We start from the raw sequence: 115343 nt of genomic DNA, 5'->3' as shown, positions 1-115343 counted from the left end.
GGGCGTGGGCTTCGTGCCGGTGCGCAAGCCGGGCAAGCTGCCGGGCAAGGTGCTGCGCCAGGATTACACCCTGGAATACCGCACCGACAGCATCGAAGTGCACGCCGATGCCTTGCCGGCCGGCGCACGCGTGCTGGTGATCGATGATGTGCTCGCCACGGGCGGTACCCTGCTGGCGGCGTTGTCGCTGGCCCGCCAGCTGCAGGTCGAGGTGGTCGGTGCGGCCGTGCTGGTGGAACTGGCCGGCCTCGGTGGCCGCGACCGCTGGACGAGTGACGTCCCGCTGCTGGCCAACCTGGTCTATTGATCCGGGAAGCCGCGCGGGCGTGACGGCACCGGTAGTGCCGGCCGCTGGCCGGCACCTCGAACGCCTCGAGGAACGTGCAGCCGACCAACGGTCGGCTCTACCGCTCAGACATCCATCTTGCGGACGCGGAACCGGCGGCCCTTGATCTTGCCGGCCTCCAGCTGGCCGATCGCCCGGCCGGCATGTTCGCGCGCAATGGCCACGTACGAGCGCGTGGCGTAGATGTCGATCTTGCCGATGTACTTGGCCGCCAGCCCGGCATCGCCGGTCAGTGCGCCGAGGATGTCGCCCGGGCGCAGCTTGTCGGTCTTGCCGCCATCGATGCGCAGCGTGGTCATCGCGGCCTGCGGCAGCACCGGCGGGCGTGCGGTGGCCAGCGGCGTCTTCTGCCAGTCCAGCGGCTTGCCCTGTGCCATTTCCAGCGCATCGGCGCGGTTGCGCTCGCGGTGCGTCACCAGGCTGATGGCCAGGCCCGTTGCACCGGCGCGGCCGGTGCGGCCAACGCGATGCTCATAGGTTTCGATATCGGTCGGCAGCTCGTAATTGATCACCGCGGCCAGATCCTGCACATCCAAGCCACGCGCGGCGACGTCGCTGGCAACCAGCACGTTGCAGCTGCGGTTGGCGAAGCGCACCAGCACTTCGTCGCGGTCGCGCTGTTCCATCTCGCCGTGCAGCGGCAGCGCAGAGAACCCGAACTGCTGCAGCGAAATGGCGACATCGTCGACATCGCGGCGGGTGTTGCAGAACACCACGGCCGATTCCGGCGTGTACTTGAGCAGCAGGCCGGCCAGCGCCTTCTGCTTCAGTGCCAGCTCGGTCTCGCAGAACAGGTGGCGGATCGCGGGCGCGTGATCGGCGCCTTCCACGGTCACTTCCACCGGGTCGCGCAGCAGCACGCGGGCGATCTCGCGGATCTCATCCGGGAAGGTCGCCGAGAACAGCAGCGTCTGGCGGTCCTTGCTGGTGCGTCCGGCGATCTCGCGGATCGGCTCTTCAAAGCCCATGTCGAGCATGCGGTCGGCTTCATCCAGCACCAGCGTGGTCACGCCGCCCAGATGCAGCACGCGCTTGCGGCCCAGTTCCTGGATGCGCCCGGGGGTGCCGACCACGACCTGCGGATCGTGCGCTTCCAGCGAGGCCAGCTGCGGGCCCAGCGGCATGCCGCCGGTCAGCACCAGCAGTTTCAGGTTCGGAATGCCGGTGGCCAGCTTGCGGATCTGCTTGCCGACCTGGTCGGCCAGCTCACGGGTCGGGCACAGCACCAGCGCCTGGGCGCGGGTCACCGATGGGTCCAGCGCCTGCAGCAGGCCCAGGCCGAAGGCGGCGGTCTTGCCGCTGCCGGTCGGGGCCTGTGCGATGACATCGCGGCGCTCAAGGATGGCCGGCAGACTCTGGGCCTGCACGGGGGTGAGCGAGGTATAGCCCATGGCATCGATGCCGGGCAGCAGCGCTGGTTTCAGCGGCAGGGAGGAGAATTCAGACATGCGGTAGTGTCGCAGAAGTCCGCCCGGCGTGCCTCAGCCCAGCAGCGCGTGGATGCCCAGGTTGATCCCCAGCCCGCCCGCCAGCAGCCAGCCGAACAACACCAGCGCCAGCAGCAGCGGCTTCATCCCGGCCCTGCGCAGCGCCGAGGCATGCGTGGTCAGACCGAGCGCGGCCATCGCCATCGCCAGCAGCACGGTGTCCAGTTCGATCGCCGCGCTGACGATGGACGCCGGCAGCACCTGCAGCGAGTTGAGCCCGGCCACCGCGACGAAGCCGAACGCGAACCAGGGCACCACGATCCTGGCGCGCTGGCCGGGCGCCCCCGGCGTACCACGGCGTGCCAGCAGCATCGACAGCCCGATCAGGAACGGTGCCAGCATCATCACCCGCACCATCTTGGCGATCACGGCGGTGTCGGCCGCAGCTGTGCTCACGGCGCGGCCGGCGGCGACCACCTGGGCGACTTCGTGCACGGTCGAGCCGGTGAACACGCCGTAGCCCTGCGCGGTCATCGGGATCCACCCGTGCGCGAGGTTGAGCTGGTACAGCAGCGGGTACAGGAACATCGCGAGCGTGCCGAACACCACCACGGTGGACACGGCCACGGTCACCTGTTCGGCGCGCCCGCGCACCACCGGCTCGGCCGCCATCACCGCCGCCGCCCCGCAGATCGAGCTGCCCGCGCCGATCAGCAGGGCACTTTCCTTCTCGAGCCCGAACCAGCGCGTGCCGGCCCACCAGGCCAGCGCGAACGTGCTGGTCAGCACCAGCGCATCGATCAGCACCCCGCTGATACCGACCTGGCCGATATCCTGGAAGGTCAGGCGCAGGCCGTACAGCACGATGCCTGCCCGCAGCAGCCAATGCTTGGAAAAGCCGACCCCGGCGCCGGCATGGGCCGCCAGCCGCGGGTAGGCAGTGTTGCCCACGGCGATGCCGAGCACGATGGCTAGGGTCAGCGCGCTGATGCCGTGCGCCTGCAGCCACGGCAGCGGCGCCAGGCCCATGGCCGTAGCCGCAACGGCGCCGGTCAGCAGCAGCCCGGGCAGGCGGCTGCGCCAGCGCTGCGCGGTGGTGGGTGAAGGCAGGGCGTCGGCAGAGGTGTTCACAAGGGTCTCCAGTCAAAGCACCGGCATAGCCTGCGCGTTGCTGATGAACCTGTAAAACGCATTGTTCCTGTAATTTCGACCTGTTTAGTGCGTTAATTGGCGTCATGCACCTCACCCTCCGTCAATGGCAGGTTTTCGTCTCCATTGCCGACGCCGGCACCACGGCTGCGGCGGGCGCGCAGCTGGCGTTATCGCAGTCGGCCACCAGCGCCGCGCTCAATGAACTGGAGAGCCAGCTGGCCAGCCCACTGTTCGACCGGATCGGGCGCCGGCTGGTGCTCAACCCGCAGGGACGGGCGCTGCTGGATCCGGCCCGCGCGCTGCTGGTCACCGCCGCCGATCTGGAGCGGCTGGCCGGCGCAGGGCAGTCCAATGCCGGCGTCTTGCCTCTGCTGCTGCGGCTCGGGGCCAGCACCACGATCGGCAACTACCTGCTGCCATCCCGCGTCGCCGCGCTGCTGGCCGATAACCCGCAGGCGCAGGTGGACCTGCGGATCGGCAACAGCGCAGATGTGGTCGCGGCCGTACAGCGCCTGGAGGTCGATCTGGGCCTGATTGAAGGCCCGTGCCATGAAAGCGGCCTGCAGGTGCTGCCGTGGCAGCGCGATGATCTGGTCATCGTGGCCGCGCCGGGCACGACGCCCACCTGCATGGATGTCGCGGCGCTGGCGCAGGCCCGCTGGCTGCTGCGCGAGCCGGGTTCGGGCACCCGCGAGGCGGTTGAGCAGGCGCTGCTGCCGCACCTGCACCACTTTGCCCGCGCCATGCAGCTGGGCAGCACCGAGGCGATCAAGCAGGCCGCTGCGGCCGGGCTTGGCCTGGCGTGCCTGTCGCGGCATGCGGTGGCCGATCTGCTCGCGCTGGGCAGCTTGAGCGTCGTGGAAACGCCGGTGCCGCCGAAGTCGCGCCAGCTGTGGGTGGTACGTCATCCGGGCAAGCGGGTGCCCGCGGCGCTGCGGGCGCTGCTGGCGCTGCCCGCGGACGCGTTCGGTCAGGAGTAAGCGACGCGGTTGCCGCCAGACCGTACAATGGTCGGATGCCTCTGATTACTCTGCAAAACGTCGACTTCAGCGTCGGCGGCCCCCTGTTGCTGGAAAAAGCCGAATTGTCGATCGAGCCGGGCGAGCGTATCGCCCTGATCGGGCGCAACGGCGCCGGCAAATCGACCCTGCTCAAACTGCTGTCCGGCGATCACAAGCCCGATGACGGCGAAGTCCGCGTGCAGCAGGGGGTGCGCATCACCCGCCTGGAACAGGAGGTTCCGCACGGTGCCGCCGGCAGCGTGTTCGACGTGGTCGCCGATGGTCTGGGCGAACTGGGCCAGTGGCTGGCCGAGTTCCACCACCTGAGCATGGCCGAGGATTTCGACGGCGATGCGCTCTCGGCCGTGCAGGCCAAGATCGATGCCGCCAACGGCTGGGGCCTGGATCAGCGCGTCAGCGAGACCCTGACCAAGCTCGACCTGGACGGCGATGCCGAATTCGCGCGCCTGTCCGGCGGCATGAAGCGCCGTGTGCTGCTCGGCCGCGCGCTGGTGTCCTCGCCGGATCTGCTGCTGCTCGACGAACCGACCAACCACCTGGACATCGAAGCCATCGACTGGCTCGAAATGTTCCTCAAGAACTGGAACGGCAGCGTGGTGTTCGTCACCCATGACCGTCGCTTCCTGCGTGCACTGGCCACCCGCATCGTCGAGATCGACCGCGGCCAGGTCACCAGCTGGCCGGGCGACTGGGCCAACTACGAACGCCGCCGCGAAGAGCGCATGAACGCGCAGGCGCAGGAAAACGCGCGCTTCGACAAACTGCTCGCGCAGGAAGAAATCTGGATCCGCCAGGGCATCAAGGCCCGCCGCACCCGCGACGAAGGCCGTGTGCGCCGCCTCAAGGCGATGCGCAACGATCGCTCGCAGCGCCGCGAACTCGGCGGCAACGTGCGCATGGAAGCGGCGCAGGCGGAGAACTCCGGCAAGAAGGTCATCGACGTCAAGGACATCTCGTTCGCCTTCGGCGAGCGCGTGATGGTCAAGGATTTCAGTACCGTCATCCTTCGCGGCGACCGCATCGGCCTGATCGGGCCGAACGGCAGCGGCAAGACCACGCTGCTCAAGCTGCTGCTGGGCGACCTGCAGCCGCAGAGCGGCGAAGTGCGCGCCGGTACCAACCTGCAGATCGCGTATTTCGACCAGTACCGTGCGGTCCTGCGCGAAGACTGGACCGCGATCGAGAACGTGGCCGAGGGCCGCGACTTCATCGAGTTCAACGGCAAGCGCAAGCACGTGCATGCCTACCTGCAGGACTTCCTGTTCTCGCCCGAGCGTGCCCGCGCGCCGATCACCCGTTTGTCCGGTGGTGAGCGCAACCGCCTGCTGCTGGCCAAGCTGTTCGCGCAGCCGTCCAACCTGCTGGTGATGGATGAACCGACCAACGATCTGGACGTGGAAACCCTCGAGCTGCTCGAAGAGCTGCTGAGCGACTACACCGGCACGTTGCTGCTGGTTAGCCATGACCGTGACTTCCTGGACAACGTGGTGACCTCCACGATGGTGATGGAGGGCGACGGCGTGGTCGGCGAGTACGTTGGCGGCTATACCGATTGGCAGCGCCACGCCGCACGCGTGGCCGCCGCGGCTGCGTCCGCACCGGTGGTGGCGGCCAAGCCGGTTGCTGCGGCTGCTGCCGCTGCCGCGCCGGCCGAGCCCAAGCGCAAGCTGAGCTACAAGGACGCGCGCGAGCTGGAACAGCTGCCGCTGAAGATCGAAACGCTGGAGAAGGACGTCGAAGGCCTCACCGCCGCGATGAACGACCCGGCGTTCTATCAGCGCAGCGCGCCCGACATGGCCGCGCACAATGCGAAGCTCGCCAAGGTGCAGGCCGAGCTGGATGCCGCGTACGCGCGCTGGGAAGAGCTGGACGCCTGATCCAGCGATCAATGTAGAGCCGACCGTTGGTCGGCTCCACCGTCGTCACTTCAAGCCGTGCAGATCCCGCAGCTGGGTCGGTCGTGAGCCGAAATATGCAGCCAGATCGGCGATGTCCTGATCACTCAGGTCGGTCGCCTGCGGGGTCATCAGCGCGTGCTGGCGATCCCCCGCGCGGTAGGCCTGCAGGCTGTGCGCCAGGTAATCCCCGTACTGCCCACCCAGTTTCGGGTAGGTCGGGTCGATCGGCTTGTTGCCGTCCGCCCCGTGGCAGTCGATGCAGCTCTGGCCGGTGGCTTTGCCCTTGACCTGGGCACGCGCCTCACCGGCGGCGATGCGGCCGGCCGGCAGGCCGGCGGAGGAGCCGGACCCGTGTTCACCACTGGCGTGGCCCGGATCGGCGGCGGAATCTGCGCTGTTCTCCACCTGTGACTGCGAACACGCAGTCATCAGCAGGGCAACGGACAGGGCGATGGCATAACGCTGGAGTGGCGTGGCTTTCGACATGAGCGCGCTTATTTGACGGTGGACAGGTAAACAGCGAGATCGGCGATCTCCTGTTCGCTGAAACTCATCGACTGCGCCTGCATCGTGGGATGCTTGCGCTTGCCGTGGCGGTACTCGGTCAGCGCCTGGCTGAGGTACTCACGGGTCTGCCCGCCGATCTTGGGCACTTTGTAGCTGGGGTAGGCGTTCTTGTACCCGGTGATGCCGTGGCACCCCTGGCACGTGTAGGCCAGGACCCGGCCATTGTCGAACCGGCCGGTGACGGCGGCAGGCGCCGGCGCGGTGGCGGCCGGAGCGGGGGTGGAAGGTACAGCAGGAGCGGGTGTTGCGGCCTGTGCGGCGGCCCCGAGGGGCAGGAGGACGGCCAGAACGAGACAAGCGGCGAGCGGCTGCGGGCGCATGATGTCCTTTTCCGATAAACGGGTCTGGTCGTTCCGGCGTGGGGTACGGAACTGGGCCGAGTATAGCCTGCCATTTCATCTAGCTGAAACCGGGCCCGGGAAGCCATCGCCGCAGGTCACCATGACCTTTGGGATATGGTGTGGTCGTGACGTGGTGCATTACTTTGCTACCACACCTGCCCACGCATCCTTAGGGACACGACGATGTCGCGACACACTTTCCTGCTCGGCCGCACCGGACGCTGTGCCGCTGCACTGCTGATCACCTCCACCCTGCTGCTCAGCGGCTGCGGTGGCGCCGGCCCCGCCGAAGCCAACGCTGCTGAAAAGGACGGCAAGGCCGAAAAGAAGGTCGATGCGGTACCGGTCGAAGCGGTCGCCGCCAGCCGCCGCGCCGTCGCCGCCAGTTACACCGGCACGGCCGCACTGGAGCCGCGGGGCGAGTCGCAGGTGGTCGCCAAGACCTCCGGCGTCGCGCTGGTCGTTCTGGTCGAAGAAGGGCAGCAGGTACGTGCCGGGCAGCCGCTGGTGCGGCTGGATCCGGACCGTGCGCGCCTGGCCGTTGCCCAGAGCGAAGCGCAGATGCGCAAGCTGGAGAACAATTACCAGCGGGCCCACAAGCTGGTCGGCCAGCAGATGGTCAGCGCCGCCGATGTCGATCAGATCAAGTACGACCTCGACAACGCCCGCGCGCAGTACCGGCTGGCCACGCTGGAACTGTCCTACACCACGGTGATCGCGCCGATCTCGGGCGTGATCGCCTCGCGCTCGATCAAGACCGGCAACTTCGTGCAGATCAACACGCCGATCTTCCGCATCGTCGACACCTCGCGCCTGGAAGCCACGCTCAATGTGCCCGAGCGCGAGCTGGCCACGCTGCGCCCGGGCCAGCCGGTCACGCTGATCGCCGACGCGCTGCCGGGCAAGACCTTCCCGGGCACGGTGGACCGCATCTCGCCGGTGGTCGATGCAGGCAGTGGTACGTTCCGCGTGGTCAGCGGCTTCGGCGAAGATGCTGAAGGCCTGCAGCCGGGCATGTTCGGCCGCATCCGGATCGACTACGACCAGCGCGCCGACGCGTTGGTGGTGCCGCGCCTGGCGCTGCTGGACGACGGTGAACCGGCGGTGTTCCGCGTGCGCGAGGGCAAGGCGGCGCGTGTGCCGGTCAAGCTCGGCTACGCCGAAGGCCCGTGGGTGGAAATCCGCGAAGGCCTGGCCGCCGGTGATCAGGTGGTCACCGCCGGCAAGGTGGCGCTGCGTGACGGCACCGCGGTGCAGGTGATCGGCGCCAAGCCGGCCGCCACCGCCGCTGCCAAGCCGGCACCGGCCAAGGCGGAGAGCCGTCAATGACAGCGGCCGGCAACGACCACGGCAACGATCCGCACCAGGGCGATCGCCCCGGTGCCCACGGCGGCGGCCTGGTGGAGTTTGCCACCCGCCGCCGCGTCACCATCGCGATGTTCACCGTCACGCTGATGCTGTTCGGCTTCATCGCGCTGGGCAACCTCAAGGTAAACCTGCTGCCCGACCTGAGCTACCCGACCCTGACTGTGCGCACCGAATACACCGGTGCAGCGCCGGCGGAAATCGAAACGCTGATCACCGAGCCGGTCGAAGAGGCCGTCGGCGTGGTCAAGAACCTGCGCAAACTCAAATCGATCTCGCGTACCGGGCAGAGCGATGTGGTGCTCGAGTTCGCCTGGGGCACCAACATGGACCAGGCCAGCCTGGAGGTGCGCGACAAGATGGAAGCGCTGAACCTGCCGCTGGAGGCGAAGTCCCCGGTGCTGCTGCGCTTCAATCCGTCCACCGAGCCGATCATGCGCCTGGTGATCTCGGCGAAGACCGATCCATCCAGCGATGCCGAGGCCGTGCGCCAGCTCACCGAGCTGCGCCGCTACGCCGATGAAGACCTGAAGAAGAAGCTGGAGCCGGTTACCGGCGTGGCGGCGGTGAAGGTCGGCGGCGGTCTGGAGGATGAGATCCAGGTCGACATCGACCAGCAGAAGCTGGCCCAGCTCAACCTGCCGATCGACACCGTCATCAAGCGGCTCAAGGAAGAGAACATCAACATCTCCGGCGGTCGCCTGGAGGAAGGCTCGCAGCGTTACCTGGTGCGTACCGTCAACCAGTTCGCCGATCTGGAGGATATCCGCAACCTGCTGGTGACCACCCAGAGCAGCAACGGCAGCGCGGCCGATGCAGCGATGCAGCAGATGTTCGCCATCGCCGCCTCGACCGGCTCGGATGCCGCCGTGGCCGCCGCCTCGGCCGCGCAGAGCGCATCCAGCAGCAGCTCCACCAACATCGCCAACGGCGTGCCGGTGCGGCTGAAGGATGTCGCCACCGTGCGCCAGGGCTACAAGGAACGCGAAGCGATCATCCGTCTGGGCGGCAAGGAAGCGGTCGAGCTGGCGATCTACAAGGAGGGCGATGCCAACACGGTCTCGACCGCCGAGGCGCTGCGTGCGCGTCTGGAGCAGATCAAGGGCCAGGTACCCGGCGATGCCGAGCTGACCACGATCGAAGACCAGTCGCGCTTCATCGAACACGCCATCAGCGACGTCAAGAAAGACGCCGTGATCGGCGGCATCCTCGCCATCCTGATCATCTTCCTGTTCCTGCGCGATGGCTGGAGCACGTTCGTGATCAGCCTGTCCCTGCCGGTCTCGATCATCACCACGTTCTTCTTCATGGGCCAGCTCGGCCTGAGCTTGAACGTGATGTCGCTGGGCGGTCTGGCGCTGGCCACCGGCCTGGTGGTGGATGACTCGATCGTGGTGCTGGAGAGCATCGCCAAGGCGCGCGAGCGTGGCCTGAGCATCCTGCAGGCCGCCATCGTCGGCACCCGCGAAGTGAGCATGGCCGTGGTCGCCTCGACCCTGACGACCATTGCGGTGTTCCTGCCGCTGGTGTTCGTGGACGGTATCGCCGGCCAGCTGTTCCGCGACCAGGCGCTGACCGTGGCGATCGCGATCGCGATCTCGCTGCTGGTCTCGATGACCCTGATCCCGATGCTGAGCTCGCTCAAGGGCCGCCCGCCGCTGGCCTTCCCGGAAGAACCCACGCATCAACCGTGGCAGCCGGACAGCCGCTGGCTGAAGCCGGTCGCCGGCAGCCGTCGTGGCGTGGGCACGCTGGTGCGCTGGATCTGCTTCGGGATGGCCTGGTCGGTGATCCGCGTCTGGCGCGGCCTGGTGGCCGTGGTCGGCCCGGTGATGCGCAAGGCCAGCGATGTGGCGATGAAGCCGTACGCCGGTGCCGAGCGCGGTTACTTGAAGCTGCTGCCGGGCGCGCTGCATCACCCGGGCAAGGTGCTCGGTCTGGCCGCGCTGGCCTTCGTCGGCACGATGGCGCTGGTGCCGATGCTGGGTGCGGATCTGATCCCGCAGCTGGCCCAGGACCGCTTCGAAATGACCGCCAAGCTGCCGGCCGGTACACCGCTGAAGCAGACCGATGCGCTGGTCCGCGAGATGCAGTTGGCCCATGCCAAGGATGACAGCATCGCCTCGCTGTATGGGGTCAGTGGCAGCGGCACCCGCCTGGATGCCAGCCCGACCGAGAGTGGCGAGAACATCGGCAAGCTGACCGTGGTCATGGCCGGCGGCGGCAACGCGCGCACCGAAGCGGCGATCACCGAGCGTCTGCGTGAATCGATGCAGCAGCACCCTGGCGTGCAGGTCGATTTCGCCCGCCCGGCGCTCTTCAGCTTCTCCACCCCGCTGGAAGTGGAACTGCGTGGCCAGGACATGGCCACGCTGGAAACGGCCGGCAAGGCGCTGGCCGCGATGCTGCGCAACAACCCGCACTATGCTGACGTCAAATCCACGGTGGAAGAGGGCTTCCCGGAGATCCAGATCCGCTTCGACCAGGAGCGCGCCGGTGCCTTGGGCCTGACCACGCGGCAGATTGCCGATGTGGTGGTCAAGAAGGTGCGCGGTGACGTGGCCACGCGCTACAGCTTCCGCGACCGCAAGATCGACGTGCTGGTGCGTGCCCAGGAGGGTGACCGGGCCAGCGTGGACAGCATCCGCCGGCTGATCGTCAATCCGGGCAGCAACCGGCCGGTGACGCTGGATTCGGTGGCCGAGGTGGTCGCCACCAACGGCCCCAGCGAGATCCATCGCGCCGACCAGACCCGCGTGGCGGTGGTCTCTGCCAACCTGCGCGACATCGACCTGGGCGGCGCCGTGCGCGAAGTGCAGGACATGGTCGCCAAGCAGCCGCTGGGTGCGGGTGTGGGCATGCACATCGGCGGCCAGGGTGAGGAGCTGGCCGACTCGGCACGCTCGCTGATCTTCGCCTTCGGCCTGGCGATCTTCCTGGTGTATCTGGTGATGGCCTCGCAGTTCGAGTCGCTGCTGCACCCGTTCGTCATCCTGTTCACCATCCCGCTGGCGCTGGTCGGCGCGATCCTGGCGCTGATGCTGACCGGCAAGCCGATCTCGGTGGTGGTGTTCATCGGCTTGATCCTGCTGGTAGGCCTGGTAACCAAGAACGCGATCATCCTGATCGACAAGGTCAACCAGCTGCGCGAGGCCGGTGTGCCCAAGCGCGAGGCACTGGTGGAAGGCGCGCGTTCCCGCCTGCGGCCGATCATCATGACCACGTTGTGCACGCTGTTCGGCTTCCTGCCGCTGGCGGTGGCGATGGGCGAGGGCGCGGAAGTGCGTGCGCCGATGGCGATCACCGTGATCGGTGGCCTGCTGGTCTCCACCCTGCTGACCCTGGTGGTGATCCCGGTGGTGTACGACCTGCTGGATCGTCGTGGCGACGCCTACTACCGCGAGCGTGGCCGCCACCTCAAGACGCCGCTGGCCGATGCCGGCCATGACACCGCACAGGAGCCGGCATGAGCATTGCCGAGTTCTCCATCCGCCGGCCCATCACCACGATCATGTGTTTTGTGTCGTTGGCGGTGGTGGGCCTGATCGCCTCGTTCCGGCTGCCGCTGGAAGCGCTGCCGGACATCTCCGCGCCGTTCCTGTTCGTGCAGGTGCCGTATACCGGTTCCACCCCGGAGGAGGTCGAGCGCAACATCATCCGGCCGACCGAAGAAGCGCTGGCAACGATGACCGGGATCAAGCGCATGCGCTCCTCGGCCACCTCCGAAGGCGCCAGCATCTTCATCGAGTTCACCGACTGGGACCGCGACATCGCCATCGCGGCTTCGGACGCCCGCGAGCGCATCGATGCGATCCGCAGCGATCTGCCCGACGACCTGCAGCGCTACAACGTGTTCAAGTGGTCCAGCAGCGACGACCCGGTGCTGAAGGTGCGCCTGGCCAGTGCCACCGACCTGACCGGCGCCTACGACATGCTCGACCGCGAGTTCAAGCGGCGGATCGAGCGCATCCCGGGCGTGGCGCGGGTCAACATCTCCGGTGCCCCGCCGAACGAGGTCGAGATCGCGATCAGCCCGGACCGGTTGACCGCGCACAACCTGAGCATCAACGAGCTCAGCGACCGACTGCGCACCCTGAACTTCTCGATCTCGGCCGGGCAGATCGACGACAACGGCCAGCGCGTACGCATCCAGCCGGTAGGCGAGATCACCGACCTGCAGGAACTGCGCGATCTGGTGATCGACAACAAGGGCCTGCGCCTGGGCGACATCGCCGAGATCCGGCTCAAGCCCACCCGCATGAACTACGGGCGGCGCCTGGACGGCAACCCGGCCGTCGGCCTGGATATCTACAAGGAGCGCAGCGCCAACCTGGTGGAGGTGTCGCGTGCCGCGCTGGCCGAAGTGGAGGCGATCCGCACGCAGCCCTCGATGCGCGATGTGCAGATCAAGGTGATCGACAACCAGGGCAAGATGGTGACGTCTTCGCTGCTGGAGCTGGCCGAGGCGGGTGCGGTCGGCCTGCTGCTGTCGATCACGGTGCTGTTCTTCTTCCTGCGCCATTGGCCGTCCACGCTGATGGTGACCCTGGCGATCCCGATTTGTTTCGTGATCACGCTGGGCTTCATGTATTTCGCCGGCGTCACCCTCAACATCCTGACCATGATGGGCCTGCTGCTGGCGGTCGGCATGCTGGTGGACAACGCCGTGGTGGTGGTGGAGAGCATCTACCAGGAACGCGAGCGCATGCCTGACCAGCCACGGCTGGCCTCGATCATCGGCACCCGCAACGTGGCCATCGCGCTGAGCGCCGGCACGCTCTGCCACTGCATCGTGTTCGTGCCGAACCTGTTCGGCGAGACCAACAACATCAGCATCTTCATGTCGCAGATCGCCATCACGATCTCGGTCTCGCTGCTGGCCTCCTGGCTGGTCGCGGTGAGTCTGATCCCGATGCTGTCCGCGCGCATGCAGACGCCCAAACTGGTGCATTCGGACAGCGGCGTGATCGCACGCCTGCAGCGCCGCTACGCCACACTGCTGCAGTGGACCCTGGAGCACCGCGGTTGGAGCGTGTTCGGCATCGCGATGGTGATCCTGATCAGTCTGGTGCCGATGAAGCTGACCAAGATCGACATGTTCGGTGGCGAGGGGGGCCATGAGGTGTTCATCGGGTACAACTGGAAGGGCGCCTATACCTTCGGGCAGATGTCCGAGGAAGTGGCGCGCGTCGAACGCTACCTGGACGACAACCGGCAGGCGCTGCACATCACCCAGGTGTATTCCTGGTACAGCGAGCAGGAAGGCAGCAGCACGATCGTGACGTTCGACACCGCGCACGCCAAGAACATGCCGGCCGTGCAGGAAGCACTGCGAAAGGGGCTGCCTCGCTCGGCGCGTGCCGATTACGTGGTCGGTAATTCGGGCGAGGGCAATGGCGGAAGCGGCAACAACCAGGTGCAGGTGCAGCTGGTCGGCGACTCGACCAAGATGCTGCAGGAGATCGGCGAGGAAGTGGTGCCGCTGCTGGCCCAGCGCAAGGAGCTGCGCGACGTGCGCATCGACAACGGCGAAAAGGGCAGCGAGTTGTCCATCCATGTGGACCGCGAGCGCGCGGCAGCCTTCGGCTTCAACGCCGAGCAGGTCGCCAGTTTCGTCGGCCTGGCCCTGCGTGGCGCGCCGCTGCGCGAGTTCCGCCGCGGTGACAGCGAAGTGCCGGTATGGGTGCGCTTCGCCGGTGCCGAGCAGAGCAGCCCGGAGGACCTGGCCAGCTACACGGTGCGCACTGGCGACGGCCGCTCGGTGCCCTTGCTGAGCCTGGTCGATGTGGCAATCAAGCCATCGGCCACCCAGATCGGCCGCACCAACCGTCAGACCACGCTGACCATCAAGGCCAACCTGGCCGAGAAGGTGACGGTGCCGGACGGCCGCAAGGCGATGGAAGAAACGCTCAAGCCGATGAGCTTCCCGGCCGGCTACACCTTCAGCTTCGACGGGGGGGATTACGGCGACGACGACCAGGCGATGTCGCAGATGATGTTCAATCTGGTGATCGCGCTGGTGATGATCTACGTGGTGATGGCCGCCGTGTTCGAGTCGCTGCTGTTCCCGGCGGCGATCATGAGCGGCGTGCTGTTCTCGATCTTCGGCGTGTTCTGGCTGTTCTGGATCACCGGCACCTCCTTCGGGATCATGTCCTTCATCGGCATCCTGGTGTTGATGGGGGTGGTGGTGAACAACGGCATCGTGATGATCGAGCACATCAACAACCTGCGCCGCCGTGGCATGGGCCGGACCCAGGCGCTGGTGGAAGGCTCACGCGAGCGCCTGCGCCCGATCATGATGACGATGGGCACCGCGATCCTGGCGATGATCCCGATCTCCATGACCGACACCCAGCTGCTCGGCAATGGCCCGCCGTACTACCCGATGGCCCGCGCCATCGCCGGCGGCCTGGCGTTCTCCACGGTGGTGAGCCTGCTGTTCCTGCCGACCATCTACGCGATGCTCGATGACATGAGCACCGCGGTGTCGCGGATCATCCGGCGCGCGCGTGGCCGCGGCGTGGATGCTCCGGTGGTCGAACCGGGCGCAGAATCGGTTTGAGGGTGCATGGAGGCCCGTTGGGCGGGCCTCCTTTTTTTCGCAGACCGCATCCACGCATGCACTACCCGCGACTCCCACATTCGCGCACAAAAAAGGCCACGCATTGCGTGGCCTTTCGATTCACAGCGGGCGCGGGAATCACCCCGCGACCTTGCCCCACACCTGGAACCCGGTCAGCCACAACCCGAGCATGCTGCCCAGGTTGGTCAGCATGAAGGTCAGCACCACGCGGGTCACCCGGTTGCGGTACCAGCCCTTGACGCTCTGCGCATCGTCGCGCAGCTTCAGGAAATCCTCGTAGGCCGGCTTGCGCAGGCGCGCTTCCACCAGGGCCGAGAACGCTCCGGTCGGGATGCTCAGCCGGAACGGCTTGAACGGGGCCACCACGATCGCGGTCAGGATGCTCAGCGGGTGGCTGCCGGCCAACAGGCAGCCCAGGCCGGCCAGGCCGCCGGTGTACATCGCCCAGACCGCCAGCAGTTCGCTGCCGACACCCAGGCCACCGCGATAGAAGCCCACGCCGATACCGGTCAGCACGATGGCCAGGATCGCCAGCGTGATCCACGGAATGTTGCGCTTCTTCGGCACGTCTTCCAACGACTCGCGCAGCGGGCCCGGCGCGTCGGTGTCGGTTTCCAGGTACTTGGCCAGGCCGGCCAGATGACCGGCACCGACCACGGCCAGCACTTCGCGCTGGGCCGGATCATGCACTTCGCGCAGGCGCGTGGCCATGTAGCGGTCGCGCTCGCCGATGATGGTTTCGTACAGGGCAGGGCTCTCGCTGGCGAACTCGCCGAAGCTGGCTTCGAGCATGTCGCCCTGCTTGAGCTTCTCGATCTCGTCTTCGCCGACTTCCTCGGACGCGAACAGGCCAGCGCCCAGGCCCATCACCAGCTTGATCTTGCCGAAGAAGCCCAGGCGCTGCGAGGCACGCCGGAAGGTCAGCCCGACCTCGCGGTCGATCAGATGCACGGGCAGGTTGCGCTCGTTGGCCAGGGTGACCGCGCGCTTGAGCTCGGCACCCGGCTCGATCTCGAGCTGTTCGGCCAGGCGGCGCTGGTAGGCGGCCAAGGCCAGGTTGGCCGCGAACAGGGCGACGCGGCCCTTGCGGATCACCTCGACCAGGTCGAGCTTGGCCAGCGCATCAGGGTCGGTCAGTGCCTGCAGGCGCTGCGCGTCCAGTTCGACCGCGACCGCATCGAAGCGGCCACTTTCGATCGCACGTTCCACCGCTTCCACGCTGGCCTGCGAGACGTGCGCGGTGCCCAGCAGGGTGTAGCGCACGCCATCGCGTTCGACGATGCGGACGGGCTGGCCGGCGAACAACGTGTCGCCGGCGTCAATCAGGGTATCGGTCATTGCATCATTCATTCGAAGGGGCACTGTCGGCACCATCGCCGAGCGCGCGCTGCATCTGGACGGTATCCAGCCAGCGGCCATGCTTGCGGCCGAGGCCGCGGAAAACGCCGACGGTATGGAAACCGAAACGCTCGTGCAGTTTGATGGAGGCGGTGTTGGTGGGCTCGCCGATCACGGCCACCATCTGCCGGTAACCGCGCGCGACGCAGGCATCGATCAGCCCCTGCATCAGTGCGGTGCCGACACCACGGCCCTGGAACGCCGCATCCACATAGACCGAGTTCTCCACGGTCCACTGATAGGCGATCCGGCCGCGGTAGGTATTGGCGTAGGCATAGCCGGCCACCTGGCCATCGACCTCGGCCACGATGTATGGAAAGCCGCGGCCGACGATGTCCTGCATGCGGCGGCGCATTTCCGCCGCCTCCGGGATCTCGTACTCGTAGGTGTTGACGAAGTCGGTCACTTCCACCGCATAGATCGCGGTGATGGCCGCGATATCGGCATCGGTGGCGTCGCGCAGGTGCACGGTCACGGTGGGGTGTCCTGGTCGGTCAGTCGATGTAGCGCTTGAGCAGATCGCCGTACGCATCGATGCGGCGGTCACGCAGGAACGGCCAGATCCGGCGGACGTGTTCGCTGCGCTGCAGGTCCACATCGCAGACCAGCACGGTCGGCTCGCCACCGGCTTCGGCGATGAACTCGCCCTGCGGGCCCAGCACGTGGCTGTTGCCCCAGAACTGGATGCCCGAGGCACCCATCGGCGAGGCTTCATGGCCGACGCGGTTGCAGCTCAACACCGGCACGCCGTTGGCCACGGCATGGCCGCGGTGACTGAGCACCCACGCATCGCGCTGGCGGCCCTGTTCGTCGCGCTGGTCGTCCGGGTCCCAGCCGATCGCGGTGGGGTAGAGCAGCAGCTCCGCGCCGGCCAGCGCCATCAGGCGCGCCGCTTCCGGATACCACTGGTCCCAGCACACGAGCACGCCGAGGCGACCCACCGAGGTGTCGATCGGGGTGAAGCCCAGATCGCCCGGGGTGAAGTAGAACTTCTCATAGAAGCCCGGATCATCCGGGATGTGCATCTTGCGGTACTTGCCGAGCAGGGTGCCGTCTTTCTCGAAGACGACCGCGGTGTTGTGGTACAGCCCGGCAGCGCGACGCTCGAACAGCGAGCCGACGATCACCACGCCGTGCTTCCTGGCCAGCGCGCCCAGGCGCTCCGTGCTCGGGCCCGGAATCGGCTCGGCCAGATCGAATTCATCCACCGACTCGTGCTGGCAGAAGTACGCACCGTTGTGCAGTTCCTGCAGCAGGATCAGCTTGGCACCCTGCGCGGCCGCTTCAGCCACGCGCGCTTCGATGACGGCCAGATTGGCCTCGGCATCGCCGTGGTTGCGCTCCTGGATCAGGGCGACGGAAAGGGTGTGGCGTGAGCTCATCCGGAGACGGTCCTGCAAGGGGAAAAACGCAGTTTATCGCGGATGGGTGCACGCAGCGTGCTGGCTGCTAAATGGGCAACACCCGCGCGTCGGTAGTGCCGGCCGCTGGCCGGCTCCGCAGAATGTTCCGGGCAACAGTTCACTGGCCAGGCGCATCGGCGTGACCTGTCGCTCTTCCGTTGGCCGCCCGTGCACTGTCGAAGGGATGGCGGGGGCGGAGGTGCGGGACCGTCAGGGCGCCATGGATGGCGCCCACGAGCCCCCAGGGATGGGTTTACGGCGCGTCCCGCCCCTCCGCACCCGCCAGCCCAGCCGCCGCAGCCTTCAGGCCGCGTGCTTTGCTGTCAGGCCAGCAACCCCGCCGGCAGCTGCATCGTGATGCAGTGCAGGCTGCCGTTCTGCCAGATCAGCGAACGGCACGGCACCGGCACGATCTCGCGGTCCGGATAAGCCTGGACCAACACCGCACGCGCCGCTTCGTCGGCCGCATCGCCGTAGGCCGGCATCAGCACCGCGCCGTTGAGGATCAGGTAATTCGCGTAGGAAGCCGCCAGGCGGCGGCCTTCGTCGATCACCGGCTGCGCCCACGGCAGCGGGAACAGCCGGTACGGCTGGCCGTCAGTGGTACGCAGCGCCGCCAGCTCGGCACCCATCGCCTGCAGTTCGGCGTAGTGCGAATCGCCGGCGTCATCGCAGGCCTGGTAGACGATGCTGTCGGTCGAGGCGAAGCGGGCCAGGGTATCGATGTGGGCGTCGGTGTCGTCGCCTTCCAGATAGCCATGGTCCAGCCACAGCACACGGTCCTGGGCCAGCCAGGTGGCCAGGTCGGCGCTGAGCGATTCGCGGCTGCGGTCCGGATGACGCTCGTGCAGGCACTGCCAGGTGGTCAGCAGGGTGCCGGCGCCGTCGGTCTCGATGCCGCCGCCTTCCAGCGCGAACGGAATGCTCTGCAGTTCGGCGTTTGCGAAGGTGCCGGCCGCGTGCAGCACACCCACCAGCTGGTCATCCAGGCTGGCGTCGAACTTGCCGCCCCAGCCGGTGAAGCGGAAGTCCAGCAGGCGGAAGCCGCCATCGGCACGCTTGAGCGTGATCGGGCCGGAGTCGCGCAGCCAGGTGTCGTCGTACTGAGCGGTCACGAACCGCACGCGGTCCGTGTCGATCCGGTTCGAACGCAGGCGCGCATCGGCGTACGCCTCCAGGTCGTCGTCGGCGACGATGATCACCACCGGCTGGAAGCGGGTGATGGCCGCGACGAGCGCGATGTAGGTGTCCTCGACGTCACCCAGGCGGTCGGCCCAGTCGGTGTCGGCGTGGGGCCAGGCGATCAGGATGGCGGACTGGGATTCCCATTCGGCCGGAAAGCGGAGCGTGTCGTTCATGATCTCAGTGCGATGGCCCGCCGGCTGGCGGGCAAAGGGAAAGGGGTCAGCGGATCGGCGGTTTCGGCCCGATCTCGTTGGCGTCGGCGCGGTTGGCGACCACGTCGATCACCTTCTGCTTTTCGAAGTACACGGTGAACTGCGGGTAGACCCAGCGGTTGATCGTGGGCCACTGGCGCTTCTGCCCGCCGCGCGGATCCAGGCGCTCGCCCGGCTCGCCGAACTGGGACTGGACCTGCTGCATGCTCTGGCCGCGGACGGGCAGGGCGACGGCGGGCTTTTCACGGCTGCGGTCGATCAGCAGGGTGTCGGCGTGGGCATTGGAAACGGCCAGCACGGCCAGCAACGGCAAAGTGGTCAGGTAACGCTTCATCTCGATCTACTCCCCAGTGGTCAAGAATGCGGAAGGTCCCACGGCCAACGGTCGTGAGCTACCCGGCGATTACACCAAAAATGGCAGCAAAAAGCCGCCCGGAGGCGGCTTTTTTGTTCATCACCCGGTCCGGCGAGGGACCGATGGCGGCCGTGAGGCCGGCCGGCTCAGCGCTGGCGAGCCTTGAAGCGCGGGTTCGACTTGCAGATCACGAAGATCTTGCCGCGGCGACGGACGACCTTGCAGTCGCGGTGACGGGTCTTGGCCGACTTCAGGGAAGACAGGACTTTCATTGCATACCTCGGCGTAAACGTTGGATTCGGTTGGAGCGCGGCCGCGATATGCAGATGACAATCGGCAGGTGACGCCCGTTCAAGCCCGCCATTCTACCGGGCTTTTCCCCATCCTTTCAAGTGGTTGGGCCAAAAAAGTCTCAAGCCGCCCCGGGCAGGGGCTAGAATGGGCGGTCACATCTACCGGGAAACCCATGAATCAGCTTCCATCCGTGCTCACCATCGACGGTCCTTCCGGGGCCGGCAAAGGCACTGTCAGCCGCATTGTCGCACGCCGCCTGGGCTGGCATTACCTGGATTCGGGCGCCCTGTACCGGGCGGTGGGCGTGGCCGCCAGTTGGGCTGATATCGATACCTCCGACGCCTCGGCGCTGGTGCGCTGCACCTTCGACACCCACGTGCGCTTCGTGGAATCGGCCGATGGCGGGCTGCGGGTGCTGGTCAACGAGACCGATGCCACCGACGAGCTGCGCCTGGAGACCACCGGGGCGCTGGCCTCGGCCATTGCCGCCATCCCGGAGGTCCGGGCGGCGCTGAAAGAGCGCCAACGCGCATTCAGGATGGAGCCGGGCCTGGTCGCCGACGGACGGGACATGGGCACGGTCATCTTCCCGGACGCCCCATTCAAGGTGTTTTTGACCGCCAGCGCCGAGGAACGGGCCGAGCGGCGGCATAAGCAGTTGAAAGACAAGGGTGTTTCGGTTAACTTTGACGACCTCCTGCGCGAGATCATGGCCCGCGACGCCCGTGATGCACAGCGCACAGTGGCGCCCCTGAAGCCGGCAGACGATGCCGTCGTCATCGACACCAGTGGTATTGGCATCGACGCTGTCGTTGCCAAGGTATTGGATCTGCTTCCGGTTTCGGGTGCCTGATCCGTTGTAAAGGAGGGCCGTCAATCCATCGACGGTGTCGCACCATCGCAAGGCAACAAAAGCTCCGTCCCGCAATGATGCGTGGCGGTTTTCCTACTTAACACACGACCTGCGTTACCGGGGTCGACCAACAGGCGGGCAGTAAGCGGTTCCCTTCGGGGGCCAATGCCCATGTGTCCAACAGAGTAAATCTAATGACCGAATCATTTGCAGAGCTGTTCGAAGCCAGTCAGGCCAATCTGGCCAAGCTGAAGCCGGGCTCGATCGTCAGCGGTGTCGTTGTTGAAGTCCGCGGCGATGTCGTGGTGATCAACGCCGGCCTGAAGTCCGAAGGCATCGTGCCGATCGAACAGTTCCGTAACGACGCTGGCGAGATCGATGTCGCTGAAGGCGACGTCGTCAAGGTTGCCCTCGATTCCATCGAGAACGGCTTCGGTGAAACCGTTCTGTCGCGTGAGAAAGCCAAGCGCGCGATGGTGTGGGACGAGCTGGAAGAAGCGTTGGAAAAGAACGAAACCATCACCGGCCGCATCAGCGGCAAGGTCAAGGGTGGTTTCACCGTGGACATCAAGGATGTCCGCGCGTTCCTGCCCGGTTCGCTGGTGGATGTGCGCCCCGTGCGCGACCCGGCCTACCTGGAAGGCAAGGAGCTGGAATTCAAGCTCATCAAGCTGGACCGCAAGCGTAACAACGTCGTTGTGTCCCGTCGTGCAGTCGTCGAAAGCGAGCATTCGGAAGAGCGCGAGCAGCTGATGGACAAGCTGCAGGAAGGCGCGATCCTGAAGGGTGTCGTCAAGAACCTGACCGATTACGGCGCATTCGTGGACCTGGGCGGTATCGACGGCCTGCTGCACATCACCGACATGGCCTGGAAGCGCGTGCGCCATCCGTCCGAAGTCGTGAACGTCGGCGACGAGCTGGACGTGCGCGTGCTGAAGTTCGACCGCGAGCGCAACCGCGTTTCGCTGGGTCTGAAGCAGCTGGGCGAGGATCCGTGGGACAACATCGCCCGTCGTTACCCGGCCAACAGCCGCGTCTTCGGCAAGGTCTCCAACGTCACCGATTACGGCGCATTCGTCGAGATCGAGCCGGGCGTCGAAGGTCTGGTGCACGTGTCGGAAATGGATTGGACCAACAAGAACGTCAACCCGTCCAAGGTTGTGCAGGTCGGTGACGAAGTTGAAGTCATGGTCCTGGACGTCGACGAGGAGCGTCGCCGCATCTCGCTGGGCATGAAGCAGGTTGCCGCCAATCCGTGGGAAACCTTCGCTGCCATCCACAAGAAGGGCGACAAGGTGTCGGGCCAGATCAAGTCGATCACCGACTTCGGCATCTTCATCGGCCTGGACGGCGGTATCGATGGCCTGGTGCACCTGTCCGACATCAGCTGGAACACCACCGGCGAAGACGTGGTCCGCAACTACAAGAAGGGCGACAACCTGGACGCAGTCGTCCTGGCCGTCGATCCGGAGCGCGAGCGCATCAGCCTGGGCGTCAAGCAGCTGGAGCAGGATCCGTTCGGTCAGTACATGGCGGCCAACCCGAAGGGTTCCAAGGTCGAAGGCGTGGTCAAGGAAGTGGACGCCAAGGGCGCTACCATCGAACTGGCTGACGGCATCGAAGGCTACGTGGCCGCTCGCGACGTTGCGAACGAGCGCGTGGACGACGCGACCCAGTTCCTGAAGGTCGGCGACAAGGTGGAAGCCAAGTTCGTGGGCATGGATCGCAAGGGTCGTACCCTGCAGCTGTCGATCAAGGCCAAGGACGACGCGGAAATGCGCGAAGTGCTGGAGGAATACCAGTCCTCTTCGGCCTCGAGCGGCACCACCCAGCTCGGCGCGCTGCTGCGTGCACAGCTGAACGGCAACAAGTCCGAGTAATCGGTCTGTCGCTGTCGTAGTTTCCTGGGCGGCCCGGACATCAGTCCGGGCCGTTTCAGGGTCTGAGTTCCTCCCCAAGAGCCCGTAATGACCAAATCCGAGCTGATCGAAATCCTGGCGCGCCGACAGGCGCATTTGAAGTCGGACGATGTCGATCTGGCCGTGAAGTCGTTGCTGGAAATGATGGGTGGGGCGCTGGCCGGCGGGGATCGCATCGAGATCCGCGGGTTCGGCAGTTTTTCGTTGCACTACCGGCCGGCACGGCTGGGGCGCAATCCCAAGACCGGGGAATCGGTCGCGTTGCCGGGCAAGCATGTCCCGCACTTCAAGCCGGGCAAGGAACTGCGCGAGCGCGTCAGCGCCGTGGTACCGCTGGAAAGCGATCCTGCCTGAGTGTCATCCGCCAAGGGGCGGATGCGTGATTTCCACGGAGTCGGCTGGTAGAGCGGAGTGTTAGTCCGCTACTCTTGAGCCCTACGGAACTGGAGCTGCTGCATGAACATCGTACGTCTGCTGATCCTGCTGGCGGTTCTGGTCGTGGGTCTCATCATCGGCGCCCTCAACTCGCAGCCGATCATCATCAGCCTGGGCTTTACCCAGATCAATTCCACCACCGGCGTGGCGATCATCATCGCCTTGTTGTCCGGTGCGCTCATCGGCGGCGGCCTGGTGCTCGCCAGCGTGGTGATCCCGTTGTACGCCAAACTGCGCCGCGCGCAGAAAGCCGCGCCTGCCGTGGTCGTGGCACCCCCTTCTTCTTCTACATTCGACGGACGCTGAGCGCCGATGGAATTTGTCTCCGAGTGGTTCTGGTTCTTCCTGTTCCTGCCCCTGGCCGCGTTGTCGGGCTGGGTGATCGGGCGTCGCGGCGGTCAACGCCATGGCGACAACCAGGTCAGCCATCTGTCCAGCACGTACTTCCGCGGCCTGAACTATCTGCTCAACGAGCAGCCGGACAAGGCGATCGAGCTGTTCCTGCACATCGCCGAGCTGGACAAGGAAACCTTCGAGACCCAGGTCGCGCTGGGCCATCTGTTCCGCCGCCGCGGTGAGGTTGATCGTGCGATCCGCCTGCACCAGGGCCTGGTCAACCGCGCGGACCTGAGCGATCAGCAGCGTGTCCAGGCGCTGCTGGCGCTGGGCGAGGACTACATGAAGTCCGGCCTGCTTGATCGCGCCGAAACCGTGTTCACCGAGCTCGCCCAGATCGACCAGCGCGCACCGCAGGCGCTCAAGCACCTGATCGGCATCTACCAGGCCGAGCGCGACTGGGAAAAGGCGATCGACAACGCCAGCCGCTTCGAAGAGGTCACCGGCGAGCCGATGGGCAAGCTGATCGGGCAGTTCGAATGCGAGCTGGCCGAGCGTTACCGTGGCGCCGGGAAGATCGAAGAGGCCCGCGCGGCCATCGCGCGCGCCTACCAGGCCGATGCGATGTCGGTGCGTGCCGGCATCATTGAAGGGCGCCTGGAGAACGACGCCGGCAATGCCGAAGCCGCCGTGCGTGCCTTCGAACGTGCCGCCCGCAATGATCCGGAGTACCTGCCGGAAGTGCTGCAGGCGCTGATGCAGAACTACCGCAAGGTCGGCGACCTCGGTGGCGCGCGCGCGTTTCTCTCTGAGATGACCGAACATTACCGCGGCATCGCCCCGGTGCTGGCGCTGACCCAGCTGATGGAGGAGCAGGAGGGTGTGGCTCCGGCGCGCGCCTACCTCGGCCGCCAGCTCAAGGATCGTCCTTCCGTGCGTGGCGAGTCGGCCCTGATCGACCTGACCCTGGCCGAGGGCGCCGATTCCACCGCGACGCTGCACGACCTCAAGCACATCACCGACCAGTTGCTGGTGCGCAATCCGGCGTACCGCTGCACCCGCTGTGGCTTCGGCGCGCGCACGCATCACTGGCAGTGCCCGAGCTGCAAGGAATGGGGCACCGTCAAGCCGCTGCTCAACTACGCGGTGCTCTGAACCATGATGGTCGCCTGGATGGCGGGGCTGCTGGCGGTGCTGGCGGTATCGGCGGGCCTGACCTGGGGCGCACGCGCCTATGCGCTGCGCCGCAATCTATTGGATGAGCCCGGCGAGCGCCGCAGCCACGGGGTGGCGACGCCACGCGGCGGCGGCATCGCGATCGTGCTGACCCTGCTGCTGGCCTGCGCGGTCGCTGTGGTGATCTGGCCCAAGGCCGGCCTCACCCTGGCAGTATTCGCACTGGGGCTGGTGCTGGTCGCGGGGATTGGTTGGTGGGACGACCACGGGCCCCTGCCGGCGGTTCGTCGCCTGTTGGTCCATGCCATCGCCGCCGCGCTTCTGGCGGGGTTGGTCTGGCATGCCAGTGGCAACCCTTGGCAGGCGCTGCTGGCGCTGTTGTTTGCCACCTCATTGATCAACATCTGGAACTTCATGGATGGGATCAACGGCATCGCGACCACGCAGGCCATCCTGGCCGGTCTCGCCTTCGCCCTGGTCCTGCCGCCGCCTTACGGGCTGGCCGGCGTGGTGTTGGGGCTGGCCTGTCTGGGCTTCCTGCCGTTCAACTACCCGAAGGCGCGCATCTTCATGGGGGACGTCGGCAGCGGGGCGCTGGGCTATGCGATCGCGGCCCTGGTCTGCCTGGTCAGCGTGCGTACCGATATCCACTGGTTGCTGTTGCTGGTGCCGCTTTCGGCCTTTCTTGTGGACGCAGGCTTCACATTGCTTTCGCGCATCCTGTCCGGACAGCGCTGGATGGAACCCCACACGCAGCATCTCTATCAGCGCGCGGTGAAAAGTGGTGCAAGCCACACTTTCGTCACCGGGATGTATCTTGTTTTTGGAATATTCAGTGCGGCAGTGTTTAATGCATGCACGAATCTGCAGCCGAGGTGGGAGGCTGCCGTGGCCATCGCGTGGTTGATCCTCGCGACCGGCCTTTGGCTGCTCCTGCGCAAGGGAATGCGCAACTAGAAGGACTACGTTGTTTATGACGCCTTGGCAGGACCGATTTACCGGCTTGGTGCCCCGTGCCGCCATCGTCGCCCACGATCTCTTCATGGTCTGGGCGTGCTGGCAGCTGCTGCATGCGGGACGCTACTCGATGCTGGCCGATGCGCCGGCGTTGCCGCTCTGGAACATCGATACCTCGCTGGTGCTGGTCATCCAGGCCGTGGTGTTCTGGCGGGTCGGCCTGTATCGCGGCCTCTGGCGCTTTGCCAGCGTCGCCGATCTGCTCAACATCTTCAAAGCCAGCTTCATCGGCCTGCTCGCCATCGTGGTGGCCTTGGCGTACAAGCGCTTCGAAGGCGTGCCGATGTCGGTGCTGGTCATCTATCCCTTCGCACTGTCGGCGCTGCTGGGCGCCCCGCGTCTGCTGTATCGCGCGTGGAAGGACTACCAGGCGCTGCAGTCGGACGTCACCGCCCGCCGTGTGCTGATCCTCGGTGCCGGCCAGGCAGCGGAAGCCCTGGTGCGTGACCTGCGCCGCTCCGGCGATTTCGAGCCGGTCGGCCTGCTTGACGATGCCCCGCATCTGCAGGGCGCCAAGCTGCAGGGCCTGCCGATCCTCGGCACGCTGGAAGACGCGCCCGCCGTGGTCCGCGAGACCGCCGCCAAGCTGCTGGTGATCGCCATCCCGTCGCTGGATGCCGTCGGCATGCAGCGGGTGGTGGCCATCTGCGAGAGCACCGGCATTCCGTTCCGCATGGTGCCCAAGCTCAACGACATTCTGTTGGGTCACTCGTTGCCGGGTGAGCTCAAGGAAGTGGCGATCGAGGATCTGCTCGGCCGCAAGCCCATCCTGCCGGATTGGGCGCTGATCCGCGGCTGGCTGGGTGGCCGCACCGTGCTGGTCACGGGCGCAGGTGGTTCGATCGGCTCTGAACTGTGCCGCCAGTGTGCCCGCCATGGGGCAGGGCGGATTGTCCTGGTCGAAATGAGCGAGCTGCTGCTGCTGACCATCGAGGCCGAGCTGCAGCGCAGCTTCCCGGATCTGGTCGTGGAGGCGGTGCTGGGTGACTGCGGGGACCCCGCAGTGATCCGCCATGCGCTGTCGCTGTCGCGGGTGGACTCGGTGTTCCACGCCGCCGCCTACAAGCAGGTGCCGGTACTGGAGCGCCAGCTGCGCGAAGCGGTGCGCAACAACATTCTGTCCACCGAAACGGTGGCCCGCGCCTGCGTCGAAGCGCGGATCGAGCATTTCGTTTTCATCTCCACCGACAAGGCGGTCGATCCGGTCAACGCGCTGGGCGCCAGCAAGCGCTACGCGGAGATGATCTGCCAGAGCCTGGACCAGAAGACCAGCCACACCCGTTTCGTGACCGTGCGCTTCGGCAACGTGCTGGCCTCGGCTGGCAGCGTGGTGCCGGTGTTCCGCGAGCAGATCCTCAAAGGCGGCCCGGTCACCGTGACCGACCCGGAAGTCACCCGCTACTTCATGACGATTCCCGAGGCCTGCCAGCTGATCCTGCAGGCGGCCGCGTCGGCCTCGCATGGGGCGATCTACACGCTGGACATGGGCGAGCCGGTGCCGATCCGGGTGCTTGCCGAGCAGATGATCCGCCTGGCCGGCAAACAGCCGTACAAGGACATCGCCATCGTCTATACGGGCCTGCGCCCGGGCGAGAAACTGCACGAGACGCTCTTCTATTCGGACGAAGATTATCGTCCTACCGCACACCCGAAGATTCTCGAAGCCGGCGTACGCACGTTCGCGCGCAAACAAGTATTGGCCAACGTGCCGAAACTGCGCGAGGCGATCGCCACCTACGACACTGATGCGATCAACAGCATTCTGTTCTCGACCATGCCGGAGTTCTCGCCGCTGCAACAGGATGATCACGTCAGCTCTGCTAAAGTTCTGGCCTTTCCCGCGCGTGAGGCCAACAGGTTCTGATGAGCAAGCGTATTCGCAAGGCGGTATTTCCTGTCGCAGGGTTGGGAACGCGATTCCTTCCGGCCACCAAGACCGTTCCGAAGGAAATGCTGCCGATCATTGATCGGCCGTTGATCCAGTACGCCGTTGATGAGGCGATCGAGGCCGGCTGTGACACCTTGATCTTCATCACCAACCGCTACAAGCATGCGGTCGCGGATTACTTCGACAAAGCCTACGAGCTGGAGCAGAAGCTCGAGCGCGCCGGCAAGAAGGAACAGCTCGAACTGGTCCGTCACGTGCTGCCCAACGGCGTTCGCGCGGTGTTCGTGACGCAGGCGGAAGCGCTGGGCCTGGGCCATGCGGTGCTGTGCGCCAAGGCGATTGTCGGTGACGAGCCGTTCGCCGTGCTGCTGCCGGACGATCTGATCTGGAACCGCGGCAACGGTGCCCTCAAGCAGATGGCCGATGCCAATGAAGCCACCGGCGCCAGCATCATCGCGGTTGAAGACGTGCCGCATGACAAGACCGGCAGCTACGGCATCGTGGCCACCGAGGCCTTCGATGGCCGCCAGGGCAAGATCAACGCGATCGTCGAAAAGCCCAAGCCCGAAGACGCCCCCAGCGACCTGGCCGTGGTCGGCCGTTACGTGCTCAGCCCGAAGATCTTCGAGCTGCTTGAAGCGACCGGGACCGGTGCAGGCGGCGAGATCCAGCTGACCGATGCGATCGCCGAGCTGCTCAAGAGTGAGCGTGTCGACGCGTTCCGCTTTGAGGGCCGCCGTTTCGACTGCGGCACCCATCTGGGCCTGGTCGAAGCCACGATCCGCTTCGCGCTCGACAACGAGAAGCTGGCCGGCCCGGCGCGCGAAGTGCTGCAGAAGATGCTGGCCGAAGGCTGAGGACGAGCGGCCGCCGCGCGATGCAGCGGTGGTAGTGCCGGCCGCTGGCCGGCTCCTCAAGCAGCGAGGGTAGTGCCGGCCGCTGGCCGGCTCATCAAGCAGCGAGGGTAGTGCCGGCCGCTGGCCGGCTCCCGACAGAACAGAAAAGGGCAGCCGCGAGGCTGCCCTTTTCGTTTCCGACTGCGCACCGACCAACGGTCGGTGTCTACCCCTCGCATTTGAGCCACCGGATGCGCCAGTGACACCCACTGCACCGGTGCCGACCCGTCGGCCGGCACCGATCAATGCCTTACAGCGATTCGAAGATGCCCGCCGCGCCCATGCCGGTGCCGATGCACATGGTCACCATGCCGTACTTCTGCTGACGACGGCGCAGGCCGTGCAGCAGGGTGGCGGTGCGGATCGCGCCGGTCGCACCCAGCGGGTGGCCCAGGGCGATCGCGCCGCCCAGCGGATTGACCTTGGACGGGTCCAGGCCGCAGTCACGGATGACCGCGAGCGACTGCGCCGCAAAGGCTTCGTTGAGCTCGATCCAGTCCAGCTGGTCCTGGGTCAGGCCAGCCTGCTTGAGCGCCTTCGGGATCGCAGCGATCGGGCCGATGCCCATCACTTCCGGGCGCACACCGGCGACGGAGAAGCTGACGAAGCGGGCCAGCGGGGTCAGGCCGTAATCCTTGATCGCCTGCTCGGAGGCCAGCAGCACCGCACCGGCGCCATCGCTCATCTGCGAGGAGTTGCCCGCGGTGACCGTGCCCCCGAACTGGCCGTTGCGGAACACCGGGCGCAGCTTGGCCAGGCCTTCAGCGGACGAATCCAGGCGCGGGCCCTCGTCGGTATCCACGATCTTGTCGCGGGTGATGATGCGGCGGCCGTCGGCCAGGTCCGGCTGGCGGGTGCGCACGTCGTACGGGCTGATCTCGTCCTTGAACTCGCCGTTCTGGATCGCGGCGATGGCCTTCTGGTGCGAGGCGAGGGCGAAGGCGTCCTGCTCCTCACGCGAGACCTTCCATTCCTCGGCGACCTTCTCGGCGGTGATGCCCATGCCGTAGGCGATGGCGACGTGGTCGTTGTCGAACACGCTCGGGGCCATCGCGATCTTGTTGCCCATCATCGGCACCATCGACATCGACTCGGTACCACCGGCCAGCATCAGGTCCGAATTGCCCAGGCGGATCTGGTCGGCGGCCATGGCCACGGCCTGCAGGCCGGAGGAGCAGAAACGGTTGACGGTCTGCGCGGCAATGGTGTCCGGCAGGCCGGCCAGCAGCACGCCGATGCGCGCCACGTTCATGCCCTGCTCGGCTTCCGGCATCGCGCAGCCGATGATTGCGTCATCGATGCGGTTGAGGTCGATGCCCGGCGCCTGTGCGACCACGGAGCGGAGCACATGGGCCAGCATGTCGTCGGGACGGGTATTGCGGAACACGCCCTTGGGCGCCTTGCCCACCGGGGTGCGGGTGGCGGCGACGATGTAGGCGTCCTGGATTTGCTTGGTCATTGCAGTGATCTCTTGAATGGGGTCTGGAAGAAGTTGCCGGCCAGCGGCCGGCACTACCGTTCTCTTCCGTCAGTTACGCAGCGGCTTGCCGGTCTTGAGCATGTGCGCGATGCGGGCCTGGGTCTTTTCCTGCTGGGCCAGTTCGACGAAGTGCTTGCGCTCCAGCGTCAGCAGCCACTCTTCGTCCACCAGCGTGCCGCGATCCACTTCGCCACCGCACAGCACGGTGGCGATGCGCACGGCGATCTCGTAGTCGTACGGGCTGATGAAGCGGCCTTCCAGCATGTTGACCAGCATCATCTTGAACGTGGCGATGCCGACGTCACCGGCGACCTGGATGCGGCGGGCCGGCATCGGCGGACGGTAGCCACCTTCGGCCAGCGCCAGCACTTCGGCCTTGGCGATGTGCAGCGTCTCGAAGCTGTTGAACACCACCTTGTCGGTCGCGCGCATCAGGCCCAGTTCCTTGGCGTTGACCGCCGAGTTGGAGACCTTGGCCATCGCGACGGTTTCGAAGGTCTTCTTCAGCTCGGCGAACACATCGCCGCCGGGACCTGCGGCCTGCGAGGCGCGCACGGCCAGTTCCTTCAGGCCACCGCCGGCCGGCAGCAGGCCTACGCCTGCTTCAACCAGGCCGATGTAGCTTTCCAGCGCGGCCACGCTCTTGGCGCTGTGCATCTGGAACTCACAGCCGCCCCCCAGGGCCAGGCCGCGCACGGCGGTCACCACCGGCACCAGCGAATACTTGATCGCCTGGCTGGTGCGCTGGAAGTTGTGCACCATCTCTTCGAACTGGTCCACCTTGCCGGCCTGCAGCAGGCCGAGCGCACCGGACAGATCCGCACCGGCGGAGAAGGGTTCCTTCTGCTGCCAGATCACCAGGCCCTTGTAATCCTTCTCGGCGCGCTTGATCGCTTCCTGCAGGCCGTTGAGCACGTGGTCGGACACGGTGTTCATCTTGGTCTTGAAGCTGACCACCGCGATGCCGTCGCCGTCGTGCCACATGCGCACGCCGTCGTTCTCGAACACGGTTTCGCCCGGGCTGAAGGTCTCGCCCAGCAGCGGATCCGGGAAGCGCTGGCGCTGGTACACCGGCAGGGCCGAACGCGGCAGCTTGGCATTGCGCGACGGGCTGTAGCTGCCTTCGGCGGCGTGCACACCGTCGCGGCCATCAAACACCCAGTCCGGCAGCGGGGCGTTGCTCATGCTCTTGCCGGCGACGATGTCATCGGCGATCCACTGGGCAACCTGCTTCCAGCCGGCAGCCTGCCAGGTTTCGAACGGGCCCAGCGACCAGCCGTACCCCCAGCGGATGGCCAGGTCCACGTCGCGCGCGGTCTCGGCGATATCGGCCAGGTGGTAGGCGCTGTAATGGAACAGATCGCGGAAGGTCGCCCACAGGAACTGCGCCTGCGGGTGCTGGCTCTCGCGCAGCTTGGCGAACTTCTCGGCCGGGTTCTTGATCTTGAGGATCTCGACCACTTCCGGTGCGGCGGCGCGGTCGGCGGGGCGGTAGTCCTGCTTGTCCAGGTCCAGCACCATGATGTCCTTGCCGACCTTGCGGAAGATGCCGGCACCGGTCTTCTGGCCCAGCGCGCCCTTGGAAATGAGCGCGTCCAGCCACGTCGGCGAGGTGAAGAATTCATGCCACGGATCGTTGGGCAGGGTGTCGCCCATGGTCTTGATCACGTGCGCCATGGTGTCCAGGCCGACCACGTCGGAGGTGCGGTAGGTCGCCGACTTCGGGCGGCCGACCAGCGGGCCGGTCAGGCCGTCCACTTCATCGAAGCCCAGCCCGAAGGCCTGCGTGTGGTGGATGGTGGACAGGATCGAGAACACGCCGATGCGGTTGCCGATGAAGTTCGGGGTGTCCTTGGCATACACCACGCCCTTGCCCAGGGTGGTGACCAGGAACGCTTCCAGGCCTTCCAGCACGGCGGCATCGGTGGTGGTCGCCGGGATCAGCTCGGCCAGGTGCATGTAGCGCGGCGGATTGAAGAAGTGCACGCCGCAGAAGCGGTGGCGCAGCTGCTCGGGCAGCACGTCGGCGAGCTTGTTGATGCCCAGGCCGGAGGTGTTGGAGGCCAGCACGGCGTGATCGGCCACGAACGGGGCGATCTTCTTGTACAGGTCCTGCTTCCAGTCCATCCGTTCGGCGATGGCTTCGATGATCAGGTCGCAGTCGCGCAACTGCTCCAGGCCCGTTTCATAGTTGGCCGGCGTGATCGCCTCGGCGTAGGACTTGCTGGCGAGCGGGGCAGGGCTGAGCTTGCCCAGGTTGGCGATGGCCTTGAGCACGATGCCATCGGCCGGACCTTCCTTGGCGGGCAGGTCGAACAGCACCGTGTCGACGCCGGCGTTGGTCAGGTGGGCGGCGATCTGGGCACCCATGACGCCGGCACCCAGCACGGCGGCACGGCGGACTAGCAGGGAATTGGACATGTCGATAAGCCTTTGTTGTCTGGAAGCCGGTCAGCGCCCGGCTCTACGGGGTGGAAAGGGAGGTCGTCGAAGCGCTCGAGGCCGCGCTGGCGCGGAATCCGGCTTCGGCGAAATGAATCAGTTCCTGGGCGGCATGGGCACGATGCGCCGCTTCGGTGACACCGGCGGGTCGCTTGATCAGGCCGAAGTCGGCCATCGCGTAGGTCAGCGAGCCGGCGAGGAAATCCAGGCGCCAGTACAGCTCTTCCTTGCTCAGCCCCGGCACGCAGGCGGAGATCGCCTTGCCGAAGTCGCGCAGGACGTGGCCGTAATGGTCGGAAAGGAACTTGCGCAGGTTGTCGTTCTTTTCGGCGTAGGCGCGGGCGATGACCCGCACGAACGCGCCGCCGGTCTGGCGGTCCTGGGCCATCGCCAGGGCCGGCTCGACGAAGGCGGCCAGCACCGGGCGCAGCTCACCGGGGTGCTCACGGCGTGCAGCCTCCAGCTGGCCCAGGCGGGCCGAGGTCATTTCATCCATGCGGCGGCGGAAGACCTCGTTGACCAGGTTCTCCTTGGAGCCGAAGTGATAATTGACCGCGGCGATGTTCACATCGGCCTGGCTGGTGACCTGGCGCAGCGAGGTGCCCGCGAACCCGTGCAGGGCGAACAGTTCCTCGGCAGCGCCGAGGATGCGGTCCTTGGTGGAGAAGTGGGCAGGTTTGGCCATGGGGCAGGGCAGTTCAATCAAACGATTGTTTGATACTAGACCTGCGGTTGCGTCACCGCATTGTGCGGCGCAGCAGAAACGGGGGTTCGTTCATCCGCGCTCCCGACAGTGCCGGCCGCTGGCCGGCAACCACGCCATTGCCTGAACAGGCCGATCACCCGAGGCGCACAGGGCGTTGCCGGCCAGCGGCCGGCACTACCGTACGGCGGGGTTACACGTTAGAATTGGCGCACGTATATCAGGCTAAGCCCGCGTTTTGACGCGGGTTTTTTTCATGCTAACCTCGGGCCGATCAAGTGGCCCGCCCAACGGAGTATTCCCATGGCGCTGGAGCGCACCCTTTCCATCATCAAGCCGGACGCCGTCGCCAAGAACGTCATCGGCGAAATCTACGCCCGCTTTGAAAAGGCCGGCCTGAAGGTCGTCGCCGCCAAGTACAAGCAGCTGTCGCGCCGTGAAGCCGAAGGCTTCTACGCCGTGCACCGCGAGCGTCCGTTCTTCAACGCGCTGGTCGAGTTCATGATCTCCGGCCCGGTGATGATCCAGGCGCTGGAAGGCGAGAACGCCGTGCTGGCCCACCGCGACCTGCTGGGCGCCACCAACCCGAAGGAAGCCGCCGCAGGCACCATCCGCGCCGACTTCGCTGAATCCATCGATGCCAATGCCGCCCACGGCTCGGACTCGGTTGAGAATGCCGCGATCGAAATCGCCTACTTCTTCGCCGCGACTGAAGTCGTCTCGCGCTGAGAGTGATGCCGTGAACGAGGTCGTACAGCCAACCGCCATCCCATCCGTGCTCGTCTCGAGCCCGGCTGTGGCCAAGCAGAACCTGCTCGACCTCGATCGCGAGGGTCTGGAGCGCTTCTTCGCCGAGACACTCGGCGAAGCGCGCTACCGTGCCCACCAGGTGATGAAGTGGATCCACCATCACTACGTCACCGATTTCGATGACATGACCGACCTCGGCAAGGCGTTGCGCGCCAAGCTCAAGCAGCATGCCGAGGTGCTGGTCCCGAACATCGTGTTCGACAAGCCCTCCGCCGATGGCACCCACAAGTGGCTGCTGGCCATGGGCACCGACGGCAAGAATGCGATCGAAGCGGTCTACATCCCGGACAAGAACCGCGGCACGCTGTGCGTGTCCTCGCAGGTCGGCTGCGCGCTGAACTGCACCTTCTGTTCGACCGCCACCCAGGGCTTCAACCGCAACCTGTCCACCGCCGAGATCATCGGCCAGGTGTGGGTCGCGGCGCGCCATCTGGGCAACATCCCGCACAAGCAGCGTCGTCTCACCAACGTGGTGATGATGGGCATGGGCGAGCCGTTGATGAATTTCGACAACGTCGTGCGCGCCATGAGCGTGATGCGCGACGATCTGGGCTACGGCCTGGCCAACAAGCGCGTGACGTTGTCCACCTCCGGCCTGGTGCCGCAGATCGACCGCCTCTCCACCGAGAGCGACGTGTCGCTGGCGGTGTCGCTGCATGCGCCCAACGATGCACTGCGCGAGACCCTGGTCCCGCTCAACAAGAAGTACCCGATCGTCGAGCTGATGGCCTCGTGCGCACGCTACCTGCGCGCCAACAAGCGCCGCGAATCGGTCACCTTCGAATACACCCTGATGAAGGGCATCAATGACCAGCCCGAGCACGCCCGCCAGCTGGCGCGGCTGATGCGCCAGTTCGACAACGCCGTCCAGGCCTCGAACGCGGGCAAGGTCAACCTGATTCCGTTCAATCCATTCCCGGGCACGCGCTATGAGCGCTCCGGCGAAACCGACATCCGCGCCTTCCAGAAGATCCTGCTCGATGCGAAGGTGCTGACGATGGTGCGACGCACCCGTGGCGACGACATCGACGCCGCCTGTGGCCAGCTCAAGGGCCAGGTCATGGATCGCACGCGCCGCCAGGCCGAGTTCAATAAAACGCTGCAGGACGGGAAAGGCCGGGATGCCGCTGCCTGATTGCCGATTGCCAGCCGTTGTTTTCCTCGCGCTGGCAGTGGTCGGCTGTGGCAAGCAAGGCATCAAACCGCCGTCCGGTCCCCTCGAGGTCGCGCCGACCTATGAGGCCCGGGACAACCCCGAGATCCGCAAACGCGTGAACTACCAGGACCAGATGGTCTTGGCCGGCGAGTCGCTGCGCGCGGGTGCCCCGGATGCCGCCGAGAAGCGGGTGCGGGCGGCCATGAAGATCGATGCGCGGCGTCCCGAGGCCTACATGCTGCTGGCAGCCATCGCCGCCCAGCGCGGCAACCAGGCCGAAGCGGGTCAGCTGTACGCCAAGGCCGCCGAGCTGGGCCCGGAGCGCGGCGACGTCCTCAACAATTATGGCGCGTGGCTATGTGCTCATGGCCGGCCGGCCGAGTCGCTGGTCTGGTTCGACCGGGCGCTGCAGGCGCCGGGCTACACCACCCCGGCGTCCGCCCTGGCCAATGCCGGTGGCTGTGCACTGGACGCCGGCCAGCCCGAACGGGCCGTGCCGGACCTGCGACGGGCACTTGAGATAGATCCCGTCAATGCCTATGCGCTCGAGTCGATGGCCCGCAACGAGTACGCCCAAGGGCGCTATTTCGAGGCCCGGGCCTTTTCGCAACGGCGTTTGACGGCTGCACCGGCCACACGTTCCGTGTTACAACTTGCCTCTCAAATCGAGGCGCGGCTTGGCGACAGCGTGGCATCCGGTCGCTATCTGCAGCGAATTCATGAGGAATTTCCGCAGGATGCGGCACCTAATCCCCGGGGTTGAAGCATTGTGATTGATGACCAGACTGTGAACGCTTTTGATACTGCGGCCGGTTGCGGAGCTCGTCTTCGCCAGGCCCGGGAAGCGGCCGGACTGACCCTGGAGGCGGTGGGGCAGCAGCTGCACATGCCCGTTCAGGTACTCAAGTCCCTTGAAGAAGAACAGTGGCAGCGCCTCGGCGCGCCGGTCTTCGTGCGCGGCCAGCTGCGCAGTTATGCCCGTCTGCTGAAGGTGGACATCGGCGAGATCCTCGAGCAGGCGCATATCGGGCCGATCGTGCCACCGCAGCTGGTCAGCCACACCCATACCCCGCGGGCCCGGCGCATTGCCGAGAGCCTGGGGCGTCGTGTCCTGTATGTCGGTATCACCGCGGTTCTGGCCGTCCCGGTGTGGTTCGCCACCCGTGGCCATTTCGATGGCACGGCGACCACCCCGAACACCGCCTCGCTGGATGTGATCCCGGCGGCGGTACCGGTGGCCGGTGGGGACACCCCGGACCCGGCCGCACCGGCGGCGGTCGAAGCGGCCAAGCCCTCGGCACCGGCGGCGCCGTATCTGGCATCGCTGACCCCGGTTCCGCGTCCGGCCGCTGCGCCGGCACCGCAGGCCGGCGCGCTGAGCCTGCAGTTCAAAGGCGACAGCTGGGTGGATATTTCCGGGCCCGACGGCACCACCGTCGAAAAGGCCCTGATCAAGTCGGGCGAGACCCGCAGCTTCGCGCCAGGCCAGGTGGCCCGCATGGTGCTGGGCAATGCATCGGCGGTCGAGGTTCAGCAGGCCGGCACTATCGTCGACCTTTCGCCGTACCAGCGAGCCAACGTGGCACGCTTTACGGTATCCTCTGACGGCTCCGTGGTCCCAGTTTCGCACTGAACCGCGTTTCCCCAATCCAATTCAAATAGCTCCTCCTCATGGGCGGGGCGAGAGTACGCATGGCGATCGACGACCTGCTCGACGAGCACGAACAAAGTGAACGCGTCCGCGGCTGGCTGCGGAAGAATGGTGTCAGCATCCTTGCTGGCGTAGCCATCGCGATCGGTGGCATCTGGGGCTGGAAAGAATGGCAGACCCGGCACAGCAACAGCCTGGCCGGCGCCAACGTCCAATACCAGATCGTCCTCAAGAGCCTGGAAGAAAAGGATCTGGAGCAGGCCGCCAAGGGTGTGAAGGACCTGGAAAGCGGCAAGGCCAACATCTATGCCGATCTGGCCGCATTGCAGCTGGCCAAGGCCCAGGTCGATGCCGGCAAGAACGAAGATGCGCTGGCGACCCTGCGCGCGATCAAGGCCGACCCCGAATTCAAGCCGGTGATCGAGCAGCGCGTTGCGCGCCTGCTGGTGGCCACCGGCAAGACCGAGGATGCGATCAAGCAGCTCGGCACCGCAACCGACAGCGCCAGCCTGGAAATCCATGGCGACGCACTGATGGCGCAGGGCAAGCGTGATGCCGCCCGCGAGCAGTATGAGAAGGCGCTCAAGACGCTGGACGTGGCAGCGCCCCAGCGGCGCCTGCTGGAAACCAAGTTGACGGATGCCGGTGGCACCGTCACCGATCCTGCGGAGTCGGTGTAATGAATCAGATGGTCATGATCAAGCGCGTTGCCACGGTTGCCCTGTTGGGCATGGCCCTGACCGGCTGCAGCACGATGAAGGGCTGGTTCGCCGGCAAAGATGCCGCGGCCAAGAAGGCACTGGAACCGGCCGAGCTGGTCAAGTTCGATGCCACCGCCAAGGTCGACAAGATCTGGACGGCCAACGTCGGCAAGGGTGAAAAGCGCATCGGTGTCCGTCAGGGCCCGGTGGTCGCCGATGGTCGCGTGTACGCGGCCGCCATCTACGGTGGCGTGCATGCCATCGACCTGCAGACCGGCAAGAAGATCTGGACCTACGAACCTGCCAAGGTGAAGAAGCAGCCCAAGCTGCGTCTGTCCGGTGGCCCGGGCGTGGGTGACGGCCTGGTCGTCATCGGCACGCTGGATGGCGAAGTCATCGCGTTGAACGCGGCCGACGGCACTGAGAAGTGGCGTGCCAAGGTGCCGGGTGAAGTGATCTCCGCGCCGGCCGTGGGCCAGGGCATGGTGTTCGTGCGCAGCAACGACGGTCGCGTGACCGGTCTGGATGCCGAGAATGGCACCCAGCGCTGGTTCAACCCGCGCGAGCTGCCGGCACTGACCGTGCGTGGCAACGCGCCGGTCGTCACCGGCCCGGGCGTGCTGTTCATCGGCAACGACGACGGCTCCATCGCCGCGCTGGCCATGCAGGACGGCCGCACGCTGTGGGACCAGATGGTCGGCAACGGCGAAGGCCGTACCGAGCTGGACCGCATGGCCGATATCGACGGCGCCCCGGTGCTGGAAGGCAATACGCTGTTCGTCAGCAGTTTCAAGAACCAGACCATGGCGATCGAAGGCCCGACCGGCCGTCCGCTGTGGGCACGTGATCATGGCGGCGCCGGTGGCGTGGCCCTGACCTCGAGCAATGTGTTCGTCACCGACAACAAGGGCGGCGTGTTCGGCCTGGACAAGGCCAGCGGTTCGGCCATGTGGTCGCAGACGGGCCTGGCCCGTCGTTCGCTGACCGGTCCGGTCATCCACGGCGATTACGTTGTGGTCGGTGATTACAAGGGGTATCTGCACTGGTTGCGGACCGATAACGGTGAGTTCGCGGCGCGCGCCAAGAGTGGCGGCGACGCCCTCCTGGCACAGCCGGTAGCTGCCGATGGGATTCTGCTGGTGCAGAACGTTGATGGAAAGCTGACCGCGTTCCGGTTGGCACAATAAGGAGTTACCGCGATGCTGCCCTTGGTCGCCCTGGTTGGACGGCCGAATGTCGGCAAGTCCACGCTGTTCAATGCGTTTACCCGTACGCGCGACGCGCTGGTCCATGACCAGCCCGGCGTGACCCGGGACCGTAATTACGGTGTTTGTCGTCTTGATGAAGACCACCCGTTCCTGGTGGTCGATACCGGCGGTATCGCCGGTGAAGAAGAAGGTCTGGCCGGTGCTACCGCCCGCCAGGCCCGCGCTGCCGCCGCCGAGGCGGACCTGATCCTGTTCGTGGTCGATGCCCGTGAGGGCCCGATGGACGACGAGATCCTGTCCTGGCTGCGCAGACTGGCTCGTCCGACGCTGCTGTTGATCAACAAGATCGATGGCATGAACGAAGACACCGTGCGTTCGGAATTTGCCCGTTACGGCTTCAGCGAAATGCTGACCGTCTCGGCCGCGCACCGCCAGGGCCTGGATGATCTGCTGGACGAGGTCGTGGAACGGTTGCCGGAAGAGGGCACCACCGAGACCCTGGACACCGATCCGAACCGCATTCGCATCGCCTTCGTCGGCCGCCCCAACGTGGGCAAGTCGACGCTGGTCAATCGTCTGCTCGGCGAAGAGCGCATGATCGCCTCTGAAGTGCCCGGTACCACCCGTGACTCGATCGCGGTGGACATGGAGCGCGACGGCCGCGAATACCGCCTGATCGATACCGCTGGCCTGCGTCGCAAGGCGCGTGTCGAGGAAGTGGTCGAGAAGTTCAGCGTCATCAAGACCCTGCAGGCCATCGAGCAGTGCCAGGTTGCGGTGCTGATGCTCGATGCCTCCGAAGGCGTGACCGATCAGGACGCCAGCGTGCTCGGTGCGGTGCTCGATGCCGGCCGTGCATTGGTGGTGGCGATCAACAAGTGGGATGGCCTGACCGATTACCAGCGTGAGCAGGCCGAAGCGCTGGTGTCGCGCAAGCTCGGCTTCGTGCCGTGGGCGGAAGTGGTGCGCATCTCGGCCAAGCACGGCTCGGGCCTGCGTGAGCTGTTCCGCTGCATCCACGCCGCGCATGCCTCGGCAACGCATGAGTTCAGCACCAGCGAAGTCAACAAGGCGCTGGAAACGGCCTACGAGACCAACCCGCCGCCGGCGATCCGTGGTCACGTGTCCAAGCTGCGTTACGTGCATCCGGGCGGTTCCAATCCGCCGACCTTCATCGTCCACGGCACCCGTCTGAAAGACCTGCCGGAGTCGTACAAGCGCTACCTGGAGAACTTCTTCCGCAAGCGCTTCAAGCTGGTCGGCACGCCCGTGCAGTTCATCTTCCGCGAGGGTGTGAACCCGTACGAAGGCAAGAAGAACGTGCTCACCGAACGTCAGCTCAAGCGCAAGCGGCGCTTGATCAAGCACGTCAAGGGCAAGTGATGCAAAGAAGAGCCGGCGCAAGCCGGCTCTTTTCATTGGCGCGGCCGCCACGCCCGTGCGCGATAATCCCCGCATGAGCACGATCCCCGAACTCACCCCGGCGCAGTCCCGCGAGCGGCTCGCCCACGGCGCGCTGCTGATCGACATTCGTGAGGCACACGAACGTGCCACCGGCATGGCCGAAGGTGCGCTCGGCATCGCCAAGGGCGATCTCCAGGCCGAAGCCAGCACGCACCTGCCGGCGATCGACCGCCAGGTCGTCCTGATCTGTCAGAGCGGCAAGCGCTCGATGCAGGCCGCAGCCTTCCTGGCCGGCCTCGGCTACACCCGCATCGCCTCCGTGCACGGTGGCACCACCGCGTGGCGCGCCGACGGCTTGCCGCTGGTGCAGCCGATGCAGAGTGATGCCGAGCGTGACTTCAACGAGCGGTACTCGCGTCATCTGCTGCTGCCGCAGGTGGGTGTCCAGGGCCAGAAGACGCTGCTCGCCTCACGCGTGCTGGTACTCGGCGCCGGCGGCCTCGGTGCACCGGCCAGCTTCTACCTGGCTGCGGCCGGGGTAGGGCACCTGCGCATCGCTGACGACGATGTGGTCGACCGCAGCAACCTGCACCGGCAGATCATCCATACCGATGCCAGCGTCGGCGAGCCCAAGGTGCTCTCCGCCCGCGCGCGCCTGCTCGCCCTCAATCCCTCGCTGGATGTGGAGGCCGTGCAGGCACGGGTCACCTCGGACAATATCGATGCGCTGCTCGAGGGCGTCGATGTGGTCCTGGATGGCTCGGACAATTTCCCGCTGCGTTATCTGCTCAACGATGCCTGCCTCCAGCACGGCATCCCGATGGTGTATGGCGCGGTGGAGCGCTTTACCGGCCAGGTCAGTGTGTTCGATGCCGGTCGCCAGCGCGGCACCGCGCCCTGCTACCGCTGCCTGTTCCCCGAGCCGCCGCCGCCCGAGTTCGCGCCCAACTGCTCGGAGGCCGGTGTGCTCGGCGTGCTGCCGGGCATGGTCGGCCTGCTGCAGGCCACCGAAGTGCTCAAGCTGCTGCTCGGCATCGGCGAGCCACTGATCGGCCGCCTGCTGACCTTCGATGCGCTGGCCATGCGCTTCCGCGAGACGCGGCTCAGGCCGGACCCGGCCTGTCCGCTCTGCGCGCCCGGGCGCGCATTTCCGGGCTACATCGATTACGCGGCGTTCTGCAGCGCCTGAGGGGCCGGGTTCCGGTGTCGTTATGGCGGCGATTTCGGGACGATGTGGCGTCCAGATTCAACATCGTTCTGAATTCAGCACGATAAAACGCAGCATCCGCGCTATTGCCCTTCACCGCTTTGCCCTATCGTTGACCCATCTTGTGCAGTCCGGGGAAACAACCGCATGGCGGTGGAAGCAGGTGCCAGTGAACTGGTGAAAGTGGTCGCCCTGCTGGGTGCGGCAGTGGTCATGGTGCCGCTGTTCCGCCGGCTCGGGCTGGGCTCGGTGCTGGGCTATTTCGCCGCGGGCCTGGCCATCGGCCCGTTCGGGTTCGGCTGGTTCTCCGATCCGCAGGCCATCCTGCATACCGCCGAGCTGGGCGTGGTGATGTTCCTGTTCGTGATCGGCCTGGAGATGCGGCCCTCGCACCTGTGGAGTCTGCGCAACGAGATCTTCGGCCTGGGCACGCTGCAGATCGTGGTCTGCGGCGCGGTGCTGACCGGCGTGTGCATGCTGCTCGGCTTCCCGTTGCCGGTGGCCTTCATCGGCGCCGCCGGGTTCGTGTTGACCTCCACCGCAGTGGTGATGCAACTGCTCGCCGAACGTGGCGACATCGCGCTGCCGACCGGCCAGAAGATCGTCTCGATCCTGCTGTTCGAAGATCTGCTGATCGTGCCGCTGTTGGCTGTGGTCGCGTTCATGGCGCCGGTGCACAGCGACGCGGGCGAGAGCTCGCGCTGGGTCACCGTGGGCATCGCCGCCGGTGCGATCGTCGGCCTGGTGCTGGTCGGCCGCTTCCTGCTCAATCCGCTGTTCCGCATCCTTGCCGCCGCCAAAGCGCGCGAGGTGATGACGGCCGCTGCCCTGCTGGTCGTGCTCGGCGCCGCGCTGCTGATGCAGCTGGGCGGGCTGTCGATGGCGATGGGTGCGTTCCTCGCGGGCGTGCTGCTCAGCGAATCCACCTTCCGCCACCAGATTGAAGCGGACATCGAGCCGTTCCGCGGCATCCTGCTCGGCCTGTTCTTCCTCAGCGTCGGTATGGCGCTGGACCTCACCGTGGTCGCCAACAACTGGCCGCTGATCGTCTCCGGCGTATTCGCGCTGATGTTTGCCAAGGCAATCTGCATCTACGTGGTCGCGCGCATCCTCGGCAGTGATCATCGCCAGGCGCTGGACCGTGGCGTGGTAATGGCGCAGGGCGGCGAGTTCGCCTTCGTGCTGTTCTCCGCCGCGGCGGTGGCGGGTGTGATCGACGTGCAGGTCAACGCCAACCTCACCGCGATCGTGGTGCTTTCGATGGCACTGACACCGCTGTTCGTGCTGCTGCACGACAAGCTGATGCCGGACCGTGAAGTCTCGCTGGATGGCGTGGAGGAAGCGGATGGTCTTTCTGGAAGCGTGCTGCTGATCGGCTTCGGCCGCTTCGGCCAGGTCGCCAGTCAGTCGCTGCTGGCGCGCGATGTGGATGTGACCATCATCGACAACGACATCGAGATGATCCAGAGCGCCGAGAAGTTCGGCTTCAAGATCTACTACGGCGATGGCACGCGTCTGGATGTGCTGCATGCTTCCGGCGCGGGTGTCGCGCGGGCGATCGCGGTGTGCGTCAACGACAGTGCGCAGGCCGATCGCATCGTCGAACTGGTCGCGCACGAATTCCCGCAGGCCAAGCTGCTGGTGCGCTCGTTCGATCGCGAACACTCACTGCGCCTGATACACGCCGGTGTCGATTTCCAGATCCGCGAAACCTTTGAATCCGCGGTGGCCTTCGGTGAGGCTGCGCTGATCGAGCTCGGCCTGGACGAAGAAGATGCCGCGACCATCGCGCGCGAAATCCGCCGCCGCGATGCCGAGCGTTTCGAGCTGGAAATGGCCGGTGGTGGGCTGATCGCCGGGGCGCATATGGTCTACGGCAGTTCCCTGCCGGGCGTGCCGACGCCCACGCCGTTCACCGCGCCCAAGCGCAAGGCGCGCACGCTCAACGCGGATGAGTTGCCCGAAGAGGAATGAGGATCCGGTCGTGCCGGCCGCTCGCCGGCAACCCGGTGGCGCTGCCCGGGCGATCGTGGCTGCCGGCCAGCGGCCGGCACTACTGGTGGGCGGGGCGGGCCGAATCGGGGACAATAGACGACCGTCGCCCCCACGCCTGCCGCCCTCGATGAGCTCACCGACTTCCGACACCGCTTCTTCCGCCCGCATTCTCGACGGCCGCCGCATCGCCGAAGACCTGCTGGACAGCCTCAAGGTCCGGGTCGATGCCCGCCTGGCTGCCGGTGGCAGCCGTCCGGGCCTGGCCGTGGTGCTGGTGGGGGGCGACCCGGCCTCGACCGTGTACGTGCGCAACAAGCGCCGCGCGGCGGAGAAAGTGGGTATCGAAGCCTTCGATTACGATCTGCCGGCCGGGACCACCGAGGCCGAGCTGCTGACGTTGATCGACCAGCTCAACGCCGATCCGAAGATCCACGGCATCCTGGTCCAGCTGCCGCTGCCGGGCATCCCGGACGCCAACCGCCTGATCCACCGCATCGACCCGCGCAAGGACGTGGACGGCTTCCACCCGGAAAACGTCGGCCACCTGGCCCTGCGCGAGTTCGGCCTGCGCCCGTGCACCCCACGCGGCATCGTGACACTGCTGGGCCACACCGACCAGCCGGTGCGTGGGCGCAACGCCACCATCGTCGGCGTCAGCAACCACGTCGGCCGCCCGATGGGCCTGGAGCTGCTGATCGCCGGCTGCACCGTGACCAGCTGCCACAAGTTCACCCCCAAGGACGTGCTGGAGCAGTCGGTGCGCAATGCCGACATCCTGGTGGTCGCGGTAGGCCGCCCGGGCATCGTCCCGGGTGAATGGGTCAAGCCGGGCGCGGTGGTGATCGACGTGGGCATCAACCGCCTGGACGATGGCCGCCTGGTCGGCGATGTCGGCTTCGAGGCCGCCGCCCAGCGCGCCAGCTGGATCACCCCGGTCCCGGGCGGGGTAGGGCCGATGACCGTGGCCACGCTGATGCAGAACACCATCGAGGCGGCCGAAGCCTTCTGAACCGGGTAGTGCCGACCGCTGGTCGGCAGCCCGTAAAGCTGCCCTGTAGTGCCGGCCGCTGGCCGGCAACCTCATGGGGTACGGCGGGGCTACATGGGAGCCGGCCAGCGGCCGGCACTACCGCGGGTTGGCTTTGGCGGCATTCTCGGCTGCCTTCCACCGTCCTGAACCGACGTTTGCCGGCGCGACACAGCGTCGCACCTGCCCCCTGCCAATGACGCCCGAATCAGGGTAAAATGTCGCGCTTCCCCACATCTCGGGTATGCCGATGCTGCGCATCCAGGCTGAAGCTCTCACCTACGACGACGTCTCCCTCGTCCCCGCTCATTCCATCATCCTGCCCAAGGATGTCAGTCTGGAAACGCGCCTGACGCGCGACCTGCGGCTGAAGCTTCCGATCCTCTCGGCTGCCATGGATACCGTCACCGAAGCCCGCCTGGCCATCGCCATGGCCCAGCTCGGCGGCATGGGCATCATCCACAAGAATCTGAGCGTCGAGCAGCAGGCTGCCGAAGTCGCCAAGGTCAAGAAGTTCGAGGCCGGCGTCATCCGTGACCCGATCACCGTCGGCCCGGAAACCACCATCCGCGACGTGCTGGCCCTGACCCAGGCGCGCAACATCTCCGGTGTGCCGGTAGTGGACGGCGGCGGCCAGCTGGTCGGCATCGTCACCCACCGTGACATGCGCTTCGAGACCGAGTTGGACGATCCGGTCCGCCACATCATGACCAAGAAGGATCGCCTGATCACGGTCAAGGAAGGCGCGGCCTCCGATGAAGTGCTGCAGCTGCTGCACCGCAACCGCATCGAGAAGATCCTCGTCGTCAACGATGAGTTCGCCCTGCGCGGCCTGATCACCGTCAAGGACATCCAGAAGAACACCGATTACCCCAACGCCGCCAAGGACACCGCCACCCGCCTTCTGGTCGGTGCGGCCGTCGGCGTCGGTGGCGATACCGACCGCCGGGTCGAGGCGCTGGTCGCCGCCGGGGTGGACGTGCTGGTGGTGGACACCGCGCACGGCCACTCGCAGGGCGTGCTGGACCGCGTCAGCTGGGTCAAGAAGCACTTCCCGCAGGTGCAGGTCGTCGGTGGCAACATCTGCACCGGTGAAGCCGCACTGGCGCTGCTGGACAGCGGCGCGGACGCGGTCAAGGTCGGCATCGGCCCGGGCTCGATCTGCACCACGCGCGTTGTCGCCGGTGTCGGCGTGCCGCAGATCACCGCGATCGACCTGGTCGCCGAAGCGCTGCAGGATCGCATCCCGCTGATCGCGGATGGTGGCATCCGCTACTCGGGCGACATCGGCAAGGCGCTCGCCGCCGGTGCCTCCACCATCATGATCGGTGGCCTGCTGGCCGGTACCGAGGAATCGCCCGGCGAGACCGAGCTGTTCCAGGGCCGCTCCTACAAGAGCTACCGCGGCATGGGCTCGCTGGCCGCGATGGAGAAGGGGTCCAAGGACCGCTACTTCCAGGACGCCTCCAGCGCCGACAAGCTGGTGCCCGAAGGCATCGAAGGCCGCGTGCCGTATCGCGGCCCGGTCGGCGGCATCATCCACCAGCTGATGGGCGGCCTGCGCGCCACCATGGGTTACGTGGGCTGCGGCACCGTCGAAGACATGCGCAGCAAGCCGAAGTTCGTCAAGATCAGCGGCGCCGGCCAACGTGAGAGCCACGTCCATGACGTGCAGATCACCAAAGAGCCGCCGAACTACCGCGCCTGATGCGGCATGAGCAAAGAGGAACGAGGAAGCTGATTCCCGTTCCTCTTTCTCTATAGGCCGCCGGTTTCATATTCGCTTCCTGTTTTCTTTCCTGCATTGCCCAGGGCGCCATGACCAACATCCATAACGACAAGATCCTCATCCTCGATTTCGGTGCCCAGTACACCCAGCTGATCGCGCGCCGCATCCGCGAACTCGGCGTGTACTGCGAAATCTGGGCGTGGGACCACAGCCCGGCCGACATCGCCGCGTTCGGGGCCAAGGGCATCATCCTGTCCGGTGGTCCGGAATCGACCACGCTGCCGGGCGCGCCCGCCGCGCCGCAGGAAGTGTTCGACAGCGGCCTGCCGATCTTCGGCATCTGCTACGGCATGCAGACCCTGGCCGCCCAGCTCGGTGGCGCCACCGAAGCGGCCGACCAGCGTGAGTTCGGCCATGCCGAAGTCAACGTCGTCGCCCCGGATGCGCTGTTCAAGGGCCTGAGCGACCACGGCGGCGAGCCGAAGTTGAATGTCTGGATGAGCCACGGCGACCACGTCTCCGTCGCGCCGCCGGGCTTCACCGTCACCGCCGTGACCGATCGCATCCCGGTGGCCGCGATGGCCAACGAAGAAAAGCGCTGGTACGGCGTGCAGTTCCACCCGGAAGTGACCCACACCCTGCAGGGCCAGGCGCTGCTGCGTCGCTTCGTGGTGGACGTGTGCGGCTGCGAGACCCTGTGGACCGCCGCCAACATCATCGACGACCAGATCGCCCGCGTGCGCGAACAGGTGGGCGATGACGAAGTGATCCTGGGCCTGTCCGGCGGCGTCGATTCGTCCGTCGTGGCCGCGCTGCTGCACAAGGCGATCGGCGACAAGCTGACCTGCGTGTTCGTCGATACCGGCCTGCTGCGCTGGCAGGAAGGCGACCAGGTGATGGCGATGTTCGCCGAGCACATGGGCGTCAAGGTGATCCGCGTGAATGCCGCGGACCGCTACTTCAGCAAGCTGGAAGGTGTGAGCGATCCGGAAGCCAAGCGCAAGATCATCGGCAACCTGTTCGTGGACATCTTCGATGAAGAGTCCAACAAGCTGAGCAACGCCAAGTGGCTGGCGCAGGGCACCATCTACCCCGACGTTATCGAGTCGGCCGGCAGCAAGACCGGCAAGGCGCATGTGATCAAGAGCCACCACAACGTGGGTGGCCTGCCCGAGCATATGAAGCTGGGTCTGGTTGAGCCGCTGCGTGAGCTGTTCAAGGACGAAGTGCGTCGCCTCGGCGTCGAACTCGGCCTGCCGCGCAGCATGGTCTACCGTCATCCGTTCCCGGGCCCGGGCCTGGGCGTGCGCATCCTTGGCGAAGTGAAACGTGAGTACGCCGAACTGCTGGCCAAGGCCGATGCGATCTTCATCGACGAACTGCGCAAGGCCGATCTGTACGACAAGACCAGCCAGGCGTTCGCGGTGTTCCTGCCGGTGAAGTCGGTGGGCGTGGTGGGTGATGCGCGTGCGTATGAGTGGGTGATTGCGCTGCGCGCGGTGGAGACCATCGATTTCATGACGGCGCATTGGGCGCACCTGCCGTATGACTTCCTGGGCACGGTGAGCAACCGGATCATCAATGAGCTGCGGGGAGTGTCGCGGGTTGTTTATGACATCTCGGGGAAGCCGCCGGCTACTATTGAGTGGGAGTAGTGGTAGCTGGCGCTGTAGGCGCAAGTAAGGTTAGGGGTGGATATGAGTAATCCTATTGTTGAAAAAGTAACTCGCGAAGCACGATTGAACTTGGATGCTTCAACAATATTTGAAGGCGATGTGGTTACGGTATTGCGCCGTCTGCCGGCCAAAAGTGTGCGCTGTGTGGTGACCTCCCCGCCCTACTGGGGTTTGCGGGATTACGGTATTGAGGAGCAGATCGGCCTTGAAGAAACATTGCCTCAGTTCATACAGAAGTTGGTTGCTGTGTTCGCGGAAGTTAGGCGCGTCCTGACCGATGATGGGACGTTGTGGGTCAATATTGGCGATGGCTACACTAGCGGGAACCGCGGCTATCGTGCCGTTGACAAAAAAAACCGTGCCCGAGCAATGTCGGTAAGACCAGATACCCCGGAGGGTCTTAAGCCTAAAGATCTGATGGGCATTCCTTGGCGGCTGGCATTTGCTCTACAGGACGACGGTTGGTATTTGAGAACAGACGTAATTTGGAATAAGCCCAACGCTATGCCAGAGAGCGTTAAGGACCGTCCTACACGTTCGCATGAATTTTTGTTTATGTTCAGTAAGTCTGAAAAGTATTTTTATGATTTTGATGCGGTCAAGCAGCCAGCTGAGAGTGGCGGATTGCGGAATTTGAGGACTGTCTGGAATATAAGTACGAAAGCATATGCTGGCGCGCACTTTGCGACGTTCCCTCCCGAGCTAGTGCGCCCATGCGTGAGGGCTTGTACCAAGAAAGGTGATTTCGTGCTGGATCCGTTCTTTGGTGCAGGTACGGTCGGACTAGTTTGCAACGAGGAGGGCAGAAAATACGCAGGAATTGAGCTTAATCCCTCTTATGTAAAGTTGGCGATGGAGCGCCTTAGTGATGTATTCCATAACGTGATAAGGATATCTGCCGCGTGAAGACCAAGCTCAGCTTCCCACTCCCAGAACTTCAAGTCTCCTTTTCCTTGAGGCTCAGTGAGTTTCGCCAGACTTGGCTGCAGGATGCCTTGCTTAAGACCGTATCCGCATTGTCTATCGTCGAAGTTGACGCGCAACTCTCTCGCTTTGTGAGTGGGAGGGATCTTACATCTCTTGCCTCTCGAGGTTTGCGTGGAGAACTTGTTTTCCCCGTGCCGGTGATACTTGAAGCCAACCCGTATCTCTTGGGCTATTATCGACTCCTGCTTGGGTTCAGTCAGAAAGAATTCTATGGCCCAGAGTTTGGCGTTGCCTCAATGAAATCTATGGAAATAGATGGAAGATTGAGTGCTCGTTCAAAGGTAACGGTTGATGAAGTTTGCTTCGCGCTGTGCAGCGCTGCTTCGCATCTAATAGGAAGTCTAAGTCCAGAGGACTTGACGATTGATCGTCTGGATGATCTCACTCTATTGACTGTGGGTCCTCAGATGCGGGGCGGTGTCAATAATAAGTTGGGTCAGAAGGGAATTGTTGAGGTATTCGAGATTATTCAGGAAATTCTTGAGCCAGCCATCGTAAGTACCACGCGCGAGGCTATTGAGGTAAAGAATAATAGCGGCCGAAAGGTGTGGGTCGAATTTGCTTCAGATCCAGATATTATTATTCGTGAAATGATGCCAGATAAGAGTTCTAGGCGAATATTGGCAATAGAGGTGAAGAGTGGTACTGATAATTCCAATATTCACAACCGAATTGGTGAGGCCGAGAAGAGTCACCAGAAAGCGAAGGCGGCTGGATATCGTGAATGTTGGACTGTTATTAATGTATCCAGGCTGGATTATGAAAAGGCTAAGACCGAATCGCCGACTACCAATACCTTCTATGCTCTGGCGGATCTAAAATCGAGGTCTGGCAGGGTGTACGAGGATTTCAAGCAAAATGTTGTTGCTATGGTGGGAATTTCTTTTTAATAAAATGGGCGTGCTGGGCGCGATGGCCTCCATCGTGCGACTCATTTTGGCCCATGATTTCGCATCCTTCCCTCCCCGCTGTCAGGCAGTCCTAAAGTAGAGCTTCTCGCGTGGGAGGTACGATATTCGGTGAAGCTCATGCCGCCGGGCGAGTTTTGTGGGCGGTAATCCCCGCTTTTACTTTCGCCGAAGTGAAACTACGCTGCGAGTCCAAGTTTCTGCATTGGTGCTTTCATGCCGAGCGCTATGTTTTGGCGCTCGTGGTTGTAGATCCATAGCCAACGAGCGGCGATGTCTTGGATCTGTTGGACGTCATTGAGCAGGTTGCCGGAAAGCCACGCGCAACTAACGGTCCGGTTATAGGGCTCGATGCGGCTAGTCTTCTATTTTTAGAATCGATACAGCTTCGATTCTGCGGAGACTCGACGAAGGATGTCTCCGACATTCAGTCGGTGTTCCCTAGCCTGAAACTCTAGTGCCCTTTGAAGATGTGCATACTCTGTGCGAAGACTTGTGGCAAAGATTCCAGGGTCGTCCGTACCCACGACAACACGCACAGGAACGGTGGGAGCACTCTTCGCAGCGCCCAGCCAGTAAGTGGCATGATGATGCTCATAGGTCTCGTGAATACTAATGCGGACATTGCTACTTGGTAGTGTCTCAATCGCTATCCGCCGATCATGCATGAGCTTCAATACCGCATGCTGAACTAGCCTCAAGTCGCGCGGCCGTAGAACATCACTGTCCTGGAAAACTACTATTTCTTCTCGTGTGCAACGCAGCTCTCCGGCAGTCGCTCCCACTCCATGTCTACGTAAAAAGTGTGCGTACGCCAAGGGTTCGCTATGAAGTGCGGAAAAGTGAAGCAATCCCTCAGTTCTCTTTTGGGGGTCAACGTCGAAACGATGAGTAGAGCGCACGAGCGGGTCTAGTGATCTGAGCAGCCACGCGTCGGCCAGAATCTCTGGCGTAACGCGCGGGTCGCCCCATATCCGCATGCTCAGACGGTTGATTTCTGCTTCAATGAGTGGCATCTGCTTTGAGGAGAGATGCGATCGAAGGAGCAGCATGCGCGCCACAACGAGATCGTCCAAGCGATCTTCTGCCGCCATGACTACGGCTCCGCCCACGCTTCGCCACCATCGCTTCGGGTTAAGCCCCGCCGCCGTGCCGTGCCCAACTCGGCAGCCTGAATCGAGTTCCAAGAAAAGTACAGCCTCCGCGATCGCACGTAACCCGGAGGCGAGATGTGCGAAATCCTCACCAGCGTGGTATGTAAAGCGCAGCACTCCCGCACTGCGCATCCGACGGTAAGTGGGGGCAAAAACCTCTGCGCCTGCGTGACGCTCATTGCTGGCAGCATCCACACCTCGTATTAGTCCTTCTAGACCTGGGGTGCATTGAATTAACGATACCAACGCTCGAGCCCGCTGATCTGTATCAAGTCGAAGCTTCGCCTCGCGGCAGGATGCGCGGATAGTATGCGAACTATAGAATGCATCTCTATCCTTGGCGTTGCTCTGCTTGATGAAGTGTGGCACGAGCCCTAGGCGAAGTCGCCTGGTTGAAGTCTCTGTACATTTTGCATTAGTGGGCCAGTCGCACTTGTCTTCACTCTCATACTCCCTAACTCGAGCAAGCAGCTCTGCAAGCGATCCGTAGGCTACCGGCCGCCGTTGAGCTGCGGTGCCGCTCGCGTCTTCGGTTAGGAATTCAAGATAGCCACGCAGTATCTGGCCAACTAGGTCTGCAGTCGCTTTGGGCGAGGCCTTCGGTGCAAATCGCCCCTCCACATAAGCCACTGCGCGCTGATGTCCGCGTTCAATTTGACGAAATCTCTCAGCGTAGGCCTTCTCTGTCTCCTCTCGGAGCTCGTTAAGAGTAATGTGCTGGAACTGATCGAATCCCTTGTTAGAGGATTGTTGGACCAATAGCCTGCAGAATTGAGAACGCAGTAGTGCGTATCTCCAGAGGGCGGCATGGTGGCTGCTGTCCAGTTTTCCTGATTTAATGCCTTGATAGATAATCGCTAGCTGCCATGCCTCGCTTCCGATTCGTGATAGTTTGCTGGCTTGGCTCGATGCGAAGAGAGAGTTTCGTGCGCTTCGGTAGTCTGTTACGGTGGACACGCTGGGCTTGCCGGGAGGTTTGGCTTCCTTTCCCGTGGTGAGCGAAAGGGATTGCAGTAGCCAGGTCTTGAGCTCGATTGCATCAAGGGTCCGTTGCATAAGCTTATCGGCCGTAAGTGTGCTGTCCTCCTGAAGTAACAGGCCAGCAACTCCATCACCGATACTGGTCGCTAGGCCGCTATCGCGCCCTTGCGGTCGTAATACTAATCGACCGACGACTTGTTGCGGACGCTCGAGTGCGTCGCACCATACTTTCTCCGCCTCTGTAGTACCGTTGAGGTGCATGTGGGTTTCGTCGAATCCCTCCGTTGCACTTAGATGGTCTAGGAACGGGTCATCATCGATCGGTAGCGTAGAGTCGCAAAGCCACCGGGATAGCTTCTTGTTCAGGATCTGATGATCAGAGTACCGAGGTGAATTCATCACTGCCGGATCAATCCGATCGGCAATGAACGCAGAGGTGATCAGTAGCGGGGGAACGACCAGTATAAGATCCTGCCAAAGAGACAGGTGCTGGGTGCGAACGCGGATCGAACCATCGCGTCCCTCGCAGAGAAGAGTTGATGCTAGCTGTCCGAGTAAATCTGGCAGGGAGAGCCGAAACTGCTTCGAGCCGCTGCCGGAGTGTGCTTCAACAGCACCTACCTGGCGTCCGTTTGCCAAGCTGACAGTCTTGGACTGAAGGCGTCGGACAGACCTTGCAATCCTGTTCTCGACCGCCTCGTCAGTGAGCGTAGGATGGAGCTTGCGCATTTGACGAAACCGTCCAGACGCATGGCATTGAGCCCAGAAGGACCATGCGTCACGCGCTCGGTTTGACGATTCTAATGATGTGACTTTGCGACCCTGCGGCTCCATTTCGAGTGCGCGGATGGAGTCTGTATCTGCTAAGGCGCACTTGGTCAGATCGACCAAGGCGCGCGCATCGAACATTGCCTCGTGGGTCGACGGCCCCTTAGTTTCGGCGCTACACATAGCGGGGTACCACGTTAAGGAGATCGTAGAATCCGTTGATCTCAACCGTGGTGCCGGCGGCTTTGGATTGCTTGCTTCTGGCGAGAACTTTGATGCGGGGAGGATCCATCCACGCACTATCGAATCGAACTGAGCTGGTCTCGCTGCTTTTAGCCTCGGTTGGTCGGCTTTTCTGCCACAGCTCCAATATTTCGCGAACATTGCGGTGCAAGCGATGGGCGTTTGCGTTCGGCTGTCCGAACTCACTTGGTTCCAAGTATGCCCAGACGAGTGGGCAGGACAGGAGAATTACCGCCATTGGATGGAGGCTCGTTCCTCGACTCGGCGACAGTATGTCGATAAGCGGTTTGTCGGAGGACTTCGGGCTTTCCTTTCGGCCCATATGTTCACTGGTCAAGGAGACAACGACGTGAAGAATATTAGTGATTTGACGGTGTAATATTTCCCCGGTCTTCCAGGTTGATGGAACCTTCTCGTCGAGCGCCAGCAGATCATCGTGTAGCCGCAGCGAGATTTTTCCGATAGTTGCCGGAGACATTCCAGCGCCATCGCTTATTATCTGCGAGAATGTTCGCCACGCGTTCATCTTTGCGCAGAAGACATTGAAGTCATCGTCCTGCGCGCTTATCGAGGTGTCGTGCTCTAAGTTATCGCTCTCGGTTGAGTCTTCCACATCCGGAGTTTGATCATTCTTGCCGATCTGAGCGTTTGTATTGCGAAGGGCGGGCACTATCGACGAGAAGGTATAGGCGTCAGGTATATCTCCATCTGGATCAAGAATCATTTGCGCAATTGCCGCAAACAGCGAAAGTGCGGACAAAGTTCTGTTCACTTCGCCCCGTTGTGTGAAACGGCGAACGACAGCCAGGCTGAGGTATCCGCCAAAGCCTCCGATCCGATCATCGCCAGTCAGTTCGTCGATGCTGAACCAAGTTACGCCATGCGCAAATTCAAGATTGGAACCGCCGGCGTCAATCAGTGCGGTGATCCATCTTTGCTTCTGTTTTTCTTTTAGTGCGGCTGCAAGGGCCGCGACTGTAGGTTGGCTCATGGCCTTCGGCAGACCATACAGACGCTTCAGTAGTTCTTCGCGTGTCAGCTTGTTTACGACGCCGACCGAGCCAAAGGAGCTGGCGCTCGCTTTGGCGACATCTTGCGGTAAGCGATCAATAGCGCCCAAGCGAGCGGCAAGTTCGGGCGTGGAAGGTGCCGACTGACTCCAAAGATAGCCAGTTATCGAGGCGCGAATCGTTCTTTCTGAGAGGTCCGGTCTACGCATCATGGCCAATGGCAGGCCGAGCGCAAACAGTGCACGAAGTGAAGATCCTGGGCTATTGCTAAGGAAGCTCGCGAGCGCTAGTCCCAAGCAGTGCAGCCCAACCGCTTTGTTGCGATCAGCGGGAATGCTGAACTGGAGCAGCTCAGGCGCATCATCTTGACGAGAGAACCACTCAAACGCCGTACGGAGCGTGTAGTCGAAGCTTCCGCGATCGATGATATCCGGCGGTAACCCATTTGCGCGTAGTCTAGCCTCAAAAACAGTGAGTACAGCCTTGCGGGAATCAACTTCGACGTTGAACTTTGAGGCGCTTCCAGGCCCGACTTGCAACGCCCTCAGATAGCCTATGACCATTCGCATGTGCTCCATGGAAACGAAGTCAAAGAATGGATGAACTCCTCTCTCTGTGCTCGTTTCCAGCAACTGTTCGCGTATTCGAATGCTGGCCCATTGGGCAACAGGCTCACGCCCCCTTCCTTTCCCGTCGGGTTCGGCATCGTCGAGTTGAATGTCGTAGCGCTCGATTAGCCCGCCAAGAGGAAGCATTGCTATCCGATTCTGGGGCGGCAGGACCTTGAGAAGGTATTGCTCCTCAAGTTCGAGTATTGTCCCGGCGACATCCTGTTTGCTTTTCTCCAGGATACTGATGTCGTGTCTAAGAACGCGCTCGCCGAAAGTTCTATAGATGTTCCTGCGGAGCAGGCGCCCATATAGCTCCAGGTCTCCAGACAGCATCAGGATCAGCCTGGGCGATGTTAGATACTTTCGAATGGTCTCAAGTATGGTAAATCCATGTGAAAAGTTGGTGTCCACGTCATCGAACGCCAAGACAAATGCGTCCACCTTCAGTAATGCTAGAGCTTTCTCAAGATAGATGTTTAGCTTTCTCTCGAATGAATGCCCCTTTCTTGCCTTCTCTAAGCCGCGACTCATCACCCAAGAGGCGTCCTCCCACTCGGCGCCGTAAGCTGACGCTTGGCCAATACCATCGAGCAGGCTCAGTCCTTCAGCCAAATCTTGGCGCGCATTTTCAAGTGCCGCGTCCTCATCGGCGCAATGCAGAACCGCTTCATCTATCATTGAGAGAATGACAACGATTATGTTCTGCTTGGTTTCGATAAGCGTTGGGTCGAGGATGGGTAGGACCTTTAGCTTTTTTCCGACCGCCGCAAAGTCGCCGCTTGCTCGATCCAAAGCGTCCAGGCAGTTAAGTAGGAAGGTCGTCTTTCCGCTGCCTCTGCCACCCTCAATCAGTATCGCGTTATGGGGTCTTGAGTAGCTAAGCTCTGAACCTGTGCGACTGGCTTGAATCAGCGAGCTCTTGGAGGCGATCTCCTCGATCTGGAGCAACTGGCGTTCTATTATCCTTTGAAGGCGTTGCTGTCCGTCCCGCTGAACGAGGCTTTCGGCATTGTTGACAAGCCCTGTATCACTTCTGGAGAGGTTTAGAACTATTTCCTTCTTGCTTTCCTTCATTGTTTCATTCCCTTGGATGCGTTCTATCGTTGATAATTGGGGGTGACGTACCGTGCTGCGACGGTAAGCGGAGTGGGCCATGTGTCAGTGTGAGATCCTGGCTGCTTCTCTGTGCTTGAGATCTAGCTCCGCCTCTACGTCTATGGGGCTGATTCGCTTGCGGCTCTCGGCTCAGTCGTGGTTGATGTGGGAATCATGCTTTGAGGCTGGCTGCATGCAGCGCTTCCTCGGCAGGTGAGATGCTACAGCTGCATGGTGCACCCGCACCTGAGAGCACCGATAGCATATGGTAGTTTATCTTGCGGTCACGGCGTCCCACCACTGCCTTAGGCTTCGCGAATACGCTGGAGGCAGACTGTGAAGTGCTTACGTTGGGTGATTGGTTGCTGTCGTCGCTGATCACGTCTTCAACGGAGAACGGTGGATTCTGTCGAATTGTCATGCCGTCTACATTCTTGGTAGGGCTGAACTGCGTGACCCCGCACATTCGGGAACGGACAGCGCGCTTTCCACACCGAGAAAGATAGTTGTCAGTGAACTGGTGGAGCTGATGACCGCACGCGGCGCTGGCCATAGAGACCGGGGGTTTGCAAGCCGGCACCAGTTAAGGATGCGGTGCCGACGTGGAAACGTAAACAGGTATCTGACTTGGGTTTGGACGCACGGTCATGCGTTCTCGATGCCTCGCCATGTTGTTCAAGTGCTCGCCTTGAACTCCAAGCGGAAGACGCGCGGGAAGGGTGCTATTGGAGAAGCGAGACCTACTTTGGTCGCGGTTGTCATGCCGCTGATGTCGTGGGAAGACCGGCTGAAGCGAAATCACGCTGAACGGGCTTGTTTCATCTTACCCACAGGCATGGTCGGTGAGTAGTGAGACCTATCGCTCATTTTACCCACCCGCTCATGAGCGTCAGATATCAGTACGTTTGGGGCCAGCGCACTTGTATGATGATGGTGGCGGGCCGAAGCCGACATCCTGAGTGTGCTTAGAAAATCCAACGGTCCAGCAAGGGCTTTGGTGTGCTACGGCCGCGACCGGCGCCGCTTAATAGCGTTGTTGAGATACCGGTCCTCAATTACAAAATGCGAAACGCCGAGCCGGCGGCAAAGCGTTTGGCAATATCATGAGGTAGCGGGTCGTTCGAATAGCAGCCGACCAACCGTCCGCCCTACAGTGTCTGACTCATCCCAAATGTTCGGCCAAAGCGCTGTAAGCGCTAGTTGGTTTCCCCAGCGCCCCCAGAACGAACAGCCCGCAATGCGGGCCGTCCGTCGTCCATCAAAGACACACAAATTCAGATATGCAACGCATGCCCCAGCGCACGCAGCGCCGCTTCCTGCACCGCCTCGCCCAGCGTCGGGTGCGGATGGATCGTCCCGGCGATATCTTCCAGCGTGGCGCCCATCTCAATCGACTGCACGAAGGCGATCGACAGTTCCGACACCTGCACGCCCACCGCCTGCCAGCCGAGGATGCGATGGTCGCTGCTGCGCGCGACAACGCGCACGAAGCCATCGGTGGATTCCAGCGACATCGCACGGCCATTGGCCGCGAACGGGAACAGCGCGACCTTGGTCTCGATGCCCTGTGCCTTGGCTTCGTCCGGCGACAGCCCGACCACCACGATTTCCGGATCGGTGAAGCACACCGCCGGAATCGCGGCCGGCACGAAGTGGCGCTTCTTGCCGCTGACGATCTCGGCCACCAGTTCGCCCTGTGCCATCGCCCGGTGCGCGAGCATCGGCTCACCGGCGACATCGCCGATGGCCCACACGTTGCGCATCGAGGTCTTGCACTGGTCGTCGATCTTGATCGCCTTGCCGGTCAGATCCAGCTGCAGCGATTCGAGATTGAAGCCGTCGGTCTTCGGGCGACGGCCGACCGCGACCAGGATCTGGTCGGCGTCCAGCGCGATTTCGTTACCGTCCTTGTCACGCACGCGCAGCTGGCCGTTGTCGGCCAGGCCGAGCACGCTGTGGCCGGTCAGCAGCTTCACGCCGGATTTCTCCAGGTGCGTGGCCACCGGCTTGGTCAGCTCGGCGTCGTAGGCCGGCAGGATGCGCTCCTGGGCCTCGACCACGGTGACTTCGCAGCCCAGCTTGCGGTACACCGTGCCCAGCTCCAGGCCGATGTAGCCGCCACCGACGACGATCAGCTGCTTGGGCAGCGAGGTCGGCGAGAGGGCTTCGGTGGAGGAGATGACCTTGCCACCGAACGGCAGGAACGGCAGTTCCACCGGCACCGAGCCGGTGGCCAGCAGCAGGTGCTCGCAGGTGATGCGCAGCGTGCCGCCATCTTCGGCGGCACCGGCGATCTCGACGGTCTTGCCGTCGACGATCGTGGCCCAGCCCTTGATCAGCTGCGCGCCGTTTTTCTTCAGCAGTGCGCTAACGCCACCGGTCAGCTTCTTGACGATGCCGGCCTTCCACGCGACGGTCTTGGCCAGATCCAGCGACGGTGCCTGCACGCTGATGCCCAGCGGCGAGGTGCCTGCCGCATAGGCGGTGACCTTGGCGAATTCCTCGGCGGCATGGATCAGCGCCTTGGACGGGATGCAGCCGATGTTGAGGCAGGTGCCACCCGGATTGACGCCCTCGACCACGATGGTCTTGACGCCGAGCTGGCCGGCGCGGATGCCGGCGATGTAGCCGCCGGGACCGCCGCCGATGATCAGCAGCTGGGTTTGAAGGGTATTGGACATCGCTTACTCCACGAACAGCAGGGCCGGGGTTTCCAGGCGCGTACGGATCGCCTGCACGAACTCGGCCGCATCCATGCCATCGACGATGCGATGGTCGAACGAAGACGACAGATTCATCAGCTTGCGGGCCACCACCTGGCCCTCGCGGAACATCGGGCGTTCGATGATGCGGTTCACACCGACGATCGCCACTTCCGGATGGTTGATGATCGGTGTCGACACCACACCGCCGACCGCACCGAGGCTGCTGATGGTGATGGTGGAGCCGGACAGCTCCTCACGGGTGGCCTTGCCCACGCGCACGGCGTTGGCCAGGCGCGCGATCTCGGTGGCGGTCTGCCACAGGTCCAGCGACTCGGCATGCGCGACCACCGGTACCGACAGGCCGACCTCGCTCTGGGTCGCGATGCCCAGCTGCACGCCTTCATAGCGGGTCACGATGTTGGCCTGGTCATCGAAACGGGCGTTCATCTGCGGGAAGTCGCGTGCGGCCAGCACCACCGCGCGTGCCAGCAGCGGCAGCAGGGTCAGCTTACCGCGCTCCTTGGCCCAGCGCTCGTTGAGCTTGGCGCGCAGGGCTTCCACTTCGGTGACGTCGATTTCTTCCACATAGGTGATGTGCGGAATGGTCGTCCAGGACTGCTGCATCTTCTGCGCGATCTTGCGACGCAGGCCGATGATCGGCACCTGCTGCTCGCCGGTACGGCGCGCGTAGCTGCTGCCACCGGCACTGCCACTGCCACCGACCGGCTGCGCCTTGCCACCGGCGGCGGCGTAGGCATCCAGATCGGCCTGCAGGATGCGGTCGCCCGGGCCGGTGGCCGGCACGTAGCGCAGCTCGACACCCAGGTCCCAGGCGCGGCGGCGCACGGCCGGCGAGGCCAGCGGGGCTTCACCGGCGTTGAGCACGCCGTTGGTGACCGCGCCGCGCGCGTCCTGCTTGGCGGCGCAGGCGGGTGCGGAGGCAGCGGCGGCCTTGGCCGGCGTCGCAGCCGGTGCAGATTCGGCGGCGGCCGCAGGTGCCGCTGCCGGTGCCGCAGCCTTGGGCGCAGCCACCGGTTCGGCCGGTGCGGCAGCGGCCGGTGCACTGGCGGCGCTGGCATTGCCGGCGCCGTCCACTTCCAGGCGGATCAGCTCGCTGCCGACGGCCATCATCTGGCCGGGCTTGCCGCCCAGCGAGACCACGGTGCCTGACACGGGCGAGGGGATCTCGACCATGGCCTTGTCGGTCATGACCTCGGCCACGACCTGGTCTTCGGCGACCGGGCCACCGACCTCGACCTTCCAGGTGATCAGTTCGACTTCGGCGATACCTTCACCGATGTCCGGCATCTTGATGACGTGATGTCCCATGGTTCAGTCCTCCAGCACGCGCTGCATTGCATCGATGACCCGGGACGGACCCGGGAAGTAGTCCCATTCCTGCGCGTGCGGATACGGGGTGTCCCAGCCGGTAACGCGTTCCACCGGGGCCTGCAGGTGGTAGAAGCAGTGCTCCTGCACCAGCGCGACCAGTTCGGCGCCGAAGCCGCAGGTGCGGGTGGCTTCGTGCAGCACGATGCAGCGGCCGGTCTTCTTGACCGAAGTGACGATGGCCTCCAGATCCAGCGGCCACAGACTGCGCAGGTCGATCACTTCGGCATCGATCCCGGCATCTTCGGCGGCGGCCTTGGCCACCCACACGGTGGTGCCGTAGGTGATGATCGTCAGGGCCTTGCCTTCGCGGGCGATGGCGGCCTTGTCCAGCGGCACGTTGTAGTAGCCCTCCGGCACCAGGTTGTCCGGGTACTTGGACCACGCGGTGACCGGGCGGTCGTGGTGACCGTCGAACGGGCCGTTGTACAGGCGCTTGGGCTCCAGGAAGATCACCGGATCGTCGTTCTCGATCGAGGCGATCAGCAGGCCCTTGGCGTCGTACGGGTTGGACGGCATGACCGTGCGCAGGCCGGTGGCGTGGGCGAAGATCGCTTCCGGGCTCTGGCTGTGGGTCTGGCCACCGTAGATGCCACCACCGCACGGGGTGCGGAACACCAGCGAGGAGGTGAAGCTGCCGCCGGAGCGATAGCGCATGCGCGCCGCTTCGGACACGATCTGGTCGTAGGCCGGGTAGATGTAATCGGCGAACTGGATCTCGGCGACCGGGCGCAGGCCGTAGGCAGCCATGCCGATCGCCGCGCCGGCGATGCCGTTCTCGGAAATCGGCGCATCGAACACGCGCTGCTTGCCGTACTTGGTCTGCAGGCCATCTGTGCAGCGGAACACGCCGCCGAAGTAGCCCACGTCCTGGCCGAAGACCACCACGTTGTCGTCGCGTTCCAGCATCACGTCCATCGCCGAGCGCAGCGCCTGGATCATGGTCATCGGCGTGCCGCCGGTGTTGTTCTGTTCAATCCCGCTCATGTGTTCAGACTCCCAACTGCTGACGCTGGCGACGGAGGTGTTCGGGCATGTCCTTGTAGACGTCTTCGAACATGAGGGCCGCGCCGGGACGGTTGTCGCTGCCGAGCAACCCATGGGTCTCGGCTTCCTTGAGGGCACGCAGGACCTCGGCATCCAGTTCGGCGCGGACTTCGTCGTGCTGCTGCTCGCTCCACAGGCCGCGCTTGATCAGGTGCTGCTTCAGGCGGTCGATCGGATCGCCGAGCGGGAAGTGCTGGGCATCATCGGCCGGGCGGTACTTGGAGGGATCATCCGAGGTCGAATGCGGGCCGGCGCGGTAGGTCACCCACTCGATCAGGGTCGGGCCCAGGTTGCTGCGGGCGCGTTCGGCGGCCCAGCGCGAGGCAGCGTACACGGCCAGCAGATCGTTGCCGTCCACACGCAGCGACGGAATGCCGTAGCCCACGCCGCGCGCGGCGAAGGTGGTGTTCTCACCGCCGGCAATCGCCTGGAAGGTGGAGATCGCCCACTGGTTGTTGACCACGTTGAGCACGACCGGGGCGCGGTACACGTGCGCGAAGGTCAGCGCGGCGTGGAAGTCGCCTTCGGCGGTCGCGCCATCACCCACCCATGCGGTGGCGATGCGGGTGTCGCCCTTGATCGCCGAGGCCATCGCCCAGCCCACGGCCTGGATGTACTGGGTGGTCAGGTTGCCGGAGATCGAGAAGAAGCCGTAATCCTTGTACGAATACATGATCGGCAGCTGGCGGCCCTTCAGCGGGTCGGCCGCGTTGGACAGTACCTGGCAGATCATGTCGACCAGCGAGACTTCCTTGGTGATCAGGATGCCCTGCTGGCGGTAGGTCGGGAACTGCATGTCGTCATCGCGCAGCGCCAGGGTCTGGCCGACCGCGATCGCTTCCTCACCCAGGCACTGGATGTAGAACGAGGTCTTCTTCTGGCGCTGGGCGATCAGCAGGCGGGCGTCATAGGCGCGCGTCTTGAGCATGGCGTGCATCGCACGCAGCAGCACGGCGTCGTCGATGTCGGCAGCCCAGGGGCCTACGGCGTCGCCGTTGTCGTCCAGCACGCGGATCAGCTGGCCGGTCAGCGGTGCGGTCTGGCTGGCGCTCACGTCCACGGGCGGTTTGTCGACCGCGCCGGCGGGGCTCAGCTTCAGATAGGAAAAGTCGGTGGCCTGGCCGGGACGGGCGCTGGGCTCGGGCACGTGCAAACGCAACGGTTCACTCGTGGCGGGGATCTGGGGTGATGACATGTCAGGGGCCTCGCTGGGCTTGGGTCATGGAGCTACAGGCATACCGCAGGCGGGGGGCAACGGTAATGGCGATGTTGGCGCGCCGACATCCGGGCGGGATCTCGTCGCGAAGCGGGTAAGGGCCAGCGCTTGCAAGGCGGCTGGGGCCATGGCGCATTGCACCCGGTGTGAAGTCTAGAGGCACAGCGGCTTATCGTAAATTTGTTTAATTGCGTATGAGGTATTGTTTATTCAGATATCTTCATTCCGTGGGAGCCCGTGCATGCAAATCCCCGCCAACATGACCCTGCGCCAGCTGCGGTACTTTGCCGAAGCGGCCGAGTTGGGGCAGTTTTCGCAGGCTGCGCGCAAGCTGCACGTCTCCCAGTCGGTCATCACCACCGCGGTCGCCCAGCTGGAAGCCTCGTTGGGCCTGAAGCTGTTCGACCGCATGCCGCACGGGGTCGGGCTGACCGCCGAGGGGCACCGTTTCCATCAGCATGTGCGGCACATCCTGGACACCCTGCAGGACGCGCTCAGCGAGCCGATGTTCCTGGCCAACACCCTGCCGGGCCGGGTGAGGATCGGCGCCTCCTACACGGTGCTTGGTTACTTCCTGCCGAGCCTGCTGGCGCGCTTCAAGCGCTCCTACCCGCAGGTGGAAGTGGATCTGGTGGACATGGACCGTGCCGCGATCGAGCAGGGCGTCGGCAGCGGCGATCTGGATTTCGGGCTGTGCATCATTTCCAACATGGCCGAGCCCTATGTGCTGCGGCGGCAGGTGCTGATCCGCTCGCGCCGCCAGCTGTGGCTGTCCGAGTCGCACCCGCTGCTGCAGCTGCCGGTGATCAGCCCGGCCGACGTCGAGCCGTATCCGTACATCATGCTGATGGTCGACGAAGGGCAGGAGTCGGCGATGCGCTACTGGCGCTCGGTCGGGCGCGAACCCAATGTGGTGTTCCGCACCTCGTCGCTGGAAGCGCTGCGCGGCATGGTCGCCTATGGCTTCGGGGTGAGCATCCTGTCGGACATGGTCTATCGGCCGTGGTCGCTGGAGGGGCGCCGGATCGACGTACGCACCCTCACCGACGCGGTGCCGCCGATGGAAGTCGGCCTGGTCTGGCGCCCGGACGAAGACCTGTCCGCGCCGGCACGCGCACTGCATCAGTTCCTGGTCTTTGCCTGTGGCGGCTGAGTGGCGATGACCTCGAACGCCTGCCCGCGGCGTGACCAGATCTGCCACGCCGAGTACGCCAGCAGCGGCACCACGTAGGTAGCCAGGATGGCGTAGGCCAGCAGCCGGTAGCCCTTCGCGATCAGCGCAACCAGTCCGATGCCATCGGCCAGGAACACGGCCATCAGCAGGATGGCGGCAATGATCGCCACGCGCATGCCGCGGCCGGGGGCAGCGCCGGTGCGCTCTTTCCAGTTGACGCTGATCCGGCCGTCCACCGAGGCCATCAGGGTGACCCCGGTTTCGACCAGCGCGACCATGATCATCAGCCGGAACAGCCACTGGAACCACGGCAGGCCGAGCTGGCCGAGCATCAGGTCTGAGGGCAGGGGCGCATCGGCGATGTCCGGCAGGAAGGCGATCATGCAGACGTAGAACACGATGGCCGGCAGGATCGCCAACGGGCCGGCGAGGGCGCCTGCGATCACCGCATCGCGCCGGCACAGCAGGTGGCGCACCACCAGCAGGATCGAGACCGCCGCGAACATGTTGTAGCCGGCGTAGGTGACGCCGTTGAGCACCCAGTCCTGGCCGAGCTCATGGGTGTTGGACAGCTGCGCCATCGCGCCGCCGCCGAAGCGATAGAGGATCAGGCACGCGGCAATGGCGTAGACCAGGTACATGAAGGCCGACATCAGCTTGAACATGCGTTCGACGGCGTTGGTGCCGGCCTGCACCACACCGGTGATGATCGCCACCAGCACCAGCGTGCCGACGATCCGTGGCCAGCCGAACATGGTCGCGGCCAGTTCGCCGGCGGCCGCGCCGAACACCGCCAGCACGACGACGATCAACGCCAGGTAGGCCACTTCGAAGGTCCACCAGCCACGGCCCAGCAGATGCCGGAAGAAGGTGCGGTAATCGTTGGCCCGGATCGCCCGGGCCAACAGGAACGTCAGGATGCAGATCACGCTCCAGATCAGCATCGACAACACCATCGCGGCCAGGCCGCCCCAGGGGCCCGATGGCAGGAAAAACTCCGCCAGCTCACGGCCGGTCGCGTATCCGCCGCCGATCACGGCGGACTTGAACGCCAAGCCGGGCAACAGATACCGCTGGAACCGGCTGGCGGCGGCGGTCACTTGCGCGCGGCCGTCGGCTGCAGCAGGTAGAAGTCGCGCACGGTGCGGGCGATCTCGGCGATCACACGCTCACGTTCGCTGCGTGGGGCATTGCTGGCTTTGACGAACACGGAGATCGCGAACTGGCTGCCATCGGGCAGGGTGACCACGCCGACATCATTGACGGTGCCGGCCACGGTGCCGCTCTTGTCGGCCACCTTGGTGCCCGGCGGCAGGCTGCCACGCAGGCGCGCGCTGCAGGTCCGGCAACGTTCCATGATCTGCACCAGCACCTCGGTGCTGGCCGGGCTCAGGGCCTTGCCGGTGAACAGCTTGGTCAACAGGGTCGACATCGCGCGCGGCGTGGAGGTGTCGCGCGGATCCTTGTCAAAGGCTTCGTTGCCGGCTTTGGTGCGCTTGACCACCTCCGGATCGAGGGTGAGCTCGGCGACGCGTTCCTTGGTCAGCGGCTCATCGCCGAGGCCGAAGATATCGCTGAGCAGCTGGCGGGTGTTGCGATCCAGGCGCTGGCCTTCGATGCCCTGTGCGCGCAGCCAGGCGGTGACCGCGGCCGGTCCGCCGGCCTGCGCCACCAGCACGTCGGTGGCGGTGTTGTCGCTCTGGGTCAGCATGACCTCCAGCAGGTTGTGCACCGACAGGCTCACACCATCATGGATGAAGCGGTCCGCGACCACTTCCGAATCGACATAGAACGCCTTCGGCACCGGCACCATCGTGGTCAGTGCCAGTTCGCCGGCATCGACCTTGGTCAGGATCACGGCCGCCACGGCGACCTTGAACGTGCTGGCCATCGGGAATGCTTCGTCGGGATTGAGATGGACCTGCGCGCCCTTGCCATCCAGGCGCCACGCCGAGACCCCCACCTTGCCGTCGACCAGCGTGGCCAGGCGCGCGACTTCGGTTTCAACCGGGCTGGTGGTGGCGCTGAACGCAGCGAGCGGGCTCAGGCCCAGCAACGCGGCAACGCACAGGCTCAAGGTACGGGATGTCATCTTCATGCGATGCAGGCCTCCAGCAAACGGTTGAATTCCCCATCTTGCCGCATCGGGTCGGCCACCGGCAGACCAAGACGCGCGCTGACTTCGGCACAGGCGGCAGCTGCCGCGGCGTCGGTCATGCCATGGGTATTGAGACTGACGCCGACGCAGCGGATATCAGGATTGGTACGGCGCCCCAGTTGCACGGTCAATGCGATGACCTCTTCGATGGAGGGCAGCGGATAGTCCGGATACCCCAGCACGTGCTTGCGCCCCGGCTGGTGGCAGACCACGAACACATCCGGCTGGCTGCCATGCAGCAGACCGAGGCTGACACCGGCGTAGGCGGGATGGAACAGCGAGCCCTGGCCTTCGATGACATCCCAGTGATTGTCGGCCGCATTCGGGCTGAGCAGTTCGGCGGCACCGGCCGAGAAATCGGCGACCACCGCGTCCATCGGAATGCCGCTGCCGGCGATCAGGATGCCGGTCTGGCCGCTGGCGCGGAAGTCGGCATCCACGCCGAGCCCACGCAGGCCGCGTGCCAGCGCCAGCGCGGTGTACTTCTTGCCCAGCGCGCAATCCGTGCCGACGGTCAGCACGCGCTTGCCGGTGCGCTTGCGGCCGTTGCCGACCGGAATGCCGCGCGGCGGCACGCGCACGTTGATCAGCTCGCGCCCGTGGCGTTCGGCCGCCGCAGCCAGTTCCGGAATGTCACCCAGCTTCTGGTGCATGCCACTGACCAGGTCCAGCCCGTTTTCCAGTGCGTCCACCAGCGCCGGCAGCCACTGCGGGGGAATGACCCCACCGCCGTTGGCCACGCCGATCACCATCGCCCGGGCACCGGCGGCGCGCGCCTGCGCCGGCGTCATGCTCGGCAGGCCGGTGGTGATCGGGCAGCCCGGCAGGCTCCACTCGGCCACGCACACTTCCGGCGCCCAGTCGTGCAGGCCGATCGCGGTCTTGGCGAAGCCCGCTTCGGTGGTATCGCCCAGGAACAGCAGGTACGGCTGGGGGAGGGCGGCGAGGGCCTGTACGGCAGCGGTGGGCGTTGCGCTCATGAGGGATCCAGTAGTCGGGGGAGAGAAGAGAGGGGAGGCATTCACGACGAGGGGCTCGCAGTTGTTAGACCTGGTTGGATCTGTATAAGTCCTAATCAGAGAATATGCAACCCAATCAGGATACTCCTTTAGTCTCTTCCGACCGTGGGCCCGGCGACGGCTTGCGCGCCACCGGGCACGGCGCTACGGCACTCAGTAGCGGTAGTCGATCGACATGCCGATCGTGCGCGGCTGCAGCGGCACGCCGGTCACCGCGACGTAGCGGTTCAGCGCGTCCCGTACCGAGCCGGTTGAGACGTAGGCACGCTCGTCGGTGGCATTGCGGGCGTACAGGCGGACCGTCCACGTCATGTTGGTCAGCTCGGCATGCAGGTCCAGCGCGTTGTAGCTGTCGATGTCGTACGCGCCGGCGACGCGCTCGCCGGTGACCCGGTAGCCAGCACCGACCCGGCCCTGCCACTGGTCGCTCACATCGAAGTCGTAGTCGATCGTGCTCGACCAGCTCAGGCGCGGCGTCATCGGCATCCGGCTGCCGGACACCAGGCCGCTGGAGGGCGGTACATCACCGATCTTCGAATCGATGTAGGCCGCATTGAGGCCGACCGTCAGGCGCTCGGCCGGGCGGACCATGAAGCTCAGTTCCGCACCCTGGCTGCGCGCGCTGCCGGCATTGCCCATCCAGCTCAGGCCGTTCTCGGAGACGCGCACCTGGATGTCGTCCCAGTCGATCCGGAACAACGCCAGGTCGATCATCGCGCGGCGGTCCCAGAAGTGCGATTTGAAGCCGAGCTCGAGGTTGTCCAGCGTATCGGCCTTGGTCATCGGAACCACGCCGGAGGTCGAGACGTTCGGTCCACCCGGGCGATAGCCGGTGGCGTAACGCGCGTAGATCATCGCGCTGTCGTTGAGGTGCCAGCGCGAGGCCAGCTTCCACGTGGTCACGCTGTCATCGGCGGAGTCGGCCAGATCGATCGGCCGCGGGCCGTACAGCAGCCCGATGCTGTGCTGTTCGAAATCCTGCTGGTTGCGCGCGTGCCGCACACCGGCGGAGACATCGAAGCGCGGGCTGAACTTATACGTGACGTCGGCGAAGATCGCCTGCTCGTCATAGGTGCCGGGCAGGCTGGCGGTGCCGGGGTTGAACGGCAGCGGGATGCCGTTGGCATCGTAGGCACTGACCTGCTGGCGGTTGGTGTTCTTCTCGCCGGTGAAGAAGGTGCCGAGCAACCATTCGAAGCGCTCGCTCTCCTTGGAGCTGATGCGGAATTCCTGGGTCCACTTGCGCGTGCCGAGGAAGACATCGAACTGCGCCTGGCCGGCCGGGTACGGTGTCAGCAGCGGCCAGGCGACGCCATAGACCAGCGTGGAATCCTGCACTTCGTCCATGCGGGTTTCGGAGAAGCTGGTGGCGGAGACGAAATCGACGTTGCCCAGATCCCAGTCCAGGATCGCCGAGTAGTAGTCGGTTTCCATCCGGTACGGCGTCGCGCGCTGCAGGATGCCTTCGAGCGGGCCGCGGATCGGCTCCAGCGTGGGATAGGTCAAGCCCACCGCACTGGAGTTGTCGGCGTCCACGATCTGCGACAACGCCTGCACGCGCAGGTTGGCGGTGTCGCTGATGCGCCAGGTCAGGGCCAGGCGGGAGGCCAGCTGGTAGTAGCCGTTGCTGTCCTTGGCGTCCTCGCCGGTGAGGTCAGGCTGGTCGACGTAGCCGGGCGTGCTCTGGCGCGACAGGCTGGCGCGCATGGCCAGCTTGCCTTCAATGAGCGGTACGTTGAAGGCCGTGCGCACGCCGATGCCGGTATCACCGGCCTCCTTGGTCGCGTTCACATCCGTGCCGGCGCGGAACTCGAACGCATCCGGATCGGCCGCCTTGGTGATGTACTTGAACAGCCCGCCCATCGAACTGGCGCCGTACAGCGTGCCCTGCGGGCCGCGCAGCACTTCCACGCTCTGGATGTCATACGGCAGCAGGTCCAGTGCGTAGGTGGTCGCGCGCTGTTTGTTGCTGCTCGGGCCGATCGGCGTGTCATCAATGTAGGTGCCGATGATCGAGCCGCCCCCGAGAGGCGCGACACCGCGCAGTGCCATCGTGGTCTGGCCCGGTGCGCCGCCGCTGTCCACCTGGAAGCCCGGCACGTAGGCGGCGAAGTCGTTCAGGCGGGTGGCGCCGAACGCCTCGAGACGTTCTTCGCTGATCACGCTGACGCCGGCGGCCACCTCCATCACGTTCTCGGCGCGCTTCTGTGCGGTCGCCACCACGCGATCGAGCTCCACCACATCGGGTGTGCTGCGGCTGCCATCGGCGTCGGCATCCTGGGCCATCGCCGCGGTGGCAAGGCCCATGCAGCACAGGGTGACGGTGGAGGCGAGGATCGAACGTTTCATCGGCTTGCGCATGTGGCGGGCTCTCCGGAATCAGGAACGGGGTCAGGCAGGAAAAACGACGGCCATGCACGGCGGTAACAGCCGTGGAGGGGTGTGGAGGCGCGCGCTGTCGACGCCGCGCCGGGTTGGCACGTCGGTCAGGGGAGGAGGCGTGGGGGAAGGAAACGGCAGACGACGGGCGTTGGCAGGTGCAAGGCCGTGTTGCTGGCCAGCGGCGCGATCGGCGCGGAGGCTGGCGGTGGGGTTGTACGGAAACTGATCGGGCATTTCGACATCCCTACAAATCCTATGTAAGGAATATTTAGCTTGATCAGGTTTATGTCAAGCTCAATCAGAAAACATCATCCCATTACGGACTATTGCGCCGCAGCAATTCAGCGGATGCGGAATCGCGTTTCCCGGCGTTCTGATCTGTCCCGGGGGCGTGCGCCGGGAAACGGGTCGCTATCGGCCGCGATCGTCGCCACGGCCGATCGCCCTGCTCAACGCTGCGGCCTCAACCCGATGTCACGGCACCGTCGGCCGCGGCGGCATGCTGTGGTGCAGGTGCAGCATTGCCGGCGAGCAATGGCCGGGCACGTCGCTCCAGGCGCAGCAGCAGCACCGCAACCAGCATGCAGGTGCCGGCCATCAGCGAGAAGAAGACGGCACTGGAAAGCGTTGACCACAGCGTGCCGACCGCGCCGGCCAGCAGGTTGCCGCCGAACGAGGCCAGGAACCAGAACGCGATGATCGTGGCGCCAAAGCCGACCGGCGCCAGGCGTGCGAACAGGCCCAGCCCCACCGGCAGGATGAAGAGCTCGCCGAAGGTGAAGATCGCAAAGAACAGGACGGCCCACAGCCAGCCGACCTTGGCCGACGGTTCACCGCCCAGCATCGCCACCAGGGCAAAGGACAGGCCGACCACCGCAGCACCGATTGCCATCTTGGTCAGTGCGGCCGGCTCGCGGCCGTTGCGGGCCTGGCGGGTCCAGTGCTGCACCAGCATCGGCGTGATCAGGAACACCAGCAGGGGATTGAGCGAGAAGAACCAGGTCATCGGCAGGGTGAAATCGGCGGTGAGCACGCGGTCCACGCCGGTATCGAGCCAGATCGCGATGGTGTTGCCGATCTGCTCGTAGGCCAGGCGGAACACCACGATCAAGCCGGCAATCATCGCCATCACCTGCAGCAGCGGGCGGTAGGCTGGCTGCCACAGGGCGGAGAAGGGCAGTGTGGCGCGCTCGCTGCGCGGCGGATCCGGCGGCAGATGGCGGCGGCCGGTGATGTAGATCACCAGGCCGAGCAGCATGCCGATGCCGGCCGCGGAGAAGCCAACGTGCCAGCCATACACCTCACCCAGCGTGCCGCAGATCAGCGGGGCGAGAAACGCACCGAGGTTGATGCCCACGTAGTACACATTGAACGCCGAGCCACGGCGCGGATCATCGCGCTGGTACAGATCGCCGACCTGGCCGGGCAGGGTCGGCAGGAACAGCCCGTTGCCGAGCACGATCGCCAGCAGGGCCGGATACAGCAGCGCATCGAAGGCCATCAGGAAATGGCCGAACGCCATGATCGCCCCGCCCAGGATCACCGCCCGCCGCTTGCCCAGCCAGCGGTCGGCGAGCATGCCGCCGAACACCGGGCTGAGGTAGGCCAGCGCGGTGTACAGGCCGTAGACCATCGAGGCCTGTTCCTGCGAGAACAGCAGCTGCTTGGTCATGTAATAGACCAGCAGCGCCCGCATGCCGTAGTAGGAGAATTTCTCCCACATCTCGGTGAGGAACAGGATGGTCAGGCCAGGCGGTTGCCCGAACCAGGCCTTGCGCGGGGCATCGAGGGTCATGGGGCGGGGCGTCCGGGGGTCAGATCTGCAGGCCGGTGCTGATCAGGCGCTGGGTAATGGCGACGAACGCCACCACCAGGCCTGCCAGTGCGACGACCCAGGCACCGTAGCGGCGCACGCGCGGCCAGCTGGCCGGCGCGCGGACGGCCACCCAGACCAGTGCGAGGGCGGCGATAACGCTGAGCCAGGACAACGCCTGCACCAGGATCAACGGCCCGTTGGTGTACGACGAGATCGCGCCCGGGCCAGCGATCGATTTCACGTACAGCGCCCAGGCGACCACGGTGCCGAGCTGCGTGGTGACCGACAGCGTCTGCATCCAGCGCAGGCCACGGGCCTCGAGCGGTGCGCTGACGCGGTAGTAGCGGCGCACGAACACGCCCCCGATGCGCAGCACGGCCGACAGCGTCAGCAACCCCAGCGCGACGAACAGCGCCGGGCGCAGCCATACCGGCGAACGCCAGCCCGGGATCGGTTCAAAGCCGAACACCGAGGCGAACGGACCGCCGGAGAAGTACACCGGCCGGCCGTCCTTGACCTTCACTTCCAACAGGCCGCGGCCGTTTTCCTGCTGCCACAACCACGGCGACACCTCGCGCCAGCGCAGCAGCTGGCCGTTGAGGCCCTTCTGGCCATCCACGGTGATGGTGCCGTCCTCCTGCGGGTGCACACGGATCGGTGCGAACAGCGTCAGCATGCGCAGATACGAACTGTCCGAGCGGCGCGTGCTCTGCCAGCTCGTTCCGGCCAGCGCAGCGGCGTGCTCGCGGGCAGTGGCAGCATCCACGCCCGGGCCAGCGCGTTCGATCGGCAGGGTCGGCAGGAAATTCTCGACGAAGCGCTCCCACACCTGGGCGCGCAGGGCAGAACCGGCCGCGTCACGCCCCACGCTGTTGGTGGACACGAAGACGCCGATGTTGCGTTCCGGAATCATCCACAGCCACGAGTAGAAGAACAGCATCGTGCCGCCGTGCGAGCGGGTGTCATAGCCACCGGTGTCCGAGGCCATCCAGCCCAGGGCCATGCGCGGCAGGTGCGGCAGGATCGCCGGCTGCGGGGTCAGCATCTGTGCGTTGGTTTCCGCGCGCATGATGCGCTGGCCGTCCAGTTCGCCATGGTTGAGCGTGGCCATCATGAAACGTGCCATCGCCGAGCCGGAGGCATACAGACCGCCCACGCCCGGCGCGGTGTTCTTCTCGGCCGGGTAGCTTTTGCCCGAGCCCAGCAGATAGCCCTTGGCAGCGTGCGGCAGCAGCTCGGCCGGCAGCTTCTGTTCGAAGCTGGCGTACTGCATGTCCAGCGGCTGCAGGATGTGCTGCCTGGCGTAATCCTCGAAGCGCTGGCCGCTGACCCGCTCGACGATGTACGAGGCGATGCCGGTGGCGTAGTTGGAATACGCCGGCGTGGTGCCCGGCGCAGAGATCTGGTTGGGCACCCATTCCTTGAGGTAGTTGTCTCGGTTGGCCGGATGGTCCGGGCCGAGCACGATCAGGTAGCGCATGCGCTCTTCCAGACCGCTGGTGTGGGTCATGATCTGGCGCAGCGTGATCGGCTCACCCTTGGCCGGGACCTTGATGTCCAGGTAGGTGTTGATGTCGGTGTCCAGGTCCAGCTTGCCCTGTTCCACCAGCTGCATCACCGCGGTCCAGACGAACAGCTTGGAGATCGAGCCCGGGCGGAACAGGGTGGTCCTGGGATCCACCGGCGTGCGCTTTTCAACATCGGAGAAACCAAAGCCGCGCTCGGTGACGACCTTGCCGTTCTCGACCACGGTCACCACGGCGCCGGCGAGATCGCCCTGCGCCATCAGATAGGGCACCAGGCCATCCAGGAAGGTATCCACGCGGGCCGCATCCAGCGTGCCGGTGGCGGCCGGTGCGGGCGTGATGGTGTCCGGCGTCTCGGCAGCCACAGGTGCGGCGGGCGCCGCGACGGGCGTGGGTGCCTGCGCATGCAGCGGCGAGAACGCGGCGGTGGAGGCCAGCAGCAGGCCGGAGATCAGCGGGCGCCAGAGACTCATGCCTGCACTCCCTTGCCCCACACGGCATCGTCGCAATGCACCAGGCCCTCGTCGTAACGCAGGCCCGGCACGCGATCGTCGCGCAGGAACAGCGGGCCATCCAGATCCACCACGTCGCAATGCTGGCCCACGATGAAGGCCGGGCCCATCGCCCAGCTGCTGCCGATCATATTGCCGACCATCACCTGCATGCCCAGCGAGCGTGCCTTGCCGACCATCGCCAGGCTTTCGGTGAGGCCGCCGGCCTTGTCGAGCTTGATGTTGATGACGTCGAACAGGCCTGCCAGCGCGTCGATCTCGGAAACGTCCTGCACACTCTCGTCGGCCGCGAACGGCAGCGGCCGCGCAAAGCCCTTGAGCTCGGCTTCGCGACCGCGCGGCAGCGGCTGCTCCAGCAGCTTGATGTCGTTGTCCAGCAGCACCGGAATCAGTGCATCGAGCACATCCACGCTGTAGCCCTGGTTGGCGTCCACGCCCATCCACACATCCGGGCGCACCTTGCGCACCGCGCGCACGCGCTCGATGTCGATATCCAGGTCACCGCTGAGCTTGAGCTTGACTGCCTTGGCCGGCGCATAGCGTCCGGTGGCGATCGACTGCATCGTCGCCGGGTCATCGGCGCCGAGCGTCCAGGTGGTCAGCAAGGGACGCGTCTGCGAGAGCCCGGCCAGCGCCCAGGCATGCTTGCCGGTGCGGCTTGCTTCCAGATCCCATAGCGCGCAGTCCAGCGCGTTGCGCGCACCGCCGCGGGGCAGCAGCTGCTGCAGTTCGGCACGGGTGATGCCGGCTTCGATCCGCGCACGCAGCAGTTCCAGCGTGGCCAGCATCTGCTCGGGCGTGTCATTGAAGTAGTACACGCCGCTGGCTTCGCCACGGCCGCGATGGCCGTCCTCTTCCAGTTCCACGCGCAGTACCGGCGCGTTTTCGAACACGTAACCGCTGATCCGGAACGGGGCCAGCAACGCAAGCGAGTCGATCTGCAGGGTCAGTTTCACAGGATGTCTCCAGCCCCATGGCGGGGCCATGGGTCAGTAGTTGAGAGCGAAGTCGGCCAGGCCCATCAGGACCAGGGCGTAAGCGAGCACGCAGGCCGACAGCAGCAGCAGCGCAGCCCACAGGCGCGCCAGCCAGCCGCGTCCAGCGCGGACCGTCTGCACCAGGTTCCAGGCCGTTGCGCCGATCCCGCCGATGATCGCGATCACCGTGGCGATGCCCAGCCCGATCACCGCCGGATCCAGACGATCATCCAGGCGGGCGAAATCGGCTGACGCCCAGGCCATCACGGCCATGGCGGCCGCAGGCACCAGCAGCAGGAGCCAGCAGGCGGCGCGGCTCAGGCGATAGGCCAGCAGGGTGCTGCGCGGCCAGCCCAGCACGCGGCCATGACGGCGGCGGACGAGGGCGGCGATGGGCCACGCCAGCGCGGCCAGTGCCAACACTGCCACAGCAGCGGTCAGCAACGGCTTGAGCCACAGCGCCGAGCGGTAGCCTTCCGCGGCCAGGAACACGTTGAATGGGGAGGAGGAATCCACCGCGAAGCCGACCGGCGTGCCGTCCTTGAGGATGGCGGCCAGGCGCAGTTCGCTGTTGCTCGCCTGCCACAGCCACGGGCCGATCGGCTTGAAGGTGGTCGGCTGCCCGTTGGGCTGCTTCAGGCGCGGCAAGCGCAGGCTGCCATCGTCGAGGGCTTCCAGGCGCGTCTGGGTGAGGATGCCGGTACGGCCGATGCCGGTCTCGGCGCGACGCGAATCGAGGTAGCTTGGTGCCGCCAGCTGGCGTGCCTGCGCCTTGGCCAGCGCCGCGTCGATGGCCGCTGCCGGGGCCGGGGCGCCCGCCGGGAAGTAACGGTCAGCGAAGTTCTCCAGCAGTTCACGCCGGATCGGGCCGGTGATGCCATTGGCGCCGGCACTGTTGAGCGAGACGAACAGGCCGACATCGTGATCGCGGAACAGGAACAGCTGCGAGTGGAAGGAGTAGGTGTCGCCGGCGTGCGACACCACGCGCTGGCCGTTGACATCGATCTCGTAGAAGCCGAGCGCCATGGTGTTCAGTGGCGGCGCGAAGCGGGTCTGCGGGGTCAGCATCAGCTGGCTGGTCGCCGCCTTCAGGATGGCGGTGTCATGACCGCCGGCGGCACTGAGGTGCGCGATCATGAAGCGCGCCATGTCGCTGCCGGTGGCCGAGAGTGCGCCGGCCGGCGCGGAGGGGGTCACTTCGAACTCACGCGGCTTGCCCGAGCCGAGGGCATAGCCTTTGGTCACCAGGGCGCGCAGCGCCGGCGGCAACGGTTGGCGGAAGCTGGCGTGCTGCATCTGCAGCGGCACGAAGATGTGCTGCTCGACATACTCGGCGAAGGGCTGGCCCGACACGCGCTCGACGATGTAGCCGGCCAGGCTGGTGCCGTAGTTCGAGTACGCGGGCACCGTGCCCGGCGCGAAGATCTGCGCCGGCACCCGGCGCTTGAGATACGGGCCCAGTTCGATGCCGCCGGCCTCGGCCACGGCTTCGCTGGTCCACATGTACTTGATGTTGGCCTCGAAGCCGCCGGTATGCGTCATCAGCTGGCGCAGCGTGATCGGCAGGCCGCGTTCGGGCACCTTGAAATCCAGGTACTGATTGATGTCCGCGTCCAGATCCAGCTTGCCGGCTTCCACCAACTGCATCACTGCGGTCCAGGTCATCAGCTTGGAGACCGAGGCCATCCGGAACAGCGTGCGGTCCGGATCCACCGGCGTCTGCGCGGCCACATCGGAAACGCCGTAGCCGCGGCGGACCAGGATCTGGCCGTCCTTGACCACGGTGACCACCGCACCGGCGATATCGCCCCGCGCGATGGCATACGGCATGAAGCCATCCAGCCAGGTGGTCGCATCGTCCGCGGTCAGCCGGGCAACGGAATCCACGCCGGCAGGCGGTGTTGCCGCCTGGGGTGGGGCGGGTGGCCGCTGTGCGTCGGCCTGGAAAGACAGCAACAGCCCACAGCACAAGCCGACAAGCCCTGACAACGCACGCATGTGACGATCCCCTTCAAACCATCTCAATCAGACAACAATATTCCTGATCAGAGAAATGTCAAATGCGCGTGATCGTGATCGGATCGCGCCAACCGGGCTGAATGTGACGTTTGGATGCCCTGCGCAGGCCGTTCTTCGGCCATTGAGAACGTTTTCAGGGCGCAGAGAAGCGCTTAAGGCGGCGAACGCGACAAGAAAGCATCCTGATCAGGATGGCATTCATCTCTACGTAGTATCGTATCGGCAACTTCACCAGCAATAGCCCAAAGGTCCTGTCGATGAGCCCCAAAAGCCCGACGCTCGGAACCCTGCTGCGCGGTCTGCGCACCCGCCAGGGATGGACGCTCAAGGAAATGAGCGAGCACACCGAAATTCCGCTGTCCACGTTGTCCAAGATCGAGCATGACCGCTTGACCTTGACCTACGACAAGCTGCAGCACCTGTCCCAGCGCTTGAACCTGCGCATGTCCGAGCTGTTCTCCGAGCCGGAGAGCGACAGCGCGCCCAAGCCGGTCACCGCGCGGCGCAGCCTCGGCTCGCTCGACAAGGCACTGCGGGTGCAGACCGACAACTACGATTACTACTACCTGTGCACCGAACTGCGGCGCAAGCGGATGATCCCGATCCTCACCAAGGTGCGCGCCAAGACCACCGCCGAGTTCGGTGAGCTGGTCCGCCACCCGGGCGAGGAATACGTGCACGTGATCGAGGGCCGCATCCAGGTCCACACCGAGTTCTACGATCCGGTGGTGCTGGAGACCGGGCAGGGCATCTACATCGACAGCCAGATGGGCCACGCCTACATCGTCGATACCGGCTGCGAGGAAGCGGTGCTGCTGGCCGTCTGTGCCAGCGCGGACGAGGATCTGATGGAATCGCTGATCACCCTGCATGAGCAGGAGGGCGGGGTTTGAGCGCGGTTGCTGTGATCGGCTTTTCCAGGGAGGTGGGGCGACCGGCGCCCACCTGCCGAGTTGGCTACAGGCGAGGCCTGCAAGCCGTGTTCGGCGCTTGATCCAATGAAACAGGATGAGCTGCCCTCTGATCCAAGGGCGGCGACTAGCCTCTGCCCGGTTTCACGCCCTCTGGAGCCGTCGCAGCCATGTGTCCCATGACTCCAGTCGAATGGCGGGTGAGGTACCGCGTTCGAAATCATGACGCTTCCGGCTCTCCGCCGCGTCGTCCTGAGTTCGTCCGCCGATGATCACCGTGCGGATGTTGATGTCCTTGCACGGATCAACTTCAAGGGGAACTCTAGGACCAAGGAAGGCTCCGAACAGTGGTGAGCCTTTCTCCGCATTAGCGCGTATCTGGTGGAGGTTTTCTCTGAATACGTCCAGATCTCTGTAGATCAACCCCAAGCGATGTCGCAACTGACCGGCAGCCTCTAGGACTTTGTGGTTGAACTCTCGATAGCCGTTGCTATTCACAAGATTAAACTCTGCCCCTTTCACTTCGATGAGGATCACATCCATGCGGGAACGGCTGGTGAAGACTGCAAAATCCACTTGACCATCGGCAATGGGCATCTCCGAGAAGCAGATGTACTCGTCAGAAGGGGCGGAGAAAGCCTCGGCGATGATGGAAAGATCCGACTTGATCAAACGCTGCAGTTCTCTCTCTCCGCTGCCTGCATCGACCAGTTTTTGCACGTCGGAGCGCGAGATCATCCTATTCCGGATCTGTGCTTTGCGTGAGATGACCTTGGGTGGTTCAGGGAAGGGCGAGTCAGCAAAGCGATCCCTTCTCAACCTCAGGGTCTCCGCCGATGCGGCGATGCGTCGATTACTGTCGCTTCGGTTCCCGAGTTCGTCCGGGCCGCACCCAAGGATCTCAAGTGCAGCAGATGAAGAAATGGATTTCCATTGCACGTTCGGAGGGGCAGTCAGCAAGTCGAATGTGTCTTCGGCGGAAGACTTATTTTCGTAGTGTTCGATGAATGCACATGGCGCGGTTGCAAGCCCGGTTTCAACCACGCCCTCCATGATCCGCCTGGCTGCGTTGGTAACCGACGCCCCGTCATTCATCTCGCCCAGGTCGGTCAGAAGCACCGCAGGTCCATTTTCTGATGCAAACACCCGGACGCGACACATACCCCGGGTGAGGTGGTGTCGGCCGTCCGCATAGTCGTACACCGTATCTACAATCTTCATGTCTCATCCGCTTGCGGTAGTGACAGGAAAATGCCATGCAAGGTGCTGAGGCGCTATCAGGAAACTCCTAGTATCAAACTCGACAGACTATTGAATTGTCTGAGTGGTCCGTACCTATAGAAAATCTACGCAACGTTTGAGCACCCCTCCGCCTGCTGGGCTGGAATGCCAAGACGGCGCGTTGTCGCGCTCGAACGCGAGTTCCTGCCGGGCTGCCGAACCTGTGAGGTGGCCTGGCGGCTGGCTCACCACACCGCCTCCAGCCGGCGGAACGGCTGGGTGAGCAGCACACCGCGTGCGTCGTAGTCGGTGACGTTGCGTCCATCCACCCGCACCGTGGTGGGGCGGGTGCGGCTCGGCCACCACACGCGCACCGCGGTGTCCTTGCGCAGTCCCTTGCCCAGCGTGACCTGCAGCGCTCCCTCGCGCTGCCGGGCCTGCAGCGCCAAGGTGCCATAGGCAGTCGGCAGGCGATCCACTGCCAGCCCATCACCGGCCAACCATGACGGCGGGGTGCCCGGCAGCAGTGACAGCGCGTCATCGTCTTCGCGCATCAGCATTCCGAGCAGCGTGCGCCCGTACTCCGCACCGATCCAGGTATGCGGCATGTCGCCGAGGTAGCGCGGGAAGCGCAGCCGCGAGTGCACCACCTCGGCCAGCACCTGCCATTCCAGCGGGCGGCGGTCATGCAGCAACCCCTGCAGCAGTTCGTCGGCAGCCTCGGGCTGGTCCAGATGTACGTAGCTCAGCACGTTGCGGATTTCATACGGCGTGTAGGCGTACAACGCGTCCGGCTCGCCGCGCTTGCGCACATCCTGCAGATACCGCGCGAACGTGGTGCGCAGTGCCTCCGCCGGCAGCACATCCTGCGCGCCGGTCGGGTCGAGTGCAATCGACACACCGGTCGGGTCGCCATCGCCAAGGTCGGCCGAAGAGGGAATGAAGTCGATGCCCTTCCACGCCATCGTGGCGCGGATCGAAGCGGCCAGCGCATCGTGCAGGGCGGCGTACTGTCCGCGCGCCCATGCTGCGGTTTCGTGATCGCCGAGCGACTCGGCCAACCACGCGCCGTCATGCCAGCCCTTCAGGCCCCAGTAGTCGTCCCAGTAGCTGTGCGTGGGCGACGGGTAGCCCTCGTGGCTGATCGATGGCGCCAGGATGCCGGCGAAACGCTCGGGCGCGGGCTGGCTGGCCATGTAGCCGGGCACCAGCGTGCGCTCGCGGAGTTCCTGCAGGAAGCGCATCGCCGCTTTCACTTTGGGCAGGTACGCGCGCACCGAATCCGGTCCTCCATCCAGCCGCGCGACGTCGGCAACCAAGGCGATGTACTGCCCTTGGCTGTCGTATTCGATATCCGAGCCGAAGCCGGTGTTGACGCTGCCGTCGTCATTGAGGATCGGCGAGACCAGACCGTTGGCGTGCACGCCGTGCTCGCTGTACCAGGCCAGGTAATCGCGCGCGACCTGGGATTCACCCATGCGCAGCAGCACCGCCGAGGTAGCCATGCCGTCGCGGATGAAGGAGCGGTTGTAGTTGCGCGGGCCGGGCTGCATCGCAGGGCCGGTCTGGTTGATCAGCATGTACGCGGCCTGCGCGCGCAGCATGTCCACGAGGGAGGGATCGGGCAGACGCAGCCCGACCTGGCCCAGGCGTGCCTGCCAGTCGTCCGATGCACGTTTGGCCAGCGCGTCGTACGCCGCATCGGGTGCGCGCGGGACGCCGGCCAGATCCAGCGGCGGGGCGTCGGGCAGCGCACCGTCCGTCGCAGAGGGTGCCGTGCCAAGCGGGAAGGCGACCACCACGGAGCGGCTGGCACCGGGTGCGAGCTGCACGCGGTAGGCCAGCGCTGCGGAGGCCAGGCCGTCGGTATCGCGTGCCTGCGTGGCGGCGGGCAAGGTGCCGCTGGCGATCGCCGCGGTGATCTCGCTGCTGCCGTCCGGGCCGAATGGTGCCGCGCCGGCAGCATCCACCGGCGTCAGCGACTGCAGCAGGGCGCGACCATTGATGCGTACGCGTTGCCCCTCGATGGCGACTTCGCGGATCGGTGAGAGGCCTCCGTTCTGCCACGGCGGATTCATCTGCATCGGCCGCACCGCCAAGGTCAGGGTGCCGTCGACGGGCGCACTGCCGGTGTTGCGCAGGCGGTGACGCACGAAGGTGACCGGCTGTCCGTCGAGCTCGACCGCGAACGCCTCGCTCTGCAGTTCAAGCCCGGGTTGTGGCGACCACGTCGCCGAGGGCATCGGCTTCCAGCCATCGCGCAGTGCGTGCTGCACCGGTTGGTCGGCAGCGCCTGCGGCCACACCGTCGGCATTGCGCCAGATCGGCTGCACCAGCGGTGCACCCTTGAAGGCCTCGATGTTGCCGTACTCGTCGAAGATCGATTTCTGCCGGCCGGCATGGATGCCGACCGCGGTCCAGTAGGTCTGCTGCAGGTGCAGCGAGGCCGGGAACAACGCGCGCTGCGCGCCACTGGCGGCGATCTGGTAGCGCTTCATCGGGGTCATCACCGCCTTCGGCCCGAGCAGGCGCAGGCGGTCGACCTGCGGCGTGTCGCCCTCCACCGTCAGCCGCAGCGCCGTGGCGGTCACGGCCGCAGTGCCGGCCAGCCAACTCTGCTGGCGTGCACCCGCCTGCGGATCGCGCGCAAGCTCCACCCAGCCACCCTGGGCATCACGTGCCTGCAGCCGTGCGGCGCCATGCGCGCCTGTCCAGTCCACGGCCAGGCCGGTGGTGGCCACGGCACGCGGCAAGGTGATCTCAAGCGTGTGCGTATCGTCCTTGCCACGTGGGATCGTGACCGCGCTGCCGCCTTGCCACAGCGCCGCGGCCTGGGCTGCATCCACACCGGCCACGCGCGCACTGGTGGTGCTGTCCAATGGCTCCAGTTCGAAGATCGACACGCCCCAGTCCGACGTGCGCTCCGGGCTCGCCAGGCGAAGGTAGCGGGCCTGGCGTGGCGCGAAGTAGAGCGTCTCGATACCGCCGAGTGAATCGCGCATGGTGTAAGCCGGCTGCCACTGCTGGCCGTCCAGCGAGGTCTGCAGGGTGTAACCCTCGGGATTGGAGACATCCCAGGTGATCTGCGCGCCGCTGAGCGTGCTCGGCGTGCCCAGATCCACCTGGAACCAGTGCCCGGGGCTGAAGGCGCCGCCGGTCACCGTCTTCGGGTCGCCATCGATCAGGTGGCTGACCGCCATCGCCGGCACCTGCTGCGAGGAACTGCTGGCCTGCCACTGGCTGCGCGGCGGCAGGGTCTGGGCGGCGGCGCCGAAGCTCAGCGCGAGCGCGGAGAAGAGCAGGGTACCGGCCATGACGCGGCGCGGCCGGTGCACAACAGTCGAACGGTCAGCATGCAGCCCCATCAATGCGCTCCTGATCTGAAACGGCCCCGACGGCGGGGTGGAGGTCACGCTAGCAGGGGCTGTAACCGTTTACATGACGCGTCGCAATACTGAACAGGCGTGTCGTCCAGGCTGAAACGGCACGGGCACCCGCAGGTGCCCGTGATGGTGCGTCACACAGCCATGTCAGGCGCGCGGCGAGAGCAGGTCGGAAAGGCCGATCGTCCTGTACATCTCGGTGCGCATCCGGTCGGCTACACCATTGACCACTTCGGCACCGTCCTGCGACGGATCCACATGCACGCGGAACGGGCGCTTGCCATGCGGCAGGCCGACCACACGCACGATCTCGCGCGCGACCTGCTCGGGGTCGGCATCGGCCGGCTCCAGGCTGGCCAGGCCCTGCAGTGCCTGCTGGGCAACGCCGGCATACGGACCGTTCTCGTATTCGGCGGCGATGTCGGCATCCTCCGGCGTGCCCGAATGCGCGAAATGATTGGTGCCCTGGGTGAACGCGCCCGGCACCATGATCGTGGTCTCGATGCCCCAGCGCGCCAGTTCGGTTGAGTAGGCCACCGCCAACGCATCCATCGCGGCCTTCGCAGCGAAGTAGGGCGCGAGAAATGGCGGTGTGCCCCCGCGGGTGGAGGACGATCCGACCCACAGCAGCAGACCCCTGCCGCGCCCGCGCATGAAGGGCAGCGCAGCACGGTTGACCCGCTGCGTACCCAGCACGTTGACGTCGTACTGTTGCATCAGTTGCTCAGGCGTGAACGCCTCGGCCGGTCCAAACACCATGTGCCCGGCGTTGTGGATGATCACATCGAGCGTGCCCGCCTCGGCGAGTACCTGTGCAATGGCAGCGTTGCTGGAAGCCTCGGACTGCACGTCCAGTTCAACGGTGCGCAGGTCGGCGCGCTGCTGGGCGGCCCACGCGGCGATCTCGGCAACGCGTGCGGCATTGCGTCCGCCGATGTCGCGCATCGAGGCGTAGACGGTGTGACCGGCCTGGGACAGGGCTTTGGCGCTCATCAGGCCGAAGCCGGAGGACGCGCCGGTGACAAGGATGGTGTGCGGCATGGGAATCTCCAGGTTGAAAAGGGGGCGGCGAGGGAGAAGGACAACTAGGGGGTGAGAGGGCGCGTGCTGTCGCGCAGGCGGCGGTAGAGCACGCGACCGGCATCCAGGTGGGGGGTGAAATCGAAGCCCTGGGCCAGCATCGCGTCCATGTCCTGCGCGGGAATCTGCATGACGTAGCTGTGGTCGTTGGCGACCAGTTCGAACGCCTCCGGGCCGAGCGACGCAGCGCTGAACCATTTGCCGGCATCGGCATGTCCGCTGCGCAGTACCTGGCCGCGGTAATGCAGTTCCCAGCCGCCATCCAGCAATACCCAGACGTCATCGCGGCCCTCGGCGGTAACGTTGCCGAGGATGGGGGCGCCGGCGCTCACCTCCCATTCCCGCGAATGGTCGATCACGTGGCGCAGCTGCGCGGTGGTCAACGCGGTGAAGAACGGGGTGTTGCGAAGCAGGTGCAGATAGGTGATGGACGGCTTCATGGCGGGGTGTGGCGAGGGCGTGCGCGCTTCGCACGACGCCGTCATGACGGTCGCGCAGAGCAGGGGCAGCAGCACGGCCAGGTGGCGGGGCGACATCCGGGCGACCTCAGGCCACGCCGCCGTTGGCGCGCAGGATCTGGCCATTGACCCAGCCGCCGTCCGGCCCGGCGAGGAAGGCAACCACGCCGGCGATATCGTCCGGCTGGCCGAGGCGTTCCAACGGCGGCATCCGCGCGAAGGTGTTGATCTGCTCTTCGGTCTTGCCGTCGAGGAACAGTGCGGTCGCGACCGGGCCCGGGGCCACCGCGTTGACGGTGATCGCGCGGCCGCGCAGCTCCTTGGCGAACACGTGGGTGAACGCTTCCACCGCGGCCTTGGTGCCGTTGTAGATCGCATAGCCCGGCAGATTCAGGGCCAGCGTGGTGCTGGACAGATTGATGATGCGGCCGCCGTCGTTGAGGCGCGTTGCCGCTTCGCGCAGGGTGTTGAACACGCCCTGGGTGTTGATCGCGAAGTTCTGCAGATACAGCGCGTCGCTGGTCTGCGCCAGCGGGGCGGTCTTGAGGATGCCGGCGTTGTTGACCAGCACATCGATGCGGCCCAGCTGCTGTTCAACCGTGGTGAACATCGCGCCGACCTGATCGGCCTGGGAGACATCGGCCTGGATCGCGATGGCGGACGCACCGCCGCGGGTCAACTCGGCGACGAGCGCATCGGCCTCGGCGGTGTTGGAGGCGTAGTTGAGGGCGACGGCGAAGCCATCGGCAGCCAGGCGCCGGGCGATGGCGGCGCCTATGCCGCGGGAGGCGCCGGTGATCAGGGCGACGCGGGAGGAGGTGGACATGGTGGGGCTTCCTTCAGTGGTGGGCACGGAAGGAAGGATGGATCATTCGGCGGCAGGGATAATCCTGCTAAAGTTGCGATCACAATTCCAATTGCTTTAACAATGGGTGGGTCATGGACCGCTTCCAGGAGATGCAGGTGTTCGTCCGGATCGCCGAACGCCAGAGCTTCACCCTGGCGGCCGAGGATCTGCAGATTCCGCGCGCCACGGTGACCAACCTGATCAAGCGGCTGGAGCAGCGCATCGGCGTGCGCCTGCTGGAACGGACCACTCGTCAGGTGCGCATGACCCATGACGGCGAGGCTTACTACCATCGCTGCGTGCGGTTGCTGACCGATCTGGAAGAAACCGAAAGCGCCTTCCGCGATGCCCCGCCCAAGGGGCTGCTGCGGGTCAATCTGCAGGGCACGCTGGCCCGGTACGTGGTGATGCCGGCCATGGGCGAATTCCTTGCACGCTATCCCGGCATCACCCTGCACGTGGGCGAGGACGACCGCTTGGTGGACTTGGTCCGCGAGGGCGTGGACTGCGTGCTGCGCGCGGGCGTTCTGCAGGATTCGTCGTTGATCGGCCGGCAGGTCGCGCTGCTGGAGCAGGTCACCGTGGCCAGCCCCGCGTATCTGGCGCGCGAGGGTGTGCCGACCCGCCTGGACGATCTCGCGCAGCACTACGCGGTTGATTACGGCCCCGGCGGCGCGCACTCGGCCGGCTTGGATTTCCTGCTTGATGGCGACGTGGTGGAGCGGCAGCTGCAGTCGCGCATCTCGGTGACGGGCGCTGACCTGTACACCGGCGCGGCGCTCTCGGGGCTGGGCTTGATCCAGGTGCCGCGCTATCGCATTGCGCAGGCGCTTGCCGAGGATCAGCTGCGCATCGTGCTCGCGGATCACCCGCCACCGCCGATGCCGGTGTCCGTGCTGTATCCGCAGAACCGGCAACTGTCCGCCCGCGTGCGGGTGTTCGCGCAATGGCTGGCCGCGTTGTTCGAACGCGCTGCGGGCACCGCAGCATCCCCCTGACAGCAGATCGTCATGCCACCGCCGCCGCGAACTATTCGCGCAGCCAGCATCGGTCGGAGGAGGCGACAACGCCCTGTCACGCGTTGTCGCTTTCGTGATGCACTGCGCTGGGCGGTACGGGACCGGTCTGCGATAGTCGAGATATATCTATTACGCGCGTTGGATTGATGCTCCATCCACAAGAGTTGTCCGCGGCGCAGATCAGCCAGGTGCTGGCCGAGGTGTTCGGTGTGCGTGCCAGCACGGTGCTGCAGCGCGCAGGTGGGGCCGATGCAGGCGCGACGGTGTACCAGGTGGCGGGCCCGGACGGCGCGCGCTGGTGGCTCAAGTGCCGCCGTTATGCCGTGGATCCGGTGGTGTGGGAAGTACTGCACCACCTGCGTGAGCACGTCGGCCTGCGCGAAGTGATCGCACCGCTGCCCACACGCGATGGGGCGGCGGCAGCGAGCTGGGCCGGTCTGCAGTGGACCCTGTTTCCGTATGTCGAGGCGTTCTCCGGTTTCGAGGAAGCGCTCTCGCGCGGCCATTGGGAACGACTCGGCCGGGTGCTGCGCCAGATCCACGACACCCATCTGCCGGCCGAGCTGTCCGATCGCCTGCTTTGCCCTGGCTTCGACGACGACACTGCCGTGGAGCGGGTGGGCGCGTGGTTGCAGCGGGCCGACGCGCGGATTCCGGTGCGCGATGCCCTGGGTGAGGAGTACCAGGCGCTGTGGTGCCGCCACCGCCAGCGTATCGAGGCGATCTGGCAGCGCTGCCGCGAGCTGCGTGCGCGTATCGGTGAGGGGCGCGCCTCCCGCGTGCTGTGCCATGCCGATCTGCACGCGGGCAATGTGCTGGTCGGGCCGGAGGATGGCATCTATCTGATCGACTGGGACGACATGGTGCTGGCGCCGCGCGAGCGCGATCTGATGTTCGTCGGCGCCGGCATCGGTGGTCGTTGGGGGCGCGAGCAGCCGCCGGGGTTCGCGGAAGGCTACGGGCCGGTCACGGTGGATCCGCTGCGGGTTGCCTACCACCGCCACTGGCGGATCCTGCAGGACCTGCAGGAGTTCCATGATCTGCTGCTCGAACCCGGCGCCACCGCGCGCCCACCTGCACAGCGACGCCAGGCCCTGCGCTACATGGCCGAGCAGTTCGCGCCCGGCAACGTGGCCGATTGTGCGACCCGTGCCTGGCAGGCCGCGCAGGGCTGAGGTTGCAACTCACCGGATGTCCGTACGCAGGCTGCCGCGGATCTGATCGCGCCAGATCTCGGCAACGCCGGCCTCGTCGGCAAAGTGTGGCCAGCGCAGCACGCTTTGCCGGACCTGCTCAATGATGTCCCGGGCACGGCGGGCATTGATCGAGGCCGCCGCGGCACAGGCGGCCAGGTCGGCCACGTCGAACCCCTCGCGCTTGGCGTTGATCGACATCTGGTGCCGGGCCGTCCAGTCGCCGTCCGGGTTGTACGCCCAGGTGATGTCGAACGCAGGGGACAGCGACCATTGGCCCTGCCGGTCCATCAGGTAGGCGATGTTCTTGACGTGGTCGTCCTGGTTGCGTGCGATCACGTTGAACACCATCCGCCGGAACTGTTCCTCCAGCTGCGCCATGGGCAGGCGCAACTGACGCATGACCAGCAGGGCCTGCTCATAGGAGTAGGCAGTGGGATCATTGAAGTCGAAGTGGGCCATCGCCGCCAACGACTGCATGTGGCGCTTGCCCCCTGCATCGGTGCGGTCGAAGCGCTGGGTCATGAAGTGGCGGCGGCCGCCTTCCTCGAGCAGCCGGCACTCGCTGATCTGGATGCCTGCATCACGCGCCATCAGTGCGTAGGCGTACTCGACCACGCCGTAGCCCTTGGGGTCCGCCAGTTCCTTGTCGCGGTTGTTCTGCACGCCATCGAACTTGAGCAGCCAGTAGCTGAAGCCTGGCGCCGCCGCGGCCTGGCCCGATCGGACTTCGCCGGTGCCTTCGTTCCAGGCGATGACGGCCTTGGCCCGTGCGCCACCGGCCGAGGTCCCCACGCGCAGAATGTCGCGCAGCGCATCCGCACGGTCTTCATCGCCGAACGAGGCGCGCAGGTTGTCGCGGTTGCTCAGGACCTCGGTGGCCAATGCAACCAGGGCATCGATCTGGATCTTGTGTGCCGTGCGGACGCGCGGCCCGTGCACAGGCGAGAACTCCAACGCCCCCATGCCGCGCGTGCCGGTGTAGCAGAGCCGCTCCACCGCGTTGAAGCTGTCCGGGGTGCGGCCCTGGGTGGCCAGCCACGCGTTGATCAGGGTATTGCCGTACTTGTCCGGCAGGGCGTCGGCGAGCAGGCCGGGCAGGCCATGGAAGCCGGCTGGGTTGAGGGAGGGGAAACCGTAAATCCGATCCGCCGCGAGCGGCATGGTCAGTGGGGCGACCTCGATGCTGGACCGTGCGAAGGCCGGGTCGTAGGCAAATTGTGCGATCCGCTCGCCGTCGGCCAGCGTCACCGCACCGATCCGGCTGCCCCACAGGCGCACCTCGGCCGTGGTGCTCATTGCTCATCGCCCCAGGTCCACGGCTTGGCCGGTGCCGGCTCTGCCACCCCCGGTCGCGCGCGCTGGCGCGGGTGGCCGCGGCGCTTCAGCAGATCGATCGGATTGGGGCCGTGGCTGGGCAGCATCACGTCCAGCGCATCCAGCCTGCCGAGGGCGCGCAGGCATCGGATCAGGTTGGCCAGCTGGGCGGGCGTGCCGTCTTCCAGCCGCTGCACGGTGCGTTTGGAGACGCCCGCGGCATCGGCCAGCTGCTCCTGGGTGATGCCCTGCGAAAGCCGCACGCGGGCCAGACGTTGCCCCAGCTCAGCCAGGACAGCCTCGTCCGTCATAAGATGTGTGATCGTCATAAGGTGACCCTCCTGACGCTTTGTATCGCACTATTGCGATAAAGCGTCAAGTTTGGCGGTTTACGGAATTTACGTATGATTCGATCAACGCGACATATATGGCGCGTTATGTCGCCATATCTGGTTAAAGTGCCAAAAATGACGCGTAACGGGATACGTTCGTGGCGCTTGCTCCGCGGCGTTTGCTAAAATTCGCCGTTCGACTCTGGACGATGTACACAGAAGGATCCTGAATGAAGATTGCGGTTGCCGGTACCGGCTATGTGGGCCTCTCCAACGCGGTGCTGCTCGCGCAGCATCACGAGGTGGTGGCGCTGGATATCGATCCGGCCAAGGTGGCGATGATCAATGCCCGCCAGTCGCCCATCGAAGATGCCGAGATCGAGGATTTCCTCGCCCATCGCGCGCTGAACCTCACTGCCACGCTGGATCCTGCGCAGGCCTATGAAGGCGCGGACTTCGTCATCGTCGCCACGCCGACGGATTACGACCCTACCTCGAACTACTTCAACACCGACTCGGTCGAGGCAGTGATCGCCGATGTGGTGCGGATCCATCCCTCGGCCGTCATCGTGATCAAGTCGACCGTGCCGGTCGGCTGCACGGCCGCGTTGCGGGCCAAGTTCAACACCGACAACATTCTGTTTTCGCCGGAGTTCCTCCGCGAAGGCCGCGCGCTGCATGACAACCTGCACCCCAGCCGGATCATCGTCGGCGAGCGTTCGGAGCGCGCGGCGGTGTTTGCCGAGCTGCTGAAAGAAGGCGCGATCAAAAAGGACGTGCCGGTGCTGTTCACCGACGCGACCGAGGCCGAGGCGATCAAGCTGTTCTCCAACACCTACCTGGCAATGCGGGTGGCGTACTTCAACGAACTGGATACCTACGCCAGTTCGCACGGGCTGGATACGCGGCAGATGATTGAAGGCGTCAGCCTGGACCCGCGCATCGGCAATCATTACAACAACCCGTCCTTCGGCTACGGCGGTTACTGCCTGCTCAAGGACACCAAGCAGTTGCTGGCCAACTACAGCAAGGTCCCGCAGAACCTGATCCACGCCATCGTCGAGTCCAACCGCACGCGCAAGGATTTCATCGCCGATGACATCGTGGCGCGCAACCCGAAGGTGGTGGGCATCTACCGGCTGGTGATGAAGGCCGGCTCGGACAACTTCCGTGCCTCGGCGGTGCAGGGCGTGATGAAGCGGATCAAGGCGAAGGGCATCGAGGTCATCGTGTACGAGCCGGTGCTGACCGAGCCGACCTTCTACCGCTCCCGCGTGGTCAATGATTTCGCCGCGTTCCTGGCCGAGGCGGACATCATCGTCGCCAACCGGCTGACACCGGAGCTGGAGGGCGTGGCCCACAAGGTCTACACCCGCGATCTGTTCGGCTCGGATTGATGCCCGGGGTCTATTCTCCCGGCTTGGCGGCGGCTGTCACTGCCTGCGATTTCGCCCGCCGTGCCAGTACCGCTTCGCGGTGGGCGATGTAGGCATTCGCGCCGAGGATGATGCCGGCGCCGATCACGGTCCAGCGGTCCAGCGCCTCATTGAACAGCAACCAGCCCAGCAGGCTGACCAGCGGCAGCTGCATGAAGCTGATCGGGGTCAATGCGGAGACCTCGCCCAGGCGCAGGGCGCGCGTCCACAGCAGCTGGCCCAGCGTGCCGAGCACGCCGGTCGCGACCAGCCAGACCCACGCCAGGCCGGTCGGCCAGACCCACACGAACAGCGCCGGCACCAGCGACAGCGGCACCCAGAACACATAGGTGTAGAACACCACGGTATCGGCGCTGTCCACGCGGGTGAGCTGCTTGATCTGGATCGCCACCAGCGAGCTCAACACCGCGGCGCCCACCGCCACCAAGGTGCCGGGGGTGAAGGTGGTCGAGCCCGGGCGCACGATGATCAGCACGCCGATGAAGCCGATGATCACCGCCGCCCAGCGGCGCATGCGCACCGTCTCGCCCAGCCACAGCACGGCAGCGATGGTCACAAACAGCGGCGTGGAGTAGGAGAGCGAGATCGCCTGGGAGATCGGCAGATGCCCGATCGCCCAGAACGCGCACAGCATCGAGGCCAGCCCGATCGCACTGCGCAGGAAGTAGCGCGGCAGCTGCTGTGTCTTCAGCGGTGCGCTGCCCGAGCGGATCAGCATCGGCAGCAGCGCCAGCAGGCCGAAGGCGTTGCGGAAGAACGCCACTTCCTGGGTCGGCACGTAGCGGGTGGCGTAGCGGATCGCGATCGCCATCAGGCCAAAGGCCAAGGTACTGCCGAGCATCAGCAGGGCGGCCCGCAGCGGCGTGGCCACCGGTAACGCGGGGGCGGGGTTCACCACTGTGCGCCGATCAGCCTGGGCTCCGGTTCGATCGGCACGCCGAACTTCTCCACGACCGAGGCGGAGATCCGCCGCGCCAGTGCGAGCAGTTCTTCACCGGTGGCCTGGCCATGGTTGACCAGCACCAGTGCATGGCTCGGCGCCACGCCGGCATCGCCATCGCGGTAGCCCTTCCAGCCGCAGCTCTCGATCATCCAGGCTGCGGAAATCTTGCGGCGGCTGTCGTCGTCGGCCGGGAACACCGGCAGCTCGGGGAAGTGCTGCAGCAGCACCTCTACCTGTTCCAACGGCAGGATCGGGTTCTTGAAGAAGCTGCCCGCATTGCCGAGCACCTCCGGATCAGGCAGCTTGCGACGGCGGATGTTGATCACCGCATTGGCCACATCGGCGGCCACCGGCAGCTCCACACCCATCGCCTCCATCTCCTCGGCGATCCCGGCATAGCCCAGGCGCAGGCCATGCAGCAACGGCAGACGCAGTTCGATCGCGGTGATCAGGTAACGGTCCGGGTCGTGCTTGAAGATGCTGTCGCGGTAGGCGAACTGGCAGCCTTCCGCATCGAAGCGCACCCAGTCGTTTTCGTGTCGGTCCCAGGCATCCACGGCCTGGATGAACTCGCCGACCTGCGCGCCATAGGCGCCGATGTTCTGGATCGGCGAGGCGCCGGCGGTGCCCGGGATCAACGCCAGGTTCTCCAGCCCGGACAGCCCGTTCTGCAACGACCACATCACCAGCCCATGCCAGTTCACGCCGGCACCGGCGCGCACGATGGTGTGGTCGGCGCGGTGCTCCAGAATCTCGATGCCGCGGTTGGCGAACACCAGTACGGTGCCTTCCACGTTGTCGGCGATCAATACATTGCTGCCGCTGCCCAGCACCAGCAGCGGTTGTTCGGCGACGCGCGGGAGGGCAAGTACCTCCGGCAGCACGGAAGGATCGAACACCTCCAGCAGCTGCGCAGCGGTGGCGTCGACGTGGAACGTGTTGAGCGCCTTCAGCGAGGCGTTTTCAGTGATGGCCCAGGCAGTCATGGCGTCGTTCACAGCGGTGCCACCGCGCCGCGGCTGGGCGCCTCTCTGCGGCGGCGGATCGCTTCCACGCACTCGTGCACCAGTTCCGGACCACGGAAGATCAGGCCGCTGTAGCATTGCACCAGCGCGGCGCCGGCCGCCATTTTGGCGACCGCATCCGCGCCGGATTGAATACCGCCGACGCCAATGAGCGGCATCGACTCGGGCAGGCGCGCACGCAGGCGGCGCAGCACCAGGGTGGACTGGCCCAGCAACGGCGCGCCGGACAAGCCGCCGGCTTCATTAGCACGCGGGTCACCGGCCACCGCACTGCGGTCGATGGTGGTGTTGGTGGCGATCACGCCGTCCACCTTGAGCTCACCGAGCACGCGCGCTGCGGCGTCGATATCGCGGTCGCTCAGGTCCGGGGCCACCTTGACCAGCATCGGCACGCGCTTGCCGTGCTTGGCGGCCAGGCTTTCCTGGCTCTCGCGCAGCTGCGAAATCAGCTGGCGCAGCGCGGTCTCTTCCTGCAGCTCGCGCAGGCCGGCGGTGTTCGGCGAGGAGATGTTGACGGTGATGTAGTCGGCCAGCGGATACACCTTCTGCAGGCAGTGCTGGTAATCGTCGAACGCCTGTTCGTTCGGGGTGTCCTTGTTCTTGCCGATGTTGATGCCGAGCAGGCCAGTGCGGCGCTTGGCGCGCTCGACATTGCGGACCAGCGCATCCACGCCCAGGTTGTTGAAGCCCATGCGGTTGATGATGGCCTGGTGCTCCGGCAGCCGGAACAGGCGCGGCTTCGGGTTGCCCGCCTGCGGGCGCGGGGTGATCGTGCCGATCTCCACGAAGCCGAAGCCCAGGGCCAGCAGCGCATCGATGTGCTCGCCGTTCTTGTCCAGGCCGGCGGCCAGGCCCACCGGATTCGGGAAACTCACTCCGAACGCGTTGGTCGGCAGCGGGTCGATGCGGCGGCCCATCAGCGGCGTGGTGCCGGTGCGATAGGCCAGGTCCAGCGCGCTCAGGCCAAGGCCGTGGGCGCGTTCTGCATCAAGGGCGAACAGGAAGGGGCGGGCAAACGAGTACATGGCGTTCAATCAGTCCAGCGTGCCGACAAAGGCACGGGTTTGGTATTCAAAAGCGATCTGGCCGTCCACCGCATGGGCGTCGAACAGCTGTTGCAGCGCGGCCAGCATCGGCGCGTGGCGCGGGTGACCGGCCTGCGGTGCATACGAGGAGGACAGCAGGCGGCCACGCAGGCCATCCAGGTCCATGCGCTGCACGTTTGGCAGCCGGGCCATGCCGCGCAGGCCCTCGCCGAACCACGCACGCATGGTGTCATCGTCCTGGTAGCGCTCGGCCACCTCGGTGTAGTCGCTGCCGAATTCCAGCAGCAACTGTTCGTAGCCGATCAGGAACGGGGAGGCATCGAGCAGGCGCGAATTCCAGAACACCAGCGCCATGCCTTCGGGCTGCAGGATGCGCGCCCATTCGCGGCGCACTGCAGTGGTATCGAACCAGTGGAAGGCCTGCGCTGCGGCGACCAGACCCACGCTGTGGTCGGCCAGGCCAGTCGCTTCGGCGGTGCCGTCGGCCACCTTCAGGCGCAGATAATCCGGCGCCAGCAGTTGCTCGGCCGCCTCGCGCATCGCCGCATTCGGCTCCACTGCGATGACCGGGTGGCCAGCGGCCAGGAACAGCCGGGTGGAAATGCCGGTGCCGGCGCCGATATCGGCGACCAAGGTTTCGGTGGGAACACCGATGTCCTGGTGCAGCCAATCCAGCAATGCCGGGGGATAGTCGGGACGGTAGCGGACGTAGTCGGCAACCCGACTGCTGAAGCGTTCGGTCGAATCCGAGCGGCTCATGTGCACCTCACGATTGGGTAGCGGCAAACCAGGCCAGTCCGCCGAAGAACAACAGCACCACCACCAGCGCGAGCAGGCTGCCGATCACGATGATCCAGCCCAGGATCAGGCCGGCCAAGGCCATGCCGTCGCCTTCCAGCTCCAGCGGGCGGCGCCGGATCTCGGCGCGGGCCAGGTGGCCGGTGATGATCGCCGCGATGCTGCCGATGAAGGGCAGGGCGGTCCAGCCGAGGATGCCCATGATCAGGCTGACCACGGCCATGGCACTGGTTTGTCGGGGCGGAAGGCTCATGCAGGTCCTGGTCGCGGTGGGGTGGTTCGATGATAGGGCCAGCGGCGGGTTTATCCCATCAGGACCTGGCCACCATCCACATTCAAGGTATGCCCGGTGATCCAGCCCGCCAGCGGCGAGCACAGGAACAGCGCGGCGTTGGCGATGGCCGCCGGCTCGCCGAAGCGGCCAAACGGGATCTTCGCCAGGGTGTTTCGATACAGCTCCGGGTCCTGCTCGCGCCGACGCGCCCACAGCCCATCCTCGAACTCGATCGAGCCGGGGGCGATGGCGTTCACGCGGATCCGCTGTGGCGCCAGGGCCAGGGCCTGCGAAGTGGTGTAGTGCATCAGCGCGGCCTTGGCCGCCGCATACGGCGCGCCACCCGGGCGCGGCTGCTGGGCAGCGATCGAGGCCAGGTTGAGAATGCAGGCATCACTGGACTGCTGCAGCCAGGGCAGGGCCAGCCGCGAGGCACGCACGGCCGCCATCAGGTCGACGTTCAAGCTGGCTTCCCAGCCCGCCTCATCGTCGGTCATGCCGTAGCCGGTCGCGTTGTTGACCAGCACGTCGATGCCGCCCAAGGCCTGAGCAGCATCGGCCAGCCAGCGGCCGATGTCGCCCAGCTGGCAGAGGTCGGCCGTGGCCGTATGCACGGCCAGGCCGAGCGCGCCGGCATCCGCACGCAGCGCGGCCAGACCGGCCTCACCGCGTGCGCAGACCGAAACGCGGGCGCCTGCCGATGCAAACGCCAGCGCCATCGCGCGCCCGATGCCCTTGCTGCCACCGGCAATCAGCACCCGGCGCCCGGTGAACTCCAGGCGTGGGCCGGCGGGCAGGTGGGGCGCGGAGTCCATCACAGGTCGAACTTGATGCCCTGGGCCAGCGGCAGCGAATCGGAGTAGTTGATGGTGTTGGTCTGGCGGCGCATATAGACCTTCCAGGCATCCGAGCCGGACTCACGGCCACCGCCGGTGTCCTTCTCGCCACCGAACGCACCGCCGATCTCCGCACCGGAGGTGCCGATGTTGACGTTGGCAATGCCACAGTCCGAACCGGCTGCCGAGAGGAAGCGCTCGGCGGTCTTCAGGTTGGTGGTGAAGATCGAGGACGACAGGCCCTGCGGCACGCCGTTCTGCATGTCGATCGCTTCGTCCAGCGTGCTGTACTTCATCACGTACAGGATCGGGGCGAAGGTCTCGTGCTGGACGACCTCATCGCTGTTCTTCAGGCCGGTGACGATGGCGGGCAGCACGAAGTTGCCGGCGCGGTCGATGCGGGTGCCCCCGGTCTGGACGGTGCCGCCGCTGGCCTTGGCCTTCTCGATCGAAGCCAGGAACTGCTGCACGGCGCCGTCGCTGTTGAGCGGGCCCATCAGGTTGGCCGGGTCGGTCGGATCGCCGATCTTGCCTTCCACCTGCTTGTACGCCTTGATCAGCGTGGCCAGCACGTCGTCATGGATGGATTCGTGCACGATCAGGCGGCGCGTGGTGGTGCAGCGCTGGCCGGCGGTACCGACGGCGCCGAAGACGATGCCCGGGATCGCCAGCTTCAGATCGGCGGTTTCATCCAGGATGATGGCGTTGTTGCCACCCAGCTCCAGCAGGCAGCGGCCCAGGCGATGCGCAACCTTCTCGGCGACCTGACGGCCGACCTGGGTCGAACCGGTGAAGCTGATCAGCGGCACGCGCTTGTCGGCCACCATCTTCTGCGACAGCTCGGTGCCGGCATCGTTGATCAGGAAGAACAGGTCCGGGAACCCACCGTCACGCAGCGCTTCATTGCAGATGCGCATGGAGGCGATCGCGGTCAGCGGCGTCTTGTTGGACGGCTTCCACAGGCAGATGTCGCCGCAGATCGTGGCCAGGAACGAATTCCATGCCCACACCGCGACCGGGAAGTTGAACGCACTGATGATGCCGACCAGGCCGAGCGGCTGGTACTGCTCGTACATGCGGTGGCCCGGGCGCTCGGAATGCATCGTGTAGCCATAGAGCATGCGGCTCTGGCCCACGGCGAAATCGGCGATGTCGATCATCTCCTGCACTTCGCCATCGCCCTCGGGCTTGCTCTTGCCCATCTCCAGCGCGACCAGCGAGCCCAGGGCATCCTTGTTGGCGCGCAGGGCTTCGCCACACAGGCGCACGGCTTCGCCACGGCGCGGGGCCGGGGTGGTGCGCCAGACCTTGAAGGACTCCTGGGCGCGGGCCACGATGGTTTCGTAGTCGGCGTCGGTGGTCGCGTAGACCTCGGCGATGGCTTCGCCGGTGGTCGGGTTCACCGGGGTGATCACACCGGCATCGGTGGCCGAGGACCACTCGCCGTTGCCAAGGTAGGTGCCAGCGTTGGTCGCGTCGAGGCCGAGGGCCTTGAGCAGGTCAGAGGACATGCAAACTCCTGTTGCGTTGCGTTTGTAAGGCGCTGGCCGCTGGCAGGGTGGGGGGCGGCAAGCTGAACCACGAATGGTAACAGAGGGGCGCAATGCCTCATCTGGCGGTGCAGCGCAAGGATCGGCAGACGCCCATGGCGGCAGGAACCCGCGCGGCCGGCGATGGCGCCAAAGCATCCGATGCTGGTGACCCCGGCCCGATTCGAACGGGCGACCTTCCCCTTAGGAGGGGGACGCTCTATCCAGCTGAGCTACGGGGCCAAAACGGCCTGCAAGGATACAGGCAAACAGGCCCCCCTGCAGCCGGGCGTGCATCCACACGCGTGTTGCCCGCTCAGACGAGGCGGGCGTTGGGGGTTCTCATCCTCCGGTGGCCGCAAGCGGTCTGCGCCAGCGGAGGGTACGCCGGCTACGGTGCTTTTGGGCGCTCGTAATCCTGGGGTCTGGCAGTGTGTTCCGCCTCCGGCATGTCCTTGTCCTTCCAGCGGGCGTCATCGTTCCTCAGCGTGTCCGGCGTGTGGCTTTTCTGCTGGTCATCTTCTTTGGTAGCCGGTGCTCGCGGTGCAGTGGTCATGACATCTCCTCGTTGATCAGCGATCCAGCGTCTGTTTGCCGGCCGTACCGTGCTGGCCGAAGTCTGGCTGGGTAATGCCGTCGTCCTCGCGCACGCCGTCCGGCTCACCTTCACCGGCTTTGCCTCCCTTGCCGTGGCCGTGCTGGTTGTAGCCCTCGTTCTCGGTCTTCAGGTGCTCCGCATCCGGATCTTTCGCGTCCTTGTCATCCTCAGGCGGCTTGGCCGCCACGAACGGAGAGATCGGGTCACTGGCCGGGAAGGTCTCTTCCAGCGCTTCGTCGTGGTTCTCCGAGGTGCGCTGCTTGTCGACCGTGCCTTCGGCCGGTGGGCAGGTGTGCGTGGCGTGGGCATCTTCGGTGGAGGCGGGCGGGGTCTTGTCGTGCTGCATGGCGTGTCTCCTGCGCGAACGGGTAGGGCGGTGATGCCTCGACGCTAGCCCTGGCGTTGTTACGAAGGAGCGGGGGTGCCGTGAAGGGCGGGTGCTCCCACCGGCTTCACTTCGGACTTCCTATCGTCCAGACCTCGCCACACGGAGGCTGCCGCGATGCATGAGATGTTCGAGCTGGGAATGGAATGGTGGGAGTTCGTGGTCCGCGCGGTTGCGGTGTATGTGGTGGTCCTGCTGCTGACCCGTATGAGCGGCAAGCGCTCGATGGGGCAGTCCACGCCGTTCGACATCCTGGTGATCGTGCTGCTGGGCACGGCGGTGCAGAACTCGCTGATCGGTGAGGACACTTCGCTGCCCGGCGGGCTCATCCTGGCCGCGACGCTGATCGGTCTGAACTGGTTCGTCGGCTTTCTGGGTGCGCGCAGCAAGCGCCTCAACGAGATCGTGGAGGGCGTGCCGGTGGTGCTGGCGCGGCACGGTACGATCTACTGGGAGCAGGTGAAGCGCTGCAATGTCAGCCCGGCGGATCTGGAAGTGGCGATGCGCGCCAACGGCTGCGAGGGCTTCGGGCAGGTGGAGCTGGCGGTGCTGGAAACCTCCGGCGAGATCACGGTGCACAAGCGCCGCGCCGAAGGCGATGACTGAGCGGGCGCGTTCGCCGGTCACTCTCGCCCTCGCTGGATGTTGACGGTGTGCCGCGTAGCGTCGTGCGCAGTCCCACAACAGGAACACGCGCGATGCACATGCCACTGCACAGTGAAACGACGGCCCGATGCGATGAGGTGATCGCCCAGGTGCCGGACCCGACCCCGGAACCCGTGCCGCCCGCGCCGCCAGTGGAAGAACCGGGCCGTGGTGATCCGCCTGCGCAGGAGCCGCCGCAGGAGATCCCACCGGAGGGCGACCCGGCACCTGCATCGCCGCCGCAGGAACTGCCGCCGGATCCGGAGGCGCCTTCGGCGCCCTCGGTGGAGTAGGCGAACCAGGCATGAGGCGCTGGCCGCGCCCGCAGAATGAATGATTCAGTCCTCATGCCCTGCGGAGCGCCATGCGCTCCAGCCTCTGCAGTGCGACGCGTTCACCCGGATAGACACGCCGCACACGTTGCGGTCACGACGCTGCCACGCCGTACCACGTACCACAGAGGTACTTGGACACGGAGTTTGCTATGCGCGCACTGACTTACCACGGCAGCAAGGATGTACGGGTCGATACCGTGCCCGATCCCGCACTCGCTGCCCCGGACGACATCATCCTGCGCGTCACCGCCACGGCGATCTGCGGCTCGGACCTGCATCTGTACCGCGGCAAGATCCCGGATCTGCACACCGGTGACGTGCTCGGCCATGAGTTCATGGGCGTGGTGGAGGAGGTGGGCGCTGGCGTGATGGATCTGCGCCCGGGCGACCGCGTGGTGATTCCGTTCGTGATTGCGTGCGGCGAATGCTTCCACTGTCGCCTGGCCGAGTTTGCTGCCTGCGAGACCACCAATACCGGCAAGGGCGCCGCCGTGAACCAGAAGGGCATCCGCCCGCCGGCGGCGCTGTTCGGGTACAGCCATCTCTATGGCGGTGTATCGGGTGGGCAAGCGGAGTTCGTGCGTGTGCCGAAGGCCAATGTGGGGCCGTTGCGCATTCCCGATGCGCTCGCCGATGAGCAGGTGCTGTTCCTCTCCGACATCCTGCCGACCGGCTACCAGGCGGCGATCAACGCAGGGGTGAAGCCGGGCTCCACGGTGGCGATCTTCGGTGCCGGCCCGGTCGGGCTGATGAGTGCGGCATGTTGCCGCCTGCTGGGCGCGGAGACCATCTTCATGGTCGACCATCTGCCGTATCGCCTGGCCTTCGCGCAGCAGACCTACGGCGTGACCCCGATCGATTTCACCCAGGTGGAGGATCCGGCGGAATACATCATCACCCAGACCAACGGCCGCGGCGTGGATGCCACGATCGAAGCGGTCGGCTTCGAGGCGGAGGGCAGTGCGCTGGAATCGGCGCTGACCACGCTCAAGGTGGAAGGCAGCAGCGGCGTGGCGATCCGCCAGTGCATCGCCGCGACCCGTCGCGGCGGCACGGTGAGCATCCCGGGTGTGTATGCCGGTTTCATCCACGGCTTCCTGCTCGGCGATGCATTCGACAAGGGCCTCACCTTCAAGATGGGCCAGACCCACGTGCAGAAGCTGATGCCGGAGCTGCTCGACCATATCGGCGAAGGCCGGCTGGATCCGGGCGTGATCGTGACGCACCGGCTGTCGCTGGAAGACGCGGTGCGTGGCTATGAGATCTTCGACCGCAAAGAGGAGGATTGCCGCAAGGTGATCCTGACGCCCTGACATGAATGCCGTGGCTTCTCTTGTACCGCCGGCGGCACCGCAGCCGGTGACCGATGGCGATGACCTGCAGGCGCAGGCGCGTGCGTGGATCGAACACCAACCCTCGTTGTCGCGCCCCGGCAGTGGGGACACGTTGCTGCGCTGGCAGGCGTTGGCGCATATCGCCGCGCGCGATCTCTGCCTGGCCAAGGTGCTGGAAGCGCATTACGACGCGCAGGCGATCCTGGAAGAACTCGGCGCCTCGATGCCGGACCGCGATCGGCTGGGCGCCGTATGGGCGGCCGAAGGGCCGGCGGCGACCCTGCGCTTTGATCGGGCCACCGGCACGCTGTCCGGTGACAAGCCATGGTGCTCTGGTGCAGGCTGGGTTGACCATGCCCTGGTGACGGTGCGCGATGATGGGCGCTCGCGGCTGTTCCTGGTACCGGTGCGCCGCGCCAGCGTGAGTTTCCTGCCACAGACGTGGCAGGCCACGGGCATGGGGCGGGTGCCGAGCGGGACAGCCCGTTTCGACCAGGTGCCGGCCGTCGAGGTTGGCGCGGCGGACGCCTATCTGCAGCGTCCGGGGTTCTGGCATGGCGGCGCAGGCATCGCGGCGTGCTGGTTCGGCGGCGCGAGCGCGTTGGCTGAGCCCTTGCTGCATAGCGCGCGGGCCGATGAACCGGGCACGACGGCCGGCCTGCTCGGTGAGATCGACCTGGCGTTGTCGCCGTGCGCCTCCCTGTTGCGTGAGCTGGCCGCGTTGATCGATGCGCAGCCCGAGCTGCCGCATCAGCGGGAGATCGTGCGGGCGCGCAGCGCGGTGGAGCGCGCCGCCTCCCTCACGCTGGATCGGGTGGGCAGGGCGCTGGGGCCTGGTCCGATGTGCATGGACCCGGCGCACGCCCGGCGCTGGGCCGACCTGACGGTGTTCATCCGGCAGAGTCATGCCGACCGCGACTGGCAGCATCTTGGCAACCTGATGCACCGCGAGGGCCGCACGTGGACGCTGTGAATCGTCAGATCGAAGGCGGCGGCGTGACCGAAGCGCAGTGGGCGGCATCGCCGTGGTTGCAGGCGCTGCCGCTGGCGTCCCTTGCGGCGCTGTTCGGCGATGCGCGGCGGCTGGTGGTGGTGTCGCCGCATCCGGACGATGAAGTGTTGGCATGCGGCGGCCTGATGGCGCTTGCGCACCACGCCGGCTTGGCCATCACGGTGATCTCGGTGACGGACGGCGAAGCCTGCTATCCCGATCAACCTGCGTGGTCGCCCGAGCGGCTGCGCGTGGCCCGTGCCGCTGAGCTGGACGACGCGCTGCGCTGCCTGGGCTTGGCGAGTGCAGCGCGGATCGCCTGGCACATCGGCGATGGCGCGGTGACGGCCAGCGAGGCATGGATCGGCGAGCAGCTGGCGGCCCTGCTGCAGCCGGATGATCTGGTGTTGGCACCGTGGCGCTTGGATGGGCATCCGGACCATGAAGCGGTCGCGCGTGCCTGCGTGCAGGCCTGCACCGCGCGCGGCGCCGCGTTGAAGGAATACCCGGTGTGGGGCTGGCATTGGCTGGACCCGCAGGCGGCACCGACGGCCTGGGCGCCCGCCACGCGCTATGCGCTGGAGGACGACCTGCTGGGCTGCAAGCGCGATGCCATCCAGCAATTCGTGACCCAGACCGGCGCGGTGCCGGGGCTCGAGTGCGAGCCCATCCTGCCTGCCGCTGTGCTGCAGCGGTTTGAACGGAACTACGAGGTATTGATTGGATGAGCGATGTCGCCTACTTCAACGCGCTGTACGAGAACGAGGATCCCTTCCAGTACCGCACCCGCTGGTACGAACAGCGCAAGCGCGCGCTCACCCTTGCAAGCCTGCCGCGCGAGCGCTTTGGCCGTGGCTGGGAGCTGGGCTGCTCCAACGGGGTGCTGACCGCGGCCTTGGCCGAGCGCTGCGATCACCTGCTCGCCACCGATCTGAGCGAAGGCGCTGTCGTCGCGGCGCAGGCGATGACCCGGCGCCACGCGCACGTTTCCATCGAGCAGGCGCGCCATCCTCAGGACTGGCCAGCAGGCACGTTCGATCTGATCGTGCTCGGTGAAATGGGCTACTACCTCTCACAAGACGACATGCGTCAGGTGGCGGCGCAGGTGGTTCAATCGCTCACGCCGCAGGGCGTGGTGATCGCCTGCCATTGGCGCGTGCCGTTCGAGCAGGCGCGTTGCAGCGCCGCGTTCGTGCACGCGCAGTTTGATGACAGCCTGCCCCGCCTGTTCTCGTATCGTGACGAGGACATGCTGCTGGAAGGCTGGTCGGCCGAGACCACCTCGGTGGCCGAACACGAGGGCCTGCGATGATTGCCGTGACCGTTCCCGCGCACAACGAGGAACAATTGATCGCGGCCTGCCTGCAGTCGCTGCAGGTGGCCGCGTTGCATCCCGCGCTGCGTGGCGAGCCGGTGGTGATCGTGGTCGCCCTTGATCGCTGCAGTGACGCGACCGAGTGGATCTGCCAGCGCATGGGGGTGGAGGTGGTGACTGTGGAGGCGGGCTGTGTCGGCGTCGCGCGCGCGGCGGCGAGTGAGCGCGCGTTGGCACTGGGGGCTCGCTGGATCGGCTGCACCGACGCGGACAGCGCGGTGCCGCCGGACTGGCTGGCGCGCCAGCTGCAATGCGGTGCGAATGCCTTCTGTGGCGTGGTGGCGGTGGGCGATTGGCTGGACTACCCGCAGGCCGTGCGCGAGCAGTTCCTGCAGCGCGAGCATGCGGTGGATGGGCACCCGCACGTACACGGCGCGAACATGGGCTTCAGCGCGTTGGCCTACCGGCAAGCCGGCGGCTTCGCGCCGCTGGCAACCGGTGAGGACGTTGCGCTGATCCAGGCCATGTACGGCGCTGGCATGCAGGTGGCGCGGCTGGCCAGCCCCCGGGTGATCACCAGCGCACGCCGGCACGCGCGTGCACCGCACGGGTTCAGTGACTTCCTGCGCCGCCTGGAACAGCGCGTTGGCTTGGCGGCAGATGAGGTGGTGAGCGACGTGCCGCCGCTGTCACTGCTGGCGCGCTGATGGCCCCCATCGATCTGCTCGGCTGGGCGGCGACCGCCGTGCTGATCGCCACGCTGTGGCGGCAGATCTGGAAGCAGTGGACCGCCGAGGATGCGCAGGCGGTATCGACGTGGTTGTTCGTTGGCCAGATCACTGCCTCGGTATTGTTCATTGCGTACAGCGCGGCGACCGGATCGATCGTTTTCGTGGTGACCAATTCGCTGATTCTGCTCACGGCGGTCACCGGGCAATGGCTGTCCTGGATCAAGCGCAGACGGGCGGGGAAGTAACACGTATTTCGCGCCTCGACGACGCGCCGTGCACATCTGCCGCGCAGTGCGTTGAGCTCGCTGAACACTCGCATTTCAGTGTCACGCCGACTTCATGGCCAATGCGGAAAAGTCGACTCACCCCGACAACAACACACGGGCCAAACCGGACCAACAGGAGTACATCGCAGTGAATACCGAATCGAAGACCGCGCATAACTTGAACGACCTGATCGAAATCGCCCGCGATGGACAGGAGTTCTACACCGAGGCCGCAGGCAAGATCGAAGATGCCGAGTTGGCGGCGCTCTTCACCCGTATCGCCGGTGTCAAGAATGAGATCGTCCGCTCGCTGAGCGCCACCGTTGTCGCCGCGGGCGGCAAGCCGGCCGACCATGGCACCTTCGTCGGTTCCATGCAGCAGTTCTACGGCAAGGTGCGCGCCACCCTGGGCGACAAGCAGTACGGCTACGTGGCCGAGCTGGAGGAATCCGAGGATCGCCTGCTGAAGGCGTTCAAGGACACCCTGACCGACGCCGACACCTCGCCGGCCGCGCGCCAGGAAGTCCAGCGTCTGCTGCCGCAGGTGCAGGAGTGCCATGCCGTCATGCGCGACCGCAAGCACGCCATGAAGCACTAAGTTCCAGTCGCTTCCTGAAGCGGTATCCAGACAGCCCCGGCACTGCCGGGGCTGTTTGTTTGTGTCCGGCAGGCGCGGTGGCGGTCAAGGTCCAGACGGCGCCGAACGGTAGTGGGGGAATTGGTGCATACTCGGGACAAAGAGCCGCTTGGATTTGTCATGGAACACATGCGTTGGCTGACGCTTCGTCTCAGCAACAATCAATCCATCGGCCCGAAGGTGCTGATGGACCTGTGGGCCAACGCGTGCGAGACCAATCAGTCCTCGGTGACCCGCGAAACGCTGCCCGGGAAATCGACCTCCTACGCCCTGCATGCGCCGACCTCGCTGGCCTACCCCAAGCGCGCGGAGCTGCGCATGCGCAAGCTGCTGGAAGAGGCTGGATACACGTTCACGCTCGGCTCGCTGGCCGACCGCCCGGCACCGCAGCCGGTGCGCTTCCGTTGACGCCGTTCACCGGCGGCGCATTCATTCATTCTTGAACCAGGGCGCCGCAACCGCGCGTTCAGTCGACGCGGTCGGCGGCCACGCTGCGGACCATGATCCGGACCGGCATGCCGGCGGCATGCTGCAGTGATTCCAGCGGGGCCCAGCCCAGCCGACGATACAGGCCGCCATCATCGGCTTCGGTCTGCAGGTAGAGATCGCGTACGCCAAGCGCGCGACCGCGCACCAGCAATTCTTCGATGACTTTCTCGGCCAGGCCGCGCCCGCGGTGCGCCGGATGGACATAGACGCCGCCCAGCCAGTGCAATCGTTCGGGCCGCTCGGTCCGCTCATGGAACTTGAGCTGCGCTGCGGCGACCGGCACCGCGTCATCCAGCGCGATCAGCAGCAGGGGCAACTCGTCGTCCTGCAGGAACACTTCCAGCCGCTGCTGCTGATCGAGCAGGGTCAGGTCCGGCACGTGGCGTCCCCATTGCTGGAAGTACCACTCGGCCAGGATGGGCAGCAGATCGGGGCGGTCACTGAGGGGAACGATGGTGCAGGCCACGGTGAACGCTCCATGTTGGACGGGTCGGCTGCCATGGTACGCGGATGCGCGGGCGTTTCGCCGCCGCTTGCAGCGGCCTTCACCCTGCGCGCAGACTATCGCCATGCACGCCAGCGCCTGCCATCTGCGGTGTTACGGAACGTCCAGCGATGTGGACCGGCATGACTTTGCGCAATGGGTGCTGCCGCTGCGCGGCGATCTGGATGTCGAGGTCGATGCGTTTGGCGGCCGCCTGGATGTGCTGCAGGGAGCCTTCGTGGCGCCCGGCGAGGGACATGCGCAGACCGGCGATGGCGATCATCTGATGTTGATCGTCGATTGCCCGGCGGGGGTGATCGATGACCACACCCTGGAGCACCTGCGCCGCCAGCGTTGGCTGGCACTGCCGAAGGGAGTGCGCCAGCGCCTGGCCGGTGCGCCCGCACACGGCAGTGAGGGTCTGCTCGCGACCCTGCTGCAGCAGTACGCGCCCGCTGGCAGCGCGGCACGCCTGCATGCCCTGTGCACCCGGCTCTCGGCCAACCCCGGCGCGGACTGGAACGTAGCCCGCATGGCCGCGCTGGTGGGCATCAGCGGCAGCCGCCTGCACGCGGCCTTCGTACAGGAATTCGGGGTGCCTCCCCAGGCGTGGCTGAGTGCCTGCCGGTTACGCTGGGCCAAGCACCGGCTGCTCACCAGCAGCGACAGCATCGCCACGATCGCGCTGGATGCCGGCTATTCCGAGCACAGTGCGCTGACCCGTGCCCTGCGCCGGGAAACCGGGCTGACCCCGCAGGCCTTCCGGCGGCAGTAGCCTCGGTCAAGACGTCGCGGTGCGCCGCTTCTACACTGCGCGGCCAATGCATACCGCGTGAGCTGCAATGAAACGATCGATGGGAGTGGGCATCGCCAACGGCATTGCCGCCGGCGCGCTGTGGGGCGTGGTGTTCCTGGCCCCGGCGGTGCTGCACAGCTTCAACGCGGTACAGCTCTCGGCCGGCCGTTATCTGGTCTACGGCCTGATTGCCGTCGTTCTGCTCGCGCCGCGCTGGCGGCAGCTCAAGGACCGGCTGGCGTGGCCCGAGTGGCGTGGTCTGCTGTGGCTGAGCCTGGCCGGCAACCTGGTCTACTTCCTGCTGCTGGCCAATGCCGTGCAGTGGGCCGGTGGTGCGGCCGCCTCGCTGATCGTGGGATTGATGCCGGTGGTGGTGACCCTGGCTGGCGTGCGCGAGGAAGGCGCCGTCCCGCTGCGACGCCTGGCTCCGGCGCTGCTGTTGTGCCTGCTCGGTGTGGCGCTGGTGGGCTATGAAGCCTTGATGGCCGAACATGCGCAGGGCTCGGCCGGGCGCCGGTTGCTGGGGCTGCTGTGCGCAGTCGGGGCGTTGTTGTCCTGGGCGGTGTATTCGATCGGCAACAGCCGCTGGCTGGCGCGCCGGCCGGATCTGTCCGGGCATGACTGGTCGCTGCTGACCGGCATCACCACCGGCGGGCTTGCCCTGGTGCTGGTGCCCAGTGCGTTCCTGACCAGCGCGACGGTCCATCCGCCAGGCGAGTGGCTGAACTTCTGGCTGATCAGCGCGGGCGTGGCGGTGGTCGCCTCGGTGCTCGGCAATGCCTGCTGGAACCGCGCCAGCCGCCACCTGCCACTGACCCTCACCGGGCAGATGATCGTCTTCGAGACCCTGTTCGCCCTGCTGTACGGCTTTGCCTGGCAGCAGCGCTGGCCGACGCCGATGGAAACGGTCGCCATCGTCTGCCTGGTCTCGGGCGTGCTGATGTGCGCGCACGCGCATCGCCCACCGGCGGCGGTGGCGGAGCATGTGGGATAGGGAAGGCCTTGCCGCGGCTGGATGGTCACAATCGCAACTTGTTGGCCGACGATGGCAGCGGTTTACGTGCCACCATCTTTTGCAGCGCAGCACTTGACAAGCAGGGCGGCGGCGTAGTTTTCTTGATCCATGGTCATCACCGCCGCCCACGCCTACCTGCTCGTTCCCGCCTCCGCGGGCGCCCTGGCCGTGTCGACCGGTACCACCATCATTACCACCGCCACCACTCGCCCGGTGCGGCCCGTCGTCTTCGCGTAATTTCCGAAAACCACGGCCCCGCACCCAGATCAGGTGGCGGGGGAAACTCTCAAACCTGATGTGACGCGGGGCCTCCCATCGAGGTCAGCATGTCTTCTGTCGCCGCTTCCGCTCCACCTTCCGCCCAGCCCGCCGCTTCCGTCGCCGCGCGGGCCGGCGTGACCACCGTGGTCCACAAGTTCGGCGGCACCTCGGTGGCCGATGCCGAGCGCTATCGCCATGTGGCGCAGCTGCTGCTGGCGCGTGAGGAGACGATGCAGGTCACCGTGGTCTCGGCGATGAAGGGCGTGACCGATGCGCTGATCGGGGTGGCCACGTTGGCCGCAGAAGACGCCTCGGCCTGGCGCGAACAGTGGCACGCCTTGCGGGTACGCCACCGCGGTGCCGCCGTTGCCTTGCTCGGCGAGCACGCCGGGGCGACGGTGGAATGGCTGGACCAGCGCTTCGATCAGTTGGCCGAGGTGCTGGGTGCGCTGGCAGTGATCGGCGGCCTGCCCACCGAAGTGCTGGACCGCGTGCAGGGCATGGGTGAGGTGTATTCGGCCCAGCTGCTCGGGAAGTACCTGCAGACGCTGGGCGAAGACTGCGCGGTGCTGGACGCGCGCGATGTGCTGGTGATCGAGCGCGGTGAACTGGGCGTGGACGTGGACTGGGTGCGCAGCGCCGAGCGTCTGGCCCAGTGGCGGCTGCAGCATCCGCAATCGCGCATCGTGGCCACCGGCTTTGTCGCCCGTGATCGCCAGGACCGCATCACCACGCTGGGCCGCAACGGCAGCGACTACTCCGGCGCGATCTTCGCCGCCTTGTTCAATGCCGACGAGCTGCACATCTGGACCGACGTGGACGGTGTACTCTCGGCCGACCCGCGGGTGGTGCCCGAGGCGGTCCAACTGGAAGCGCTGAGTTACGACGAAGCCTGCGAGTTGGCCTATTTCGGCGCCAAGGTGGTGCACCCGCAGACGATGTCGCCAGCGATCGAGCGCGGCCTGCCGATCATCATCCGCAACACCTTCCACCCGGACCATCCGGGCACGCGCATCACCGCCGAGCGCACCGTCTCCGGTCCGATCAAGGGCCTGACCCTGAGCCCGGACCTGGCCGTGATCAACCTGGAAGGCACCGGCCTGATCGGCGTGCCCGGCACGGCCGAGCGGGTGTTCGCCGCGCTGCGCAATGCGCATGTGTCGGTGGTGATGATCTCGCAGGGCTCCTCCGAGCACTCGATCTGCTGCGTGGTGAGGCAGGCCGAGGCGGTGCGCGCACGCGAATCGCTGCTGCAGGCCTTCGCGCACGAATTGAGCCTGGGCCAGGTGCAGCGCGTGCAGCTGACCGACAACGTGAGCGTGCTGGCCGCCGTGGGCGATGGCATGGCCGGGCAGCCCGGCGTGGCCGCGCGCCTGTTCGAGTCGCTGGGCCGCGCACAGGTGAACATTCTGGCGATCGCGCAGGGTTCCTCGGAGCGCAACATCTCGGTGGCGGTGGACAGCCGCCATGCGACCAAGGCGCTGCGCGCGGCACATGCCGGATTCTGGCTGTCGCCGCAGACGTTCTCGGTCGGTGTGATCGGCCCGGGCAATGTGGGCGCGGCGCTGCTGGATCAGCTGCAGGCCGCCCAGGTGCAGCTTCTCGGCCGCGCCAATGTGGATCTGCGCCTGCGTGCGGTCGCCTCGCGCAGCCGCATGGTCCTGGACGAGCGCGGCCTGAAAGGTGACTGGCGCGCGGCGCTGTCCGGCCCGGCGCAACCGAGTGATCTGGAGGCGTTCACGGAGCATCTGCTCTCCGCGCATCTGCCGCATGCGCTGATCATCGATTGCAGTGGCAGCGCCGACGTGGCCGACCGCTACGCCGGCTGGCTGGCCGCGGGCATCCATGTGGTCACCCCGAACAAACAGGCCGGTGCCGGCCCGCTGGAGCGCTATCACGCGATCCGCGAGGCAGCGGCTGGCAGTGGCGCGCGCTTCCGCTACGAAGCCACGGTCGGCGCGGGCCTGCCGGTGATCACCACGCTGCGCGACCTGGTCGATACCGGCGATGAGGTGCTGGCGATCGACGGCATCTTCTCCGGCACGCTGGCGTGGCTGTTCAACAAGTACGACGGCCAGGTGCCGTTCTCCGAACTGGTCAGCCAGGCGCGTGGCATGGGCTATACCGAGCCGGACCCGCGCGATGATCTCTCCGGCGTGGATGTCGCGCGCAAGCTGGTGATCCTGGCGCGTGAGGCAGGCCGTGAGCTCAGCCTGGCGCAGGTGCGCGTGGAAAGCCTGGTACCCGAAGCATTGCGCCAGGCCAGCGTGGACGACTTCATCGCCGGCCTGCCGCAGATCGATGCGGTGTTCGCCGAGCGCCTGGCGGCCGCCCGCGCGGACGGTGCCGTGCTGCGCTATGTGGCGCGCCTGACGCCGGACGGCGCCGAAGTGGGCCTGGTCGCGCTGCCGGCAGGCCATGCCTTCGCCAACCTGCGCCTGACCGACAACGTCGTGCAGTTCACCACGCGCCGCTACTGCGACAATCCGCTGGTGGTGCAGGGCCCGGGCGCCGGGCCGGAGGTGACCGCCGCCGGCGTGTTCGCCGATGTGCTGCGCGTGGCGGTGGGTGAAGGAGCACGTCTGTGACTGAGGGCAGCATGACGGAAGCACGTGCGTTTGCGCCGGCCTCGGTCGGCAACGTGGGGGTCGGGTTCGACATCCTTGGCCACGCCATTGAGGGCGTTGGCGATACCGTGACGGTGCGGCGAATCGGGGAACCGGTGGTCCGCATCCACGCGATCCGCGGTACCACGGTGGATCTGCCACGGGTGGCCGAGGACAACACCGCCGGCGCCGCGTTGATCGCGCTGCGTGCCGCGCTGGATCTGCCGTTCGGCTTCGAGGTGGAGATCGACAAGGGCATCGCGCTGGGCTCGGGCATGGGCGGTTCGGCCGCGTCGTGCGTGGCGGCGCTGGTCGCGGCCAATGCGCTGTTGCCGCAGCCCTTGTCGCGCGAGGCGCTGTATCCGTTCGCGTTGACCGGTGAGGCCGTGGCCAGCGGGGGCCGGCATGGCGACAACCTCGGGCCGATGCTGCTGGGCGGGCTGGTACTGAGCACGGCGGACCGGCTGGTGCCGGTGCCGGTCCCGGCGGCGTGGCACAGCCTGCTGGTGCACCCGGATGCCGTGCTGGAGACGCGCCGTGCGCGCGCCGCGCTGCAGGGGCATTACGCGTTGGGCGAGTTCGTCGCGCAGAGCGCGAATCTGGCGCTGGTGCTCAGTGGCTGCTTCACCGGCGATGCCTCGCTGGTCCGTGCCGGGCTGCGTGATGTGCTGGTCGAGCCGCGCCGTGCCGGTCTGATCACCGGGTTTGCCGCCGCGCGCGACGCGGCGCTGGCGGCCGGAGCGATGGGCGCCAGTATTTCCGGCGCAGGGCCGAGCGTGTTTGCCTGGTTCGAGCAGCGTAACGCTGCCCTTGCTGCGCAGGCGGCCGTGCAACAGGCATTTGCCGAGTCCGGCTTCGACAGCCAGGCCTGGGTGTCGCCCTTGAATGCGCCCGCCGCGCGCCTGCTGTGACGCGTCCACTCTTTCTACTCTGGGATGTCCGATGAAGTTCGTTTCCACGCGTCACGCTGCACCCGCCGCTTCACTCAGCCACGCGCTCGCCGCTGGCCTCGCCCCGGACGGTGGCCTGTATGTCCCCGAACACCGCCCACGCCTGCAGCACTGGTCAGCGCAGGGGTCCTTCGCACAGACCGCTGCGGCGCTGCTGGCGCCGTATTTCCATGACGATGCCCTGGAGAAAGCGCTGCCCGAACTGTGCGAGCAGGCCTTCGATTTCGATGCGCCACTGCGTCCCCTGGCGACCGCCGATGACCATGTACTGGAGTTGTTCCATGGCCCCACGGCCGCCTTCAAGGATTTCGGTGCGCGCTTTCTCGCGGCGTGTCTTGCGCGCCTGCAGCAGGGGCGCGAGCGTCCGCTGACGATCGTGGTCGCGACCTCCGGCGACACCGGCGCCGCCGTCGCCGCGGCCTTCCATCGGCAGCAGGGAATCCGGGTGGTGGTGCTGTACCCGGATGGCCGTGTCTCGCCGCGCCAGGCGCATCAGCTGGGGTGCTTCGGCGACAACATCCACACGCTGCGCGTCGCCGGATCGTTCGACGATTGCCAGGCGATGGTGAAACAGGCGCTGGGCGATCGCGAGCTGCAGGACGCGGTGCCGTTGAGCTCGGCCAACAGCATCAGCCTGGGCCGCTGGCTCCCGCAGATGAGCTATTACGCCCACGCTGCTCTGGTCCATCAGGCGCAGACCGGCCACGTGCTCAACCTGGTGATTCCGACCGGCAACCTGGGCAATGCGATGGCAGCGATCCTGGCGCGGGCGATGGGCCTGCCGCTGGGGCAGATCGCGCTGGCGACCAATGCCAATGATGTGTTGCCGCGCTACTTCCACGGCGAGGCCTACCAGGCACAGACCAGCGTGGCGACGATCGCCAACGCGATGGACGTGGGGGCCCCGAGCAATTTCGAACGGCTGCGGTGGCTGTACAACGACGACGATGCAGTACTGCGCGCTGCGTTCAGCGCGGAAGCGATCGACGATGCGGCGATCCGCGAGCTGATCCGTCGGCGACATGACCTGTATGGCGAGGTGTTCTGTCCGCATACGGCGACGGCGGTGGCGCGCCTGGAGCATCTGCGGGCCGCGGGCGCACAGGGGCACTGGGCGGTGGCGGCGACCGCACACCCGGCCAAGTTCGAGTCGGTGGTGGAGCCATTGATCGGGCGGGCGCTGGACGTGCCGCCGGCCCTGGCGGCGCTGCTGGAGCGGCCTGCGCAGGCCGAAGCCTGCGCACCGGCGTATGGGGCGCTGCGTGAGGTGCTGTTGCGCGGGTGAGGCCGGGTCAGTACGACTCGTCGGCCGAGAGCTTCTGCAGGCCGCCTTCGTCCAGGATCTCGACGGTGTTCAGATGGGGCAGGGCGATCAGGCCCTGCTGGCGCAGCTTGGTGAAGGTGCGGCTGACGGTTTCCATGGTCAGGCCGAGATGGTCGGCGATGTCGCCACGGCCCATCGGCAGGGTCACGCGCAGCCCCGGCTCACCGAGCAGCGCTTCGCGCGCGGCCAGGCGCAGCAGGAAATCGGCGACCTTCTCGGCCGGCTGCAGCCGGCCCAGCGCCATCGCGGCATCCTGCGCGGCATCCAGCTCCTGGCAGGCGCGCTGCAGCAGCTTGCGCTCCAGATGCGGGAAGCGCGAGCGCAGGTCCTTCATCTGCGGCAGGGCCACGCGGCAGACCCGGCTGTCGGCGATGGCCTCGATGTCATAACGGTGGTGATCGCTGCCGCTCAGCCCGAGAAAATCGCCGGGCAGCACGAAGCCGCTGATCTGGCGGCGGCCATCGGCCAGCGTGCGGACCAGGCGCAGCGCACCGGCGGTAATCGTATAGACATGTTGGCGCGGCTCACCGGCACGGGCCAGGGTGGAGCCCAGCGGCAGTGCCTGGGACACGGTGACCCGCTCCAGCGCCTGCACTTCATCCGGCGACAGCGCCGAGCAGACCGCCAGGTGCCGTACCGAGCAATGCAGACAGTCGCGCAGCGGCGAGCAACCGGGGGCGGCGGGGTCTTCAACAGCGGAAAGCGCGGTACCGGAGTGGGGCCGGGTCATGTCAGGTCAGCAAGCGGGACCTGCCTATGATACGTCATGCCGCCATTGGCCCGGCCCCGATGTCCGGATGCGGCTCGTTGCGCCGGCTGCGGCTAGAATATGCCGCTCGCTCATCCCCCCGTTTCCGCAGGAGTCCCGCAAGTGATCAAGCCCCGTACGCCGCCCGGCATCATGGAATTGCTGCCGCGTGAGCAGATCGCGTTCCAGCGCATGCTGGACGTCATCCGCCGCAACTACGAGCGGTTCGGGTTCCTGCCGGTGGAAACCCCGGTGTTCGAGCTGTCCGATGTGCTGCTGACCAAATCCGGTGGCGAGACCGAGCGCCAGGTGTATTTCGTGCAGTCGACCGGCGCGCTGGCCAATGCCGCCGAAGCCGAAGAGAAAGCGCTGCCCGAGCTGGCGCTGCGCTTCGATCTGACCGTGCCGCTGGCGCGCTACGTCGCTGAGCACGAACACGACCTGACCTTCCCGTTCCGCCGTTACCAGATGCAGCGTGTGTACCGCGGTGAGCGTGCCCAGCGGGGCCGTTTCCGCGAGTTCTACCAGTGCGACATCGATGTGATCGGCAAGGACGCGCTGAGCACCCGCTATGACGCCGAAGTGCTGGCGGTCATCCACGCGGTGTTCGCCGAGCTGCGCATCGGTGATTTCTCGGTGCAGCTCAACAACCGCAAGCTGATGCGGGGCTTCTTCGAAAGCCTGGGCGTGGCCGATGGCGAGCGCCAGCTGGCCGTGCTGCGCGAAGTGGACAAGCTGGACAAGCGCGGCGCCGATTACGTGCGCGAGACGCTGGGGGGCGAGGGCTTTGCGATTCCGGCCGAGCAGGTCGAGCGCATCCTGGCGTTCGTGGCGGTGCGGTCGAGCAGCCATGACGACGCGCTGGCGCAGCTGGATGCGCTGCTGGCCGACGGCACCGCCGGCGAGACGCTGAAGCTGGGCGTGGCCGAGCTGCGCGAAGTGCTGCAGCTGGTCAAGGCGCTGGGCGTGCCCGAAACCGCGTACTGCCTGAACTTCTCGATCGCGCGCGGCCTGGATTACTACACCGGCACCGTCTACGAGACCACGCTGACCGACCACCCGCAGATCGGCTCGATCTGCTCTGGTGGCCGTTACGAAGACCTGGCCAGCCACTACAGCAAGTCCAAGCTGCCGGGCGTGGGCATCTCCATTGGCCTGACCCGCCTGTTCTGGCAGCTGCGCGAGGCCGGCCTGATCGCCGGGATCGAGGACAGCAGCGTGCACGCGCTGGTGGCCCTGATGGATGACAACGGCCTGCCCGAGTCGCTGGATATCGCCCGTCGCCTGCGCGTGGGCGGCATCAACGCCGAAGTGCAGATGGAGCCGAAGAAGATCGGCAAGCAGTTCCAGTATGCCGCCAAGGCCGGTATCCGCTTCGTCGTGCTGGCCGGTGAAGATGAGCTGGCGCGTGGCGTGGTGGCGGTCAAGGACCTGCTGCGCGAGCAGCAGTTCGAGGTCGCCCGCGATGAGCTGGCCAGCGCGCTGCAGGTCGAGCTGGAGCAGGCCAAGGCCATGGCATGAAGCGGCTTGGGGCAGGGGCGCTGATGGTGCTCCTGCTCGCGGCCTGCCAGAGTGATCCGGCGCTGCGCAGCCAGCGTATCGGCCCGGGGCACTACCAGCTCTCGGTCGATCGCTGCCATGTGACCGATCGGGAACAGCTTGAGCACGACCTGCGCGAGCTGGCCGGGAACCAGTGTCCCGGCGGTGCCGGACCCTTGGAGGCCGTGGAGTCACTCCCGAGTCGCCAGGGCAGCCTGCTCGGCGAATGCCTGCGCAGTGGCGCACTAAGTGCCGAGGTCCGCTGCCGGTAGGTGCCGACCGTGGGTCGGCGCGCTTCCTTCTCGATACCCATCGCAACGCCCGCTAACGCGGGCGTTGCGCATTTCCAGACCCTGAACCGGTCCATTTCGCCTGCGGCGGCGGTTTGACTGCGCGGTTTCGTTTGCGCTAATGTAATAGCACGCTATTACATTGATACGATGAAACTACGTCCCGTCCCCCGCGAGAAAGACGCCCAGGCCGATCTGGCCTCGCTGGCGCGTGCCTTTGCTGCCCTGTCCGATCCGGACGCGGTGACCGCGTTCCTGCGCGATCTGTGCACCCCCGCCGAGCTGGAAGCGCTGTCCGACCGCTGGAAGGTCGTGCCGCTGCTGCAGCAGGGCGTGCCGTACCGCGAGATCCATGAGTTGACCGGGGTCAGCGTGACCACCACCGGGCGCGTGGCGCGCTCGCTGGACCACGGCCACGGCGGTTACGCCGCCGCCATCGCCGCCACGCCGTCCTCCCCCGAATCCGAGTAGAGACCTCCCCCATGAGTGCAACCCAGACCGCCCCGGCACGTGACCGGCTGCGTATCGCCATCCAGAAGAACGGGCGACTGGCCGAGCCCGCCCGCAGCCTGTTGACCGCCTGCGGGCTGAGCTGGCGGCAGAGCCGCGACAAGCTGTTCTGCTACGGCGAATCGCTGCCGGTGGATCTGCTGCTGGTCCGCGACGACGATATCCCCGGCCTGATCGCCGATGGCGTGTGCGACTTCGGCATCGTCGGGCGCAACGAGCTGGACGAGCAGGGCGCCGCCCGCCGCCGGATCGGCCTGCCGGATGCGTACCAGGCGCTGCGCGGGCTCAACTTCGGCCAGTGCCGCTTGATGCTGGCGGTGCCGGAGGAGTGGGAATGGACGGGCGTGGAGCAGCTGGCCGGCAAGCGCATCGCCACCAGCTACCCCGCGATCCTGGCCGACTGGTTGGCCGAGCGCGGCGTGGATGCCCAGGTGGTCGAGCTGTCCGGCTCGGTCGAAATCGCCCCGCGCCTGGGCACGGCTGATCTGATCTGCGATCTGGTGTCCAGCGGCGCCACCCTGGCCGCCAACCAGCTCAAGCCGGTCGAAATCCTGCTGGAAAGCGAAGCGGTGCTGGCCGGCCCGGTCCGCACGCCCGATGACGCCCGCGCCGGTCTGATGGCGATGCTGCTGCGTCGTGTTGATGGCGTGGTGAAGGTGCAGGACAGCAAGCTGCTGATGTTCCGCGCCGCGCTGGACCGCGTCTCCGAGTTGACCCGCCTGCTGCCCGATGCCGATCCGCTGGTGCAGCTGCCCGATGACGGCGGCCACCTGCGTTTGCAGACCATGTGCCACGGTGCGTTGACCTGGCAGCGGTTGGAGGACCTGGAGCGCGCGGGCGCGCAGGGGTTGATGGTGTTGAGTGTGGAGCGGTCGCTGGCATGAATCGTTTGACGTGGTCCCAATTGGATGCCGGCGCCCAGGCGCAGGCGCTGCAACGCCCGGTCCAGGCCGTGGCGGCGCGTACCCGTGCGTCTGTCGCGGCCTTGATCGCAGCGGTGCGCGAAGGCGGCGATGCCGCACTGCGCGAGATCACCCTGCGCTTCGACGGGGTGGCGCCGGAGACGTTCGAGGTGAGCGAAGGTGAATTCGCTGCGGCCGAACAGGCCGTCTCGGCCGAGCTGCGCCAGGCGATGATCGATGCCGCCGCGCGCATCCTTACCTTCCACCAGGCCGGCATGAGCCAGGGCTATTCGGTCGAGACCGCGCCCGGCGTGCGTTGCGAGCGCGTGGTGCGCCCGATCGGTCGGGTGGGTCTGTATGTGCCGGCTGGCAGCGCGCCGTTGCCGTCCACCGCGCTGATGCTGGGCGTGCCCGCACAGCTGGCCGGCTGCCGGGAAGTCGTGTTGTGCACGCCGCCGCGCAAGGACGGCAGTGCCGATCCTGCGGTGCTGGTGGCCGCGCGCCTGACCGGCGTGCACCGCGTGTTCAAGCTGGGCGGCGCGCAGGCGATCGCGGCGATGGCCTATGGCACTGACAGCGTGCCGGCCTGCGACAAGCTGTACGGCCCGGGCAATAGTTATGTGACCGAAGCCAAGCAGCAGGTCGCCCAGGACGGCGCTGCGGCGATCGACATGCCGGCCGGGCCTTCCGAAGTGCTGGTGATTGCCGATGCCGGCGCCAATCCCGCGTTCGTGGCCGCCGATCTACTCTCGCAGGCCGAGCACGGTCCGGACTCGCAGGTGCTGCTGCTGACCGACGATGCGCGGATGGTGGATCAGGTTGAAGCGGCGGTGGAGGCGCAGCTGGCGCAGTTGTCGCGCGCGGAGATCGCCGCGCAGGCGCTGGCGTCCTCGCGCTTGATCCTGGTCGAGTCGCTGGACGACGCCTTCGCGATCAGCAACCGGTATGCCCCGGAGCACTTGATCCTGGCGCTGCGCGAGCCGCGCGCCTGGTTGGACAAGGTGGAGGCCGCCGGTTCGGTGTTCCTTGGCGATTACACCCCCGAAGCGCTGGGCGATTACTGCAGTGGCACCAACCACGTGCTGCCGACCGCCGGTGCCGCACGTGCCTACAGTGGCGTCAGCGTGGCCAGCTTCCAGAACCTGATCAGCGTGCAGTCGGCCACGCCCGCTGGCATCGCGGCGATCGGCGAGTGTGCCCGTGTGCTGGCACGCGCCGAAGGCCTGGATGCCCACGAGAACGCGGTGACCCTGCGCATGGAGGCGGCCGCATGAGCACTGGCTCCCTCCTGGCCCTGGTACGCGCCGACCTGCAGGCGTTTGCCGGCTATTCCTCAGCGCGCAGCAGTGCGCTGGTCGGGGATGTCTGGCTCAACGCGAATGAATCGGCGTGGGCCAATCCGGCCGACGTCGCTGGCGGCGCGCGGCGCTATCCCGACCCGCAGCCGGCAGCATTGCGCGATCGACTGGCCGAGCTGTACGGCTGCTCCGCCGAACAATTGTTGATCGGCCGTGGCAGTGACGAGGCCATCGATCTGCTGGTACGCGCGCTGTGCGAGCCGGGCCGCGATGCGGTGCTGACCACGCC

100 protein-coding genes and 1 tRNA gene (2 of these 101 running past the window's edge) are annotated in these 115343 nt (G+C 65.7%); 55 read left to right on the top strand and 46 right to left on the bottom strand.

Annotated elements, in window-relative coordinates; translation table 11 throughout:
* Window positions 1–307 carry the 3' portion of an adenine phosphoribosyltransferase gene (locus ACW6W5_RS03445; RefSeq protein WP_121042110.1) on the top strand. It extends 230 nt beyond the left edge of the window, so 307 of the gene's 537 nt are visible here — the last part of the coding sequence; its start codon lies off the left edge, out of view; it ends in the stop codon at window positions 305–307.
* 104 nt (window positions 308–411) lie between these two features.
* Here the strand turns inward: ACW6W5_RS03445 and dbpA are convergent, their stop codons facing one another.
* Together dbpA and ACW6W5_RS03435 are read right to left on the bottom strand one after the other, a co-directional pair.
* Window positions 412–1794 (bottom strand): ATP-dependent RNA helicase DbpA, encoded by a 1383-nt coding sequence (gene dbpA, locus ACW6W5_RS03440; RefSeq protein WP_121042113.1) that lies wholly within the window; start codon window positions 1792–1794, stop codon window positions 412–414.
* 33 nt (window positions 1795–1827) lie between these two features.
* Window positions 1828–2904, bottom strand: coding sequence for a YeiH family protein (locus ACW6W5_RS03435; RefSeq protein ID WP_152151637.1), 1077 nt, complete (start codon window positions 2902–2904; stop codon window positions 1828–1830).
* Window positions 2905–3008: 104 nt separating this feature from the next.
* On the opposite strand from ACW6W5_RS03435, the gene ACW6W5_RS03430 reads away from it, so the two are divergent.
* Both ACW6W5_RS03430 and ACW6W5_RS03425 read left to right on the top strand, forming a co-directional pair.
* Window positions 3009–3905, top strand: a complete 897-nt coding sequence (locus tag ACW6W5_RS03430; protein WP_152151639.1) for a LysR family transcriptional regulator — start codon at window positions 3009–3011, stop codon at window positions 3903–3905.
* A gap of 35 nt (window positions 3906–3940) precedes the next feature.
* Window positions 3941–5824 carry an ATP-binding cassette domain-containing protein gene (locus ACW6W5_RS03425; RefSeq protein ID WP_121042118.1) on the top strand — a complete coding sequence of 628 codons (1884 nt, stop codon included), beginning with the start codon at window positions 3941–3943 and terminating at the stop codon, window positions 5822–5824.
* 45 nt (window positions 5825–5869) lie between these two features.
* Here the strand turns inward: ACW6W5_RS03425 and ACW6W5_RS03420 are convergent, their stop codons facing one another.
* A complete protein-coding gene (locus ACW6W5_RS03420; protein ID WP_019183110.1) occupies window positions 5870–6331 on the bottom strand; it encodes a c-type cytochrome in 462 nt (153 codons plus the stop codon).
* Between the two features lie 8 nt (window positions 6332–6339).
* Entirely contained in the window at window positions 6340–6732 is a 393-nt protein-coding gene (locus ACW6W5_RS03415; protein WP_152151641.1) for a c-type cytochrome, read from the bottom strand.
* Window positions 6733–6936: 204 nt separating this feature from the next.
* On the opposite strand from ACW6W5_RS03415, the gene ACW6W5_RS03410 reads away from it, so the two are divergent.
* The 3 genes from ACW6W5_RS03410 to ACW6W5_RS03400 are packed head-to-tail and all read left to right on the top strand — an operon-like array spanning window position 6937 to window position 14683.
* A complete protein-coding gene (locus ACW6W5_RS03410; RefSeq protein ID WP_152151643.1) occupies window positions 6937–8082 on the top strand; it encodes an efflux RND transporter periplasmic adaptor subunit in 1146 nt (381 codons plus the stop codon).
* On the top strand, window positions 8079–11588 hold the full coding sequence (locus tag ACW6W5_RS03405) for an efflux RND transporter permease subunit (protein WP_152151645.1): 3510 nt from the start codon (window positions 8079–8081) through the stop codon (window positions 11586–11588). The genes ACW6W5_RS03410 and ACW6W5_RS03405 overlap by 4 nt, the downstream gene beginning before the upstream one ends.
* Entirely contained in the window at window positions 11585–14683 is a 3099-nt protein-coding gene (locus ACW6W5_RS03400; protein WP_152151647.1) for an efflux RND transporter permease subunit, read from the top strand. Before ACW6W5_RS03405 ends, ACW6W5_RS03400 begins: the two co-directional genes overlap by 4 nt.
* A gap of 138 nt (window positions 14684–14821) precedes the next feature.
* Here ACW6W5_RS03400 and ACW6W5_RS03395 read toward each other — a convergent pair whose 3' ends face one another.
* From ACW6W5_RS03395 to ykgO, 6 genes are all read right to left on the bottom strand, one after another.
* Window positions 14822–16054, bottom strand: coding sequence for a TraB/GumN family protein (locus ACW6W5_RS03395; protein ID WP_428999458.1), 1233 nt, complete (start codon window positions 16052–16054; stop codon window positions 14822–14824).
* Window positions 16047–16577, bottom strand: a complete 531-nt coding sequence (locus tag ACW6W5_RS03390) for a GNAT family N-acetyltransferase (protein WP_121042128.1) — start codon at window positions 16575–16577, stop codon at window positions 16047–16049. The genes ACW6W5_RS03395 and ACW6W5_RS03390 overlap by 8 nt, the downstream gene beginning before the upstream one ends.
* A 19-nt stretch (window positions 16578–16596) precedes the next feature.
* A complete protein-coding gene (locus ACW6W5_RS03385; protein WP_152151648.1) occupies window positions 16597–17484 on the bottom strand; it encodes a carbon-nitrogen hydrolase in 888 nt (295 codons plus the stop codon).
* Window positions 17485–17828: 344 nt separating this feature from the next.
* Window positions 17829–18863 carry an agmatine deiminase family protein gene (locus ACW6W5_RS03380; RefSeq protein WP_152150559.1) on the bottom strand — a complete coding sequence of 345 codons (1035 nt, stop codon included), beginning with the start codon at window positions 18861–18863 and terminating at the stop codon, window positions 17829–17831.
* Between the two features lie 46 nt (window positions 18864–18909).
* Complete coding sequence (locus ACW6W5_RS03375; RefSeq protein WP_152150561.1) at window positions 18910–19236, bottom strand: hypothetical protein; 327 nt, start codon at window positions 19234–19236, stop codon at window positions 18910–18912.
* Window positions 19237–19403: 167 nt separating this feature from the next.
* Window positions 19404–19529, bottom strand: coding sequence for a type B 50S ribosomal protein L36 (gene ykgO / locus ACW6W5_RS03370; protein ID WP_057628212.1), 126 nt, complete (start codon window positions 19527–19529; stop codon window positions 19404–19406).
* Between the two features lie 194 nt (window positions 19530–19723).
* On the opposite strand from ykgO, the gene cmk reads away from it, so the two are divergent.
* The 8 genes from cmk (at window position 19724) to galU (ending at window position 28032) form a co-directional block, all read left to right on the top strand.
* Complete coding sequence (gene cmk / locus ACW6W5_RS03365; RefSeq protein WP_046273768.1) at window positions 19724–20404, top strand: (d)CMP kinase; 681 nt, start codon at window positions 19724–19726, stop codon at window positions 20402–20404.
* Between the two features lie 194 nt (window positions 20405–20598).
* On the top strand, window positions 20599–22284 hold the full coding sequence (gene rpsA / locus ACW6W5_RS03360) for a 30S ribosomal protein S1 (protein ID WP_121042136.1): 1686 nt from the start codon (window positions 20599–20601) through the stop codon (window positions 22282–22284).
* Window positions 22285–22371: 87 nt separating this feature from the next.
* Complete coding sequence (locus ACW6W5_RS03355) at window positions 22372–22677, top strand: integration host factor subunit beta (RefSeq protein ID WP_019183098.1); 306 nt, start codon at window positions 22372–22374, stop codon at window positions 22675–22677.
* 102 nt (window positions 22678–22779) lie between these two features.
* Window positions 22780–23064, top strand: coding sequence for a LapA family protein (locus ACW6W5_RS03350; protein ID WP_121042138.1), 285 nt, complete (start codon window positions 22780–22782; stop codon window positions 23062–23064).
* Between the two features lie 6 nt (window positions 23065–23070).
* Entirely contained in the window at window positions 23071–24249 is a 1179-nt protein-coding gene (gene lapB / locus ACW6W5_RS03345; RefSeq protein WP_121042140.1) for a lipopolysaccharide assembly protein LapB, read from the top strand.
* Between the two features lie 3 nt (window positions 24250–24252).
* Window positions 24253–25227 carry an MraY family glycosyltransferase gene (locus ACW6W5_RS03340; RefSeq protein WP_152150563.1) on the top strand — a complete coding sequence of 325 codons (975 nt, stop codon included), beginning with the start codon at window positions 24253–24255 and terminating at the stop codon, window positions 25225–25227.
* 16 nt (window positions 25228–25243) lie between these two features.
* Window positions 25244–27151, top strand: a complete 1908-nt coding sequence (locus ACW6W5_RS03335) for a polysaccharide biosynthesis protein (protein ID WP_193222721.1) — start codon at window positions 25244–25246, stop codon at window positions 27149–27151.
* Window positions 27151–28032 (top strand): UTP--glucose-1-phosphate uridylyltransferase GalU, encoded by an 882-nt coding sequence (gene galU / locus ACW6W5_RS03330; RefSeq protein WP_121042144.1) that lies wholly within the window; start codon window positions 27151–27153, stop codon window positions 28030–28032. Before ACW6W5_RS03335 ends, galU begins: the two co-directional genes overlap by 1 nt.
* 289 nt (window positions 28033–28321) lie before the next feature.
* On the opposite strand, the gene ACW6W5_RS03325 is transcribed toward galU, so the two are convergent.
* The 3 genes from ACW6W5_RS03325 to ACW6W5_RS03315 all read right to left on the bottom strand — a co-directional run bounded on the left by ACW6W5_RS03325 (window position 28322) and on the right by ACW6W5_RS03315 (window position 32678).
* On the bottom strand, window positions 28322–29530 hold the full coding sequence (locus ACW6W5_RS03325; protein WP_121042146.1) for an acetyl-CoA C-acyltransferase: 1209 nt from the start codon (window positions 29528–29530) through the stop codon (window positions 28322–28324).
* 69 nt (window positions 29531–29599) lie between these two features.
* On the bottom strand, window positions 29600–31972 hold the full coding sequence (locus tag ACW6W5_RS03320) for a 3-hydroxyacyl-CoA dehydrogenase/enoyl-CoA hydratase family protein (protein ID WP_152150565.1): 2373 nt from the start codon (window positions 31970–31972) through the stop codon (window positions 29600–29602).
* A gap of 43 nt (window positions 31973–32015) precedes the next feature.
* Window positions 32016–32678, bottom strand: coding sequence for a TetR/AcrR family transcriptional regulator (locus ACW6W5_RS03315; RefSeq protein WP_121042150.1), 663 nt, complete (start codon window positions 32676–32678; stop codon window positions 32016–32018).
* A gap of 321 nt (window positions 32679–32999) precedes the next feature.
* On the opposite strand from ACW6W5_RS03315, the gene ndk reads away from it, so the two are divergent.
* The 14 genes from ndk to ACW6W5_RS03245 all read left to right on the top strand — a co-directional run bounded on the left by ndk (window position 33000) and on the right by ACW6W5_RS03245 (window position 49137).
* On the top strand, window positions 33000–33425 hold the full coding sequence (gene ndk, locus ACW6W5_RS03310; RefSeq protein ID WP_008265389.1) for a nucleoside-diphosphate kinase: 426 nt from the start codon (window positions 33000–33002) through the stop codon (window positions 33423–33425).
* A 10-nt stretch (window positions 33426–33435) separates the two neighbouring features.
* Window positions 33436–34641: a 23S rRNA (adenine(2503)-C(2))-methyltransferase RlmN gene (gene rlmN / locus ACW6W5_RS03305; RefSeq protein ID WP_152150567.1), complete on the top strand. Its 1206-nt coding sequence runs from the start codon at window positions 33436–33438 to the stop codon at window positions 34639–34641.
* Complete coding sequence (gene pilW, locus ACW6W5_RS03300) at window positions 34628–35425, top strand: type IV pilus biogenesis/stability protein PilW (protein WP_152150569.1); 798 nt, start codon at window positions 34628–34630, stop codon at window positions 35423–35425. The genes rlmN and pilW overlap by 14 nt, the downstream gene beginning before the upstream one ends.
* A 6-nt stretch (window positions 35426–35431) precedes the next feature.
* Window positions 35432–36295, top strand: coding sequence for a helix-turn-helix domain-containing protein (locus tag ACW6W5_RS03295; protein WP_121042156.1), 864 nt, complete (start codon window positions 35432–35434; stop codon window positions 36293–36295).
* A gap of 59 nt (window positions 36296–36354) precedes the next feature.
* Complete coding sequence (locus tag ACW6W5_RS03290; RefSeq protein WP_019183086.1) at window positions 36355–36993, top strand: YfgM family protein; 639 nt, start codon at window positions 36355–36357, stop codon at window positions 36991–36993.
* On the top strand, window positions 36993–38201 hold the full coding sequence (gene bamB, locus ACW6W5_RS03285) for an outer membrane protein assembly factor BamB (protein WP_121042158.1): 1209 nt from the start codon (window positions 36993–36995) through the stop codon (window positions 38199–38201). The genes ACW6W5_RS03290 and bamB overlap by 1 nt, the downstream gene beginning before the upstream one ends.
* Before the next feature lie 12 nt (window positions 38202–38213).
* The gene (gene der, locus ACW6W5_RS03280; RefSeq protein WP_121042160.1) at window positions 38214–39605 is read left to right on the top strand and encodes a ribosome biogenesis GTPase Der; all 1392 of its coding nucleotides are present in this window, start codon (window positions 38214–38216) and stop codon (window positions 39603–39605) included.
* A 73-nt stretch (window positions 39606–39678) separates the two neighbouring features.
* Window positions 39679–40815: a molybdopterin-synthase adenylyltransferase MoeB gene (gene moeB, locus ACW6W5_RS03275; RefSeq protein ID WP_152150571.1), complete on the top strand. Its 1137-nt coding sequence runs from the start codon at window positions 39679–39681 to the stop codon at window positions 40813–40815.
* 165 nt (window positions 40816–40980) lie between these two features.
* Window positions 40981–42807: a monovalent cation:proton antiporter-2 (CPA2) family protein gene (locus ACW6W5_RS03270; protein ID WP_121042164.1), complete on the top strand. Its 1827-nt coding sequence runs from the start codon at window positions 40981–40983 to the stop codon at window positions 42805–42807.
* 148 nt (window positions 42808–42955) lie between these two features.
* Window positions 42956–43837, top strand: a complete 882-nt coding sequence (gene folD / locus ACW6W5_RS03265) for a bifunctional methylenetetrahydrofolate dehydrogenase/methenyltetrahydrofolate cyclohydrolase FolD (protein WP_152150574.1) — start codon at window positions 42956–42958, stop codon at window positions 43835–43837.
* A gap of 268 nt (window positions 43838–44105) precedes the next feature.
* Window positions 44106–45563 carry an IMP dehydrogenase gene (gene guaB, locus ACW6W5_RS03260; protein WP_123729717.1) on the top strand — a complete coding sequence of 486 codons (1458 nt, stop codon included), beginning with the start codon at window positions 44106–44108 and terminating at the stop codon, window positions 45561–45563.
* Window positions 45564–45673: 110 nt separating this feature from the next.
* The gene (guaA, locus tag ACW6W5_RS03255) at window positions 45674–47239 is read left to right on the top strand and encodes a glutamine-hydrolyzing GMP synthase (protein ID WP_152150578.1); all 1566 of its coding nucleotides are present in this window, start codon (window positions 45674–45676) and stop codon (window positions 47237–47239) included.
* Between the two features lie 42 nt (window positions 47240–47281).
* Window positions 47282–48166: a DNA-methyltransferase gene (locus ACW6W5_RS03250; RefSeq protein ID WP_152150580.1), complete on the top strand. Its 885-nt coding sequence runs from the start codon at window positions 47282–47284 to the stop codon at window positions 48164–48166.
* The gene (locus tag ACW6W5_RS03245) at window positions 48163–49137 is read left to right on the top strand and encodes an XcyI family restriction endonuclease (RefSeq protein ID WP_152150582.1); all 975 of its coding nucleotides are present in this window, start codon (window positions 48163–48165) and stop codon (window positions 49135–49137) included. The genes ACW6W5_RS03250 and ACW6W5_RS03245 overlap by 4 nt, the downstream gene beginning before the upstream one ends.
* Before the next feature lie 389 nt (window positions 49138–49526).
* Here ACW6W5_RS03245 and ACW6W5_RS03240 read toward each other — a convergent pair whose 3' ends face one another.
* The 6 genes from ACW6W5_RS03240 to ACW6W5_RS03215 form a co-directional block, all read right to left on the bottom strand.
* Window positions 49527–52019 (bottom strand): amidohydrolase family protein, encoded by a 2493-nt coding sequence (locus tag ACW6W5_RS03240; RefSeq protein ID WP_226956555.1) that lies wholly within the window; start codon window positions 52017–52019, stop codon window positions 49527–49529.
* 214 nt (window positions 52020–52233) lie between these two features.
* On the bottom strand, window positions 52234–54996 hold the full coding sequence (locus tag ACW6W5_RS03235; RefSeq protein WP_152150585.1) for a hypothetical protein: 2763 nt from the start codon (window positions 54994–54996) through the stop codon (window positions 52234–52236).
* A 1295-nt stretch (window positions 54997–56291) separates the two neighbouring features.
* Window positions 56292–57698, bottom strand: a complete 1407-nt coding sequence (lpdA, locus tag ACW6W5_RS03230; protein ID WP_102788361.1) for a dihydrolipoyl dehydrogenase — start codon at window positions 57696–57698, stop codon at window positions 56292–56294.
* A gap of 3 nt (window positions 57699–57701) precedes the next feature.
* On the bottom strand, window positions 57702–59051 hold the full coding sequence (locus tag ACW6W5_RS03225; RefSeq protein ID WP_152150587.1) for a dihydrolipoamide acetyltransferase family protein: 1350 nt from the start codon (window positions 59049–59051) through the stop codon (window positions 57702–57704).
* 3 nt (window positions 59052–59054) lie between these two features.
* On the bottom strand, window positions 59055–60098 hold the full coding sequence (locus ACW6W5_RS03220) for an alpha-ketoacid dehydrogenase subunit beta (protein ID WP_070473120.1): 1044 nt from the start codon (window positions 60096–60098) through the stop codon (window positions 59055–59057).
* Window positions 60099–60102: 4 nt separating this feature from the next.
* Entirely contained in the window at window positions 60103–61353 is a 1251-nt protein-coding gene (locus ACW6W5_RS03215) for a 3-methyl-2-oxobutanoate dehydrogenase (2-methylpropanoyl-transferring) subunit alpha (protein ID WP_152150589.1), read from the bottom strand.
* A 262-nt stretch (window positions 61354–61615) separates the two neighbouring features.
* Between ACW6W5_RS03215 and ACW6W5_RS03210 the strand changes: the two genes are divergently transcribed.
* Complete coding sequence (locus ACW6W5_RS03210) at window positions 61616–62527, top strand: LysR substrate-binding domain-containing protein (RefSeq protein ID WP_088434372.1); 912 nt, start codon at window positions 61616–61618, stop codon at window positions 62525–62527.
* Here the strand turns inward: ACW6W5_RS03210 and ACW6W5_RS03205 are convergent.
* The 8 genes from ACW6W5_RS03205 to ACW6W5_RS03170 all read right to left on the bottom strand — a co-directional run bounded on the left by ACW6W5_RS03205 (window position 62497) and on the right by ACW6W5_RS03170 (window position 74825).
* On the bottom strand, window positions 62497–63648 hold the full coding sequence (locus ACW6W5_RS03205; RefSeq protein WP_152150591.1) for a YkvI family membrane protein: 1152 nt from the start codon (window positions 63646–63648) through the stop codon (window positions 62497–62499). The two genes, ACW6W5_RS03210 and ACW6W5_RS03205, sit on opposite strands and share 31 nt — an antisense overlap.
* Complete coding sequence (gene bla, locus ACW6W5_RS03200) at window positions 63645–64646, bottom strand: class A beta-lactamase (protein WP_152150594.1); 1002 nt, start codon at window positions 64644–64646, stop codon at window positions 63645–63647. The genes ACW6W5_RS03205 and bla overlap by 4 nt, the downstream gene beginning before the upstream one ends.
* Entirely contained in the window at window positions 64643–65686 is a 1044-nt protein-coding gene (locus ACW6W5_RS03195) for a DUF1611 domain-containing protein (protein WP_152150596.1), read from the bottom strand. The genes bla and ACW6W5_RS03195 overlap by 4 nt, the downstream gene beginning before the upstream one ends.
* A gap of 192 nt (window positions 65687–65878) precedes the next feature.
* The gene (locus tag ACW6W5_RS03190; RefSeq protein WP_152150599.1) at window positions 65879–68086 is read right to left on the bottom strand and encodes a TonB-dependent receptor; all 2208 of its coding nucleotides are present in this window, start codon (window positions 68084–68086) and stop codon (window positions 65879–65881) included.
* A 484-nt stretch (window positions 68087–68570) separates the two neighbouring features.
* The gene (locus ACW6W5_RS03185) at window positions 68571–69902 is read right to left on the bottom strand and encodes a peptide MFS transporter (protein WP_152150601.1); all 1332 of its coding nucleotides are present in this window, start codon (window positions 69900–69902) and stop codon (window positions 68571–68573) included.
* Window positions 69903–69921: 19 nt separating this feature from the next.
* Window positions 69922–71922, bottom strand: coding sequence for a serine hydrolase domain-containing protein (locus tag ACW6W5_RS03180; RefSeq protein ID WP_152150603.1), 2001 nt, complete (start codon window positions 71920–71922; stop codon window positions 69922–69924).
* A complete protein-coding gene (locus ACW6W5_RS03175; RefSeq protein WP_152150605.1) occupies window positions 71919–72917 on the bottom strand; it encodes a dipeptide epimerase in 999 nt (332 codons plus the stop codon). Before ACW6W5_RS03175 ends, ACW6W5_RS03180 begins: the two co-directional genes overlap by 4 nt.
* Before the next feature lie 33 nt (window positions 72918–72950).
* Entirely contained in the window at window positions 72951–74825 is a 1875-nt protein-coding gene (locus ACW6W5_RS03170; protein WP_193222722.1) for a serine hydrolase domain-containing protein, read from the bottom strand.
* A 389-nt stretch (window positions 74826–75214) separates the two neighbouring features.
* On the opposite strand from ACW6W5_RS03170, the gene ACW6W5_RS03165 reads away from it, so the two are divergent.
* A complete protein-coding gene (locus ACW6W5_RS03165) occupies window positions 75215–75850 on the top strand; it encodes a helix-turn-helix domain-containing protein (protein WP_121036616.1) in 636 nt (211 codons plus the stop codon).
* 162 nt (window positions 75851–76012) lie between these two features.
* Here ACW6W5_RS03165 and ACW6W5_RS03160 read toward each other — a convergent pair whose 3' ends face one another.
* From ACW6W5_RS03160 to ACW6W5_RS03140, 5 genes are all read right to left on the bottom strand, one after another.
* On the bottom strand, window positions 76013–77089 hold the full coding sequence (locus tag ACW6W5_RS03160; protein ID WP_152150609.1) for a Shedu immune nuclease family protein: 1077 nt from the start codon (window positions 77087–77089) through the stop codon (window positions 76013–76015).
* Between the two features lie 245 nt (window positions 77090–77334).
* Window positions 77335–80454, bottom strand: a complete 3120-nt coding sequence (locus tag ACW6W5_RS03155) for a discoidin domain-containing protein (protein ID WP_152150611.1) — start codon at window positions 80452–80454, stop codon at window positions 77335–77337.
* A 165-nt stretch (window positions 80455–80619) separates the two neighbouring features.
* Window positions 80620–81513 carry an SDR family oxidoreductase gene (locus ACW6W5_RS03150; RefSeq protein WP_152150613.1) on the bottom strand — a complete coding sequence of 298 codons (894 nt, stop codon included), beginning with the start codon at window positions 81511–81513 and terminating at the stop codon, window positions 80620–80622.
* 44 nt (window positions 81514–81557) lie between these two features.
* A complete protein-coding gene (locus ACW6W5_RS03145) occupies window positions 81558–82088 on the bottom strand; it encodes a hypothetical protein (protein WP_220668885.1) in 531 nt (176 codons plus the stop codon).
* A gap of 10 nt (window positions 82089–82098) precedes the next feature.
* Window positions 82099–82836 (bottom strand): SDR family oxidoreductase, encoded by a 738-nt coding sequence (locus ACW6W5_RS03140; RefSeq protein WP_121036619.1) that lies wholly within the window; start codon window positions 82834–82836, stop codon window positions 82099–82101.
* A 113-nt stretch (window positions 82837–82949) separates the two neighbouring features.
* Between ACW6W5_RS03140 and ACW6W5_RS03135 the strand changes: the two genes are divergently transcribed.
* Both ACW6W5_RS03135 and ACW6W5_RS03130 read left to right on the top strand, forming a co-directional pair.
* Window positions 82950–83855 carry a LysR family transcriptional regulator gene (locus tag ACW6W5_RS03135; RefSeq protein ID WP_121036620.1) on the top strand — a complete coding sequence of 302 codons (906 nt, stop codon included), beginning with the start codon at window positions 82950–82952 and terminating at the stop codon, window positions 83853–83855.
* Window positions 83856–84022: 167 nt separating this feature from the next.
* Window positions 84023–85051 (top strand): phosphotransferase enzyme family protein, encoded by a 1029-nt coding sequence (locus ACW6W5_RS03130; protein WP_152150615.1) that lies wholly within the window; start codon window positions 84023–84025, stop codon window positions 85049–85051.
* A gap of 9 nt (window positions 85052–85060) precedes the next feature.
* Here the strand turns inward: ACW6W5_RS03130 and ACW6W5_RS03125 are convergent, their stop codons facing one another.
* Both ACW6W5_RS03125 and ACW6W5_RS03120 read right to left on the bottom strand, forming a co-directional pair.
* The gene (locus tag ACW6W5_RS03125; RefSeq protein ID WP_152150618.1) at window positions 85061–86368 is read right to left on the bottom strand and encodes a type II toxin-antitoxin system HipA family toxin; all 1308 of its coding nucleotides are present in this window, start codon (window positions 86366–86368) and stop codon (window positions 85061–85063) included.
* The gene (locus ACW6W5_RS03120) at window positions 86365–86697 is read right to left on the bottom strand and encodes a helix-turn-helix domain-containing protein (RefSeq protein WP_226956556.1); all 333 of its coding nucleotides are present in this window, start codon (window positions 86695–86697) and stop codon (window positions 86365–86367) included. The genes ACW6W5_RS03125 and ACW6W5_RS03120 overlap by 4 nt, the downstream gene beginning before the upstream one ends.
* Before the next feature lie 251 nt (window positions 86698–86948).
* Between ACW6W5_RS03120 and ACW6W5_RS03115 the strand changes: the two genes are divergently transcribed.
* Complete coding sequence (locus tag ACW6W5_RS03115) at window positions 86949–88115, top strand: nucleotide sugar dehydrogenase (RefSeq protein ID WP_152150622.1); 1167 nt, start codon at window positions 86949–86951, stop codon at window positions 88113–88115.
* A 10-nt stretch (window positions 88116–88125) separates the two neighbouring features.
* Here ACW6W5_RS03115 and ACW6W5_RS03110 read toward each other — a convergent pair whose 3' ends face one another.
* From ACW6W5_RS03110 to ACW6W5_RS03065, 10 genes are all read right to left on the bottom strand, one after another.
* On the bottom strand, window positions 88126–89013 hold the full coding sequence (locus ACW6W5_RS03110; protein ID WP_152150822.1) for a DMT family transporter: 888 nt from the start codon (window positions 89011–89013) through the stop codon (window positions 88126–88128).
* A 32-nt stretch (window positions 89014–89045) separates the two neighbouring features.
* A complete protein-coding gene (murB, locus tag ACW6W5_RS03105) occupies window positions 89046–90095 on the bottom strand; it encodes a UDP-N-acetylmuramate dehydrogenase (RefSeq protein ID WP_183073612.1) in 1050 nt (349 codons plus the stop codon).
* Window positions 90092–91147: a quinone-dependent dihydroorotate dehydrogenase gene (locus tag ACW6W5_RS03100; RefSeq protein WP_121036622.1), complete on the bottom strand. Its 1056-nt coding sequence runs from the start codon at window positions 91145–91147 to the stop codon at window positions 90092–90094. Before ACW6W5_RS03100 ends, murB begins: the two co-directional genes overlap by 4 nt.
* Before the next feature lie 9 nt (window positions 91148–91156).
* The gene (locus ACW6W5_RS03095) at window positions 91157–91927 is read right to left on the bottom strand and encodes a class I SAM-dependent methyltransferase (RefSeq protein ID WP_152150624.1); all 771 of its coding nucleotides are present in this window, start codon (window positions 91925–91927) and stop codon (window positions 91157–91159) included.
* Between the two features lie 7 nt (window positions 91928–91934).
* Window positions 91935–92219 carry a DUF4190 domain-containing protein gene (locus tag ACW6W5_RS03090; RefSeq protein WP_121036624.1) on the bottom strand — a complete coding sequence of 95 codons (285 nt, stop codon included), beginning with the start codon at window positions 92217–92219 and terminating at the stop codon, window positions 91935–91937.
* Between the two features lie 50 nt (window positions 92220–92269).
* On the bottom strand, window positions 92270–93055 hold the full coding sequence (locus ACW6W5_RS03085) for an SDR family NAD(P)-dependent oxidoreductase (protein ID WP_152150626.1): 786 nt from the start codon (window positions 93053–93055) through the stop codon (window positions 92270–92272).
* A complete protein-coding gene (gene amaB, locus ACW6W5_RS03080) occupies window positions 93055–94587 on the bottom strand; it encodes an L-piperidine-6-carboxylate dehydrogenase (RefSeq protein ID WP_152150628.1) in 1533 nt (510 codons plus the stop codon). The genes ACW6W5_RS03085 and amaB overlap by 1 nt, the downstream gene beginning before the upstream one ends.
* A 184-nt stretch (window positions 94588–94771) precedes the next feature.
* A tRNA-Arg gene (locus ACW6W5_RS03075) sits at window positions 94772–94848 on the bottom strand.
* Between the two features lie 148 nt (window positions 94849–94996).
* A complete protein-coding gene (locus ACW6W5_RS03070) occupies window positions 94997–95161 on the bottom strand; it encodes a hypothetical protein (protein ID WP_183073613.1) in 165 nt (54 codons plus the stop codon).
* A 16-nt stretch (window positions 95162–95177) separates the two neighbouring features.
* Entirely contained in the window at window positions 95178–95549 is a 372-nt protein-coding gene (locus ACW6W5_RS03065) for a hypothetical protein (protein WP_152150630.1), read from the bottom strand.
* Between the two features lie 156 nt (window positions 95550–95705).
* On the opposite strand from ACW6W5_RS03065, the gene ACW6W5_RS03060 reads away from it, so the two are divergent.
* The 10 genes from ACW6W5_RS03060 to ACW6W5_RS03015 all read left to right on the top strand — a co-directional run bounded on the left by ACW6W5_RS03060 (window position 95706) and on the right by ACW6W5_RS03015 (window position 102250).
* Entirely contained in the window at window positions 95706–96194 is a 489-nt protein-coding gene (locus ACW6W5_RS03060) for a DUF421 domain-containing protein (RefSeq protein ID WP_121036628.1), read from the top strand.
* A gap of 92 nt (window positions 96195–96286) precedes the next feature.
* On the top strand, window positions 96287–96526 hold the full coding sequence (locus tag ACW6W5_RS03055; protein WP_152150632.1) for a hypothetical protein: 240 nt from the start codon (window positions 96287–96289) through the stop codon (window positions 96524–96526).
* A gap of 191 nt (window positions 96527–96717) precedes the next feature.
* Window positions 96718–97881 carry a zinc-dependent alcohol dehydrogenase gene (locus tag ACW6W5_RS03050; RefSeq protein ID WP_019183026.1) on the top strand — a complete coding sequence of 388 codons (1164 nt, stop codon included), beginning with the start codon at window positions 96718–96720 and terminating at the stop codon, window positions 97879–97881.
* Window position 97882: 1 nt separating this feature from the next.
* Window positions 97883–98875, top strand: coding sequence for an acyl-CoA dehydrogenase middle domain-containing protein (locus tag ACW6W5_RS03045; protein WP_152150634.1), 993 nt, complete (start codon window positions 97883–97885; stop codon window positions 98873–98875).
* Window positions 98872–99621 (top strand): PIG-L deacetylase family protein, encoded by a 750-nt coding sequence (locus ACW6W5_RS03040; RefSeq protein ID WP_121036631.1) that lies wholly within the window; start codon window positions 98872–98874, stop codon window positions 99619–99621. Before ACW6W5_RS03045 ends, ACW6W5_RS03040 begins: the two co-directional genes overlap by 4 nt.
* Entirely contained in the window at window positions 99618–100205 is a 588-nt protein-coding gene (locus ACW6W5_RS03035) for a class I SAM-dependent DNA methyltransferase (RefSeq protein WP_152150636.1), read from the top strand. Before ACW6W5_RS03040 ends, ACW6W5_RS03035 begins: the two co-directional genes overlap by 4 nt.
* A complete protein-coding gene (locus tag ACW6W5_RS03030; RefSeq protein WP_152150638.1) occupies window positions 100202–100915 on the top strand; it encodes a glycosyltransferase family 2 protein in 714 nt (237 codons plus the stop codon). Before ACW6W5_RS03035 ends, ACW6W5_RS03030 begins: the two co-directional genes overlap by 4 nt.
* Window positions 100915–101184, top strand: coding sequence for a PQ-loop domain-containing transporter (locus ACW6W5_RS03025; protein WP_152150640.1), 270 nt, complete (start codon window positions 100915–100917; stop codon window positions 101182–101184). Before ACW6W5_RS03030 ends, ACW6W5_RS03025 begins: the two co-directional genes overlap by 1 nt.
* A 169-nt stretch (window positions 101185–101353) precedes the next feature.
* Window positions 101354–101803 (top strand): PA2169 family four-helix-bundle protein, encoded by a 450-nt coding sequence (locus tag ACW6W5_RS03020; RefSeq protein ID WP_152150642.1) that lies wholly within the window; start codon window positions 101354–101356, stop codon window positions 101801–101803.
* Between the two features lie 159 nt (window positions 101804–101962).
* A complete protein-coding gene (locus ACW6W5_RS03015) occupies window positions 101963–102250 on the top strand; it encodes a hypothetical protein (RefSeq protein ID WP_046272599.1) in 288 nt (95 codons plus the stop codon).
* A gap of 58 nt (window positions 102251–102308) precedes the next feature.
* Here ACW6W5_RS03015 and ACW6W5_RS03010 read toward each other — a convergent pair whose 3' ends face one another.
* The gene (locus tag ACW6W5_RS03010; protein ID WP_152150645.1) at window positions 102309–102797 is read right to left on the bottom strand and encodes a GNAT family N-acetyltransferase; all 489 of its coding nucleotides are present in this window, start codon (window positions 102795–102797) and stop codon (window positions 102309–102311) included.
* Window positions 102798–102900: 103 nt separating this feature from the next.
* On the opposite strand from ACW6W5_RS03010, the gene ACW6W5_RS03005 reads away from it, so the two are divergent.
* From ACW6W5_RS03005 to thrC, 6 genes are all read left to right on the top strand, one after another.
* A complete protein-coding gene (locus ACW6W5_RS03005; RefSeq protein ID WP_152150647.1) occupies window positions 102901–103590 on the top strand; it encodes a helix-turn-helix domain-containing protein in 690 nt (229 codons plus the stop codon).
* A gap of 67 nt (window positions 103591–103657) precedes the next feature.
* Window positions 103658–104605, top strand: a complete 948-nt coding sequence (locus ACW6W5_RS03000) for a DMT family transporter (RefSeq protein WP_121036637.1) — start codon at window positions 103658–103660, stop codon at window positions 104603–104605.
* Window positions 104606–104734: 129 nt separating this feature from the next.
* Window positions 104735–104863 carry a hypothetical protein gene (locus ACW6W5_RS02995; RefSeq protein ID WP_264298032.1) on the top strand — a complete coding sequence of 43 codons (129 nt, stop codon included), beginning with the start codon at window positions 104735–104737 and terminating at the stop codon, window positions 104861–104863.
* Between the two features lie 89 nt (window positions 104864–104952).
* Window positions 104953–107475: a bifunctional aspartate kinase/homoserine dehydrogenase I gene (gene thrA, locus ACW6W5_RS02990; protein ID WP_193222723.1), complete on the top strand. Its 2523-nt coding sequence runs from the start codon at window positions 104953–104955 to the stop codon at window positions 107473–107475.
* Between the two features lie 11 nt (window positions 107476–107486).
* A complete protein-coding gene (locus ACW6W5_RS02985; protein ID WP_152150649.1) occupies window positions 107487–108404 on the top strand; it encodes a homoserine kinase in 918 nt (305 codons plus the stop codon).
* 31 nt (window positions 108405–108435) lie between these two features.
* A complete protein-coding gene (gene thrC / locus ACW6W5_RS02980; RefSeq protein WP_152150651.1) occupies window positions 108436–109728 on the top strand; it encodes a threonine synthase in 1293 nt (430 codons plus the stop codon).
* A gap of 7 nt (window positions 109729–109735) precedes the next feature.
* Here thrC and ACW6W5_RS02975 read toward each other — a convergent pair whose 3' ends face one another.
* Window positions 109736–110497, bottom strand: a complete 762-nt coding sequence (locus ACW6W5_RS02975) for a Crp/Fnr family transcriptional regulator (protein WP_152150654.1) — start codon at window positions 110495–110497, stop codon at window positions 109736–109738.
* A gap of 141 nt (window positions 110498–110638) precedes the next feature.
* Here ACW6W5_RS02975 and hisS point away from each other — a divergent pair, with 141 nt between their 5' ends.
* The 6 genes from hisS to hisC form a co-directional block, all read left to right on the top strand.
* A complete protein-coding gene (gene hisS / locus ACW6W5_RS02970) occupies window positions 110639–112036 on the top strand; it encodes a histidine--tRNA ligase (protein ID WP_152150656.1) in 1398 nt (465 codons plus the stop codon).
* Window positions 112033–112326 (top strand): hypothetical protein, encoded by a 294-nt coding sequence (locus tag ACW6W5_RS02965; RefSeq protein WP_152150658.1) that lies wholly within the window; start codon window positions 112033–112035, stop codon window positions 112324–112326. Before hisS ends, ACW6W5_RS02965 begins: the two co-directional genes overlap by 4 nt.
* 168 nt (window positions 112327–112494) lie before the next feature.
* A complete protein-coding gene (locus ACW6W5_RS02960; RefSeq protein WP_152150660.1) occupies window positions 112495–112815 on the top strand; it encodes a YerC/YecD family TrpR-related protein in 321 nt (106 codons plus the stop codon).
* Window positions 112816–112826: 11 nt separating this feature from the next.
* A complete protein-coding gene (gene hisG, locus ACW6W5_RS02955; RefSeq protein WP_152150662.1) occupies window positions 112827–113738 on the top strand; it encodes an ATP phosphoribosyltransferase in 912 nt (303 codons plus the stop codon).
* A complete protein-coding gene (gene hisD, locus ACW6W5_RS02950) occupies window positions 113735–115030 on the top strand; it encodes a histidinol dehydrogenase (RefSeq protein WP_152150664.1) in 1296 nt (431 codons plus the stop codon). Before hisG ends, hisD begins: the two co-directional genes overlap by 4 nt.
* Window positions 115027–115343, top strand: partial view of a histidinol-phosphate transaminase gene (gene hisC, locus ACW6W5_RS02945; RefSeq protein WP_152150666.1) — the 5' portion only. 772 nt of this gene lie beyond the right edge of the window; the window shows 317 of its 1089 coding nt (coding positions 1–317); it begins with the start codon at window positions 115027–115029; its stop codon lies beyond the right edge, outside the window. The genes hisD and hisC overlap by 4 nt, the downstream gene beginning before the upstream one ends.

The organism is Stenotrophomonas sp. IS26 (genome assembly GCF_054188265.1).
The sequence above is the reverse complement of the archived record's forward strand: the minus strand, read 5'-3'. Positions and strand labels throughout refer to the sequence as shown.

Coding starts and splice junctions, on each gene's coding strand:
- guaA (WP_152150578.1), top strand. CDS start 45,674: ATGACCAACATCCATAACGACAAGATCCTCATCCTCGATTTCGGTGCC.
- ACW6W5_RS02985 (WP_152150649.1), top strand. CDS start 107,487: ATGACGGAAGCACGTGCGTTTGCGCCGGCCTCGGTCGGCAACGTGGGG.
- ACW6W5_RS03085 (WP_152150626.1), bottom strand. CDS start 93,055: ATGGACTCCGCGCCCCACCTGCCCGCCGGCCCACGCCTGGAGTTCACC.
- ACW6W5_RS03045 (WP_152150634.1), top strand. CDS start 97,883: ATGAATGCCGTGGCTTCTCTTGTACCGCCGGCGGCACCGCAGCCGGTG.
- ACW6W5_RS03165 (WP_121036616.1), top strand. CDS start 75,215: ATGAGCCCCAAAAGCCCGACGCTCGGAACCCTGCTGCGCGGTCTGCGC.
- ACW6W5_RS03400 (WP_152151647.1), top strand. CDS start 11,585: ATGAGCATTGCCGAGTTCTCCATCCGCCGGCCCATCACCACGATCATG.
- ACW6W5_RS03100 (WP_121036622.1), bottom strand. CDS start 91,147: ATGTACTCGTTTGCCCGCCCCTTCCTGTTCGCCCTTGATGCAGAACGC.
- ACW6W5_RS02975 (WP_152150654.1), bottom strand. CDS start 110,497: ATGACCCGGCCCCACTCCGGTACCGCGCTTTCCGCTGTTGAAGACCCC.
- ACW6W5_RS03290 (WP_019183086.1), top strand. CDS start 36,355: ATGGCGATCGACGACCTGCTCGACGAGCACGAACAAAGTGAACGCGTC.
- ACW6W5_RS03380 (WP_152150559.1), bottom strand. CDS start 18,863: ATGAACGACACGCTCCGCTTTCCGGCCGAATGGGAATCCCAGTCCGCC.
- bamB (WP_121042158.1), top strand. CDS start 36,993: ATGAATCAGATGGTCATGATCAAGCGCGTTGCCACGGTTGCCCTGTTG.
- ACW6W5_RS03325 (WP_121042146.1), bottom strand. CDS start 29,530: ATGACCAAGCAAATCCAGGACGCCTACATCGTCGCCGCCACCCGCACC.
- galU (WP_121042144.1), top strand. CDS start 27,151: ATGAGCAAGCGTATTCGCAAGGCGGTATTTCCTGTCGCAGGGTTGGGA.
- ACW6W5_RS03335 (WP_193222721.1), top strand. CDS start 25,244: ATGACGCCTTGGCAGGACCGATTTACCGGCTTGGTGCCCCGTGCCGCC.
- ACW6W5_RS03030 (WP_152150638.1), top strand. CDS start 100,202: ATGATTGCCGTGACCGTTCCCGCGCACAACGAGGAACAATTGATCGCG.
- ACW6W5_RS03355 (WP_019183098.1), top strand. CDS start 22,372: ATGACCAAATCCGAGCTGATCGAAATCCTGGCGCGCCGACAGGCGCAT.
- ACW6W5_RS03270 (WP_121042164.1), top strand. CDS start 40,981: ATGGCGGTGGAAGCAGGTGCCAGTGAACTGGTGAAAGTGGTCGCCCTG.
- ACW6W5_RS03115 (WP_152150622.1), top strand. CDS start 86,949: ATGAAGATTGCGGTTGCCGGTACCGGCTATGTGGGCCTCTCCAACGCG.
- ACW6W5_RS03215 (WP_152150589.1), bottom strand. CDS start 61,353: ATGTCATCACCCCAGATCCCCGCCACGAGTGAACCGTTGCGTTTGCAC.
- dbpA (WP_121042113.1), bottom strand. CDS start 1,794: ATGTCTGAATTCTCCTCCCTGCCGCTGAAACCAGCGCTGCTGCCCGGC.
- ykgO (WP_057628212.1), bottom strand. CDS start 19,529: ATGAAAGTCCTGTCTTCCCTGAAGTCGGCCAAGACCCGTCACCGCGAC.
- ACW6W5_RS02960 (WP_152150660.1), top strand. CDS start 112,495: ATGAAACTACGTCCCGTCCCCCGCGAGAAAGACGCCCAGGCCGATCTG.
- ACW6W5_RS03425 (WP_121042118.1), top strand. CDS start 3,941: ATGCCTCTGATTACTCTGCAAAACGTCGACTTCAGCGTCGGCGGCCCC.
- ndk (WP_008265389.1), top strand. CDS start 33,000: ATGGCGCTGGAGCGCACCCTTTCCATCATCAAGCCGGACGCCGTCGCC.
- ACW6W5_RS03140 (WP_121036619.1), bottom strand. CDS start 82,836: ATGTCCACCTCCTCCCGCGTCGCCCTGATCACCGGCGCCTCCCGCGGC.
- ACW6W5_RS03055 (WP_152150632.1), top strand. CDS start 96,287: ATGCACATGCCACTGCACAGTGAAACGACGGCCCGATGCGATGAGGTG.
- pilW (WP_152150569.1), top strand. CDS start 34,628: ATGCCGCTGCCTGATTGCCGATTGCCAGCCGTTGTTTTCCTCGCGCTG.
- ACW6W5_RS03385 (WP_152151648.1), bottom strand. CDS start 17,484: ATGAGCTCACGCCACACCCTTTCCGTCGCCCTGATCCAGGAGCGCAAC.
- ACW6W5_RS03025 (WP_152150640.1), top strand. CDS start 100,915: ATGGCCCCCATCGATCTGCTCGGCTGGGCGGCGACCGCCGTGCTGATC.
- ACW6W5_RS03225 (WP_152150587.1), bottom strand. CDS start 59,051: ATGGGACATCACGTCATCAAGATGCCGGACATCGGTGAAGGTATCGCC.
- rpsA (WP_121042136.1), top strand. CDS start 20,599: ATGACCGAATCATTTGCAGAGCTGTTCGAAGCCAGTCAGGCCAATCTG.
- ACW6W5_RS03015 (WP_046272599.1), top strand. CDS start 101,963: ATGGAACACATGCGTTGGCTGACGCTTCGTCTCAGCAACAATCAATCC.
- ACW6W5_RS03185 (WP_152150601.1), bottom strand. CDS start 69,902: ATGACCCTCGATGCCCCGCGCAAGGCCTGGTTCGGGCAACCGCCTGGC.
- ACW6W5_RS03375 (WP_152150561.1), bottom strand. CDS start 19,236: ATGAAGCGTTACCTGACCACTTTGCCGTTGCTGGCCGTGCTGGCCGTT.
- ACW6W5_RS03320 (WP_152150565.1), bottom strand. CDS start 31,972: ATGTCCAATTCCCTGCTAGTCCGCCGTGCCGCCGTGCTGGGTGCCGGC.
- cmk (WP_046273768.1), top strand. CDS start 19,724: ATGAATCAGCTTCCATCCGTGCTCACCATCGACGGTCCTTCCGGGGCC.
- ACW6W5_RS03235 (WP_152150585.1), bottom strand. CDS start 54,996: ATGAAGGAAAGCAAGAAGGAAATAGTTCTAAACCTCTCCAGAAGTGAT.
- ACW6W5_RS03060 (WP_121036628.1), top strand. CDS start 95,706: ATGCATGAGATGTTCGAGCTGGGAATGGAATGGTGGGAGTTCGTGGTC.
- lapB (WP_121042140.1), top strand. CDS start 23,071: ATGGAATTTGTCTCCGAGTGGTTCTGGTTCTTCCTGTTCCTGCCCCTG.
- ACW6W5_RS03395 (WP_428999458.1), bottom strand. CDS start 16,054: ATGAATGATGCAATGACCGATACCCTGATTGACGCCGGCGACACGTTG.
- amaB (WP_152150628.1), bottom strand. CDS start 94,587: ATGTCCTCTGACCTGCTCAAGGCCCTCGGCCTCGACGCGACCAACGCT.
- ACW6W5_RS02965 (WP_152150658.1), top strand. CDS start 112,033: ATGAAGCGGCTTGGGGCAGGGGCGCTGATGGTGCTCCTGCTCGCGGCC.
- ACW6W5_RS03405 (WP_152151645.1), top strand. CDS start 8,079: ATGACAGCGGCCGGCAACGACCACGGCAACGATCCGCACCAGGGCGAT.
- ACW6W5_RS03065 (WP_152150630.1), bottom strand. CDS start 95,549: ATGCAGCACGACAAGACCCCGCCCGCCTCCACCGAAGATGCCCACGCC.
- ACW6W5_RS03135 (WP_121036620.1), top strand. CDS start 82,950: ATGGACCGCTTCCAGGAGATGCAGGTGTTCGTCCGGATCGCCGAACGC.
- hisG (WP_152150662.1), top strand. CDS start 112,827: ATGAGTGCAACCCAGACCGCCCCGGCACGTGACCGGCTGCGTATCGCC.
- ACW6W5_RS03070 (WP_183073613.1), bottom strand. CDS start 95,161: ATGACCACTGCACCGCGAGCACCGGCTACCAAAGAAGATGACCAGCAG.
- folD (WP_152150574.1), top strand. CDS start 42,956: ATGAGCTCACCGACTTCCGACACCGCTTCTTCCGCCCGCATTCTCGAC.
- ACW6W5_RS03125 (WP_152150618.1), bottom strand. CDS start 86,368: ATGAGCACCACGGCCGAGGTGCGCCTGTGGGGCAGCCGGATCGGTGCG.
- ACW6W5_RS03180 (WP_152150603.1), bottom strand. CDS start 71,922: ATGAGTCTCTGGCGCCCGCTGATCTCCGGCCTGCTGCTGGCCTCCACC.
- guaB (WP_123729717.1), top strand. CDS start 44,106: ATGCTGCGCATCCAGGCTGAAGCTCTCACCTACGACGACGTCTCCCTC.
- ACW6W5_RS03120 (WP_226956556.1), bottom strand. CDS start 86,697: ATGACGGACGAGGCTGTCCTGGCTGAGCTGGGGCAACGTCTGGCCCGC.
- ACW6W5_RS03415 (WP_152151641.1), bottom strand. CDS start 6,732: ATGCGCCCGCAGCCGCTCGCCGCTTGTCTCGTTCTGGCCGTCCTCCTG.
- thrA (WP_193222723.1), top strand. CDS start 104,953: ATGTCTTCTGTCGCCGCTTCCGCTCCACCTTCCGCCCAGCCCGCCGCT.
- ACW6W5_RS03340 (WP_152150563.1), top strand. CDS start 24,253: ATGATGGTCGCCTGGATGGCGGGGCTGCTGGCGGTGCTGGCGGTATCG.
- ACW6W5_RS03150 (WP_152150613.1), bottom strand. CDS start 81,513: ATGCCGCACACCATCCTTGTCACCGGCGCGTCCTCCGGCTTCGGCCTG.
- ACW6W5_RS03315 (WP_121042150.1), bottom strand. CDS start 32,678: ATGGCCAAACCTGCCCACTTCTCCACCAAGGACCGCATCCTCGGCGCT.
- ACW6W5_RS03190 (WP_152150599.1), bottom strand. CDS start 68,086: ATGCGCAAGCCGATGAAACGTTCGATCCTCGCCTCCACCGTCACCCTG.
- ACW6W5_RS03095 (WP_152150624.1), bottom strand. CDS start 91,927: ATGAGCCGCTCGGATTCGACCGAACGCTTCAGCAGTCGGGTTGCCGAC.
- ACW6W5_RS03145 (WP_220668885.1), bottom strand. CDS start 82,088: ATGTCGCCCCGCCACCTGGCCGTGCTGCTGCCCCTGCTCTGCGCGACC.
- ACW6W5_RS03155 (WP_152150611.1), bottom strand. CDS start 80,454: ATGGGGCTGCATGCTGACCGTTCGACTGTTGTGCACCGGCCGCGCCGC.
- ACW6W5_RS03410 (WP_152151643.1), top strand. CDS start 6,937: ATGTCGCGACACACTTTCCTGCTCGGCCGCACCGGACGCTGTGCCGCT.
- ACW6W5_RS03000 (WP_121036637.1), top strand. CDS start 103,658: ATGAAACGATCGATGGGAGTGGGCATCGCCAACGGCATTGCCGCCGGC.
- ACW6W5_RS03220 (WP_070473120.1), bottom strand. CDS start 60,098: ATGAGCGGGATTGAACAGAACAACACCGGCGGCACGCCGATGACCATG.
- ACW6W5_RS03130 (WP_152150615.1), top strand. CDS start 84,023: ATGCTCCATCCACAAGAGTTGTCCGCGGCGCAGATCAGCCAGGTGCTG.
- ACW6W5_RS02995 (WP_264298032.1), top strand. CDS start 104,735: ATGGTCATCACCGCCGCCCACGCCTACCTGCTCGTTCCCGCCTCCGCG.
- bla (WP_152150594.1), bottom strand. CDS start 64,646: ATGAAGATGACATCCCGTACCTTGAGCCTGTGCGTTGCCGCGTTGCTG.
- thrC (WP_152150651.1), top strand. CDS start 108,436: ATGAAGTTCGTTTCCACGCGTCACGCTGCACCCGCCGCTTCACTCAGC.
- ACW6W5_RS03090 (WP_121036624.1), bottom strand. CDS start 92,219: ATGAGCCTTCCGCCCCGACAAACCAGTGCCATGGCCGTGGTCAGCCTG.
- ACW6W5_RS03005 (WP_152150647.1), top strand. CDS start 102,901: ATGCACGCCAGCGCCTGCCATCTGCGGTGTTACGGAACGTCCAGCGAT.
- ACW6W5_RS03160 (WP_152150609.1), bottom strand. CDS start 77,089: ATGAAGATTGTAGATACGGTGTACGACTATGCGGACGGCCGACACCAC.
- ACW6W5_RS03195 (WP_152150596.1), bottom strand. CDS start 65,686: ATGAGCGCAACGCCCACCGCTGCCGTACAGGCCCTCGCCGCCCTCCCC.
- moeB (WP_152150571.1), top strand. CDS start 39,679: ATGAGCACGATCCCCGAACTCACCCCGGCGCAGTCCCGCGAGCGGCTC.
- ACW6W5_RS03240 (WP_226956555.1), bottom strand. CDS start 52,019: ATGCGCAAGCTCCATCCTACGCTCACTGACGAGGCGGTCGAGAACAGG.
- hisD (WP_152150664.1), top strand. CDS start 113,735: ATGAATCGTTTGACGTGGTCCCAATTGGATGCCGGCGCCCAGGCGCAG.
- lpdA (WP_102788361.1), bottom strand. CDS start 57,698: ATGTCCAATACCCTTCAAACCCAGCTGCTGATCATCGGCGGCGGTCCC.
- ACW6W5_RS03210 (WP_088434372.1), top strand. CDS start 61,616: ATGCAAATCCCCGCCAACATGACCCTGCGCCAGCTGCGGTACTTTGCC.
- der (WP_121042160.1), top strand. CDS start 38,214: ATGCTGCCCTTGGTCGCCCTGGTTGGACGGCCGAATGTCGGCAAGTCC.
- ACW6W5_RS03035 (WP_152150636.1), top strand. CDS start 99,618: ATGAGCGATGTCGCCTACTTCAACGCGCTGTACGAGAACGAGGATCCC.
- ACW6W5_RS03430 (WP_152151639.1), top strand. CDS start 3,009: ATGCACCTCACCCTCCGTCAATGGCAGGTTTTCGTCTCCATTGCCGAC.
- ACW6W5_RS03420 (WP_019183110.1), bottom strand. CDS start 6,331: ATGTCGAAAGCCACGCCACTCCAGCGTTATGCCATCGCCCTGTCCGTT.
- ACW6W5_RS03350 (WP_121042138.1), top strand. CDS start 22,780: ATGAACATCGTACGTCTGCTGATCCTGCTGGCGGTTCTGGTCGTGGGT.
- ACW6W5_RS03250 (WP_152150580.1), top strand. CDS start 47,282: ATGAGTAATCCTATTGTTGAAAAAGTAACTCGCGAAGCACGATTGAAC.
- ACW6W5_RS03050 (WP_019183026.1), top strand. CDS start 96,718: ATGCGCGCACTGACTTACCACGGCAGCAAGGATGTACGGGTCGATACC.